Annotated in this window: 105 protein-coding genes (2 of these 105 only partly in view); 53 read left to right on the top strand and 52 right to left on the bottom strand. The window is 63.9% G+C overall.

Features of this window, described 5'->3' with window-relative positions; translation table 11 throughout:
* The 3 genes in view from LB566_RS14395 to LB566_RS14385 are tightly spaced (at most 31 nt apart) and all read left to right on the top strand, a layout consistent with a single transcriptional unit that may run on beyond the window.
* A protein-coding gene (locus LB566_RS14395) for an amino acid ABC transporter ATP-binding protein (protein WP_411910478.1) crosses the window boundary here: on the top strand, positions 1-73 show its end. Its footprint begins 647 nt before the window's first position; the window shows 73 of its 720 coding nt (coding positions 648-720); the start codon falls outside the window, past its left edge; the stop codon is at positions 71-73.
* Between the two features lie 23 nt (positions 74-96).
* Positions 97-1,119: a C-terminal binding protein gene (locus tag LB566_RS14390; protein WP_224624880.1), complete on the top strand. Its 1,023-nt coding sequence runs from the start codon at positions 97-99 to the stop codon at positions 1,117-1,119.
* Between the two features lie 31 nt (positions 1,120-1,150).
* The gene (locus tag LB566_RS14385; RefSeq protein ID WP_224624879.1) at positions 1,151-1,801 is read left to right on the top strand and encodes an RraA family protein; all 651 of its coding nucleotides are present in this window, start codon (positions 1,151-1,153) and stop codon (positions 1,799-1,801) included.
* Between the two features lie 406 nt (positions 1,802-2,207).
* Here the strand turns inward: LB566_RS14385 and LB566_RS14380 are convergent, their stop codons facing one another.
* The 5 genes from LB566_RS14380 to LB566_RS14360 form a co-directional block, all read right to left on the bottom strand.
* Positions 2,208-3,038: a dipeptide ABC transporter ATP-binding protein gene (locus LB566_RS14380; protein WP_140550179.1), complete on the bottom strand. Its 831-nt coding sequence runs from the start codon at positions 3,036-3,038 to the stop codon at positions 2,208-2,210.
* Positions 3,035-3,892 carry an ABC transporter ATP-binding protein gene (locus LB566_RS14375; RefSeq protein WP_224624878.1) on the bottom strand — a complete coding sequence of 286 codons (858 nt, stop codon included), beginning with the start codon at positions 3,890-3,892 and terminating at the stop codon, positions 3,035-3,037. Before LB566_RS14375 ends, LB566_RS14380 begins: the two co-directional genes overlap by 4 nt.
* A 2-nt stretch (positions 3,893-3,894) precedes the next feature.
* Positions 3,895-4,749, bottom strand: coding sequence for an ABC transporter permease subunit (locus LB566_RS14370; RefSeq protein ID WP_224625050.1), 855 nt, complete (start codon positions 4,747-4,749; stop codon positions 3,895-3,897).
* Positions 4,750-4,819: 70 nt separating this feature from the next.
* The gene (locus LB566_RS14365) at positions 4,820-5,827 is read right to left on the bottom strand and encodes an ABC transporter permease subunit (protein ID WP_140550182.1); all 1,008 of its coding nucleotides are present in this window, start codon (positions 5,825-5,827) and stop codon (positions 4,820-4,822) included.
* A 48-nt stretch (positions 5,828-5,875) separates the two neighbouring features.
* The gene (locus LB566_RS14360; protein WP_140550183.1) at positions 5,876-7,468 is read right to left on the bottom strand and encodes an ABC transporter substrate-binding protein; all 1,593 of its coding nucleotides are present in this window, start codon (positions 7,466-7,468) and stop codon (positions 5,876-5,878) included.
* 449 nt (positions 7,469-7,917) lie between these two features.
* Between LB566_RS14360 and LB566_RS14355 the strand changes: the two genes are divergently transcribed.
* The 5 genes from LB566_RS14355 (at position 7,918) to LB566_RS14335 (ending at position 14,925) form a co-directional block, all read left to right on the top strand.
* The gene (locus tag LB566_RS14355; RefSeq protein WP_224624877.1) at positions 7,918-9,972 is read left to right on the top strand and encodes a long-chain fatty acid--CoA ligase; all 2,055 of its coding nucleotides are present in this window, start codon (positions 7,918-7,920) and stop codon (positions 9,970-9,972) included.
* Positions 9,973-9,980: 8 nt separating this feature from the next.
* Complete coding sequence (locus LB566_RS14350; RefSeq protein WP_411910477.1) at positions 9,981-10,694, top strand: class I SAM-dependent methyltransferase; 714 nt, start codon at positions 9,981-9,983, stop codon at positions 10,692-10,694.
* A gap of 172 nt (positions 10,695-10,866) precedes the next feature.
* Positions 10,867-13,128: an ATP-binding protein gene (locus tag LB566_RS14345; protein WP_224624876.1), complete on the top strand. Its 2,262-nt coding sequence runs from the start codon at positions 10,867-10,869 to the stop codon at positions 13,126-13,128.
* 1 nt (position 13,129) lies between these two features.
* Positions 13,130-14,239 (top strand): hypothetical protein, encoded by a 1,110-nt coding sequence (locus LB566_RS14340; RefSeq protein ID WP_224624875.1) that lies wholly within the window; start codon positions 13,130-13,132, stop codon positions 14,237-14,239.
* Entirely contained in the window at positions 14,236-14,925 is a 690-nt protein-coding gene (locus LB566_RS14335; RefSeq protein ID WP_224624874.1) for a hypothetical protein, read from the top strand. The genes LB566_RS14340 and LB566_RS14335 overlap by 4 nt, the downstream gene beginning before the upstream one ends.
* Here LB566_RS14335 and LB566_RS14330 read toward each other — a convergent pair.
* The 3 genes from LB566_RS14330 to pgi all read right to left on the bottom strand — a co-directional run bounded on the left by LB566_RS14330 (position 14,893) and on the right by pgi (position 19,216).
* The gene (locus LB566_RS14330; RefSeq protein ID WP_224624873.1) at positions 14,893-16,602 is read right to left on the bottom strand and encodes an N-6 DNA methylase; all 1,710 of its coding nucleotides are present in this window, start codon (positions 16,600-16,602) and stop codon (positions 14,893-14,895) included. The genes LB566_RS14335 and LB566_RS14330 overlap by 33 nt on opposite strands.
* A gap of 242 nt (positions 16,603-16,844) precedes the next feature.
* Positions 16,845-17,567: an HAD family hydrolase gene (locus LB566_RS14325; RefSeq protein ID WP_224624872.1), complete on the bottom strand. Its 723-nt coding sequence runs from the start codon at positions 17,565-17,567 to the stop codon at positions 16,845-16,847.
* Positions 17,568-17,572: 5 nt separating this feature from the next.
* Complete coding sequence (gene pgi / locus LB566_RS14320) at positions 17,573-19,216, bottom strand: glucose-6-phosphate isomerase (RefSeq protein WP_224624871.1); 1,644 nt, start codon at positions 19,214-19,216, stop codon at positions 17,573-17,575.
* 283 nt (positions 19,217-19,499) lie between these two features.
* On the opposite strand from pgi, the gene LB566_RS14315 reads away from it, so the two are divergent.
* Both LB566_RS14315 and LB566_RS14310 read left to right on the top strand, forming a co-directional pair.
* Complete coding sequence (locus LB566_RS14315; RefSeq protein WP_140497014.1) at positions 19,500-20,993, top strand: PLP-dependent aminotransferase family protein; 1,494 nt, start codon at positions 19,500-19,502, stop codon at positions 20,991-20,993.
* A gap of 193 nt (positions 20,994-21,186) precedes the next feature.
* Entirely contained in the window at positions 21,187-22,773 is a 1,587-nt protein-coding gene (locus LB566_RS14310) for a trimethylamine methyltransferase family protein (protein WP_224624870.1), read from the top strand.
* 22 nt (positions 22,774-22,795) lie between these two features.
* Here the strand turns inward: LB566_RS14310 and LB566_RS14305 are convergent, their stop codons facing one another.
* The 3 genes from LB566_RS14305 to LB566_RS14295 all read right to left on the bottom strand — a co-directional run bounded on the left by LB566_RS14305 (position 22,796) and on the right by LB566_RS14295 (position 25,467).
* On the bottom strand, positions 22,796-23,194 hold the full coding sequence (locus LB566_RS14305; protein WP_140550188.1) for a hypothetical protein: 399 nt from the start codon (positions 23,192-23,194) through the stop codon (positions 22,796-22,798).
* 66 nt (positions 23,195-23,260) lie between these two features.
* The gene (chrA, locus tag LB566_RS14300) at positions 23,261-24,652 is read right to left on the bottom strand and encodes a chromate efflux transporter (RefSeq protein WP_224624869.1); all 1,392 of its coding nucleotides are present in this window, start codon (positions 24,650-24,652) and stop codon (positions 23,261-23,263) included.
* Entirely contained in the window at positions 24,649-25,467 is an 819-nt protein-coding gene (locus tag LB566_RS14295) for a chromate resistance protein ChrB domain-containing protein (RefSeq protein WP_224624868.1), read from the bottom strand. The genes chrA (LB566_RS14300) and LB566_RS14295 overlap by 4 nt, the downstream gene beginning before the upstream one ends.
* Before the next feature lie 133 nt (positions 25,468-25,600).
* Here LB566_RS14295 and LB566_RS14290 point away from each other — a divergent pair, with 133 nt between their 5' ends.
* Positions 25,601-25,759, top strand: coding sequence for a hypothetical protein (locus LB566_RS14290; RefSeq protein ID WP_224624867.1), 159 nt, complete (start codon positions 25,601-25,603; stop codon positions 25,757-25,759).
* Here LB566_RS14290 and LB566_RS14285 read toward each other — a convergent pair.
* The 3 genes from LB566_RS14285 to LB566_RS14275 all read right to left on the bottom strand — a co-directional run bounded on the left by LB566_RS14285 (position 25,746) and on the right by LB566_RS14275 (position 29,372).
* Positions 25,746-26,141 (bottom strand): hypothetical protein, encoded by a 396-nt coding sequence (locus tag LB566_RS14285; RefSeq protein WP_224624866.1) that lies wholly within the window; start codon positions 26,139-26,141, stop codon positions 25,746-25,748. The genes LB566_RS14290 and LB566_RS14285 overlap by 14 nt on opposite strands.
* A 20-nt stretch (positions 26,142-26,161) precedes the next feature.
* Positions 26,162-27,394 carry a chromate efflux transporter gene (gene chrA / locus LB566_RS14280; RefSeq protein ID WP_224624865.1) on the bottom strand — a complete coding sequence of 411 codons (1,233 nt, stop codon included), beginning with the start codon at positions 27,392-27,394 and terminating at the stop codon, positions 26,162-26,164.
* 172 nt (positions 27,395-27,566) lie between these two features.
* Entirely contained in the window at positions 27,567-29,372 is a 1,806-nt protein-coding gene (locus LB566_RS14275; RefSeq protein ID WP_224624864.1) for an IlvD/Edd family dehydratase, read from the bottom strand.
* 151 nt (positions 29,373-29,523) lie between these two features.
* Here LB566_RS14275 and LB566_RS14270 point away from each other — a divergent pair, with 151 nt between their 5' ends.
* Complete coding sequence (locus LB566_RS14270; RefSeq protein ID WP_224624863.1) at positions 29,524-29,976, top strand: SRPBCC family protein; 453 nt, start codon at positions 29,524-29,526, stop codon at positions 29,974-29,976.
* Between the two features lie 33 nt (positions 29,977-30,009).
* On the opposite strand, the gene LB566_RS14265 is transcribed toward LB566_RS14270, so the two are convergent.
* The 3 genes from LB566_RS14265 to LB566_RS14255 form a co-directional block, all read right to left on the bottom strand.
* Positions 30,010-31,179: an Mrp/NBP35 family ATP-binding protein gene (locus LB566_RS14265; RefSeq protein ID WP_224624862.1), complete on the bottom strand. Its 1,170-nt coding sequence runs from the start codon at positions 31,177-31,179 to the stop codon at positions 30,010-30,012.
* 74 nt (positions 31,180-31,253) lie between these two features.
* Positions 31,254-32,258, bottom strand: a complete 1,005-nt coding sequence (locus LB566_RS14260) for an inorganic phosphate transporter (protein ID WP_140550194.1) — start codon at positions 32,256-32,258, stop codon at positions 31,254-31,256.
* 3 nt (positions 32,259-32,261) lie between these two features.
* Positions 32,262-32,903 (bottom strand): DUF47 domain-containing protein, encoded by a 642-nt coding sequence (locus LB566_RS14255; RefSeq protein ID WP_224624861.1) that lies wholly within the window; start codon positions 32,901-32,903, stop codon positions 32,262-32,264.
* Positions 32,904-33,112: 209 nt separating this feature from the next.
* On the opposite strand from LB566_RS14255, the gene LB566_RS14250 reads away from it, so the two are divergent.
* From LB566_RS14250 to LB566_RS14195, 12 genes are all read left to right on the top strand, one after another.
* A complete protein-coding gene (locus LB566_RS14250) occupies positions 33,113-33,490 on the top strand; it encodes a VOC family protein (RefSeq protein WP_224624860.1) in 378 nt (125 codons plus the stop codon).
* Between the two features lie 91 nt (positions 33,491-33,581).
* Positions 33,582-34,481, top strand: coding sequence for a LysR family transcriptional regulator (locus LB566_RS14245; protein ID WP_224624859.1), 900 nt, complete (start codon positions 33,582-33,584; stop codon positions 34,479-34,481).
* Positions 34,482-34,613: 132 nt separating this feature from the next.
* Positions 34,614-35,093 (top strand): formate dehydrogenase subunit gamma, encoded by a 480-nt coding sequence (locus LB566_RS14240; protein ID WP_224624858.1) that lies wholly within the window; start codon positions 34,614-34,616, stop codon positions 35,091-35,093.
* Complete coding sequence (locus LB566_RS14235; protein ID WP_224624857.1) at positions 35,090-36,646, top strand: formate dehydrogenase beta subunit; 1,557 nt, start codon at positions 35,090-35,092, stop codon at positions 36,644-36,646. Before LB566_RS14240 ends, LB566_RS14235 begins: the two co-directional genes overlap by 4 nt.
* Positions 36,647-36,656: 10 nt before the next feature.
* Positions 36,657-39,566 (top strand): formate dehydrogenase subunit alpha, encoded by a 2,910-nt coding sequence (fdhF, locus tag LB566_RS14230; RefSeq protein WP_224624856.1) that lies wholly within the window; start codon positions 36,657-36,659, stop codon positions 39,564-39,566.
* A 159-nt stretch (positions 39,567-39,725) separates the two neighbouring features.
* On the top strand, positions 39,726-40,526 hold the full coding sequence (gene fdhD, locus LB566_RS14225; protein ID WP_263498177.1) for a formate dehydrogenase accessory sulfurtransferase FdhD: 801 nt from the start codon (positions 39,726-39,728) through the stop codon (positions 40,524-40,526).
* Positions 40,516-40,827 (top strand): formate dehydrogenase subunit delta, encoded by a 312-nt coding sequence (locus LB566_RS14220; protein ID WP_224624854.1) that lies wholly within the window; start codon positions 40,516-40,518, stop codon positions 40,825-40,827. Before fdhD ends, LB566_RS14220 begins: the two co-directional genes overlap by 11 nt.
* Positions 40,828-40,939: 112 nt before the next feature.
* Complete coding sequence (locus LB566_RS14215) at positions 40,940-42,493, top strand: alpha/beta fold hydrolase (protein WP_224624853.1); 1,554 nt, start codon at positions 40,940-40,942, stop codon at positions 42,491-42,493.
* Between the two features lie 108 nt (positions 42,494-42,601).
* Positions 42,602-43,081: a carboxymuconolactone decarboxylase family protein gene (locus tag LB566_RS14210; protein ID WP_224624852.1), complete on the top strand. Its 480-nt coding sequence runs from the start codon at positions 42,602-42,604 to the stop codon at positions 43,079-43,081.
* Positions 43,082-43,161: 80 nt separating this feature from the next.
* Positions 43,162-43,524: a nuclear transport factor 2 family protein gene (locus tag LB566_RS14205; protein ID WP_140550490.1), complete on the top strand. Its 363-nt coding sequence runs from the start codon at positions 43,162-43,164 to the stop codon at positions 43,522-43,524.
* Positions 43,525-43,563: 39 nt separating this feature from the next.
* A complete protein-coding gene (locus tag LB566_RS14200) occupies positions 43,564-43,878 on the top strand; it encodes a hypothetical protein (RefSeq protein WP_140550205.1) in 315 nt (104 codons plus the stop codon).
* 286 nt (positions 43,879-44,164) lie between these two features.
* A complete protein-coding gene (locus LB566_RS14195) occupies positions 44,165-45,574 on the top strand; it encodes an FAD-binding oxidoreductase (RefSeq protein WP_224624851.1) in 1,410 nt (469 codons plus the stop codon).
* 151 nt (positions 45,575-45,725) lie between these two features.
* Here the strand turns inward: LB566_RS14195 and LB566_RS14190 are convergent, their stop codons facing one another.
* The 6 genes from LB566_RS14190 to LB566_RS14165 all read right to left on the bottom strand — a co-directional run bounded on the left by LB566_RS14190 (position 45,726) and on the right by LB566_RS14165 (position 52,653).
* Positions 45,726-47,153, bottom strand: coding sequence for a gamma-aminobutyraldehyde dehydrogenase (locus LB566_RS14190; protein WP_224624850.1), 1,428 nt, complete (start codon positions 47,151-47,153; stop codon positions 45,726-45,728).
* A gap of 88 nt (positions 47,154-47,241) precedes the next feature.
* Positions 47,242-48,057, bottom strand: a complete 816-nt coding sequence (locus tag LB566_RS14185) for an ABC transporter permease (RefSeq protein WP_224624849.1) — start codon at positions 48,055-48,057, stop codon at positions 47,242-47,244.
* The gene (locus tag LB566_RS14180; RefSeq protein ID WP_224624848.1) at positions 48,047-49,012 is read right to left on the bottom strand and encodes an ABC transporter permease; all 966 of its coding nucleotides are present in this window, start codon (positions 49,010-49,012) and stop codon (positions 48,047-48,049) included. Before LB566_RS14180 ends, LB566_RS14185 begins: the two co-directional genes overlap by 11 nt.
* A gap of 241 nt (positions 49,013-49,253) precedes the next feature.
* Positions 49,254-50,252 carry an ABC transporter ATP-binding protein gene (locus LB566_RS14175; RefSeq protein ID WP_224624847.1) on the bottom strand — a complete coding sequence of 333 codons (999 nt, stop codon included), beginning with the start codon at positions 50,250-50,252 and terminating at the stop codon, positions 49,254-49,256.
* Positions 50,253-50,446: 194 nt separating this feature from the next.
* Entirely contained in the window at positions 50,447-51,601 is a 1,155-nt protein-coding gene (locus LB566_RS14170; RefSeq protein ID WP_224624846.1) for an ABC transporter substrate-binding protein, read from the bottom strand.
* 125 nt (positions 51,602-51,726) lie between these two features.
* The gene (locus LB566_RS14165; RefSeq protein ID WP_027023699.1) at positions 51,727-52,653 is read right to left on the bottom strand and encodes a LysR substrate-binding domain-containing protein; all 927 of its coding nucleotides are present in this window, start codon (positions 52,651-52,653) and stop codon (positions 51,727-51,729) included.
* Between the two features lie 90 nt (positions 52,654-52,743).
* On the opposite strand from LB566_RS14165, the gene LB566_RS14160 reads away from it, so the two are divergent.
* Positions 52,744-53,193: an RrF2 family transcriptional regulator gene (locus tag LB566_RS14160; protein WP_140550213.1), complete on the top strand. Its 450-nt coding sequence runs from the start codon at positions 52,744-52,746 to the stop codon at positions 53,191-53,193.
* On the top strand, positions 53,183-54,082 hold the full coding sequence (locus tag LB566_RS14155; protein WP_224624845.1) for an NAD(P)/FAD-dependent oxidoreductase: 900 nt from the start codon (positions 53,183-53,185) through the stop codon (positions 54,080-54,082). Before LB566_RS14160 ends, LB566_RS14155 begins: the two co-directional genes overlap by 11 nt.
* A 1-nt stretch (position 54,083) precedes the next feature.
* Here LB566_RS14155 and LB566_RS14150 read toward each other — a convergent pair whose 3' ends face one another.
* Entirely contained in the window at positions 54,084-54,854 is a 771-nt protein-coding gene (locus tag LB566_RS14150; RefSeq protein ID WP_140550215.1) for a DeoR/GlpR family DNA-binding transcription regulator, read from the bottom strand.
* Positions 54,855-55,297: 443 nt separating this feature from the next.
* Here LB566_RS14150 and LB566_RS14145 point away from each other — a divergent pair, with 443 nt between their 5' ends.
* Together LB566_RS14145 and LB566_RS14140 are read left to right on the top strand one after the other, a co-directional pair.
* Entirely contained in the window at positions 55,298-56,176 is an 879-nt protein-coding gene (locus LB566_RS14145; RefSeq protein ID WP_140550216.1) for a phosphotransferase family protein, read from the top strand.
* Between the two features lie 4 nt (positions 56,177-56,180).
* Positions 56,181-58,634: an FAD-dependent oxidoreductase gene (locus LB566_RS14140; protein ID WP_224624844.1), complete on the top strand. Its 2,454-nt coding sequence runs from the start codon at positions 56,181-56,183 to the stop codon at positions 58,632-58,634.
* Here the strand turns inward: LB566_RS14140 and LB566_RS14135 are convergent, their stop codons facing one another.
* A complete protein-coding gene (locus tag LB566_RS14135; RefSeq protein WP_318012848.1) occupies positions 58,635-59,267 on the bottom strand; it encodes a class I SAM-dependent DNA methyltransferase in 633 nt (210 codons plus the stop codon).
* A 105-nt stretch (positions 59,268-59,372) separates the two neighbouring features.
* On the opposite strand from LB566_RS14135, the gene LB566_RS14130 reads away from it, so the two are divergent.
* Positions 59,373-60,275 carry a phosphotransferase family protein gene (locus LB566_RS14130; RefSeq protein ID WP_224624842.1) on the top strand — a complete coding sequence of 301 codons (903 nt, stop codon included), beginning with the start codon at positions 59,373-59,375 and terminating at the stop codon, positions 60,273-60,275.
* Here the strand turns inward: LB566_RS14130 and LB566_RS14125 are convergent.
* The 3 genes from LB566_RS14125 to ilvD form a co-directional block, all read right to left on the bottom strand.
* Positions 60,272-61,195, bottom strand: coding sequence for a DMT family transporter (locus LB566_RS14125; RefSeq protein ID WP_224624841.1), 924 nt, complete (start codon positions 61,193-61,195; stop codon positions 60,272-60,274). The two genes, LB566_RS14130 and LB566_RS14125, sit on opposite strands and share 4 nt — an antisense overlap.
* A 103-nt stretch (positions 61,196-61,298) precedes the next feature.
* A complete protein-coding gene (locus LB566_RS14120; RefSeq protein WP_224624840.1) occupies positions 61,299-62,579 on the bottom strand; it encodes an amidohydrolase family protein in 1,281 nt (426 codons plus the stop codon).
* Between the two features lie 176 nt (positions 62,580-62,755).
* Positions 62,756-64,600 (bottom strand): dihydroxy-acid dehydratase, encoded by a 1,845-nt coding sequence (gene ilvD, locus LB566_RS14115; RefSeq protein WP_224624839.1) that lies wholly within the window; start codon positions 64,598-64,600, stop codon positions 62,756-62,758.
* Between the two features lie 267 nt (positions 64,601-64,867).
* Between ilvD and LB566_RS14110 the strand changes: the two genes are divergently transcribed.
* Entirely contained in the window at positions 64,868-65,335 is a 468-nt protein-coding gene (locus LB566_RS14110; protein WP_224624838.1) for a VOC family protein, read from the top strand.
* A 171-nt stretch (positions 65,336-65,506) separates the two neighbouring features.
* Here LB566_RS14110 and LB566_RS14105 read toward each other — a convergent pair whose 3' ends face one another.
* The 5 genes from LB566_RS14105 to LB566_RS14085 all read right to left on the bottom strand — a co-directional run bounded on the left by LB566_RS14105 (position 65,507) and on the right by LB566_RS14085 (position 69,261).
* Positions 65,507-67,099 (bottom strand): peptide chain release factor 3, encoded by a 1,593-nt coding sequence (locus LB566_RS14105; protein WP_224624837.1) that lies wholly within the window; start codon positions 67,097-67,099, stop codon positions 65,507-65,509.
* 30 nt (positions 67,100-67,129) lie between these two features.
* Positions 67,130-67,408 carry a DUF1127 domain-containing protein gene (locus LB566_RS14100; protein ID WP_224624836.1) on the bottom strand — a complete coding sequence of 93 codons (279 nt, stop codon included), beginning with the start codon at positions 67,406-67,408 and terminating at the stop codon, positions 67,130-67,132.
* A gap of 136 nt (positions 67,409-67,544) precedes the next feature.
* Positions 67,545-68,276: a methanethiol S-methyltransferase gene (gene mddA / locus LB566_RS14095; RefSeq protein WP_224624835.1), complete on the bottom strand. Its 732-nt coding sequence runs from the start codon at positions 68,274-68,276 to the stop codon at positions 67,545-67,547.
* A 177-nt stretch (positions 68,277-68,453) separates the two neighbouring features.
* Positions 68,454-68,963 carry a hypothetical protein gene (locus LB566_RS14090; RefSeq protein ID WP_224624834.1) on the bottom strand — a complete coding sequence of 170 codons (510 nt, stop codon included), beginning with the start codon at positions 68,961-68,963 and terminating at the stop codon, positions 68,454-68,456.
* Positions 68,964-68,979: 16 nt separating this feature from the next.
* Positions 68,980-69,261, bottom strand: a complete 282-nt coding sequence (locus LB566_RS14085; protein WP_224624833.1) for a DUF4242 domain-containing protein — start codon at positions 69,259-69,261, stop codon at positions 68,980-68,982.
* Positions 69,262-69,465: 204 nt separating this feature from the next.
* Between LB566_RS14085 and LB566_RS14080 the strand changes: the two genes are divergently transcribed.
* Positions 69,466-71,274: a winged helix-turn-helix domain-containing protein gene (locus LB566_RS14080; protein ID WP_224624832.1), complete on the top strand. Its 1,809-nt coding sequence runs from the start codon at positions 69,466-69,468 to the stop codon at positions 71,272-71,274.
* Between the two features lie 110 nt (positions 71,275-71,384).
* Positions 71,385-72,458, top strand: a complete 1,074-nt coding sequence (locus tag LB566_RS14075) for an NAD(P)/FAD-dependent oxidoreductase (RefSeq protein ID WP_224624831.1) — start codon at positions 71,385-71,387, stop codon at positions 72,456-72,458.
* Here LB566_RS14075 and LB566_RS14070 read toward each other — a convergent pair.
* The 3 genes from LB566_RS14070 to LB566_RS14060 form a co-directional block, all read right to left on the bottom strand.
* Positions 72,452-73,825: an amidase gene (locus tag LB566_RS14070; RefSeq protein ID WP_224624830.1), complete on the bottom strand. Its 1,374-nt coding sequence runs from the start codon at positions 73,823-73,825 to the stop codon at positions 72,452-72,454. The genes LB566_RS14075 and LB566_RS14070 overlap by 7 nt on opposite strands.
* A 172-nt stretch (positions 73,826-73,997) precedes the next feature.
* Positions 73,998-74,789 (bottom strand): class II glutamine amidotransferase, encoded by a 792-nt coding sequence (locus LB566_RS14065; protein WP_224624829.1) that lies wholly within the window; start codon positions 74,787-74,789, stop codon positions 73,998-74,000.
* Between the two features lie 14 nt (positions 74,790-74,803).
* Entirely contained in the window at positions 74,804-75,052 is a 249-nt protein-coding gene (locus LB566_RS14060) for a DUF6356 family protein (RefSeq protein WP_140512988.1), read from the bottom strand.
* A gap of 116 nt (positions 75,053-75,168) precedes the next feature.
* Here LB566_RS14060 and LB566_RS14055 point away from each other — a divergent pair, with 116 nt between their 5' ends.
* The 5 genes from LB566_RS14055 to LB566_RS14035 all read left to right on the top strand — a co-directional run bounded on the left by LB566_RS14055 (position 75,169) and on the right by LB566_RS14035 (position 78,845).
* Positions 75,169-75,639, top strand: a complete 471-nt coding sequence (locus LB566_RS14055) for an Lrp/AsnC family transcriptional regulator (protein ID WP_140497095.1) — start codon at positions 75,169-75,171, stop codon at positions 75,637-75,639.
* 97 nt (positions 75,640-75,736) lie between these two features.
* The gene (gene dut / locus LB566_RS14050; protein WP_224624828.1) at positions 75,737-76,222 is read left to right on the top strand and encodes a dUTP diphosphatase; all 486 of its coding nucleotides are present in this window, start codon (positions 75,737-75,739) and stop codon (positions 76,220-76,222) included.
* Positions 76,222-76,881 (top strand): HAD family hydrolase, encoded by a 660-nt coding sequence (locus LB566_RS14045; RefSeq protein WP_224624827.1) that lies wholly within the window; start codon positions 76,222-76,224, stop codon positions 76,879-76,881. Before dut ends, LB566_RS14045 begins: the two co-directional genes overlap by 1 nt.
* Positions 76,882-77,032: 151 nt before the next feature.
* Complete coding sequence (locus tag LB566_RS14040; protein WP_224624826.1) at positions 77,033-77,833, top strand: isocitrate lyase/phosphoenolpyruvate mutase family protein; 801 nt, start codon at positions 77,033-77,035, stop codon at positions 77,831-77,833.
* Between the two features lie 13 nt (positions 77,834-77,846).
* Positions 77,847-78,845, top strand: a complete 999-nt coding sequence (locus LB566_RS14035; protein ID WP_224624825.1) for a proline racemase family protein — start codon at positions 77,847-77,849, stop codon at positions 78,843-78,845.
* Positions 78,846-78,854: 9 nt separating this feature from the next.
* On the opposite strand, the gene LB566_RS14030 is transcribed toward LB566_RS14035, so the two are convergent.
* Entirely contained in the window at positions 78,855-79,568 is a 714-nt protein-coding gene (locus tag LB566_RS14030) for a sulfate transporter family protein (protein ID WP_224624824.1), read from the bottom strand.
* A 308-nt stretch (positions 79,569-79,876) separates the two neighbouring features.
* Entirely contained in the window at positions 79,877-80,761 is an 885-nt protein-coding gene (locus LB566_RS14025; protein WP_224624823.1) for an EamA family transporter, read from the bottom strand.
* 214 nt (positions 80,762-80,975) lie between these two features.
* Between LB566_RS14025 and LB566_RS14020 the strand changes: the two genes are divergently transcribed.
* Together LB566_RS14020 and LB566_RS14015 are read left to right on the top strand one after the other, a co-directional pair.
* Positions 80,976-81,968: an adenosine kinase gene (locus LB566_RS14020; RefSeq protein ID WP_224624822.1), complete on the top strand. Its 993-nt coding sequence runs from the start codon at positions 80,976-80,978 to the stop codon at positions 81,966-81,968.
* 467 nt (positions 81,969-82,435) lie between these two features.
* On the top strand, positions 82,436-83,137 hold the full coding sequence (locus tag LB566_RS14015) for an antitoxin Xre/MbcA/ParS toxin-binding domain-containing protein (RefSeq protein WP_224624821.1): 702 nt from the start codon (positions 82,436-82,438) through the stop codon (positions 83,135-83,137).
* A 49-nt stretch (positions 83,138-83,186) separates the two neighbouring features.
* Here the strand turns inward: LB566_RS14015 and LB566_RS14010 are convergent, their stop codons facing one another.
* Positions 83,187-85,466 carry an NADP-dependent malic enzyme gene (locus LB566_RS14010; RefSeq protein WP_224624820.1) on the bottom strand — a complete coding sequence of 760 codons (2,280 nt, stop codon included), beginning with the start codon at positions 85,464-85,466 and terminating at the stop codon, positions 83,187-83,189.
* Positions 85,467-85,683: 217 nt separating this feature from the next.
* Here LB566_RS14010 and mutS point away from each other — a divergent pair, with 217 nt between their 5' ends.
* Positions 85,684-88,446, top strand: a complete 2,763-nt coding sequence (gene mutS, locus LB566_RS14005) for a DNA mismatch repair protein MutS (protein WP_224624819.1) — start codon at positions 85,684-85,686, stop codon at positions 88,444-88,446.
* A 71-nt stretch (positions 88,447-88,517) separates the two neighbouring features.
* Here mutS and LB566_RS14000 read toward each other — a convergent pair whose 3' ends face one another.
* The 3 genes from LB566_RS14000 to LB566_RS13990 all read right to left on the bottom strand — a co-directional run bounded on the left by LB566_RS14000 (position 88,518) and on the right by LB566_RS13990 (position 92,383).
* The gene (locus LB566_RS14000) at positions 88,518-89,363 is read right to left on the bottom strand and encodes an aldo/keto reductase (RefSeq protein ID WP_224624818.1); all 846 of its coding nucleotides are present in this window, start codon (positions 89,361-89,363) and stop codon (positions 88,518-88,520) included.
* A 79-nt stretch (positions 89,364-89,442) separates the two neighbouring features.
* The gene (locus LB566_RS13995) at positions 89,443-89,835 is read right to left on the bottom strand and encodes a DUF305 domain-containing protein (RefSeq protein ID WP_140643648.1); all 393 of its coding nucleotides are present in this window, start codon (positions 89,833-89,835) and stop codon (positions 89,443-89,445) included.
* A gap of 43 nt (positions 89,836-89,878) precedes the next feature.
* Positions 89,879-92,383: a heavy metal translocating P-type ATPase gene (locus LB566_RS13990; protein WP_224624817.1), complete on the bottom strand. Its 2,505-nt coding sequence runs from the start codon at positions 92,381-92,383 to the stop codon at positions 89,879-89,881.
* Between the two features lie 186 nt (positions 92,384-92,569).
* Here LB566_RS13990 and LB566_RS13985 point away from each other — a divergent pair, with 186 nt between their 5' ends.
* Both LB566_RS13985 and murJ read left to right on the top strand, forming a co-directional pair.
* Positions 92,570-95,371 (top strand): [protein-PII] uridylyltransferase, encoded by a 2,802-nt coding sequence (locus LB566_RS13985; RefSeq protein ID WP_224624816.1) that lies wholly within the window; start codon positions 92,570-92,572, stop codon positions 95,369-95,371.
* A 46-nt stretch (positions 95,372-95,417) separates the two neighbouring features.
* A complete protein-coding gene (gene murJ, locus LB566_RS13980) occupies positions 95,418-97,016 on the top strand; it encodes a murein biosynthesis integral membrane protein MurJ (protein WP_224624815.1) in 1,599 nt (532 codons plus the stop codon).
* Here the strand turns inward: murJ and LB566_RS13975 are convergent.
* Positions 96,991-97,395: a type II toxin-antitoxin system VapC family toxin gene (locus LB566_RS13975; protein ID WP_224624814.1), complete on the bottom strand. Its 405-nt coding sequence runs from the start codon at positions 97,393-97,395 to the stop codon at positions 96,991-96,993. The two genes, murJ and LB566_RS13975, sit on opposite strands and share 26 nt — an antisense overlap.
* A complete protein-coding gene (locus LB566_RS13970; protein ID WP_140550250.1) occupies positions 97,395-97,640 on the bottom strand; it encodes a type II toxin-antitoxin system VapB family antitoxin in 246 nt (81 codons plus the stop codon). Before LB566_RS13970 ends, LB566_RS13975 begins: the two co-directional genes overlap by 1 nt.
* 232 nt (positions 97,641-97,872) lie before the next feature.
* Here LB566_RS13970 and trpS point away from each other — a divergent pair, with 232 nt between their 5' ends.
* The 3 genes from trpS to LB566_RS13955 all read left to right on the top strand — a co-directional run bounded on the left by trpS (position 97,873) and on the right by LB566_RS13955 (position 100,249).
* Complete coding sequence (gene trpS, locus LB566_RS13965; RefSeq protein WP_224624813.1) at positions 97,873-98,940, top strand: tryptophan--tRNA ligase; 1,068 nt, start codon at positions 97,873-97,875, stop codon at positions 98,938-98,940.
* Between the two features lie 101 nt (positions 98,941-99,041).
* Positions 99,042-99,533 carry a universal stress protein gene (locus LB566_RS13960; protein ID WP_140497131.1) on the top strand — a complete coding sequence of 164 codons (492 nt, stop codon included), beginning with the start codon at positions 99,042-99,044 and terminating at the stop codon, positions 99,531-99,533.
* 146 nt (positions 99,534-99,679) lie between these two features.
* Positions 99,680-100,249 carry a NifU family protein gene (locus LB566_RS13955; protein ID WP_140497133.1) on the top strand — a complete coding sequence of 190 codons (570 nt, stop codon included), beginning with the start codon at positions 99,680-99,682 and terminating at the stop codon, positions 100,247-100,249.
* 199 nt (positions 100,250-100,448) lie between these two features.
* Here LB566_RS13955 and LB566_RS13950 read toward each other — a convergent pair whose 3' ends face one another.
* Positions 100,449-101,066, bottom strand: coding sequence for a L,D-transpeptidase (locus tag LB566_RS13950; protein ID WP_140550252.1), 618 nt, complete (start codon positions 101,064-101,066; stop codon positions 100,449-100,451).
* A 225-nt stretch (positions 101,067-101,291) separates the two neighbouring features.
* On the opposite strand from LB566_RS13950, the gene cueR reads away from it, so the two are divergent.
* The 4 genes from cueR (at position 101,292) to LB566_RS13930 (ending at position 103,166) form a co-directional block, all read left to right on the top strand.
* Complete coding sequence (gene cueR, locus LB566_RS13945) at positions 101,292-101,711, top strand: Cu(I)-responsive transcriptional regulator (protein WP_224624812.1); 420 nt, start codon at positions 101,292-101,294, stop codon at positions 101,709-101,711.
* Between the two features lie 54 nt (positions 101,712-101,765).
* Positions 101,766-102,185, top strand: a complete 420-nt coding sequence (locus tag LB566_RS13940) for an OsmC family protein (protein ID WP_224624811.1) — start codon at positions 101,766-101,768, stop codon at positions 102,183-102,185.
* A gap of 83 nt (positions 102,186-102,268) precedes the next feature.
* Positions 102,269-102,799 (top strand): hypothetical protein, encoded by a 531-nt coding sequence (locus LB566_RS13935; RefSeq protein ID WP_224624810.1) that lies wholly within the window; start codon positions 102,269-102,271, stop codon positions 102,797-102,799.
* Positions 102,786-103,166 (top strand): hypothetical protein, encoded by a 381-nt coding sequence (locus tag LB566_RS13930; protein ID WP_224624809.1) that lies wholly within the window; start codon positions 102,786-102,788, stop codon positions 103,164-103,166. The genes LB566_RS13935 and LB566_RS13930 overlap by 14 nt, the downstream gene beginning before the upstream one ends.
* 6 nt (positions 103,167-103,172) lie before the next feature.
* Here the strand turns inward: LB566_RS13930 and LB566_RS13925 are convergent, their stop codons facing one another.
* Positions 103,173-103,331: a hypothetical protein gene (locus LB566_RS13925; protein ID WP_224624808.1), complete on the bottom strand. Its 159-nt coding sequence runs from the start codon at positions 103,329-103,331 to the stop codon at positions 103,173-103,175.
* A 12-nt stretch (positions 103,332-103,343) separates the two neighbouring features.
* Between LB566_RS13925 and LB566_RS13920 the strand changes: the two genes are divergently transcribed.
* Entirely contained in the window at positions 103,344-104,153 is an 810-nt protein-coding gene (locus LB566_RS13920) for a DUF3800 domain-containing protein (RefSeq protein WP_224624807.1), read from the top strand.
* Positions 104,154-104,389: 236 nt separating this feature from the next.
* Here LB566_RS13920 and LB566_RS13915 read toward each other — a convergent pair whose 3' ends face one another.
* On the bottom strand, positions 104,390-105,331 hold the full coding sequence (locus LB566_RS13915; protein ID WP_224624806.1) for an IS1595 family transposase: 942 nt from the start codon (positions 105,329-105,331) through the stop codon (positions 104,390-104,392).
* Between the two features lie 110 nt (positions 105,332-105,441).
* Between LB566_RS13915 and LB566_RS13910 the strand changes: the two genes are divergently transcribed.
* The 3 genes from LB566_RS13910 (at position 105,442) to LB566_RS13900 (ending at position 107,945) form a co-directional block, all read left to right on the top strand.
* On the top strand, positions 105,442-105,942 hold the full coding sequence (locus LB566_RS13910) for an MmcB family DNA repair protein (protein WP_140550491.1): 501 nt from the start codon (positions 105,442-105,444) through the stop codon (positions 105,940-105,942).
* A 179-nt stretch (positions 105,943-106,121) separates the two neighbouring features.
* Entirely contained in the window at positions 106,122-106,868 is a 747-nt protein-coding gene (locus LB566_RS13905; RefSeq protein WP_224624805.1) for an SDR family NAD(P)-dependent oxidoreductase, read from the top strand.
* A gap of 42 nt (positions 106,869-106,910) precedes the next feature.
* Positions 106,911-107,945 carry an RNA polymerase subunit sigma-70 gene (locus LB566_RS13900; RefSeq protein WP_224624804.1) on the top strand — a complete coding sequence of 345 codons (1,035 nt, stop codon included), beginning with the start codon at positions 106,911-106,913 and terminating at the stop codon, positions 107,943-107,945.
* Between the two features lie 27 nt (positions 107,946-107,972).
* On the opposite strand, the gene nhaA is transcribed toward LB566_RS13900, so the two are convergent.
* The 5 genes from nhaA to LB566_RS13875 all read right to left on the bottom strand — a co-directional run.
* Positions 107,973-109,160 carry a Na+/H+ antiporter NhaA gene (nhaA, locus tag LB566_RS13895; RefSeq protein WP_224624803.1) on the bottom strand — a complete coding sequence of 396 codons (1,188 nt, stop codon included), beginning with the start codon at positions 109,158-109,160 and terminating at the stop codon, positions 107,973-107,975.
* Between the two features lie 302 nt (positions 109,161-109,462).
* Positions 109,463-110,026: an ActR/PrrA/RegA family redox response regulator transcription factor gene (locus LB566_RS13890; protein WP_140497143.1), complete on the bottom strand. Its 564-nt coding sequence runs from the start codon at positions 110,024-110,026 to the stop codon at positions 109,463-109,465.
* 63 nt (positions 110,027-110,089) lie between these two features.
* Entirely contained in the window at positions 110,090-111,421 is a 1,332-nt protein-coding gene (locus LB566_RS13885) for an ActS/PrrB/RegB family redox-sensitive histidine kinase (RefSeq protein ID WP_140550259.1), read from the bottom strand.
* A 190-nt stretch (positions 111,422-111,611) separates the two neighbouring features.
* Positions 111,612-114,107: an ATP-dependent helicase HrpB gene (hrpB, locus tag LB566_RS13880; protein WP_224624802.1), complete on the bottom strand. Its 2,496-nt coding sequence runs from the start codon at positions 114,105-114,107 to the stop codon at positions 111,612-111,614.
* 47 nt (positions 114,108-114,154) lie between these two features.
* Positions 114,155-114,961, bottom strand: partial view of a DMT family transporter gene (locus LB566_RS13875; protein ID WP_224624801.1) — the 3' portion only. It continues 84 nt past the right edge of the window; 807 of the gene's 891 nt are visible here — the last part of the coding sequence; its start codon lies beyond the right edge, outside the window; it ends in the stop codon at positions 114,155-114,157.

The raw sequence follows: 114,961 nt of genomic DNA, 5'->3' as shown, positions 1-114,961 counted from the left end.
CGGCCCACCCCAAACACTCTTCAAGAGCCCGTCGGACCCGCGGTTGAAAGACTTCCTCGACAAGGTTCTCTGATTTCCAGACATAGGACGATCGTCATGCCCCAGTTCAAAGTATTGGTCCCTGACGCGCATCTGCGCGACCTTGATGTCGAGCGGAGCGTTTCCGGCGACAAGCTCGATTACATCGTGTTCGATGAGACCGATCCGGCTGCCATTCCGGACAAGGTCTGGCGGGAATGCGATGCCGTGCTCGTATGGCATCGCATGAAGTTGACCGCCGACGTCATCGCGAAGCTCGACCGCTGCCGCCTGATCGTGCGGGTGGGCGTCGGTTTCGACAATGTCGACGGTGCTGCCTGTCGCGCGCGGGGCATTCCGCTCTCCAATGTGCCAAACTACGGCACGACCGAAGTCGCCGACCATGCGCTGGCAATGCTGCTTTATCTCGTGCGCGGATTGGGAACCTACGAGGCTCGCCTGAAGACCGATCTCGTCGCTGGCTTTCTGGCAGAGGATGTCCCGGTCGTGCGCCGCATCCGTGGCTCGACCTTCGGCGCCATCGGCATGGGCCGGATTGGCACCGCCATCGCGCGCCGGGCCGCGGCGTTCGACATGACGGTAATCTACCATGATCCGTACGTCCCGGAAGGTCATGACCTTGGTCTGGGGCTGGAGCGTGTCCGCACCCAGGAAGAACTCCTGGCGCGTTCCGATGTGGTCAGCCTGCATGTGCCGCTTTCGGATGCCACGCGCGCGATGATGGGCACGAAGCAGTTCGCCGCAATGAAGCCGAACAGCATCTTCCTCAACATCGCGCGCGGCGGCCTCGTTGATATCGAGGCGCTGCACGCGGCAATGAAGAGCGGACATGTCGCCGCCGCAGGCCTCGACGTCCTGCCCAAGGAGCCTCCCGTGCCGGCGCCGGCGCTGATCGAGAACTGGCGCAACAACGCGCCTTGGCTTGCCGGGCGGCTGGTCGTCTCGCCCCACGCCGCTTTCTACTCGGAAGCTGGCTACACCGATATGCGCACCTTCTCGGCTGAGATCCTGCTCGATTACCTGTTCAACGGCCGACTGCGCAACAACGTCAACCCCGGCTGGGATTCGAAGGCTGCCTGAGCGGTCGTTCACAAGCAAATGGAGTAAGTCGATGCCATTCGAACACGGGGACGCATCATTCGCCGTACTGAGTGCAGAAGAACTGGACGCGTGGCGGGAAATCCCGCCCGCCGTCGCTTCGGACTGCATGAACCGCACCCAAGTCATGAAGGCTGCGATCAAGCCGATCACGGGCAACGCCAGGCTGTGCGGGCAGGCGCGTACGGTCACCACCATGATCGGCGACTGTGGTCCGATCTGCGCATTGATCGCGGCGGCCAGGCCAGGCGAGGTTATCGTGGTCGATGCCGGCGGTGTTGAAGACACGGCTGTGTGGGGCGGCATGATGACGGAAGAGGCGGTCCATCGCGGTGTAGGCGGCGCCGTGATCGACGGCGCCGTTCGTGACCTCGCGGACCTTCGCCAGACAGGCTTTGCGATGTTCTGCCGGGCCGTCGTGCCACGTGGACCGCACCACGGCTTTGGCGGGACCATCGACGCGCCGGCTGCGGTGGCAGGCGTTCCGGTCCGGCCTGGAGACATCATACTCGGCAATGAAGACGGCGTTGTTGTCGTCCCGCTGGAGCGGGCCTCGGAAGTGCTGGCAGCGGCGCGGGCGCACCTCGTGAAAGAGGCAGACTGGCTTCATATCATCCGCTCCGGCGGCACGATCCTCGACGATTTCGTATTGGCCGCAAAGTAGCGCGGTCCTCTTTCCGGATCAGGTGTTTGTCGAAGGGCTTCCGTGGATCTGGGGCGCTCGCGGCCCGTTGCCCATGAGCGGCCTTGTGGATGCTTTGCGTGAGGCATCCGAGCCGAGGCTTCGATCATCTGGTCATGCTGCCCACCGAAAGGATGCGACTTGGCTATCCAATCCGCGGCAGCGGTGTGACGTCGGCCGCGGCGTCGGGCAAGATGGCCGGTTTCGGGACGTCGACCGGCCTCCTAAATGACAACAATTGGGCGCAAAGCGGTCGTCCAGGTCTTGGCAGACGTAAGCCGTCTTTGGGTAAAACTCGGTCGTTCAGAGTAGTGGGGTTTTGACCCTAGAGTTTTGATTTAGCGGCGGATTCAGATTTCAGGTCGATTCGACCTGAAATCCTCCGACTCTAGGCCGCCTTCTTCTTCGCCAACCTCGCTTTGATGCTGGCCACATCGGCGCGCGGCGTCGCTGCGAACAGCGTCCTAGTGTAGCTGTGCTTGGGGTCTGAAAAGACCTCGTCGCGCGAGCCGTATTCGACCGCCTCGCCGAAATACATCACCATCACGTCGTCGGCGATGTAGCGCACCACGGAGAGATCGTGGCTGATGAAGACATAGGTCAGCTGGAATTCGTCCTGCAGGTCGGCGAGCAGGTTGAGCACCTGCGCCTGCACCGAAAGATCGAGCGCCGAGACCGGCTCGTCCAGCACCAGAAGGCTCGGGTTCAGCATCAATGCACGGGCGATGGCGATGCGCTGGCGCTGGCCGCCCGAGAACATGTGCGGATAGCGGTTGTAGTGCTCGTGACCGAGGCCGACCTTCTTCAGCATCTTCATGGCGAGGTCGCGCCGCTCGGCGGCCGTCTTGTCGGTGTTGATCAGCAGCGGCTCGCCCAGCACGTCGCCGATCTTCTGGCGCGGGTTGAGCGACCCGTAAGGGTTCTGGAAGACGATCTGCACCTTGCGGCGCATCTCTTTCGACAGCGCGTTCCTGGCGATGTCGACCTTGTTGCCGTCGATGAACAGTTCGCCCGATGTCGCCGGATCGATGAGCGTGATGATGCGGGCGAGCGTGGACTTGCCGCAGCCGCTTTCGCCGACGATGGCGAGCGTCTTGCCCTTGTCCACTGTGAACGAGACACCCTTGACCGCGTGCACGGTGCGCGGCCCGCTGAACAGGCCGCCGCCGATATGGTAGTCGCGAACGATGTTCTTGCCTTCCAGAACCGTGGTGCTCATGCGGAGGCTCCCGCGGCCGAAGGCGCCGGCTCGAACAGCATGTCGGAAACGGTCGGCAGCCGGTCGCCGACGGCGTTCTCCGGCAGCGCCGACAGCAGCGCGCGCGTGTAGTTGCTCTTCGGGTTCTCGAACAGCGACAGCACGTCGGCCTCTTCCATCTTGCGGCCCTTGTACTGGACGATGACGCGATCGGCGGTCTCTGCCACCACGCCCATATTGTGGGTGATCATGATCAGGCCCATGCCGTATTTGGCCTGCAGCGAAACCAGGAGATCAAGGATCTGCTTCTGGATGGTGACGTCGAGCGCGGTGGTCGGCTCGTCCGCGATCAAGAGCTTCGGATTGCAGGCAATGGCGATGGCGATCATGACGCGCTGGCACTGGCCGCCCGACATCTGGTGCGGAAACGAGCTCAGCCGTTCTTCGGGATCGGCAATGCCGACAAGCTTCATCAATTCGATGGCGCGCGCGCGGCGCTGGGCGCGGTCCATGCCCATGTGGAAGCGCAGCACTTCCTCGATCTGGAAGCCGACGGTGAAGCACGGGTTGAGGCTGGCGATCGGCTCCTGGAAGATCATGGAGATATCCTTGCCGACGATCTTGCGCCGCTCGGACGGGCTGAGCTTCAGAAGATCGACGCCGTCGAAGGCCATGCGGTCGGCCTTGACGGTCGCGGTGTTGGGCAGCAGCCCCATCACCGCAAGCATCGCCACCGACTTGCCGGAACCGGATTCGCCGACGATGGCCAGCACCTCGCGCGGCTCGATCGACAGGTCTATGCCTTGCACGGCCATGAACGGACCGGCGGCGGTGTCGAAGGAAACGGTGAGGTTCTTGATCTCGAGCAGGGACATGCTCACGACCTCTTCAGCTTTGGGTCGAGCGCGTCGCGCAGGCCGTCGCCGATCAGGTTGATGGCAAAGACGGTGATCAGGATGGCAAGGCCCGGGAAGGTCACCACCCACCAGGCGCGCAGGATGAACTCGCGCGCTTCGGCCAGCATCGTGCCCCATTCCGGCGTCGGCGGCTGCGCGCCCATGCCGAGGAAGCCCAGCGCCGCCGCCTCGAGAATGGCGTTGGAGAAGGACAAGGTCGCCTGCACGATCAGCGGCGCGATGCAGTTGGGCAGGATGGTGACCAGCATCAGCCTGAGATGGCTGGCGCCGGCAACCTTGGCCGAGATGACATATTCGCGGTTCTTTTCCGCCATCACGGCGGCGCGGGTGAGGCGGGCGAAGTGCGGCTGCAGCACGAAGGCGATGGCGATCATGGCGTTGACCAGCCCCGGGCCAAGCACGGCGACCAGCACCAGCGCCAGCAGCAGCGACGGGAAGGCCAGGATGATGTCCATGATGCGCATGATGAGCGTATCCACCCAGCCGCGGCAGTAACCGGCAAGCAGGCCGAGGACGACGCCGGAGATCAGCGCCGTGGTGACGACGACGAAGCCGATGGCGAGCGAGAAGCGCGAGCCGTAGATCAGGCGCGAGAGGATGTCGCGGCCCACGGCGTCGGTGCCGAGCAGGAACTGGGCGTTGCCGCCCGCCTGCCAGGCCGGCGGCGTCAGGAAGAAGTCGCGGAACTGGTCGTCGGGCGAATGCGGGGCGAGCAGCGGCGCGAAGACGGCGATCAGGATCAGCAGCGCGAAGACGAAGAGACCGATAACCGCGCCCTTGTTGATCGAGAAATAATGCCAGAACTCGGCGAACATCTGCAGCCGGGCGTCCTGCGGCCTGACGACGGTCGCGGCTTCGATTGTGGCTGGGCCTTCGTTGGTCATGTCAATTCGCCCGGATACGCGGGTTGATGACGGCATAGAGCACGTCGACGATGAGGTTCACCGACATGACGATGAGCGCGATCAAAAGCAACCCGCCTTGCACGGTGAAATAGTCGCGCTTGGAAATAGCGTCGATCATCCATTTGCCGATGCCCGGCCACGAAAAAATGCTCTCGGTCAGGATGGCGCCGGTCAGGAGCGTACCGACCTGCAGGCCGATGGTGGTGACGACCGGGATCAGCGCATTGCGGAAAGCGTGCAGCCCGATGACGCGGCGCGGCGCCAGGCCCTTGGCGCGCGCAGTGCGCACATAGTCCTCGCCGAGCACCTCGAGCATGGCCGACCGCGTCTGCCTGGCGATGACGGCAAGCGGAATGGTGCCGAGCACGATGGTGGGCAGGACGAGGTGCGAGAGGGCCGAGCGGAATGCGCCCTTCTGTCCCGATATCAGGGAATCGATGGTCATGAAGCCGGTTACCGGCTTGAAGAAATAGAGAAGGTCGATGCGGCCGGAAACCGGCGTCCAGTGCAGCATGCCGGAAAACACGATGATCAGCAGCAGCCCCCACCAGAAGATCGGCATGGAATAGCCCGCCAGCGCCGTACCCATGGTCAGCTGATCGAACCAGGAGCCACGGCGGATCGCGGCGAAGATGCCGAAAGCGACACCGAAGACGATGGCGAAGATCATGGCGAAGATGGCGAGTTCGACGGTTGCCGGGAACCGCACCAGGAAGTCCTTGAGCACCGGCGTCTTGGTGGAGAACGAGGTGCCGAAATCACCGCTGAGGATGTTGGCCAGATAGGTCAGGTACTGTCGCCAGATCGGCAGATCGAAACCGAACTGGTGCATCAGCGCCGCGTGACGTTCGGGCGACAGGCCGCGTTCGCCCGCGAGCACCAGCACCGGATCACCGGGCAGGATGCGCACGAAGCCGAAAGCGAGGATGGTTATCCCAATGAAGGTCGGGACGATGAGGGCGAGCTTGCCGAGGATATAACGCAGCATGGCGGGCGAGGTGGGGCGGCGCTGTGGCGCCGCCCCGTTTCGCGAACCTTATTCGGCGATATCGACGCCGTCGAAGCGATGGATGCCGAGTGGATCCATCGCAAAGCCGGAGACGGTCTTCTGCATGGGCATGAACACCTTGGAGTGGGCAAGCGTCGCCCACGGTGCCTGCTCCTTGAAGATGACCTGCGCCTGTTCGTAGAGCTTGGTGCGCTCGGCCTGGTCGGAAACCGTCTTGGCCTTGTTGATGAGCGCGTCGAAGTCCTTGTTGCACCATTCCGCGCGGTTGTTCGAACCGACGGAAGCGCAGCTCAGGAGCACGCCGAGGAAGTTGTCCGGATCGCCATTGTCGCCGGTCCAGCCGACGATGACGGCACCGTCGTGATCGACCGCCGAAGCGCGCTTGAGGTATTCGCCCCAATCGTAGCTGACGATGTTGACGGTGACGCCGACCTTGGCGAAGTCGGCCTGGATCAGTTCCGCGGTGCGGCGTGCGTTCGGCATGTAGGGGCGCGACACAGGCATGGCCCAGACATTCATCTTGAGGTCCTTGACGCCGGCCTCTTCGAGCATCTTCTTGGCCGCATCCGGATCGTACGGATCGTCCTTCACGTCCTTGTTGTAGGACCACATGGTCGGCGGGATCGGGTTGACGGCCACCTGGCCGGCGCCCTGGAAGACCGCGTCGATGATGGCCTTCTTGTTGATGGCCATGTTGAGCGCCTTGCGCACGCGCACGTCGTCGAACGGCTTCTGCTGGGTATTGTACATCAGCGCACCGACATTGAGGCCTTCCTGCTCGTCGACCTTCAGGTTCGGATCGGCCTGCAGGCCGGCGATGTCGGCCGGCGCCGGGTAGGACATGATGTTGCATTCGCCAGCCTTCAGCTTCTGCGCACGGACCGCCGGATCGGTGGTGATGGCGAAGACAAGGTCGTCGATCTTCTGCTTGCCGCCCCAATAGTCGGGGTTGGCCTTGTAGCGGATGGCGGCGTCGGTCTGATAGTCGACGAAGATGAACGGGCCGGTGCCGATCGGCTTCTGGTTGAACAGTTCAGGCGTCTTGTCCGCCTGCAGCTTGTCGGCATATTCCTTGGAAACGATCGAGGCGAAGTCCATGCCAAGCGTCGGGATCAACGTGATCGCCGGCTCCTTGAGGGTGAACTTCACCGTCAGGTCGTCGACCTTCTCGACCTTGGTGATGTTGTCGCCGAACTGGTCATTGTAATACTGGTAGGCAATGCCCGGTATGTACTGGAACCAGGGGCCGTTCTTGTCGACCTGACGCTCGAACGAGAACACCACGTCGTCGGCGTTGAAGTCGCGCGTCGGGGTGAAATAGTCAGTGGCGGCGAACTTCACGCCCTTGCGAAGCTTGAACGTGTATTCCTTGCCATCGTCGGAAATGGACCAGCTTTCGGCCAGGCCCGGCGAGACCGTCGTCTTGCCATGATCGAATTCGACGAGGCGGTTGAAGACCGTACGCGAAGACGCATCGAACGTCTGTCCCGCGGTGTAGGGCGCCGGGTCAAAGCCTTCCGGCGAAGCTTCGGCGCAGTAGACCAAGGTTTTTGCGTTGGCCACGCCGCCCAGGACGCTTGCAGCCAGCAACGCGGCTGCAAAAGTCAGTTTCTTCCTCATTGAGCACTCCCTGATGTTTTTCCAAGCCCCTCTATCAGGCTCGCGAAGCGCGCATATAAGCACCGTTTCTCCGGCTTTGGAACACCCAGTTTGCCTACCCCATGGTAAGCGGGAAAAAAATCCTCTCCCTCTCGGAAAAATGGAAAAATTCAGTATTTTTTTCTATTCACAACATTATTAACGACCGCATTTTTTTATTGATCGCCAATCTGGCGAGATCGACGTCGCGCCCGCTTTCATATGAGCGGGAATGCCGGACGATGCAGGGCCGCTGCGCCCCGTGGTGACAAAGATTTTCGGCGGCCAATCTTTCGACGGCTTGCCGCTGGGGCAAGGCTTGCACGCCCGCCGATAGAGGCCATACATAGACAAGGCACCGGCGGCAGCGGGGGACGCCCCTGTTACTCGGAGGCGATCGCGGCAGGGGCGAACAAAACAGGGAGGGACGGTTGGCAAAAGCATCGAACAGGACGGCTCCGCCGAAGACGGCCAAGGCGACCCTGAAGCCGGCCGCGGGCGGCGACAAGCAGTCAACGCCCTCCGCCAAGAACGCAAAGGGCGCAGGGAAACCTTCCGCGGGCAAAGCGGACGCTGTTGTCAAACCGGCCGGGAAGCCGGCGGCCAAAGCCGTCCCCGCAAAGACGTCGGCGAGGGCCGGAACTGCTAGGACCGGGGCGACAAAGACCAGTTCGGCCAAGGCCGGGACGACGAAGGCCGGCGCGAGCAAGGCCGGGGCTGCACAGGCTCCATCCGTGGCCAAGCCGGCACCGGCGGCCTCGAGACCAGCGGCCGCCAAGCGATTGCCGAAAGCGCTCACCGCCCTTGCCGCAGGCTTGCCGGAAAAGCCCTGGCTGGAAAGCTACCCGAAGAACATGCCGGCCGAGATCGGCGCCCTGCCCTACAGCTCCATCGGCGATTTCCTCGTTGCCGCCTGCAAGCAATTCGCCGGCCAGCCGGCCTTCACCTGCATGGGCAAGTCGATCACCTATGCGGAACTCGAACGGCTTTCGGCGTGGTTCGGCGCCTATCTGCAATCGACCGGCTTGCCCAAAGGCGCACGCGTCGCCCTGATGATGCCGAACGTGCTGCAATATCCGGTAGCGATGATGGCGGTGGCGCGCGCCGGCTACACGGTGGTCAACGTCAACCCTCTCTACACGCCGCGCGAGCTGGAGCACCAGCTCAAGGATTCTGGGGCGCAAGCGATCGTCATCCTGGAAAACTTCGCCAGCACCTTGCAAGCGGTGATCGCCAGGACGTCGGTCAAGCACGTCGTCGTCGCCGCCATGGGCGACATGCTCGGCGGGCTCAAGGGAAGCATCGTCAATCTGGTGGTGCGCCGCGTCAAGAAGATGGTGCCGGCCTGGTCATTGCCCGGCCACGTCAAGTTCAATGCGGCGCTGAAGGCGGGCAGCGGCATGGATTTCAAGCCGGCCAAGGTGGCGGCCGACGATATCGCGTTCCTGCAATATACCGGCGGCACCACGGGAATCTCGAAGGGTGCTACCCTCCTGCACAGCAACGTGCTGGCCAATGTCGCGCAGAATTCGCTGTGGCTGCAGGACGCCTACACGGTCAAGCCAAAACCCGCGCATCTCAACCTCATCTGCGCACTGCCGCTCTACCATATCTTCGCGCTGACCGTGAATGCGCTGATGGGCATGCAAATGGGCGGTCAAAACATACTGATCCCCAATCCCCGCGACATCCCCGGCTTCGTCAAGGAAATGGGCAAGTATCCCTTCCATATCTTTCCAGGCCTCAACACGCTGTTCAACGCGCTGCTCAACAATGAGGATTTCCGCAAGCTCGACTTCAAGCCGCTGCTCCTGACGCTGGGCGGCGGCATGGCGGTGCAGAAGGGCGTCGCCGAGCGCTGGAAGGCGCTGACAGGCTGCCCGGTCAGCGAAGGCTACGGCCTGTCTGAGACATCGCCCGTGGCAACGGCCAACAAGTTCAGCTCCGGCGACTTCACCGGCACGATCGGCCTGCCGCTGCCGTCGACCGAGATCGCCATCCGCGACGAGGACGACAACAATTTGCCGCTCGGCGAGGTCGGCGAAATCTGCATCAAAGGACCGCAGGTGATGGCGGGCTACTGGAACCGGCCCGATGAGACCGCCAAGGTGATGACCAAGGACGGCTTCTTCAAGTCGGGCGACATGGGCTTCATGGACGAGCGCGGCTACACCAAGATCGTCGACCGCAAGAAGGACATGATCCTCGTTTCCGGCTTCAACGTCTATCCTACCGAGCTCGAGGAGGTCGTGGCGCTGCATCCCGGCGTGCTCGAAGTGGCGGCGATCGGCGTGCCGGACGAGCATTCGGGCGAAGTGCCGAAACTGTTCATCGTCAGGAAGGACCAGGCGCTGACCGCAGAGGCCATCACCGCCTATTGCCGTGAGAACCTGACCGGCTACAAGCGGCCCAGATACATAGAATTCAGGACGGAACTGCCGAAGACGCCGGTCGGAAAGATCCTGCGGCGCGCATTGCGCGAATAGGAGCCGGCTTGGACCACGACCTTGCCGGCGACCATGCGCCGGACCGGTGCCAACGCCTCGATCCGGCCGAGTTCATCAAGGCCAACATGCGCCTCGTGCCTGTTCCCGCGCTTCCCGAGATCCGGCTCTACGCACCCCATCCAGGCACAGGGTTGAGGCGGCTTGTCGAGCCGCACGAGGAAGCTGACGAGGATGCGCCGGAGCCGCAGCCGCCCTACTGGGCCTATGCCTGGGCCGGCGGCGCTGTGCTGGCACGTTACGTCTTCGACAAGCCTGAGGCCGTGGCTGGTCGCCGCGTGCTCGACCTCGGCGCCGGCTCGGGCCTTGTCGGCATCGCCGCCGCGAAAGCCGGGGCAGCCGAAGTGATCGCCGCCGAGGTCGACCGCAACGGCATCGCCGCCATCGGCCTCAATGCCGCGGCCAACGGCGTCGCGGTCGCCATTATCGAAAAGGATATCACCAAAGGCCCGCCACCGCCCGTCGACCTCGTGCTGGCGGGCGACGTGTTTTACTCCAGCGAGGTTGCCCTGCGGGTCATCCCGTTCCTCGATCGCTGCCTGGCATCGGGCATGGAAGTGCTGGTCGGCGACCCCGGCCGCAACGATTTGCCGCTCTCGCGGCTGCGATTGATTGCTGAGTATGAGGTGCCGGATTTTGGAGATGGGATAGGGGGTGCGAGGAGGGCGAGCGGGGTGTTTTTGTTTGAGGCGGGAGAGCGGTAGGGCGACGGGCAAGGGCATCAGGTGGAACGGCGGGGCTCGACCGATGCTCGCCTTGGTACGCGTATGAACGCGTCCGTTAACAGCAACCGGCAGACAACACTTCCCAGCGCAAGTGTTTACATTGCCGACGGTTTCATGATTCATGCCGGCTACGTGACAGGACCCCAGATTAATGGATTCACCGGCGAAAGAATCTGATCCGCGCAAGCTCATTGTGACGGAACTCATGAAAGAAGATCCGGATTGGCTGGCCATCGAGCGCCTCACCAGGCAGATTGTCGCCACGGACGAGTCGAGGGTTCGCTTCACCGTCGACGCCGGTCACATCCAGCGCCTCGGAATGGAGCTCGTCGGCAAGCAGGAGACTGCGGTTTCCGAACTGATCAAGAACGCTTACGACGCAGACGCGACCTCGGTCTCGCTGGACTTCCTAAACTCGACCAAGGAAGGCGGTACGCTTATCATCAAGGATGACGGCGTGGGAATGACCGAGGAGACTATCAGGTCTTCATGGATGAGAATTTCGACCGACGCAAAGTCTGTCGAGCCAACCTCGCCCCTTTATGGTCGGAGGCGGGCCGGACGTAAGGGTATAGGCCGCTTCTCGGCACAGCGGCTCGGCGCGACGCTGACCCTAGAAAGCAATCCGCAAGGTCTAGACGAGGGGTTGCGCGTCGAGTTCCATTGGGACGAGGATTTTGGTGAGGGTACGGATCTCAGCGACGTATTCTCGTCCATCACCCGCTTCCCCAAAAAGCCTGAGGTCTTCGGAACCACGCTGACGATCGGGTCCCTTCGGGATGCCTATACGGCGGCCTCGTTGGACAAGATCTGGCGTTCCGTCGTCCTGCTCCAGTCTCCGCACCGCGTCGCACCCGTGCAGGGCTTGGTTTCCGACCCCGGCTTCCAGGTACACTTGAACGGCACGACGCGTGCCGAGAAGTCGAAGCATCTATCAGTAGAATCTACGTTCATCTCGCAGGCGCTAGCGTTCATAGAAGCGGGGATTGAGGAGGACGGAAGCGCATGGGCGCGAGTCACCTCGAAAAAGCTCAACTTGGACGAGCGTCACGAGTACCAGGAGAAATTCCTGACGACGGGCAAAGTGCGTTTCTCGTCATATTATTTTATCTATTCGGCGAACACGCTGTCCGGAATGAACATGAAGGATGCAGCCGAGATGGGTCGCCGACACGGCGGCATCCGCATCTATAGGAACGGGTTCAGGGTTCTTCCATACGGTGAAGAATCGAACGACTGGCTGAGCCTCGATATTGACGTGTCCCGCAGGGATTTCCTGTTCCCGGCCAACAACCGAAACTTCTTCGGGCAGATCGATATCAACTCGGTCAACAACCCGCTGTTTGAGGAAACGAGCAGTCGCGAGGGTCTTCTTGAAAACGCGGTATTTCTCGAACTGACGAACTTTGCACGTGAGGCAGTGGAATGGGCCGCGCAGCGGATAGCGGAGGTTCGGCATAGGAAGACCCGCGCCGATCAGCGTGACTTCCGGTCCTTGGTCAGGCCGTCCGAACTCGTGAGAGACATCAAGGATGACCTGAAGGGATCAAGCCAAGACGAGACCCATGTCGTCCCCAAGGTGGTCAAGGCGCTCGAACAGGCGGAAGCGCAGATGATCGCCTTCGAGACGACTGTGGACGCGGAGCGGGCAGCCTCACTCGAATACGAGAACATGCTGCGCCTGCTGGCTTCCCTTGGCCTCTCGATAAGCGTATTCGGTCATGAGGTCACGGGAGCCAGGGAAGCGGCGGCGGCCTACCTCATGGTCCTCGGCAAACGCATCCAGTCCCTTCCGGACGAATTCAGGGCGTCCCTCTCGCGGCTGAATGCGGATCTCGAGCAGTCGATCAACCGTCTGTTCGACATCGGAGCCTACATCTCTGGCCTAACCTCGAGCACTGAGAGCCGCGAACTGCACACGCAGTCGATCCTGGGGTCTGTTGAGCGTTTCACCGATCAGTTCGCCGAGTACATGTCGAAGCAACAGGTCGAGTTCACCGTGGACGTATACCCTCCGTATCTGCGTACGATGCCCATGCACACAAGCGAACTCGACGCGGTGCTGCTGAACTTCCTGACCAACTCGGTGAAATCGATGAAGCGCGCGAGGGTGGCCAACCGCAAGGTCAAGATCGACGCCAGGGCCGAGGGTCGGCACGTGGTAATAGGCTTCGAGGACAATGGGGCTGGCATTCCCCAAGAAATCAGAACTCGGATATTCAATGCGTTCTTCACGACCACCGTTGGAAGCGACGATGACAGCATCATGGGACCGGGAACAGGTCTCGGGCTGAAGATCGTTTCGGACATCTCGGAAAGCTATGGCGGCTGGACAGAAGTTGCGACTCCGAGTGACGGGTACTCGGCCCGACTTGAATTCCGGGTGAACTCCGACACGGGCAAGGATTCGTAGAATGTTCAACGGATATTTCGTCGACGATCAGGACAAGGTCTACGCTGAGTTGCTGAGCCGTGACGGTATACTGAAGGTCGAGCATGTCGAAGTGTCCGAGCTAATCGTACTTGCGAAGGAGTTGCTCGAAAAGAAGCCGGACATCGTGGCCCTGGACTACCGCCTCGATGAGAAGCTGACGAAGATCAAACCTGACCAGACATACAAGGGCAGCGCGCTCGCCCAGCACCTCCGCGATGTTGCCATAGACCACCCGGAGCGAGATTTCCCACTTATCCTGGTATCGTCCGAAGAAAAGCTGCAGAAGCTTTACCGACCGGACCGGACCGCCCACGATCTTTTCGACCGTGTCTATACCAAGGCCGAGATCCTGACCGAGTCCGAACGGGTCCAAGCCGAGAGCATCGACCTCTGCGCGGCGTATGCTCGCCTCCGCAACCTTGAGGGTAAGTACGAGGTCGTCGACCTTACGGGAATCGATGTCGACGACGCCGACCAGATCAATTTCCAAGAATTCAGAGAGTTGGTCGAGACATCGAAGGCTCCTCATCTGGTCGTGAAGTCGTTCTATCGGCAGTTGATCAAGCGGGTTGGCCCTCTCCTCTCGATGGATGACGTTGCCGCGAGGCTTGGTGTTTCCACTGACTCGGTACAACTTGCATTGGATGCCCTTGACGACTCCGGTGCTCGCTACAAGGGTCTTCTTTCCGAAGGCTGGCCTCGCTGGTGGCTCTATCGCTTCGATCGGTGGGCGGAGAAAATTTTCGGCGGCCGCCCGATCCGTATTCCTGCCGACGCCCGCGCGAAAAAACTGTCTGAAGTACTCGGTAATGAGTTCTCGGCGGCAAAATCCCCGTGGAACGGCCGGGATGACGAACTCATCTCATTTTCCTGTGCATGCTGCAGGCTCCCGGCGGAAATACGACATTCGGTATCGCTGTTCGACTCAACGGTGCCGAGATATTCGACAGTCCCCCGCATCTGCTGGGACTGCGTGCAGACTGACAGATACCTCAAGGTTTCGCCCCCGCTTGTCATAGCGGATAGTGAAAAAGAGCTCGTCAAAGACGTGCTTCGGATGGACCGGAAAACTGACGAGGTCGTAGCTTGACGGAAGTCACGTCTGTTCAAGCGGGAAGCAGCCTCGCGACGATCGGCTATAAGCTGCTCGAGTTCGGAATCATCCAGAACGAAGGATTTAGCTCGATCAGCCGCGTCTCCCAGAAACTGAAAGGCGGAAAAGACTCTCTTCGATGGCTGGTCGAAGTGGACCGGTCGGAGCCGATCATTTTTGAAGAGGCGCTGGACTCGAAAGGGAACATCATCGTCCCCACGATCACCTGCGAAGGCATACAGGTCGATCAAAGAAAGGATGTCGATCATCCATTCTCCGCGCTCGACATCGCCATCGAAATCGGAGACGACAAAAAACAACCAGTCGCCCGATGGCATGTCGATCTTGCGAACGAAGACGAGAAAAACGGGCAAATACAGTCTGGCCCGCTATTCCACCTTCAGTACGGTGGGCATCAGCACGGTTTCAGGGAACTCGACGAGAAGCTGAAGGAGCCTCGGTGGTGCCACCCGCCAATGGATGTTGCTCTGCTCTGCGAGGTGGTCGCAGCGAATTTCTTTCCCGAGAAATGGGCGCAGTTGATCCAGGACCAAACCTGGTGCAAGTCGATCAAGGTGTTCGAGCGTCTATGCTACACTCAGTACATCGAGAAATTGACGCACAGCCTTGGAAGAAACGACAGTACCGCTCTAGGGTGTATGTGGGCGCTCCACTGGCGGTAGCGCCCTCGTCTTTGGATGCCTAATCCGCCGGACACCTGATAGGATTGACCGCATCCGCGCGCCCACTTCCTCCGCCGGATGACAATCATCGAGCCGGGAGTAGATGAAATCATCTGCGGCTTCGATGACCTTGTCATGTTCCCCGGCGCGCAGCAGCGCGTCAATCGTCGAGTACGCGGACTGAACTTCAACGTCGGCCACCCGAGGCATCAGCAACTTGATAGTTTCGGCTTCGCGAGGTTCGTGCTTGAGCACTCCTGAACCGTACCTGCGTCCGACCATTTCCGCCGATACCTGGGCGAAACTCGTCAGGATGCTGATCAAGACAATCTTCCACGAGAAATCACGTTCCTTGTGGAAGTAAACGCGATGAAGCGTGTTCGTGCAGTTGCAGCCCAGTTCGTTCAGGACGATGCGCGGACCAAGATGGTTCATTACCGGGAAGAACGCGTCGGGGGGGTTGGCATCGCTGGGATGATCCCATCGCGATCGCTTCTTGAATGTCGAAGTCGCCTCAATCCGAGTCTCGGGGAAAGTCTTTAGATAGGTGTCGATACGCTCGTTCGTGTCGCGCCGGATACCGTTCACGAGGTAGCCTTTTGCACCTCGAGCGACCGCACCGGCAAAGTCCTTTTGATTGAACCCGAGACCATTGAGGAAGCGGAACTTCGACACGATCGGTTCGCAGTCCTCTGCCAGGAGTCCCGAAAGTTGCAACGTGTCGTTCGAACGCAGGAAAAAATCGTTCGCACCAGTCACGATGCCGATCCTCAGTCGTGCGAACTCGCCGAAGGAGCGACAGGCGTCAGAGGAGATCAGCCGCGATACAAGTTCCGCGTCATCGGCCGCTAGGCCGATTTCGGCCGAGCGGACCGACCCGGTCTTGCCGCTCCACCTACTACCATCCCAGTCGGTGATCATCGACGCGAGTTCTTCAAGCGCATTCGCCTGACCGAACTGCAGGCTGCCGGAAACGGTCGCGTCCGGCGAGTGTCCGTCGGCTAGAAGGATGATCGTTTCCTCGTCGGTGCCCTCGGCAAGGAAAAGGCGGTCATGTACGACGAACGCCGCTGCCCGGGTGAAATGACGGGTCAGATAGTCGCGGAGCGCTGACGCGTACTCCGCGTGAACGAAAGCTCCCGGAAGCACCCAAGCCATACGGCCGCCAGACTTGAGGCGGGCGATAGAGTGAGCAACGAAGTATGCCCAAAGCCCTGCCCGGCCGCCCAGCTTTCCCGCCGCGCCGATCCGGCGGTTGAGCTCTTCGCGCCGCGAGGCTTCGATTTTCTGATACGGGATGTAAGGGGGATTCCCCATGACCACATCGAAGGACTCCGGCCAACCTTCCGGCCTTTCGACCGTCAAGAAGTCACCTTGGACAAACCTGACGAGGTCGGCCGGTCCGCCCAACACCTCACAAAGGTAGTCGAAGGCTACCGTGTCGATATCGCATCCATAAATTGAGTTCTTCGGATCCTTGGATCCGGAATTCTTTAGCGCTTTTACCGCCGACTGAAGGAAGCCGCATCCTCCGAAACTCGGCTCGAGGACTAGATCAGCGCGCGATCTGATCGCCCAGAAGGCGAGCATATCGCTCAGACGTTCGGGGGTATAATAAGCCCCGAGCTGACGACGCTCCTGCAGATCGCGCTCGCGTTTGCCCGCAACGATTGCCAACTACACTCTCCAGCTCTCATAACACATGATATAGGCCAATTCACGTGATGACATTTGCAAAGTCGCACAGGCCGTCGGCCACTTCGCTTCTGCAAACCTCGGGAAGACAGCCTACTGGCTAGAAACCAATGAGAAATTAAATTGCGCCTCTGATCGCAACGGCTTCACGGCTTAAGGCCTCTTGATGAGTTGTGGGCCTCAACTCCGCAATCCATGGCAAACCACCCTTCCGCCACCCCCTCCTACACCGTTTCCTTCACCCGTGCCGCCAAAAAATCCGGCAAATCAGCCACCGAATCCAGGATGACGTCGGCAATTGCGGCCAGAGATTCACGTGTGCCGGTCCCTGAGAGAACGCCGACCGCCAGGCCGCAGCCGCCGGCACGCGCCATTTCGAGATCGTGGCGGTTGTCGCCGACCATCGCGATCTGCGCCGGCTTCAGGCCGGTGAGATCGCAGAAGGCCTGGATCGTATCCGGCGCCGGTTTGGGATTGGCCACCGCGTCATAGCCATAGGCGGCGTCGAACAACTGCGCGACGCCGAGCGTCACCAGGGTCTTTTCCGCGCCGCTGGTTGAATCGTTGGTGGCGACGCCGAGCCGATAGGACCTTGCGTGCAAGGTGCCGAGCGTTTCGACGATTCCCGGCAGCGCCACCGCCATTGCCGAACCCTGCACCGAGGTGATCTGGTTGAAGCGGGCGACGGCCAGCATCTGGTCTTCGTCGGACAGGCGCGGAAACCACAGTTCGACGACGTCCAGATTGGTGCCGGAGGCAAAGATGGAGTCGGGTTTGAAGCGCCTGTTGGCAAAATCGAAGCCTGCGGCCGCAAGCAGCCTGTCGGCCTTCCAGCGATCGCCTTCGGAGGCGTCCATGGCCATGAAGTCGGCAACCCCTAGCCAGGTTGCATTGAAGTCGACAAGCGTTCCGTCCTTGTCGAACAATATTCCCTTGATGTCTGCCAATTCAGTCACTCCGAACCACGCAATTGGTGGATGTGTTCCACCAGGCCGGCGGTCGAGGCATCCCGCTTTGCGGCACTTTCCTTGCCTTCCACGACTGGCAGAAGGCCGGTGGCCAGTTCCTTGCCGAGCTCGACGCCCCACTGGTCGAAGGAGTTGATGTCGAACAGCGTTCCCTCGACGAAGACGCGGTGTTCGTAGAGAGCGATCAGGCGGCCGAGCGTGCGCGGGTCAAGCTTGCGATAAAGAATGGTGACCGAGGGCCGGTTGCCGGAGAAGACGCGGTGCGGAGCAATGCGATCGACATCGGCCGGCTTCATGCCCTTGGCCAGCATCTGCGCGCGCGCTTCCTCCAGCGTGCGGCCCCTCATGAAGGCTTCCGACTGCGCCAGGCAGTTGGCGAGCAGCAGGTCTTGATGGTGCTTCAGCTCCGGCTCGTGGCCGTTCGCCGCGGCGAGGAATTCGACCGGAATGAAATCGGTTCCCTGGTGCAGGAGCTGGAAGAACGCATGCTGGCCGTTGGTGCCGGGCTCGCCCCAGACCAGCGGCCCGGTCGGCGTCGCCACGGCGCCGCCGTCCAGGGTGACGCTCTTGCCGTTCGATTCCATGTCGAGCTGCTGGAGATAGGCCGGCAGCCTGGACAGGCGCTGGTCGTAGGGGATGACCGCGCGGGCCGGGTATTTGCAAACGACCCGATGCCACCAGCCGACAAGGCCAAGCAGCACCGGCAGGTTTTTGGCGAGCGGCGCGGCGCGGAAGTGTTCGTCCATTTCGTGCGCGCCATCGAGAAAGGCGCGGAAATTGCGTGGACCAATGGCGATCATCACAGGCAGGCCGATCGCGCCCCACACCGAATAACGGCCGCCGACCCAATCCCAGAAGCCGAAGACGCGGTCCGGCTCGATGCCGAACTTCGCCACCAGGTCGAGTGCCGTCGAGACGGCGGCGAAATGCTTGCCTACCGCTTCCTTGCCGAGCGCCTTCTGGACCCAGTCGCGCGCCGTCTGCGCATTGGTCATCGTTTCGACCGTGGTGAAGGTCTTGGAGGCGACGATAAAAAGCGTGGTCTCTGCGGAAAGGCCCATCAGCGTGTCGTGGATATGGGCGCCGTCGATGTTGGAGACATAGTGCGCGCGCGGCCCGTCATGATAGGGCGCCAGCGCCAACGTCGCCATGGCCGGGCCGAGATCGGAGCCGCCGATGCCGATATTGACGATATCGGTGATCTTCTTGCCGGTGGCGCCTGTCGCCTTGCCGGAACGCACCGCGTCGGCGAAGGCGCCCATCGCGTCCAATACGGCGATGACCTCCGCCTTCACATCCTGTCCGTCGAGCACGATGCCCTTGCCGGTCAGGTTGCGCAGCGCGGTGTGCAGAACAGCACGGTCCTCGGTGACGTTGATCTTCTTGCCGGCGAACATGGCGGCGCGGCGGCCTTCGAGATCGGCGGCGTCAGCCAGCTTCTCCAGCAGGTCCATCGTGCGCGCATCGACGGCGCATTTCGACCAGTCGAGCAACAGGTCGCCGTCGCTGGCGGAGAACGTCTTGAACCGCTGCGGATCGGCGGCGAAGGCCTGGCGCATATCGCCGGCTGCCGCGGCGCGATGGTCGCGCAAGGCGGCAAGCTGTTTTTGGAAGGCTGACTGATCCACCGGCGGGCTCCTGGGACTTTTGGATTATCTTAGCAGACCGGATGTTTCCGGCGCGTGTCGTCGCGCCAAACTATTGAGCCGAATTCCGTCCGGTCAATACGCGGCGATGACGCACTGCGTCACGCGGCGATGACGTACTGGGTTACATGGGATGCGAAGGACGAAAGATCACTGGCATAAATCCCAAAGATCAGAAAAATTGATTGGCGCAACCCCTTGTGCCACCGTTACATTCGACTGGTCCAGCCAAACGAAAAAGGCTGGCCATCGAGGAACATTTCCCATGCCACAGCGCAACGACACGGCCATATGGTCCGGCCTGTTCCGGATTTCGGCCGAATCCGGCCAGACCTTGCAGGCACAGATCCGCCAGGCAATCGTGGCCGCCATTCTCGACCGCCAGATCGCCGCTTCGATGCCGCTCCCGTCATGCCGGATATTGGCCGAAAAACTCGGCGTGGCGCGCGGAACCGTGGTGCTGGCCTTCCAGCAACTGGTCGACCAGGGTTTCCTGGTGGCGCGCGAGCGGCGCGGCCATTTCGTTAATCCCGACGTTTTGGCCACACCCGCCAAGCCGCATCAGAAGGCGCCCGACCAGGCCAACGAGATCGACTGGAAGGCACGCCGGCAGATCGCGGCCAGCGACATGCCGCCGCCGGCCAAGCATGAGAACTGGATCAAGTCGTCCTACCCCTTCGTCTATGGCCAGTTCGATCCGGCGCTGTTCCCGACCGCCGAGTGGCGCGAGTGCAACCGCATGGCGCTTGCCGTGCTGGAAATCCGCAACTGGGCCTCCGACATGGTCGATCGCGACGATCCGCTGCTGATCGAGCAGATCCAGGCGCGGCTGCTGCCCAGGCGCGGCATCTTCGCCAACCCCGACGAGATCATCGTCACGCTGGGCGCCCAGAACGCGCTCTACATGCTGGCGACGCTTCTGATGACCAAGGGCTCGAAGGTGGCGATGGAAGATCCGGGCTACCCCGACGCACGCTCGATCTTCCGGCTCGCCGGCGCCGACATCCAGCCGGTGCCGGTCGACCAGTCCGGCATCGTAACCTCTTCCATTCCGAACGATTCCGGCTTTGTCTTCGTCACGCCCAGCCATCATTGCCCGACCATGGTGCCGCTGTCGGCGGAACGCCGGCAGGACCTTCTCGCGCGCGCCAACCGCTATAACCAGATCATCATCGAGGACGGCTATGACAGCCAGCTTCTCGACGAGGCGCCGCAGCAGGCCTTGAAGAGCCTCGACCGCTCGGGCCGCGTGATCTATGTCGGCTCGATGTCGAAGACGCTGGCTCCAGGCCTGCGGCTTGGCTACATCGTCGCCTCGGCTGGACTAATCGCCGAACTCAGGGCGCTGCGCCGCTTCATGCTGCGCCATCCGCCGGCCAACAACCAGCGCGCGGTCGCGCTGTTCCTGTCGCTCGGCCACCACGAGGCGCTGGTGCGGCGGCTGTCGAGCGCCTTCGACGAGCGGCGCAAGCGGCTGGTCCATGCGATTTCCGCCTTCCTGCCCGAGTGGCGGTCGACCGACTCGGCCGGCGGCACGTCGCTGTGGCTGGAGGGGCCGCGCGGCACCGATTCGCGCGGACTGGCCGAGGCCGCCGCCTCGCGCAGCGTCATCATCGAACCGGGCGACCGCTTCTTCGACCGCACCGAAAAGCCTTCGCGTTTCATGCGCTTGGGCATCTCCTCGATCGCGCTGCAGCACATCGAGCCCGGCATCCGTGAACTTGCAACCGCCGCAGGCCGCAGGCCGGCGGCGGCCTGATCACCTCGGCCTGACCACCTCCCAGGAGCCGCGCAGCAGCGGCTCCTGCTTCTTTAGCGCTGGCATATGCAACCGGACCGGCTGGCTCATAGGCTGTGCCAATGCCGGCGGCATAGTCGAGGCCTAAAGGGGACGAAGCAGCCGATGGTGGACCAACCGCCGCCCTGCTTCCGAGAAAAGGTGGAGTGCTTCCATGTCAGTGGCTGTCGAAAAGCAGGACGCGGCCGACCAGCGTTCGCGCCGCTCCGGCGGACGCGAAGCGCGTCGCGCCATGCGTGCGGCGCCGCTCGCCGACGACATCAGGCCGGTTCGCGCCGGCCTCGAGGGGGGCAGCTACGGACCGCTCAGCGGCAATGATTGCGAGCGCATTCACGAAGCGGTGCTGACCCTGCTGGAGACGGTCGGCTTCGCCAACGCAATCCCTTCCTGTATCGAGGCGCTGACCAAGGCCGGCGCCAACTATGGCGATGACGGCCGTATCCGTTTCCCGCGGGCACTGGTGCTCGACACGATCAAGCGAGCGGCGCGGCATTTCACGCTGCACGGCCAGGACCCGAAGCACGACATGGTGATCCAGGGCAAGCGCGTGCATTACGGCACGGCGGGTGCTGCCGTGCACCTTGTCGACGTCGAGAAGCGCGAGTACCGCGAATCCTTGCTGCAGGACATCTATGACGCCGCGCGCATCGTCGATGGGCTCGATAACATCCATTTCTTCCAGCGGCCCATGGTGCCGCGCGACATTCCCGATCCGCTCGAAATGGACTTCAACACGCTTTACGCCTGCGTGATGGGCACGTCCAAGCATGTCGGCACGTCCTTCACGGTGCGCGAGAACGTGCAACCGGCGCTCGAAATGCTCTACGCGATCGCCGGCGGCGAGGAGAATTTCCGGGCCCGGCCGTTCGTGTCGAACTCCAACTGTTTCGTCGTGCCGCCGATGAAATTCGCCGAGGACGCCTGCGGCGTGCTCGAGGCTTGCGTCGAAGGCGGCATCCCGATCCTGCTGCTTTCGGCCGGACAGGCCGGCGCCACCGCTCCGGCGGCGATCGCGGGTGCGGTGGTGCAAGCCGTGGCCGAAGTGCTGGCCGGCCTTGTCTATGTCAACACCATCAAGCCGGGGCATCCGGCGATCTTCGGTACCTGGCCGTTCGTGTCGGACCTGCGCACCGGCGCCATGTCCGGCGGCTCGGCCGAACAGGCGGTGCTGACCGCGGCCTGCGCGCAGATGGCGCAGTTCTACGACCTGCCGGGCGGTTCGGCCGCCGGCATGACGGATTCGAAACTGCCTGACATCCAGTCCGGCTATGAAAAAGGCATTACCAATGTGATGGCCGGCCTATCCGGCCTCAACCTGGTCTACGAATCGGCCGGCATGCACGCTTCCCTGCTCGGCTTCTGCCTGGAAAGCCTGATCATCGACAACGACATGCTGGGCCATTGCCTGCGCTGCGTACGCGGCATCGAGGTGACGGACGACGCGCTGTCGATCGACACCATCGCCGATGTTTGCCTGAAAGGTCCGGGCCACTATCTCGGGAACGAGCAGACGCTGAAGCTGATGCAGACCGAGTATTTCTACCCCGCCGTCGGCGACCGGTTTTCGCCGAAGGAATGGAACGAGAAGGGCCGGCCCGACATATTACAGCGGGCGATCGCGGAGAAGAAACGCATCCTCGCCGAACGCTTCCCGCGCCATGTGCCGAAGCCGCTTGATGACAGGCTGCGCGCCCGCTTCGGCGACATGATCAAGCTGCCGCGCAACGGCATGGGCGGCTGAGAACGCCCCCCCGGTGAACAGGTTAGTCCGCGCTCAGCCCATAATGTTCGACGACCTCGGTATTGACCAGCTTGGCGTGTAGCGCCATCAGCACGATCTGGGCGTCGAAACTGTCTCCGGCATCGACCGCGGCCTCTATCCGACGCTCCACGTCCTGCCGCGGCTGCGCGCCATGAGAGCGCTCGAATGCCTCAGGCCCAGCAATACAATAGCTGAACAAACACGCCACTTGCGCATAGGCCTGCGGCGGCGGCTCGTCGGGCCAGTGATCCTTCATCAGATTGACGAGGGTGAGCTTTACGCCCTCCGGCACCAGGGCGGGATGCAAGTCCGCGCCGCGCAAGGCGCTGTCGAGCTGCCTCAAATCGCCCGAGCGGCCGAACAGTCCGAGGAAGCCGAGGGAAGAGCGCCGTGCGGCCATGATATTCCGATCCCGTTTTCAACCAATTAGGTGGTTCGCCAGCGGAATACAAAGAGAGGCAGATATTTAGCCGGTTGCCGCCAAAAGCAGAACACCCGCCAGGGCCGATCCGGCAAGCGTCGGCAGCATGCCGATTTTCAGTTTGAGGATGGCGATCATGGCAGCGCAGGACAGCAGCGCGGCACGCCAGTCGATCGAGGACAGCACCGGCACCTCCGTTCCGAGCCCCGTCGCACGCACGTCGCGGAAGATGACGTGCAATGCGAACCACAGGGCCAGATTCATGATGACGCCGACGACCGCCGCGGTGATTGCGCCCAATGCCGCCGACAATGCCTTGTGGCCGCGCAGCGCTTCGATGTAGGGCGCACCGAGGAAGATCCAGAAGAAGCACGGCGTGAAGGTAACCCACAGCGTAAGCAACGCTCCGAGCGATCCGGCAAACAACGGATATGACGATCCGGAATGGCGGAACGCGGCAAGGAAGCCGACGAACTGCAGGACCAGGATGAGCGGTCCGGGCGTGGTTTCGGCAAGGCCCAGGCCATCGACCATTTCTCCTGGCGCAAGCCAGCCGAGAGAGCCTACGGCCGCTTGCGCGACATAGGCCAGAACGGCATAGGCGCCGCCGAAGGTGACGACCGCCATAAGGCTGAAGAAGCCGCCGATCTGCGTCCAGACGCTGTTTGCCGATGTGAACGCCCAGATCAGCAGAACCGGCCCAAGCCAGATCGGCAGCCAGATCGCGATGGTCCGCGGTGCGTGCCATCGCGTCGGCCTGGTATGGGCAAGTTCGCCGCGCTCGAACATCAGATCGACCGCGCCCCTGACGTCGGGAGCGTCGTCCTTGCTGTGCGCGGTGCCAGAAAACAGGGCCGGCGCAATGCTGTTTCCGGCCCATCCCACCAGTCCTGCAAAAAGGATGAGGAGCGGGAACGGGACGTTGAGCACATAGATGCCGATAAAGGCGCAAAGCGCGATCGCCACCATCACCCGGTTCTTCAAGGCCCGCCGGCCGATGCGGATCACGGCCTCGATCACGATCGCCAGCACCGCCGCCTTCACGCCGAAAAACAGCGACTCGACCAACGGCGCATCACCATAGAGCGCATAGAGAATGCTCAAGGCGAGCATAACGAGCGCGCCGGGCACGACGAAGAGGACGCCGGCGACAAGACCACCGATCGTCTTGTGCAGCAGCCAGCCGATATAGATGGCGAGTTGCTGGGCCTCGGGACCGGGCAGCAGCATGCAGTAGTTCAGCGCATGCAGGAAACGCTGCTCGCCGATCCAGCGCTTTTCCTCGACCAATTCCCTGTGCATGAGCGCGATCTGCCCGGCCGGTCCGCCGAAACTGAGCAACCCGATCTTCGCCCAGAGCTTTGTGGCCTCGCGGAAGCTCGGGACCGCGGGCGCCTCGATGAGGTCGGCACTTTCTTCGGAAAGGAGGGAGTTCATGACGCCTTCGCTCCCGCCGGCCAATTGTGCGTCTCGCCGGTGGCGTCGCGGCACCAGCGGAAGAACGCGTCGTAAAGCAGCATGCCGGCATCCAATTGTTGCAGGTCATCGCGAAACATGCGCGACAAACCAAGCGAGGCGGCGAGAAATCCCGCCGCCTGCGGAACCAGGTCGAGGCTCGCCGTGTCGGCTGCGCGCACGATCACGGCGAGGCGGTCGAGCGCTTCGGATTCGAGCCCGAACTCCTCGAGCATCGTGTCGAAGGTGCAGCGCTCGCCGCGATGGCTCCAGAACGCATTGTCGATGTCGAAAGGAACGGCCTGAAAACGATCGGCGACATCGGGCACTTCCGCCGCGTCGACGAACAGGAAGACCGCTTGAGGATCGACGAAACGGCGGATCAGCCAGGGGCAGGCGATGCGATCGACTTTGGGCCGGGCCCGCGTCACCCAGACGGTGCGGCCCCTGTCGTCACGAGGCGGCATCCTGTCGGCACGGACCAGAAGGCCGTGGGCGTCCCGCCAGGCTTCGAAGCCGCCTTCGAGCGATTCGGCGGCGATCCCTTCATGGCGCAACCATGCGGCGACGCCTTGCGAGAGCTTTTTTCCCTGCTGGCAGACGACCGCCACGCGGCTACCGGCGAAGTCGGCTGCCCAAGTCTGGACGGTTTTGAAATCGCGCCGGTACGACGCCGGCAGCAAACGTGGATCGGCGTTATAGTCGTCATCGGTACGGATATCGAGGATTGCAGGCGCGCCCGGCAAACCGACCATACGGATCAGTTGCGGCACGGTGACAGCGGTTGTTGACGGCATGGCGTCCACCTCCTGAAAGAGAAGCCTGGACGCGAACGTTGGGCTGACGCCTCACGGGGTCGTCGCGATGAACCCCTTGCAGCGATGGTGGATTTGTTGGGCAGGCTTGTCAAGGACGCAATGTCCTCGGTCCATGGCGGGCCGCGAAACGAAAAAACGACCGGCGGCCGATCAGGGCCGCCGGTCGATCGCGCCGATGGAATACAACGAACTGCGCTATATCGGCTGGTATCTCGAGGAGATCAGCCGGGCCAGCGGCCCGGCTCCCGCCCTTCGCGTTATTCTGCGCTGAGCCCGTATCGGTCGACGACCTCGGCGTCGATCAGCTTGGCATGCAGCGTCATGAGCACGACCCGCGCGTCGAAACTGTCGCCGGATTCAAGTGCTGCCTCGATGCGCTCAGCCTCCAGCATCCGCTCCTGGCCATTGGCTTGCTCGAAGGTTTCGCGACCCGCGATGCAATAGCTGCACAATTGTGCGACGGATGGATAGGCCTGTGAGGGCGGCTCGTCGGGCCAGTGATCCTTCATCAGGTTGACGATGGTAAGCTTTACACCCTCCGGCACAAGGGCGGGATGGAGATCGGCGCCGCGCAATGCGGCATCGATCTGCCTGAGGTCGCTCGAACGGCCGAACATGCCGAGGAAGCCGAGGGAGGAGCGCCGTTGCGCCATGATGGTTCGTCCTGTTCTCGTCAGCCCACCATGTGTGCACCCGCACCGGCGGCCGCAAGCAAAAGCACAACGACCCAGGGTGGCGTCTTCATAACGACGAGCAACAAGAATCCAGCGAATGCAAATGCGAAATCGAAAGGCGCGTGCACCGCGCCCAGCCAGACCGGATTGTAGAAAGCGGCCGCCAATATGCCAACGACGGCGGCGTTGGCACCACGCATGGCGGCTTGAGCCCGTGGCAGCCTGCGCAGACCGTCCCAGAAAGGCAGCGTGCCGTAGACCAGGAGAAGCCCCGGCAGAAACACGGCGGCGAGCGCTATGGCGGCACCGACGAGTCCATTCGGCGGCGGCCCGCTGATGGCACCGAGATAGGCCGCAAAGGTAAACAATGGCCCGGGCACGGCCTGGGCGGCGCCATAGCCCGCCAGGAACGTTTCTGCTGGCACCCAGCCTGTGGTTACGACCTGGTTTTGCAGCAGCGGCAGCACGACGTGGCCCCCGCCGAAGACCAATGCGCCCGAGCGATAGAACGCGTCGAACAGCTTCAATGCCTGGCTGCCGGTCGAAGCTGCCATGATCGATGGCAGCACAAACAGTGCCGCGAAAAGAAACAGGGCGGCAAACGCCGAAGGCCTGCCGACCGGATAAGCCAGTTGTCCGCCAACCGGCAGCGATCCGGCCCGGCAGACCAGCAAACCGGCGGCTGCTCCACCAGCGATGGCGGCGATTTGGCCAAAGGCACTGCCTGCAAGGGTGACGAGCGCCAGAGCGCCGAGCGCGATGCAGATTCGCTGAATATCGGGCGTCAGGTTTCTGCCCATTCCCCAAAGCGCCTGCGCCACCACGGCCACGGCAACGAGCTTCAGGCCGTGGATGACCCCTTGGGCGGTCGGGCCACCCAGCGACGCGGCGCCGGCCGCGAAGGTAAGCAAAAGCAGCACTGACGGCACGGTAAATCCGGTCCATGCGGCAAGGCCGCCCAGCAGCCCCCTGCCGCGCAGAACGCCGAGGGAAAAACCGACCTGGCTGGAGGCCGGACCGGGCAGGAATTGGCACAGCGCGACAAGATCGGCATAGCCGGCCTCGTCGAGCCATTGGCGTCGCTGGACGAGCTCTACGCGAAAATAGCCAATGTGGGCGATCGGGCCGCCGAAAGAAGTGAGCCCGAGCTTCAGGAAGACGGAAAATATCTCCGCCAGCGGGTGAACTGGCCAGGTATCGGCCCCGCACTCATCATCATCGTCGGTTCGCATTCCAGCCATCGCAGTGCGAAGCTAGAGCATAGATCGCGAAACCGTAACCGGTTTCAGAATCTGCATGCAGGCCGGATGCTCGGGCAAGCTGGCGATAAATCCGCTTAACTGAATGCGCGACGGCCAGGTCCGGGAGACCTAGCCACCGATCGAAGATGAGATTTCGGAGCTGTCAGTGATTGTCTCGGGGCATGCCCTTCGTATGAGCGACGTCCTGGTATTTCACCGCCGGTTTCAGCACCATGCCGCCCGAGAACTGGTCGACCATACCGCGCTGGATTTCCTGCCACGGCGTCTGGTGCTCGGGATAGTGGTAGCCGCCATTGTTCTGCAGCTCGGCGCGGCGGCGGGAGATCTCGTCATCGGTGACGAGAATGTTGGCCGTGCCCTTTTTCAGGTCGATGCGAACGCGGTCGCCCGTCTTGAGCAATGCAAGCCCGCCGCCGATGGCGGCTTCCGGCGAGGCGTTGAGGATGGAGGGCGAACCCGACGTGCCGGACTGGCGGCCGTCGCCGATGCAGGCCAGCGCGTGGATGCCCTTCTTGATGAGATAGGCCGGCGGCTGCATGTTGACGACCTCGGCGCCGCCGGGATAGCCGACGGGACCGGCGCCGCGCATGAACAGGATGGTATGCTCGTCGATCCCTTGCGCCGGATCGTCGATGCGGGCGTGGTAATCCTCAGGTCCGTCGAAGACCATGGCGTTGCCCTCGAAGGCCTCGGGGTCCTTCGGGTTGGAGAGATAGCGCTCGCGGAATTCGGGCGAGATGCCGCTGGTCTTCATGATCGCCGAATCGAACAGATTGCCCTTGAGGTTGATGAAGCCGGCATTGGCCTTCAGCGGCTCGGCGACGGTGCGGATGACTTCGCGGTTCTCGTTGACGGCATCGCGGCAATTGTCGCCCATTGTCTTTCCGTTGGCGGTCAGAGCATCCGGATGCGGCAGCAGCCCGGCTTTCATGAGCTCCGCCACCACGGCCGGCACGCCGCCCGCGTGATGGTAGTCCTCGCCCAGATATTCGCCCGTCGGCTGGAGATTGACGATGAGCGGCACGTCGAGGCCGATCTTCTGCCAGTCGTCATTGTCGAGCGGCACGCCGAGATGGCGGGCGATGGCGTTCAGATGGATCGGCGCGTTGGTGGAGCCGCCGATCGCCGAATTGACGACGATGGCGTTCTCGAAGGCCTTGCGCGTCATGATGTCGGACGGCTTCAAATCCTCGTGCACCATGTCGACGATGCGTTTTCCCGTCTCGTAGGCGATCTGGCCGCGCTCGCGATAAGGAGCCGGAATCGCCGCCGAGCCCGGCAGCTGCATGCCGAGCGCCTCGGCCAGCGAGTTCATGGTGGTGGCGGTGCCCATGGTGTTGCAATAACCGGTGGACGGCGCCGAGGAGGCGACGATGTCCATGAACTCGTCATAGTTGATCTCGCCGGCCGACAGGCGCTGGCGCGATTCCCAGACGATGGTGCCCGAACCCGTGCGCTTGCCCTTGTGCCAGCCATTGAGCATGGGGCCGACCGACAGCGCGATCGCCGGAATGTTGACGGTCGCCGCTGCCATCAACAGCGCCGGCGTCGTCTTGTCGCAGCCGATAGTGAGCACGACGCCGTCAAGCGGATAACCATAGAGCACTTCTACCAGGCTCAGATAGGCAAGGTTGCGGTCGAGAGCTGCGGTCGGGCGCTTGCCGGTCTCCTGGATCGGGTGGCACGGGAACTCGAAAGGAATGCCGCCCATCGAGACGATGCCTTCGCGCACGCGTTTGGCGAGCTCGATATGGTGGCGATTGCAAGGCGACAGGTCGGAACCGGTCTGGGCGATGCCGATCAGCGGCTTGCCCGACATCAGTTCGGCGCGCGTCAGCCCGTAATTCAGGTAACGCTCCAGATAGAGTGCCGTCATGCCCGGATTGTCGGGGTTGTCGAACCACTCCTGCGAGCGAAACTTTTTCTTTCCTGCGAGGGCGCCAGCCATCATGATCTCCGTATTTGTATGACAAATCGATATGACAACGCGCGGGTGCAGGCAAGGGGCACGCGTGATCTGAATCCGGACTTTGGTGCGATAGACATCAATCGGGCCGCACGCTACCAACAATCCGACATTGGTCGTCCGGGAGGTTCTGATGGCTTTGGTGATCGAGGGCGAGGAGCGCATTGCCGCACCCCTCCAGAAAGTTTGGGAAGCGCTGAACGATCCGGCGGTGCTGAGAGAAAGCATCCCCGGCTGCCAGAGCCTGGAAATGAAGTCGCCGACCGAGATGGCGGCGACGGTGGTGCTGAAGATCGGCCCGATCAAGGCAACCTTCAACGGCGAAGTGACGTTGAGAAATCTCAATCCCCCGCATGCCTACACGATCCAGGGCGAAGGCAAGGGCGGCATCGCCGGCTTCGCCAAGGGCGGCGCCGACGTGACGCTGACCGAGGACGGGGCAGACGCGACGGTGCTCAAATACGCAGCCAAGGCCGAAGTCGGCGGCAAGATCGCCCAGCTCGGCAGCCGGCTGATCGAATCGACCTCGAAGAAATTGGCGGGACAGTTCTTTTCGAGTTTCGGCGAGAAGGTGAGTGCTGCTTAGGCTGGTCTATCCAGCGTTAGCACCGGACGAAAATTACTCGAAGACGATGCTCGGCACGGCGTCCGCGGCCGCGCCGCGCTCTTCGTTGACCCTGGCCCAGACCTTCGAAGCGATATCGCGATAGATCTTCGCTTCGGCACTGTCAGGCTTTGATGCCACCACCGGCGCGCCTTCATCCGAGCTTTCGCGGATGCCCATCTCCAGCGGCACCTCGCCAAGGAAGGTGACGCCGAGGCGCTCGGCCTCGCGGCGTGCGCCCCCATGGCCGAAGATGTCGTAGCGCTTGCCGGTGTCGGGGGCGAGGAAATAGCTCATGTTCTCGACGATGCCGAGCAGCGGCACGTCGACCTTCCTGAACATGTTGAGGCCCTTGCGAGCATCGATCAGGGCCAGATCCTGCGGCGTCGAGACGATGACCGCGCCGGCCAACGGCACCTGCTGGGCCATGGTGAGCTGGGCGTCACCGGTGCCAGGGGGCATATCGACGACGAGCACGTCGAGTGGGCCCCATTCCACTTCGCGCAGCATCTGCGTCAGCGCCGACATCACCATCGGCCCGCGCCAGATCATCGGCGTTTCCTCGTCGACGAGGAAGCCCATCGACATCACCTTGAGACCGTAATTCTGCATCGGTTTCAGGATCTTGCCGTCGACGGTCTGCGGCCGGCCGTGAATGTTGAGCAGCCTTGGCATGGATGGGCCATAGATGTCGGCATCGAGCACGCCCACTTTCAGCCCGTTGGCGGCGAGGCCGAGCGCCAGATTGACGGCCGTGGTCGATTTGCCGACGCCGCCCTTGCCGGACGCAACCGCGATGATCGCCTCTATGCCGGGCACCCCGCGCTTGCCCTGGCTGTGCGAGGCAGGCGCATGGGGCGCCGGGCGCGGCGCGGCAACGGGCGGGGCGGGACGCGGCGCCGGGCGCGCCGCGACAGGCGCCTCCATGCCGCCGCCCTTCTTCTCCGCCGTCAAGGCGACGACGGCGCCGGCGACACCGGGAATAGCCTTCACGACACGCTCGGCCGCGGCGCGCAATGGCTCCATCTCCTGCGCCCTGGCGGCCGGAACGGTGATCGAGAAGAACACTTTCGAATCGGCGATGAAAATTTCGGAAACCATGCCGAGGTCGACAATGTTGCCGGTGAAATCGGGGCCATTGACCGTTTTCAGGCGCTCGATGACGGTTTCCTTGGTGACGGACATGGCTGTTGTTTCCCTGGCGTTCGGCTGTTCACATAGTGCAGATCGCCGGCGGCTCCAAGCGCCAGGCCGCGACATCAGCCTGCCAGGCGAACCGCCAGATAGGTCAGGGCCGAAATCGCCGCCGTCGCCGGCAAGGTGACGACCCATGCGATGACGATGTTGCCGGCTATGCCCCAGCGCACCGCCGAGACACGGCGCGCGGCGCCAACGCCGATGATGGCGCCAGTGATGGTGTGCGTGGTCGAAACCGGAACACCGAGCCATGTCGCGGCGAAGAGGGTGATGGCGCCGCCGGTCTCGGCGCAGAATCCCTGCATCGGGTTGAGCCTGGTGATCTTGGAGCCCATCGTGTGGACGATGCGCCAACCGCCGAGCAGCGTGCCCAGCGCCAATGCCGACTGGCAAGTCAGGACCACCCAGAGCGGCACGTAGAAATCCGTTCCGAGCATGCCTTGGGAATAGAGCAGCACGGCGATGATGCCCATGGTCTTTTGCGCATCGTTGCCGCCATGACCGAGCGAATAGAGGGAGGCGGAAAAGAACTGCATGACACGGAAAGTGCTGTCGACGGCGAATGGCGTCTGGCGCACGAACAGCCAGGAAACCACCAGGATCAGGAGAAGCGCCAGGACAAAGCCGGTCGCCGGCGACAGCACGATGGCGGCGACCGTCTTGCCGAGCCCCGCCCAGACGATGGCACCCGTGCCGGCCTTTGCGACGCCTGCCCCGACCAATCCGCCGATCAGCGCATGCGAACTGCTCGACGGGATGCCGGCGATCCAGGTGACGATGTTCCAGACGATGGCGCCAACGAGGGCGGCGAAGATCACCGCCGGCGTGACGATGCTTGCATCGATGATACCCTTGCCCACGGTTTCGGCGACATGGAGGCCAAAGAACATGAAGGCGATGAAATTGAAAAAGGCCGCCCAGAACACCGCGTAATGCGGCCTCAGCACCCGGGTCGAGACAATGGTGGCGATCGAGTTGGCGGCGTCGTGCAGGCCGTTGAGAAAATCGAAGAACAGCGCGACGGCGACGAGGCCGACCAGCAGGGGAAAGGCGATCGCGACTTCCATCGCCTAGACGTTCTCGATGACGATGCCACTGATCTCGTTGGCGACGTCCTCGAAGCGGTCGACCACCTTTTCCAATTGGCCATAGATCTCCGAGCCGATCAGATAGGCCATCGCATCGCTGCGGCCGTGCCGCCTGAAGAGATCCTTCAGGCCCTGCTCATGCAGATCGTCGGCCCGGCCTTCGGCACGCATGACTTCCTCGGCGAGTTCATTCAGGCGCACGCTGTTGGCGCCGACCTTGGCCAGCAGCGGGATCGCCTCCGCGACGAGCCTGGCGGCATCGACAATAACGGCGCCCATTTCCTGCATCAGCGGATCGAATTCCCTCTTCTCGAACAGCCGCACCGTCTTGACGGTCTTGTGCATCATGTCGATGGCATCATCCATCGACTGGATCAGATCCTTGATATCGCCGCGGTCGAAAGGCGTGATGAATGAGCGCCGCACGGCAAGCAGGACTTCGGCGGTGATATGGTCGGCCTCGTCCTCGAGATCGACGATCTTCTGGCACCAACGCTCGATGTCCTTGCCCAGGAGGAGCTGCTGCAGGGCCTCCGCGCCGCCGACCACCGTGCGGGAATGCCTCTCGAACAGGTCGAAGAAGCGATCTTCGCGCGGCAACAGCTTGCGGAACCAGCCCAGCATGTTCGTCCCTCCCGGCGCACCAGTTCCATCCACATAGCGCCGCATGCGCCCATGGGGAACAGTAAGCCGGCTGAAAGATGTGGATGCAGCCAATTGCAGGCACCGCTCGCAATTGGCTGGCCGCCGGCAAAGCTGGGCTCGTCAAGCGACCGGATCGACCTATTTCCAAGGAGACGCCGGGGACGACAAGCAGCGAAGGAGAAGCGATCATGCTTGCAAACAGCAACGCAACGGCCAACCTCGCGGTGAAAGACCTGGCGAAGGCAAAGGCTTTCTATGAGGGGACGCTCGGCCTGAAACAGGTGCATGACGAGGGTGGCGAACTGATCGTGTACAAAAGCGGCGACACCACGATCAACGTCTATCGCTCTCAGTTCGCCGGAACCAACAAGGCGACGGCGGTGACGTGGACGGTTGGCGATGAGATCGACACCGTCGTCGGCGGGCTGAAATCGAAGGGCGTTGCCTTCGAGCACTACGAGATGCCCGGCCTGACCTTGGAAGGAGACATCCATGTCGGCCACGGCATGAAGGTCGCCTGGTTCAAGGATCCGGATGGCAACATCCTCAATCTCGTCGACCGATAGGTTCCTGCGATCAAGCATCGGCTTGGGCGATCCACATCGCAGTTGGCAGCAGCCCTCTGGCGCGGTGCGGCGGGGGCGGTTAGCTTCAGATATGATCGACAAGCTGGAATTTTTCATCGCGCTTGCCAAGGAAGAACATTTCGGCCGGGCTGCCGAAGTGTGCGGCGTCACCCAGCCAACCTTGTCGGCCGGCATCAAGCAACTTGAAGGTCAGCTGGGCGTGATGCTGGTCCTGCGCGGCTCGCGTTTCCAGGGCCTGACCCCGGAAGGCAAGCAGGTGCTGGTGTGGGCACGCCGCATCGTCGGCGATACCAGGACCATGCGCGAGGAGATGCGGGCGGCGCGGCACGGCTTGTCGGGACGTATCCGCATCGCCGCCATTCCCACCGCGCTCGCCATGGTGGCGCGGCTGACGACGCCATTCCGCGAAAAACACCCCGGCGTCACCTTCTCGGTACTGTCGCGGACCTCGATCGAAGTGCTGTCGCTTCTCGGCAATTTCGACATCGACGCCGGCATTACCTATCTCGACAACGAGCCGCTCGGACGAGTGACCAGCGTACCGCTCTACGATGAGCGCTATCAGCTGATCACCGCCATCGGAAACCCCTATTCCGACCGCGACAAAGTGACATGGGCCGAGATCAGCCACCTGCCGCTCTGCCTGCTTACCCCCGACATGCAGAACCGCCGCATCATCGACCAGCACCTGGCCGAAGCCGGCGTCGAGGTGCGGCCGACGCTGGAATCCAATTCGATGATCGTGCTGTTCTCGCACATCCGCACCGGCAAATGGTCCTCGATCATGCCGCTCAACCTCACGGAAACGTTCGGCTTTTCCGAGCCTATCCGAGCCATCCCGATCGTCGAGCCGGATGCCAGCCACACCGTCGGGCTGGTGGCCGCGCTGCGCGAACCGCACACACCGCTGGTTTCGGCGTTGCTGGACGAGGCGATGGCGCTTGCAGACGATTTCCGCGCCCGCCGCTAGGTTAGGGAATGCGAGTGCTGGAGCTCGATAGAAAATTTCTATCGAGCAACGGATCAGCTTTATTGATTTCAGGGGTTTCTCCTGATTTTGTAAAGACTTAGCGACAAAGCCACCGACCAGGGAGGGCGCTGCGTGACGATGCAGCCTGCAAGTACCGAGATCGCATCGCGCACGGCCGCGATCATCCAGGAGCTGAAGGATCTCGAAGGTCCGCTACTGCCGATCCTCCATGGTATCCAGGAAGAGTTCGGCCATGTGCCGCAGGCAGCACTCCCGGTCATCGCCGACGGACTGAACCTTTCCAGAGCGGAGGTGCACGGCGTCGTCACCTTCTATCACGATTTCCGCGCCCGCCCGGCAGGCCGGCATGTGCTCAAGCTCTGCCAGGCCGAAGCCTGCCAGTCGATGGGTTCCGACGCGGTGGCCGCCAGGATCAAGCAATTGCTCGGCATTGATTTCCACGAGACGACGAAAGACGGTTCGGTGACCCTGGAGCCGGTCTACTGCCTGGGGCTGTGTGCCTGCTCGCCCTCGGCGATGCTCGATGGCGAGGTGATCGGGCGGCTCGACAACGAGAAGATCGAAGAGATCGTCGCGGAGGTGCGCTCATGATCCCGCGCATCTACATTCCCGGCGATTCCGGCGCGCTGGCGCTCGGTGCCGAAAGGGTCGCCAAGGCTGTTCGTGCTGAACTCGCCGAGCGCGGCGTGGAGGCCAAGATCGTCCGCAATGGATCGCGCGGCGCCTATTTCCTGGAGCCTATGGTCGAGGTCGCCACAGCAAACGGCCGCGTCGCCTACGGGCCGGTGAAGCCGTCCGACGTCAGGAGCTTGTTCGACAGCGGCTTTCTTACCGGCGGCCATCACAAGCGCTGGTTGGGCGCGCCGGACAAGATCCCGTTCCTGGCCAAGCAGACCCGTCTGACCTTCGCGCGCTGCGGCATCAACGACCCGCTGTCGCTCGACGCCTACAAGTCGCTTGGCGGGCTGAAGGGCCTGCAGAACGCGGTGGCCATGGCGCCGGCCGAGATCGTCAGCCAGGTTACGGAGTCCGGCCTGCGCGGCCGCGGCGGCGCCGGCTTCCCGACCGGCATCAAATGGAAGACCGTGCTCGATACGACATCCGAGCGCAAATACATCGTCTGCAACGCCGACGAGGGCGACAGCGCCACCTTCGCCGACCGCATGATCATGGAGGGCGATCCCTTCGTGCTGATCGAAGGCATGGCGATCGCCGGCATCGCCACCGGCGCGACCAAGGGGTTCGTCTACATCCGCTCGGAATATCCGCATGCGGTGGCGGTCATGAACAAGGCCGTCGAGGTCGCCCGCAAGGCCGGCGTGCTCGGCCTCAACGTGCTCGGTTCGCCCAACACCTTCGACATGGAGATCCGCGTCGGCGCGGGCGCTTATGTCTGCGGCGAGGAGACCTCGCTTCTGAACAGCCTGGAAGGCAAACGCGGCGTGGTGCGCGCCAAGCCGCCGCTGCCGGCCGTTCAGGGCCTTTTCGGCAAGCCGACGGTGATCAACAACGTCATCTCGCTGGCTTCGGTGCCTGTCATCATGGACAAGGGCGCCGCCTTCTACAAGAATTTCGGCATGGGCCGCTCGCGCGGCACGATCCCGATCCAGATCGCCGGCAACGTCAAGCGCGGCGGCCTGTTCGAGGCGGCTTTCGGCATGACGCTGGGCGAAATCGTCGACGATATCGGCGGCGGCACGGCCACCGGCCGGCCGGTGAAGGCGGTGCAGGTCGGCGGCCCGCTCGGCGCCTATTTTCCGCGCGCTTTGTTCGACACGCCGTTCGATTATGAGGAATTCGCCAAGCGCGATGGACTGATCGGCCATGCCGGCATCACCGTGTTCGACGACACCGCCGACATGCTGAAGCAGGCGCGCTTCGCCATGGAGTTCTGCGCCATCGAAAGCTGCGGCAAGTGCACGCCCTGCCGCATCGGTTCGACACGCGGGGTGGAGACCATCGACAGGCTCGCCGCCGGCATCGAGGCGGAGAAGAACCTCGCCCTGGTCACCGATCTCTGCAACACGATGAAGTTCGGATCGCTCTGCGCGCTGGGCGGCTTCACGCCGTACCCGGTGATGAGCTCGATCACGCATTTCCCCGAGGATTTCAAGCCGGCGCCGGCGCGCGTGGCTGCTGAATAGGAGCTGGCAGATGAACATCAAGGCCGACTTCCCGACGCTCATCGAAGAGATCGATTACGGAACTCCGCAATCGAAGGCTGAGAAGCGGATCACGCTGACCGTCGACGGCCGCAGCATCACCGTGCCGGAAGGCACGTCGATCATGCGCGCCGCGATGGAAGGCGGGGTCGAGATCCCGAAGCTGTGCGCCACCGACATGCTGGACTCCTTCGGCTCCTGCCGCGTCTGTCTGGTCGAGATCGATGGCCGCGGCGGCACGCCGGCTTCCTGCACGACGCCGGTCGGCGAAGGCATGGTGGTGCACACGCAGTCCGAACGGCTCGACGCCATTCGCCGCGGCGTCATGGAGCTCTATGTCTCAGACCACCCGACCGGCTGGAACGAGAAGGCCGGTACCGGCGCCAGCGAGTTCGACGCGGTGGCGAAGTCGGTCGGCCTGACCGAAAACCGCTACGGTGTCGAAGGCCGCAACCACGTCAAGGAGGATGGCGTCGCGCCCGGCCACGGCTCGCTGGCCGTCGACTACATCGCGCGTGACGAATCCAACCCCTATTTCACCTATGATCCGGCGCAATGCATCGTCTGTTCGCGTTGCGTGCGGGCTTGCGAAGAGGTGCAGGGCACCTTCGCGCTGACGATCGAGGGCCGCGGCTTCGAATCGCGGATGGTCGCCGGCATGCACGAGGATTTCATCGCTTCCGAATGCGTGTCCTGCGGCGCCTGCGTGCAGGCCTGCCCGACCGATGCGCTGCGCGAGAAGACAGTGCTCGCCAAGGGCCTGCCGGAACGCTCGGCCGTGACCACCTGCGCCTATTGCGGCGTCGGCTGCTCGTTCAAGGCCGAAGTGAAGGACGACGAGGTCATCCGCATGATGCCCTACAAGGAGGGCAAGGCCAATCACGGCCATTCCTGCGTGAAGGGCCGCTTCGCTTATGGCTACGCCACGCACAAGGACCGCATCCTGTCGCCGATGATCCGCGAAAAGGTCAGCGATCCGTGGCGCGAGGTGAGCTGGGAAGAGGCGATCACCCACACGGCCAAGGAGTTCCGCCGCATCCAGTACCAGTACGGACGCACCGCGATCGGCGGCATCACCTCGTCGCGCTGCACCAACGAGGAGACCTATCTCGTCCAGAAGCTGGTGCGCCAGGGTTTTCGCAACAACAATGTCGATACCTGCGCGCGCGTCTGCCATTCGCCGACCGGCTACGGGCTTGGCCAGACCTATGGCACCTCGGCCGGGACGCAGGATTTCGATTCCGTCGAATTCACCGACGTCGCCGTCATCATCGGCGCCAATCCGGCTTCCGCACACCCGGTGTTCGCCTCGCGGCTGAAGAAGCGGCTGCGCCAGGGCGCCAAACTGATCGTGCTCGACCCGCGCCGCACCGAGATGGTCAAGTCGGCGCATATCGAAGCCGACTACCACTTGCCGCTGAAACCCGGCACCAATGTCGCCGTGCTGACGGCGCTGGCGCATGTCATCGTCACCGAAGGCCTGTTCGACGAGGCCTTCATCCGCGAGCGCTGCGACTGGACGGAATTCCAGGATTGGGCCTCCTTCGTCGCCCTGCCGGAGAACAGTCCGGAGATCGTCGGCAAGCTGTCCGGCGTCGATCCCGAACTGATCCGCGGTGCTGCGCGCCTCTATGCCAAGGGCGGCAACGGCGCGATCTATTATGGTCTCGGCGTCACCGAGCACAGCCAGGGCTCGACCACGGTGATGGCGATCGCCAACCTCGCCATGGCGACCGGCAATATCGGCCGGCCGGGCGTCGGCGTGAACCCGCTGCGCGGCCAGAACAACGTGCAGGGCTCGTGCGACATGGGTTCCTTCCCGCACGAACTGCCGGGCTATCGCCATATTTCGGGCGACGCGGTGCGCGACATCTATGAAAGCCTGTGGGGCGTGAAGCTGGACGACGAACCGGGGCTGCGCATCCCCAACATGCTGGATGCCGCCGTCGATGGGTCCTTCAAGGGCATCTACATCCAGGGCGAGGACATTCTTCAGTCCGATCCCGACACCAAGCATGTCGCGGCCGGGCTGGCCGCGATGGAATGCGTGGTCGTGCACGACCTCTTCCTCAACGAGACGGCGAACTACGCGCATGTGTTCCTGCCCGGCTCGACCTTCCTCGAGAAGGACGGCACCTTCACCAATGCCGAGCGCCGCATCAACATGGTGCGCAAGGTGCTGGAACCGAAGGCGCGCTACGCCGACTGGGAAGCGACGCAGGAGCTTGCCCGCGCCATCGGGCTCGACTGGAACTATACGCATCCGTCGCAGATCATGGACGAGATCGCCAAGACGACGCCGAGCTTCGCCGGTGTTTCCTTCGAGCTGCTCGACCGCGTCGGATCGGTGCAATGGCCCTGCAACGAGAAGGCCCCCCTCGGAACTCCGATCATGCATGTCGACGGCTTCGTGCGCGGCAAGGGCAAGTTCATCCGCACCGAATACGTGGCGACGGACGAGCGAACCGGACCGCGCTTCCCGCTGCTTTTGACCACCGGCCGGATCCTGTCGCAGTACAATGTCGGCGCGCAGACGCGGCGCACGGACAATGTCATGTGGCACTCCGAGGACCGGCTGGAGGTCCATCCGCACGACGCCGAGAACCGCGGCCTGCGCGACGGCGACTGGGTGCGGCTGACCAGCCGCTCCGGCGAGACGACGCTGCGCGCGCAGATCACCGACAGGGTGTCACCGGGCGTGGTCTATACGACCTTCCACCATCCCGACACGCAGGCCAATGTCATCACCACGGACTTCTCGGACTGGGCAACCAACTGTCCGGAATATAAGGTGACGGCGGTGCAGGTCGGTGCCTCCAACGGACCATCGGAATGGCAACGCGACTATGACGAGCACGCGCGCAACAGCCGCCGCATCGCGCCGCTGGAAGCGGCGGAGTAGAATTTGGACGAGACGTTCGACAATAAGAGCTTCAATCTTGACGGTTGATCGCCCCCCACTCCGTCGAGCTTCGCTCGACACCTCTTCCCCGATCGACGGGGGAGAGGAAAGGCGCGAGGGGTGCGTCTCGTGACCCGCAAACGCCCCGCCATCACCGAAATGTCCCGTCTCGCTCGCCGCGCCAGCGGCACGGCAGCGGCCCGCCGCATGGTGCCGGAAGAAACGCCGGTGGCGTTCTCCTTCGCGGGCACGACGCACGCGGTGATGATGGCGAGCCCGGCCGATTTGAAGGATTTCGCGCTCGGTTTCTCGCTGACCGAAGGCATCATCGCTTCACCCGACGAGATCGAGGCGATCGAGGTCGAGGATCTCGGCGCCGGCATCGACATCCAGATTCGACTGAAGGACCAGGCCAACACGCGCTTCGAGGCGCGGCGGCGCAGGCTCGCCGGACCGGTTGGCTGCGGGCTCTGCGGCATCGAATCCATCGAGGAAGCGATGCGCTCGGTCGATACGGTTGGTGCGTCTAAACTTACGCTTGATGCCGGCGACATCGTCCGTTCCGTCAAGCTTCTCGCCAAGATGCAGCCGCTGCACAGCGAGACGGGCGCGGTGCATGCCGCCGGCTTCTATATTCCCGGCAAGGGCACCGTCATTGCGCGCGAGGATGTCGGTCGTCACAACGCACTGGACAAGCTGGCCGGCGCATTGGCCAAGGCCGGCATCGACGGCGCGATCGGCGCGGTGGTGGTGACGTCGCGCGTCTCCGTCGAGATGGTGCAGAAGACGGCGGCGATCGGCTCGCCCTTCATCATCGCCGTCTCGGCGCCGACCGCGCTTGCCGTCCGCACCGCCGAAGAAGCCGGCATGACGCTGGTGGCCTTGGTTCGCGGCGACGATTTCGATATTTTCACCCATCCCGACCGGGTGGTCCGCGGAGTTGCCAAACATGTCGCATGACGAAGACCACATCATGAGCACCAGCGAGAAGCTGGTGCGGATGGCCAACCAGATCGCGGCCTTTTTCCACTCCAGGCCGCGCGAAGAAGGCGTGGCCGGCGTGGCCGAGCATATCAACAAATTCTGGGAACCGAGGATGCGGCGTCAGTTCTTCGAGATGCTGGACAGCGGCAGCGATGGCTTCGATGAACTCGTCGTGGCTGCCTCGACCAGGATCAAGCGGCCGATCACGCCCGCCGAAGCTGATCTGAAGCTCGGGCTCAAGCTCCCACCGGGCGACGTAGCCGCCTCGCAAAAATAGCCATTGGTTCGCGTCCGCTTATATTTCCTTCCGCTAAAGTTTAAGCTGCCCCAAGCGACGCAGCTCTGCTATGGTCGGCGATCCGAAATCGTCAGGCCGGGCGGAACAACTCGTGAGGCCGATCGAGACCCGATACGCCCGTAGCGGCGACGTGCGGATCGCCTATCAGGTGGTCGGCCAAGGCGCGTTCGATCTCGTTTTCGTGCCGGGCTTCATCTCCAATCTCGACCTACATTGGGAGGATGAAGGCTATAGCAGGCTGCTGAAACGGCTTTCCGCCTTTTCAAGGCTGATCCTGTTCGACAAGCGCGGCACCGGCCTGTCCGACCGGGTCGATGCCAACCATCTCCCCAGCCTCGAAACGCGCATGGACGACGTGCGTGCGGTGATGGATGCCGCCGGCAGCGGCCGCGCGGCCCTGCTCGGCGCCTCGGAAGGCGCTCCGATGGCCATGCTGTTCGCTGCTACCTATCCGGAGCGGACGCGCGCCCTGGTGCTCTATGGCGGCTATGCCCATTTCCACCGATGGGTGATGCCGCCGGAACGGCTGGACGCATTCATCGCGACGACGGAAACCGCCTGGGGCACTGGCGCCACCTTGCCGCATTTTGCGCCCGGGCGCGTGGAGGACAGTCACTTTGCCGCCTGGTGGTCGCGGTTCGAACGGTTGTCGGCAAGCCCGACGGCGGCGGCGGCACTGGCGCGCATGAACGCCGGCATAGACGTGCGCGGCATTCTGTCGGCGATCAGCGCGCCGACGCTGCTGATCCACCGCCGCAACGACGCGCGCGTCGATCCCGATGCCAGCCGCTTCCTCGCCCGGAAGATCCCGAACGCCCGGCTTGTCGAAATCCCCGGGCGCGACCACCCGGTATGGACCGGTGACGTCGACCGGGTCGCCGACCTGATCGAGGAATTCCTGACCGGCGAGCCGGCCGTGGCCGACAGCGAACGCGTGCTTGCCGCATTGCTGGTGACGCGTATCTACGACACGGCGCGCCTTGGCGACCGCATGTGGAGTGAGCGCAGCCAGCGCTTCCAGGAGACCTGGCGACTGCTGGTGGGGCGCCATGGCGGACGGCCCGCGGGCACGCATGGCGAGCTGATGATCTCGCGCTTCGACGGTCCGGCGCGCGCGATACGCTGCGCGGCCGCATTGCGCGAAGCGGCGCAGGAGATCGGCGTGGCCAGCGCGCAGGGCGTGCATGTCGGCGAGATCGAGATGCGCGGACCGCCGGTCGGCCTGACCGCACGCGTCGCCATACAACTTGCCGCCCATGCCAGCCGCGGCGACATCCTGGCGTCGCGGCTGGTTTCCGACCTGGCGACCGGCTCAGGCCTCCATTTCATCGATGGCGGACGCATCGCGCTGGACGAATTGGACGAGCCGCTGGCACTTGTCCTTGCGACGTCCGAGCAGCATCTGGAACCCGCCTGCCGATCCAAGCCCAGACCTGCCGAGCCGGCGACGCTGACGGCGCGCGAGAGCGAGGTGGTGAGCCTGATCGCCGATGGCAAAAGCAATGCCGCGATCGCCGCCGAACTCAACCTCAGCGAGCATACCGTCAAGCGTCACGTGGCCAACATATTGCTCAAGCTCGACCTGCCGTCGCGGGCGGCGGCGGCCGCGTTTTCGGCACGGAATCCTGGCCCGCACGGGCCATAAAGGCCATGGCGCTTTCGGGCGAAGCGACCGAAGGCGTCGGGGATTATCAATTCTTCCGCATGCAGGCCAGGCGATATCGCCGCAACGGCACTGCGAAGGGAGGATGAAATGCTGAAATCAAGTCGCAAGACCAGATTGCTCGTCATCGCGGCAGGCGCCGGCGCCTTGCTGGCCCTGGCTCCGGCGCGGGCCGAGGACGCCTCCGCGACGGCAGCATACAAGGACATAGAGGCCACGCTCGGCTCCGTGCCGGACATGTTCAGGACTTTGCCGGACGTAGCGGTCGCCGGTGCCTGGGCCGAGATCAAATCGATGCAGCTCAACCCCAAGACCGCACTGGACGGAAAGACCAAGGAACTCATGGGACTTGCCGTCGCCTCGCAGATTCCTTGCCAGTACTGCGTCTACTTCCATACCGAGGCCGCCAAGCTCAACGGCGCGAGCGACGAGGAGATCAAGGAAGCGGTGGCGATGGCGGCGATCGTTCGCCACTGGTCGACGATGCTCAACGGTAGCCAGGTCGATCTCTCGGCCTTCAAGAAGCAGACCGATAACGTGTTCGCGGCCGTGAAGGCCAAGTCGCAGTGACGCCCTGCCCGGCGATGACCGCCGGGCAGCACTTTGCTCATCAACCGCCCGATCGCGAAGACGGGCCCATGGAGGATGAAATGCTGACCAAGACACAGGCCGTTGACGGCGCGGCAATCAAGAAAGCCATCGAAGGGCGCGACGGACAGACGCTGTCGAGCTTCTACGCCGACGATGCGGTGTTGCGGGTCGTCGACCGCAACAATCCGCCGAGCAGGCCGCGCGAGATCCGCGGCCGAGCGGCGATCAGCACGTTCTGGGACGATATCTGCAGCCGGGCAATGACCCATAAGGTCGATACCACCATCGCCGATGGCGACAATCTCGCCTTCACCCAGGCTTGCGCCTACCCGGACGGGACCAAGGTGTTCTGTGCGGCGATGCTGGAACTCAAGGACGGGCGGATTGCACGACAGACCGTCGTGCAGGCCTGGGACGAATAGTCAATCGCGGCATCAGCCGCATCTTCGGAGGAGGAAAAAATGTTCAGCGCCAGATGGCAGATCGACGCCAGGTTCGGACACAAGCAGACCGTGCTCGAACTCATGCGGAAATGGGAACGCGAGATCGGTTCGCAGGTCGGTATCGCCGACCTGAAGTTCCAGATCATGACGGGTTCGATCGGCGCGCGGGAGGCGACGGTCGAATCTCACCACCAGGTCGAAAGCCTGGCCCAGTTGGAAGACTTCTTCGCCAGGATCGGCAAGATCGACGCGCACGCCAAATGGGGCAAGGAGATCGAGCCTTACATCGTGTCGGGCACCAGCCTCTGGCAGATTTTCCGCATCGTCGAATAGTGCATGTCGCCCAAAGGTGCCCATGGAAAGACGATCTGAAGCGCGCCGCATCGGTCCCTTTCGACGCGACGCGCTTTCCCTACCACACGGCTTTCGCCTGCCCGCTATGGCTCTCCTGGGCCATTTCCCCACTGGCCCTTTCGGGCGAAGCAGCGAGGAGCCGGATCGGTGCAATGTGCTCCCCTGCACCATCTGCGCACCCGACGGATGGACGGCACAAACAAAGCAACAAGATAAATCGTCGCGTCGAAACCATATGGCGCAGGCGCGATCAGGGAGGAAACCGATGACCGACGAAACCTATACAAAACTGCGTGAAGGCTTGCGCGGAGAGCTGATCCTACGCGGCGAAGCCGGCTATGAGGAGGCCCGCAAGGTCTACAACGGCATGATCGACAAGAGCCCGGCACTGATTGCACGCTGCGTCGATGTCGCCGACGTGATCACCGCCGTAAGGTTCGCGCGCATAAACGACCTCCTCATCGCCGTACGCAGCGGCGGCCACAACGGCGCGGGATTGGGGATTTGCGACAACGGTCTCGTCATCGACCTGTCGATGATGAAAGGCGTCCATGTCGACCCGAAAACCCGCACCGTGAGGGTCGCGCCCGGCTGCACTTCGGGCGACGTGGACCACGCCACCCATCCTTTCGCGCTCGCCGTTCCGTTCGGCATCGTTTCGACCACGGGCGTCGCCGGTCTCACCCTTGGTGGAGGAACGGGCTATCTCACGCGCAAATACGGTCTCACCATCGATAATCTGATCGAGGCCGATCTTGTGCTGGCCGATGGCAGTCTGGCGAGGGCCAGCAAAGATGAGAATCCCGACCTGTTCTGGGCGCTCCGGGGCGGCGGCGGCAATTTCGGCGTGGTAACCAGCTTCCTGTTCCAGGCTCATCCCGTGAACATGATCTTCGGCGGTCCGGTATTCTGGGAGGCCAGGCACGCACCGGCGGTCATGCGTACCTATCGCGACTACCTGCCGGAGGCGCCGGAGGATCTCGGCGCTTTCGTCGGCCTGAAGGCCGTCCCCTCGACCGATCCGTTCCCGCGCGAGCATTGGGGCAAGCGCGCCTGTGCCATCATCTCGTGCTACAACGGCACGGAGGAGGACGGCCGCAAGGCCATGGCGCCGCTGCTGGACACCTTGCCGCCGCCAATGTTCAACTGGATGGGTGTAATGCCGTTCCCGGCGATGCAGTCGCTATTCGACCCGCTCCTTCCGAAAGGCCTGCAATGGTACTGGAAGGGCGATTTCGTCAAGTCGCTTCCCGACGAAGCGATCGCGACCCATATCGCACAAGCCGCCGAGGCGCCCAGCGAATTGTCGCTCATGCATCTATATCCGATCGACGGCGCCGTCCGCCGCGTCGGCAAGGACGAGACCGCCTGGAACGCGCGTGACGCAAGTTGGTCGATGGTCATCGCCGCCATCGATCCCGATCCGGGCAAAGCCGCCGACCTGACAGCGTGGGCCCGGAACTACTGGGCGAGCGTCCATCCCCATAATGGCGAGGGCGGCTACGTGAACTTCATGATGGACGATGAAGGGGACGCGCGCTTGCAGGCGAGCTATGGCGGGAATTACGAACGGCTGAGCCAGGTTAAGCGAACCTACGACCCGTCCAATGTCTTCCGGGTCAACCAGAACATCAAGCCCGCGACATCGGCGATGCAGGGCCGGACGGCCGCGTAGTGCGGGGGTTTCGCCGCTGATGCCGTTCGGCGGCCGTGCCTGTCAGATGCAGCGCAATCGCGAAGTGGAATGGCGCGGACGACCCTCTCGAGCGGGGTCGCCGGCGCCGGCCACAGCCATATAATATCCGCCTTTGCCGGAAGGAGACAGATTACCCGTGCGCCACCATCACATGGCGCACGGCGGTATAATCCTCCAGCGCGTAGAGCGACATGTCCTTGCCGTAACCCGACTGCTTCAGCCCGCCATGCGGCATCTCGTTGGTCAGCATGAAGTGGGTGTTGATCCAGGTGCAGCCATATTGCAGGCGAGCGGCGGTCGCCATGGCGCGCGAGACGTCCCTGGTCCACACCGACGACGCCAGGCCATAATCGCTGTCGTTGGCCCAGTTCACCGCCTCGTCGACTTCCGAGAAGCGGGTGACCGAGACGACCGGGCCGAAGACTTCGCGGCGCACGATCTCGTCCTCCTGCAAGGCGCCCGCGACGACGGTCGGCTGATAGTAGAAGCCGGTGCCCTCGCCCGGCTTGCCGCCAGTGGTGATCTCGATGTGCTTCAATTCCGAGGCGCGCTCGACGAAGCTTGAGACACGATCGCGCTGGCGGCGCGAGATCAGCGGGCCGATCTCGTTCTCGGCATCGTCCGGCAGATTGTACTTGATGGTCGACACAGCCAAAGAGAGATCGGCGACGAGCTTGTCGTATACCTTCTTGCCGGCATAGATGCGGCAGGCGGCGGTGCAGTCCTGGCCGGCATTGTAGTAGCCGAAGGCGCGCAGGCCGTTGACCACGGCGCCGAGGTCGGCATCGTCGAAGACGATGACCGGGGCCTTGCCGCCGAGTTCCAGATGCGTGCGCTTGACCGACTTGGCGGCCGCCTGCAGCACCTTCTTGCCGGTGGCGACGTCACCGGTGATCGAGATCATGTTGACCTTGGGATGGTTGATCAGCGTGTTGCCCACGCTGTCGCCGCGTCCGAGCACGACATTGACGACGCCCTCGGGCAGGATTTCGGCCAGGATCTTCGCCAGTTTCAGCGCCGTCAGCGGTGTCTGTTCCGACGGTTTGAAGACGACCGTGTTGCCGCCGCCGATCGCCGGCGCCAGCTTCCAGGCCATCATCATCAAGGGGTAGTTCCACGGCGCGATGGAAGCGACGATGCCGATCGGATCGCGCCTGACCATCGAGGTGTGGCCGGGCAGGTACTCGCCGGCGACCTGGCCGGGCATGGAGCGGACGGCCCCGGCGAAGAAGCGGTAGCAGTCGACGATCGCCGGGATTTCGTCATTGAGCACGGCATTGATCGGCTTGCCGCAGTTCAGCGCCTCGAGCGCCGCGAATTCCCTGGCTTCCGCCTCTATCCGGTCGGCGATCTTAAGGAGGTAGCCCGAGCGCTGCGCGGGCGTGGTTCGAGACCACGCCGCGAACGCCTTCCCGGCAGCCGTCACGGCCGTCTCGATCTGCGCCGGGCTCGCCTCGGGAAGATTGAGAATGATCGCCCCGGTCTTCGGATTGAGGATCGGCTCTTCGGTCTCGGTGCCTTTCTCGAACTTCGAGCCGATCAGCATCTGGGTGTCCATTGGTTTCTCCTTGAAGAGGAGCGAGTAGCGAATAGGGTTAGGCTAACGATTTCCCTATTCGCTACTCGCTATTCCCTGTTCGCTGTTTTCATTTCCCGCTGCCGGCGATCTGGTCGCCGTCGCGGGTCAGGTAGTAGGCGGCGAGGATCGGCAGCAGCGTCACCAGCACCACCACCATGGCCACGACATTGGTGACCGGGCGCTGGCGCGGGCGGATCAGTTCCTCAAGCATCCAGATCGGCAGCGTCTGCTGCTGGCCGGCGGTGAAGGTGGTGACGATGACCTCGTCGAACGACAGGGCGAAGGCCAGCATGCCGCCGGCAAGCAGCGCGGTGGCGATGTTCGGCAACACGACATGCCGGAAGGTCTGGAAACCGTCGGCGCCGAGATCCATCGAGGCCTCGATCATCGAGCCCGAGGTGCGGCGGAAGCGGGCGACGGCATTGTTGTAGACCACGACCACGCAGAAGGTGGCGTGGCCGAGCACGATCGTCCAGAACGAGAACGGAATGTCGGCCAGCGCGAAGGCGGAACGCAGCGCGATGCCCGTGATGATGCCGGGCAGCGCGATCGGCAGGATGACCAGCAGCGAGATGGTTTCACGGCCGAAGAACTTCGTCCGTGACACCGCGGCGGCGCAAAGCGTGCCGAGCACCAGCGCGATCGCGGTCGAGATGGCGGCGACCCTGACCGAAAGCGACAATGCCTGCCAGACATCCGGCCGGTTCCAGGTGACGGCGAACCATTGCGTGGTGAGCCCCGGCGGCGGCCAGACGAAGCTCTTCTCTTCCGTCGTGAAGGCATAGACGAAGATCAGCAGGATCGGCAGATGCAGGAACAGCAACCCGCAGGCGGCGGCGATTTTGAGGCCAAGCGGAGCCGATTGGGCACGGTCAGAGCGCATCGAAGGCCCCCATGCGCTTGGCGCCCCAGAGGTAGAAGCCCATGATGACGATCGGCACCACTGTGAAGGCGGCGGCGAGCGGGATGTTGCCGGCCGTGCCTTGCTGCGAATAGACGGCCTGGCCGATGAACAGGCGCGACGTGCCGATGATCTGCGGGATGATGTAGTCGCCCAATGTCAGCGAAAAGGTGAAGATCGAACCGGCAACGATGCCGGGCAACGCCAGCGGGAACAACACATTGCGAAAAGTCTGGCCGGGCGAGGCGCCAAGATCGGAAGAGGCCTCGACCAGATTGCCGGGCACGCGCTCGAGGGCTGCCTGCACCGGCAGGATCATGAAGGGCAGCCAGACATAGAGGAAAACGATGAAGGTGCCGGTGAACGACACCGACAGCGAGTTGCCGCCGACGATGGGCAGCGACAGCCAGGCATCGAGCAACCACAGCAGGTTCAGCTTGGCGAGCAGCCAAGTGAGGATACCTTCCTTGGCCAGGATCAATTTCCAGGCATAGATCTTGACCAGGTAGCTCGACCACAGCGGCAGCATGACGCCGAGATAGAACAGCGCCTTCCAGCGGCCGCGCGCATAGCGCGCCGCGTAATAGGCAATGGGGAAAGCGACGACAGACGCGGCCAGCGTCACCAGGGCCGCCATCGTCACCGTGCGCAGGATGATGTCGAGATTGGCGGCCTGCAACAGGTCGCCATAGGTCTTCAACGTAAACTGGCGGTTGATGAGGCCGGAGAACTCGTCGATCGAAAAGAAGCTCTGCGCCAGAAGCGCAAACAACGAGCCGATATAGACGATGCCGAGCCACAGGACCGGCGGCAAAAGCATGAGCAGAAGGAGCAGTTGCGGCCTGCGCCAGAACAGGTCCGACAGCGCACCACGCAGGCCGCCGCCGCCGGGCAGGATGGCTGGGGCCGGATTGGGGTTGAGCGCGGCAATGGTCATGACGCGCCTGACGTTCTCACCGGATCAAGGCCAGCAAGGCCGCGCTCTACGGCGCCCCCCTCTGGCCTGCCGGACATCTTCCCCACAAGGGGGGAGATCGGCAGCTTGGCCCGCGGCGCCCGTTCTGCGACGTTGGTGATTGGCGAAAGCCGAGGTGAAATCCAATCTCCCCCCTCGTGGGGGAGATGGCCGGCAGGCCAGAGGGGGGCGCCGTAGAGCACCTCGGTTAGCCTATTAGCCATCACACCGGCTCGTCCATCAAATGCAGGCTCTCCCGGTTGAAGGTGAGCACCACCACCTCGCCTTCCCTAGGCAAGGCCGTGCCAGCCGGCACGACGGCGTGCAATTTCAGACCGTCGGCGTCGAGCGCCAGCCTGGTGGTGGCGCCGAGATAGTTGGTCGCGACGAGGCGCGCGGCCACGCCGTCGCCTTTCGCGGCGCGGCCAACGCGGATGGATTCGGGTCGCAGGCTGCCCCAGCGGCGCTGGCCGCAATAGCGCTGGACGAAATCGGGCGGCAGCACGTTGGAGGAGCCGACGAAATCGGCGACGAAGCGGGTGCTCGGCCGCTGGTAGATATCTTCCGGCGTGCCGATCTGCATGATCCTGCCGTCGTTGAAGACGGCGACGCGATCGGCCATCGACAGCGCCTCGCCCTGATCATGGGTGACGAAGACGAAAGTTATGCCGAGCGCCTTTTGCAGCGACTTCAGCTCTTCCTGCATGTTCTCGCGCAATTTCAGGTCGAGCGCGCCGAGCGGCTCGTCGAGCAGCAGCACCTTGGGTTGATTGACAAGTGCGCGGGCCAGCGCGACGCGCTGGCGCTGACCGCCGGAAAGCTGGCCAGGGCGGCGGGCGCCGTAGCCGGGCAGCCTGACCAGCGACAGCGCCTCTTCCGCAGCCTTGTGCCGGCCGGCCTTGCCGACGCCCTTGACCATCAATCCGTAGGCGACGTTGTCGAGCACGTCGAGATGCGGGAACAGCGCATAGTCCTGGAAGACAGTGTTGACGTTGCGGCGATAGGGCGGAACGCCCACGGCGCGCTCGCCGAAGATCGAGACCGAACCCGCCGTCGGCTGCTCGAAGCCGGCAATGAGACGCAGGCAGGTCGTTTTGCCGGAACCGGACGGCCCGAGCATGGCGAAAAACTCGCCCGGCGCGATTTCGAGGTCGACCGCGTCGACGGCGCGCACGCTGCCGAAATGACGCGAGACTTTCTGAAAGGAAACGGCTGAGGTCATCGGGTGTCCTGATCTGCCGGGCTCATCAATTTTCAAGCGGCGGCGCCGCCCCTCATCCGTCTGCCCACACCTTCTCCCCGTATAGCGACGGGAGAAGGGAAGCGCTCCAACGCTGCCGGCCCCCCTCTCCCCGTTGTTCACGGGGAGAGGGCTGGGGTCAGGGGCAGCGCCGACTTCGGCTGAGTAAAGCTAGGTCACCGCCCGCCGATGACGCCGATATAGTCCGACACCCAGCGGTAATAGGGCACGCACTGGTCGTTCTGGGTGGCGCATTTGGTCACCGGCGTCTTCCAGAACTTGATCTTGTCGAAATTGTCGTAGCCGTTGGTCTTGCAGCCTTCGTCGGTCAGCAATTCGTTGCCCTTGCAGGCGGCGGGGACGACCGGCAGCGAGCCGAACCAGGCCGAGACGTCGCCCTGCACCTTGGGCGAGAGCGAGTGTTCGAGCCACATATAGGCGCAGTTCGGATGTGCCGCGTCGGCCTCCATCATCGTGGTGTCGGCCCAGCCGGTGACGCCTTCCTCCGGCACGGTCGAGGCGACGGGCTTCTTGGCCGCGACCAGCGTGTTGACCTGGTATGGCCACGAGCCGGAAGCAACCACGCCTTCGTTCTGGAAATCGTCGACCTGGATGGCGGCATCGTGCCAGTAGCGGCCGACCAGCGTGCGCTGGACACGCAGCAACTCAAGCGCGGCCTTGTACTGGTCCTCGTTCAATTCGTAAGGATCCTTGATGCCGAGCTCCGGCTTGTGGAACATCAGGTAGTTGGCGGCATCGGCAATGTGGATCGGGCCGTCATAGGCCTGGACGCGGCCCTTGTTGGACTTGCCGTCCGGCAGCTTCATCTCCTCGAAGACGACGTTCCAGCTCTTGGGCGCTTCCTTGAAGACATCGGTATTGTACATCAGGACGTTCGGCCCCCACTGGTAGGGGACGCCATAATGCACCTTGTCGACGGTGAACCAGGGCGCGTCCTTGATGCGGTCGTCGACCGTCTTCCAACTCGGGATGAGATCGGTGTTGATCGGCTGCACGCGCTTGCCGGCGACGAGGCGCAGCGACGCATCACCCGAAGCGGTGACGAGGTCGAAGCCGCCCTCGTTCATCAGCGAGACCATCTCGTCCGACGTGTTGGCGGTCTTGACGTTGACCTTGCAGCCGCTTTCCTTCTCGAAGGCGGTGACCCAGTCATAGCCCTTGTCGGTCTCGCCACGCTCGATATAGCCCGGCCAGGCGACGATATTGACCTCGCCTTCACCCTTGCCGAGTTCCGTGACCTGGGCGATGGCTTGGCCGGAGAAGGTCAGCGCGACGGTCAATGCAGTGCATGACTTCAGGAATGAATTCATCGTCGATCTCCCATTGATAGGTCCGCGCTTCGGCGGCGGCTTTGTTCCCTGTAGCGAAGGTGCTGTGAAAATCCCGGTTTCGCAAATTCATTTATCAGAAGGGGGATATCGGTTTTTCCGATAGATCAGCGGCCGTTCTTGTCGGGGCGCTGGCGAACCATGCGCTGCGACTGCGCGAGGCCGATGAAATCGCGCGCAGCCTGCGGCAGGCCGGAGCCGCGGCGCCAGACCATCCCGACCTGGACGACGGGCAAGGCGCCGGAGACGTCGCGCGACTCGATACGGTCGCCTTCCAGCGACCACGGCCGGTAGACGAGGTCGGGCAGCAGGGCCACGCCCGCGCCGGTGGCGACCAGGCTGCGCACCGCTTCGACCGAGCGGGTGCGGAAGGCGACATGCGGCTTGGCGCCGATTGCCGTCAGCAGCTTGCCGGTATTCTCCTCGATCTCGTCGACGGTCAGCATGATCAGAGGCTCCGATGCGATGTCGCCGATGCCGATGATGTCGGCGCCGGCGAGCGGATGCCCGAGCGGCAGCCACAGGCGGTAGGCCGAGACTTCGAGGATTTCGGATTGCAGCGCGGTTCGGTCGCGCAGATTGGACGTGACCATCACGGCGATGTCCAGCTTGCCGCCGATCAGCAGATGCTCGAGATAGTCGCCATTGTCCTCGATGGCGGAGACCTCCACGCCGGGATAGGCACGGCGGTAGCGGGCAAGCAGGTCCGACAGCACATAGCCGGCGACCAGCGAGGTGACGCCGAGCTGCAGCCTGCCGCCCGCTGTCGCCTGCTCACCGAGGAAGGCGCGGCGCGCATCGGACACATCGGCCAGGATCTTGGTGGCATGACGCAGGAACTGGTGACCCTTATGGGTGATGTTGAGGCCGCGCGGATGGCGGTCGAACAATTCGACGCCGAGATCGCCTTCGAGCTCCTTGATCGCTTCGGTGACCGAGGATTGCGAAATGGAGAGGTTCTGCGCAGCACCCGACACCGTGCCCTGCTCGGCAACGGCGATGAAGAACTGTAACTGGCGGATGGTGAAAGCCATGGCCGGGACTAAACACGGCGGAGACGACACTGGGAAGTGGAAACGGATCGGCAACTTGACGACTTCCAGAATCGTAACTAAACGAGTTACATGAAACGCAACAGCCGGCTGTCCTCCACCTTGCACATTCTGGTCCACATGGCCGAGAAGCCCGAGCGGGCGCTGACTTCGGAGCAGCTTGCCACCTTCATCCACACCAATCCGGTCGTGGTGCGCCGCACCATCGCCGGGTTGCGGGATGCCGGCATCGTCACCTCTTCACGCGGGCATGGCGGCGGTTGGCTGCTCGGGCGCCGGCCCGACAAGATCTCGCTGGCCGAAATCAGCGCCGCGCTTGGCGAGACGCTGCTGCCGTTCGGCACCGAGCCGGAAAGCCCCGGCTGCCTTGTCGAGCAGGCCGTGATCGCCGTCCTGGACGATTTTCGCATCGCGGCGGAGAAGCTGCTGGCGGAGAAGCTCAGCCGCATCACGCTGGCCGACCTGAGCGCCGACTTCCGCCGCCGTTACGACCTCATCGGAGTATCCAGCCATGCAGTATGATCTTGCCGTCGTCGGCGGCAGCTTTGCCGGCCTGTCCGCCGCCATCCAGGCGGCCCGGGCCCGGCGCAACGTCCTGGTGATCGACGCCGGCCAGCCCCGAAATCGGTTCGCCGCGCATTCGCACGGTTTCCTCGGCCAGGACGGGCGCACGCCCGGCGCCATCCTGGAAGAGGCAAGACGGCAATTGCTGGCCTATCCGACAGCCCGGCTTGTCAAGGGACGTGCGGACAAGGCAGTCGCCAATAGCAGCAGCGACTTCGAAATCAGCACAGAGGGCGGCGAGACCTTTGGCGCCGCGCGGGTGGTTCTGGCCACCGGCGTGCGCGACATCCTGCCGGAGGTTCCCGGGCTTGCCGAGCAGTGGGGCAAGACCGTGCTGCACTGCCCCTATTGCCACGGCTACGAAGTTTCCGGCAGACCGCTTGGCGTGCTCGCGACCGGGCCCATGTCCCTGCATCAGGCGCAGTTGATCGCCGACTGGGGCGACGTCACGCTGTTCGGCAACGGCCTGGTCGAGCCCGATGCCGAACAGATGTCTGCCCTGGAAGGCAAGAATGTGAAGTTCGAACCCGCTACGGTCGCCGGACTGCGGGAGGATGGCGCGGGCGGCTTGACGGTGATCCTCGACGGCGGCCGAAAGGCCGGGGTCCGCGCGATATTCACCGCGCCGCGCAATAGCATGGCGAGCCCGCTGGCCGAACAGCTCGGTTGCGGCTTCACGGACGGTCCCCTCGGCCCGGTGATATCAGTCGATGACAGGCAGCAGACGACGGTCCCCGGCGTCTACGCCGCCGGGGACGCGTCACGCGCGATGCACAACATCGCCTTCGCCGTGTCGGGCGGCGCCTTCGCCGGCATATGCGCCCACCAGTCGCTGGTATTCGGTTAGGTCAGGCTGCGTCGCCCGCGATGCTGAGCCGCGCGCCGGCCTGCGCCAGGCCAGCAGCGATGTCGCGCGGCGGCGGCCGGTCGGTGGCGAGTTCGGAAAAGCCATCGAAGCCGCAGACCTGGACCAGGCCCTGGCGCCCGAACTTGGAATGATCGGTGACGACGAGCGAACGCTGGCCGCGCGACAGCACCATGCGGGCGAACTCGGCCTCGTCGAGATCGTAATCCATGACACCCGTCACCGCATCGACAGCGCCCGTCGAGATCACCGCGTGGCTGACCGAGAAGCGGCTGACGAAGTCGATGGCCGAGGCGCCAAAGGCGGCGCCGGAATCGCTGCGCAGCTCGCCGCCGGCCATGTAGACCTTGTTGCCGTTGACGGTGGCCAGCGTGCGGGCGATGTCGGATGAGTTGGTGACGACCGTCAGCCGCCGATGGCCGAGCAGTTCACGCGCCAGGAACGAGGTGGTCGTTCCCGTGTCGAGCATGATCGATTCGCCGTCGCGGATGGTGGCGGCGACCATGCGGGCGATGAGGCGCTTGGCCTCGGCGTTCTCGCGCATGCGCCGTTCGAACGGCGCTTCGCCGATCGTCGACGGCAGGCCCACGGCGCCATGCATCTTCAGGAGCGAGCCGTCGCTGGTAAGGGGCTTGACGTCGCGGCGCACGGTTTCCAGCGAAACGCCCAGCCGGTCGGCCAGGCTGGCGATGGTGACGGTGCCTTCCTCCTGCAGAAACCGCAGGATTTCGCCGTGTCGCTTGGAATGGCTCATCGGGTCACTTCCGGTCGCGCCATGATGCAGTGACCGCTTCTATAGCAAATCTGCCGCATATTACACGGAATCTCAAAAGAATACGGGCAGGAAAACAGAAAAAGCCACAGAATCTCGTTGACAAGATGGCTTACCCGGCGTGACACTGATGCCGTGTCAGGCTCGCACTGCCACGGAAGAGCGATAGCGGAGCCTGATCCGAATTTGTGTGCCCCAAGGTCTGGAAACTGCCTGACGCGAGGGCGACTGGAAGAATTTTCTCATCCGCGGGGGCGGATGCCGGCCTCGAAGAGCCCGGCACGTGGGGCTCGTCGGTGCGGCGCGGGATACCGATCCCGAATGCCGCGCCGGCGAGGTCTTTGCCAGAACGAGCGACCGGACAAACGGCGGGGCGCCCCGGCGCCGCCGCTCCGTCGGCGCCTTGCCGGACGAAGGGCGAATTCATGACGGCCGAGGACCGCATCCGCGCCCTGCCTTGCTGGACAGGCAGCGTCGAGATCGAGCCGCTGCCCGGCGGACTGAGCAATGCCAACTATCTGGTCAAGGACGCGGCCGGGAGGCATGTCGTGCGCTTTGGCAGGGACTATCCCTTCCACCACGTCTTTCGCGAGCGTGAGGTGATGACCGCACGCGCCGCGCATGCCGCCGGTTTCGCGCCTGCGGTCCGCCATGCCGAACCTGGCATTCTGGTGACGGAGTATCTCGGCGCCAAGACCTGTCTGGCTGAGGACGTGCGCGCCAATCTCGGCCGTGTCGCCGTCCTTATGCGCGGCTTCCACCGCGAGATGCCCAACCACGTCTCCGGTGCCGGCTTCATGTTCTGGGTGTTCCACGTCATCCGCGACTATGCGCGCACGCTGGAGGACGCCGGCAGCCGCAAGGCGAGCGACCTGCCGCGCCTGCTGGTGCTGGCCGACGAACTCGAACGCGCCCAGAAACTGCTGCCTATCGTGTTCGGCCACAATGATCTTTTGCCGGCGAATATTCTCGACGACGGTAGCAGGCTATGGCTGATCGACTTCGAATATGCCGGCTTCAACACCGCGATGTTCGACCTTGCCGGCGTCGCCTCGAACGCCGGCATGAGCGACGAGGAATCCTTCGCCTTCCTGACTGCCTATTTCATGAAGGAGCCGGATGAGGCGATCCGCCGCTCGCATGCGGCCATGCAATGCGCCTCCCTGCTGCGCGAGGCGATGTGGAGCATGGTTTCGGAACTCTACCTCGACGTGCCCGGCATCGACTACGTCGCCTACACGGAAGAAAACCTGACCCGGCTCGACGCCGCGCTGGAAAACTACCGGACGAAATACGGGACCTGAACCCATGACTTTGCCAACCCAGGCAGCGATCGTCGTCATCGGCGGCGGCATTATCGGCTGCTCGACAGCCTACCATCTGGCCCGCGACCACAAGGCAGATGTGGTGCTGCTCGAACAGGGCAAGCTGACCTCGGGCTCGACCTGGCACGCCGCCGGGCTGGTCGGGCAACTGCGCTCGTCGGCCTCGATCACGCGCGTGCTCAAATATTCGGTCGACCTCTACAAGGGTCTGGAGGCCGAGACCGGCCTTGCCACCGGCTGGAAGATGAGCGGATGCCTGCGCCTTGCCACCAATGCCGACCGCTGGACCGAGTACGAGAGGCTGGCGACAACGGCAAAGAGTTTCGGCATGGACATGCAGTTGCTGTCACCGGCGGAGGTCAAGACCATGTGGCCGCTGATGGAAACCGGCGATCTCGTCGGCGCCTCCTGGCTGCCGACCGACGGTCAGGCGAGCCCATCCGACATCACCCAGTCGCTGGCCAAGGGCGCGCGCATGCATGGTGCAAGGCTTTACGAGGATGTGCGCGTCACCGGCTTCGAGATCAAGGACGGCCGCGTCATTGCGGTGAAAACCAGCAAGGGTGACATCGCCTGCGACAAGGTGGTGAACTGCGCCGGACAATGGGCGCGGCAGGTTGGCGCCATGGCCGGCATCAACGTGCCGCTGCAGCCGGTGAAGCACCAGTTTATCGTCACCGAGAAGATCGACGGGCTGGCGACCGAAGTCCCGACCATCCGCGACCCGGACCGGCGCACCTATTTCAAGGAAGAGGTCGGCGGGCTGGTAATGGGCGGCTATGAGCCGAACCCGCAGGCCTGGACGACTGATCTCCCCGGGGGCGACGTGCCCAACGACTGGGAGTTCAGGCTGTTCGACGACGATTATGATCATTTCGAACAGCATATGAGCCAGGCGATCGCGCGCGTGCCGGCCCTGGAAACCGTCGGCGTCAAGCAGATGATCAACGGGGCAGAGAGTTTCACACCGGACGGCAATTTCATCCTCGGCGCGGCGCCCGAATGCGCCAACATGTTCGTCGGCGCCGGCTTCAACGCCTTCGGCATCGCTTCGGGCGGCGGCGCCGGCTGGGTGCTGGCGCAATGGGTGGTCGATGGCGAGGCGCCGTTCGATCTGTGGGTCGTCGACATCAGGCGTTTTTCCAGCCTGCATCGCGACCGGCACTGGGTCCGCGAGCGCACGCTGGAAGCCTATGGCAAGCACTACACGATCGGCTTTCCGCATGAGGAGTATCTTTCCGGCCGGCCGCGCATCGTTTCGCCGCTGTACAACAGGCTGAAGCAGCACCGCGCCGTGTTCGGCTCGAAGCTCGGCTGGGAGCGGCCGAACTGGTTCGCCCCCGAAGGCGTCGAGCCGCGTGACGTCTATTCCATGGGCCGGCAGAACTGGTTTTCTGCCGTCGGCGACGAACATCGCCATGTGCGCGAGCATGTCGGCATCTTCGACCAGTCGTCCTTCGCCAAATACGAACTGAGCGGGCCCGACGCGCTGAAGGCGCTGGACTGGATCTGCGCCAACGACGTCAACAAGCTGGCCGGCCGGCTGACCTATACGCAGCTTCTCAACACGCGCGGCGGCATAGAGGCCGATCTCACCGTATCGCGGTTCGGCGAGGACAGGTTCTACATCGTCACCGGCACGGGTTTCCGCACCCATGACCTGTCCTGGATCGGCGACCACATCGAAAAGGAGCTCGACGTCACGCTCACCGACGTCACCGAGGATTTCGGCACGCTGTCGCTGATGGGACCGCGCGCCCGCGAGGTGCTGGCCGGCGTGACCGATGCCGATGTTTCCAACAGCGGTTTCCCATTCGGCCATGCCCGCGAGATTGTCGTTGCCGGCCACACCGTGCGGGCGTTGCGCGTCACCTATGTCGGGGAACTCGGCTGGGAGCTGCATGTGCCGATCTCGGCAACCGGCGAGATCTTCGACGCGTTGATGGCGGCAGGCAAGCAACATGACATCCGCCCGGTCGGCTACCGGGCGCTGGAATCGCTGCGGCTGGAAAAGGGCTATCGCGCCTGGGGATCCGACATCACCCCCAACGACACGCCGCTGGAGGCCGGCCTCGGCTGGGCGGTGAAGCTTCGCAAGAATACGGATTTCGTCGGGCGGCGCGCCTTGGAGAAGATCACTGGCGGTGCACTGAAGAAGCGTTTCGCCGGCTTCACGGTCGACGATCCTGAAATCGTGCTCGTCGGACGCGAGACGATCCTGCGCAATGGCGAGCCGGTCGGCTATCTCAGCAGCGGCGGCTATGGCTACACTGTGGAGAAGAACATCGGCTACGGCTATGTGCGCAATGCCGACGGCGTGAGCGACGATTTTCTCGCCTCGGGCCGCTATGAGCTGGTCGTGGCGATGCAGCGCACGCCGGCAAAGATCCATCTCGAGCCGATGTATGATCCGGCGGGGATCAGGATCAAAGCGTAATCAGGTCACACGCAAGGCTAGGCAGCGGCTGGGCACCGTGTCGGCCTCGCCCGGCATCGAGACGTAAGGGCGCGTTTCCTCGATGCGGGTGACCAGCCCCTGCGCCTCCAGGTCCGCGACTCGCGCGGCAAAGCCCAGATCCCAGAGCGTGTTCTTGACCGTCAGCACGATCACGCCGCCCGGCCGGCAGATGCGGATCAGTTCGTCCAGCCCTTCGGCACCGACATGGCCCGAGGTAAAGACGCCGGCCGAGATCACCCCGGCATAGGCGTTGTCGGCAAAGGGCAGCGGCCCGCCAAGCGCCAGGCAATGCAGGGTCGAATAGACGCCCTTGCGCTTTGCCTGATCCAGCATGCCTTGCGAGATGTCGAGCGCCTCGACCTCGGGATAGCCGGCAATGTCAAGCCATTCGCCGATGAGCCCCGTGCCGGCCCCCGCATCGAGCAGCGGGGCCGAACCGCGCGGCAGATGGCGGGCCAGCAAGGCCAGGCAGATAGTGGGATGGCGATAGCCGGCCGCCGACATGTCGCTGTCGTAGGTCTGCGACCAACGGTCATAGAGCGCCGCCACTTCTTCCGGGCGCTTGGCCGCGTAGGCAGCGCCAAGCGCGCCCTTATGCTTGCTGTCGGTCACTTTTGTCCTGTCCGCCATGCCCTAAATTGGTCTCGCACGGATGATAGCCAAAGCACGAATTTTGTGGAACCGTCGCTGCGACAAATAACAGCGGGGGACGCGGGCATGACAATGGACGAGGCGCGGACAAAACTTGCCGCCATTCCCATGCTGGCCAGCTATAGCGGGCCGCTGGAGCGGCTTGGCGGCCTCACCAACCTGGTTTTCAAGGCGGGGGACTTCTGCCTGCGCATTCCAGGCAAAGGGACCGAGGAATACATCAACCGCGCGAATGAGGCGGTGGCTGCGCGCGAGGCGGCCAACGCAGGCGTCAGCCCCGAGGTGCTGCATGTCGATCCGGGTACCGGGGTGATGGTGACGCGCTTCATCGCCGGAGCGGTGACGATGTCGCCGGAAAAATTCAGGATTCGGCCGGGCAGCCCGGCGCGTGCGGGCGAGGCCTTCCGCAGGCTGCATTCGTCCGGTGCGGTGTTTCCGTTCCGTTTCGAACTGTTCGCGATGATCGACGACTATCTCAAGGTGCTGTCGACCAAGGAGGTCGCCCTGCCCGCCGGCTATCACGACGTGGTGCTGGAAGCCGGCGGCGTGCGCGCGGCCCTGTCGGCCCACACGCTGCCCGTCGTGGCCTGCCATTGCGACCCGCTGTGCGAGAATTTTCTCGATACGGGCGACAGGATGTGGATCGTCGACTGGGAATATTCAGGAATGAACGATCCGCTCTGGGATCTTGGCGACCTCTCCGTCGAAGGCAAGTTCGATGCCGCGCAGGACGAGGAGATGATGCGGGCCTATTTCGGCGGCGAGGCGAAACCGGCAGAGCGCGGCCGCATCGTCATCTACAAGGCGATGTGCGACCTGTTGTGGACGCTGTGGGGACTGATCCAGCTCGCCAACGACAATCCCGTCGACGATTTTCGGGCCTATGCCGACGGTCGCTTCGCGCGCTGCAAGGCGCTGATGGAGACGCCGGAATTTTCGCGGCACCTGGCGGCGATCCGCAAGGGCTAATTCACACCCTTCGGCACGTTTTCAGGCGGCACCGTCGTGTCGACCACTTTCTGGCGGTGGAAGATGAACAGGCCAGCCAGCACCACGATACCCGAGCCGATGAGGATGCGCGGGCCGGGAACGTCGCCGAAGAACGCCAGCCCGAAGACCACCGCCCACAGAAGCAGCGTGTAGTGCAGCGGCGCCAGCGTCGAGGCCGGTGCCAGCTTGAGCGCCCGCGTGATCATAAGATGGGCGCCGCAGGAGACGATGCCGAGCAGCAGCATGGCGCCGAAATCGAGCGCCGACGGCGTCTGCCAGGCGCCGATGGTCAGGGCGCCGCCGACCAGCAGCGTGCCGATGGTCTGCCATGTCACCAGATTGGTGTCGCTGGTGCCGCGCAGGCGCCGATTGAGGATAATGGCGAAGGCGAAGGCAATGCTGCCCGCAAGCGCGAAGCCCGACGACAGCGAGAAAGCCGCCGAGGAGGGCTTGAGCATGATCAGCACGCCGCAGAAGCCGAGCAGGATCGCCATCCAGCGGCGCCAGCCGACCTTCTCGCCAAGCAGGAGATGCGAGAGTGCCGCCACATAGATCGGCCCGGCCATGTAGAAGCTCATCACATCCGCAAGCGGCAGATAGACAACGGCGGCATAGAAGAGCGCGGTATCGAGCGTGGTCATGATGACGCGCAGGATTTGCAATTCGGGCCGTTCCATGCGGAACAGCTTGGCGGCGCCCTGGTGGGCGATCATCGGACCGAGCACGAAAAACGCCCCGATCGACCTGATCAGCACCACCTGGCCGACGGAAAAGCTGGCGACCAGCCATTTGCCCATGGCGTCGTTCAGCGCAAACAGGAAGTCGCCGGCCAGCATCAAAAGAATGCCGGCCAGAAGCACGTTCCTGATGGTGGAATTCTGCGCCACGGGTTGCGTCATGCCGATCCCGATTCCTGTTCAAGCCGCGTCGTAGACGGAAGCGGGCGCCTTGACGAGGAGAAATCCGGGAATCGGCAAGGCCAGCGCCGGGAATCGGCTGGGTCTAGGACGACACGTGCCGCCGGCTCACCAGTGCCGGCCTGCCGGGGATGGCAAGCCGGGTGTCCTGCCTGGTTCGTTCCGCCACCACCTTGCCCCTGGCGATGACGCAAATGCGTTCGGGGCGCAGGCGAATGGCCTCGACCGGATTGCCGGCGTCGAGGACGACCAGGCTTGCGCGCTTGCCGACGGCGAGACCTAGATGATCGAGCCCCATGATGGCGGCATTGACGTTGGTGACCATGTCGAAGCAGCGCGCCATGTCGGCCGGGCTCGACATCTGGGCGACGTGAAGCCCCATGAAGGCGACGTCGAGCATGTCGGCGGTGCCGAGCGAATACCAGGGATCGAGCACGCAATCCTGGCCCCAGCCGACCCGGATGCCCAGCGCCAGCATCTCCTTCACCCGGGTCATGCCGCGGCGCTTGGGAAACGTGTCGTGGCGCCCCTGCAGCATGATGTTGATCAAAGGATTGGGGATGGCGGAGACGCCCGCCTCGGCGATCAGCGGCAGAAGCTTCGAAACGTAGTAATTGTCCATCGAATGCATCGAGGTGAGATGCGAGCCGGCCACCTTGCCCTGAAGGCCGAGGCGCTGCGTCTCATAGGCAAGTTGCTCGATGTGGCGCGACAGCGGGTCGTCGGTCTCGTCGCAATGCAGGTCGACCATCAGGCCGCGGTTTGCCGCGATCTCGCAAAGCTCGGTCACCGAGCGCGTGCCGTCGGCCATGGTGCGCTCGAAATGCGGAATACCGCCGACGACATCGACGCCCAGATCCAGCGCGCGGATGGTGTTTTCCCGTGCCCCGGGGGAGCGGTAGAGCCCATCCTGCGGAAAGGCGACCAACTGCAGGTCGATATAGGGCGCCACCGTCTTCTTGACGTCGAGCAGGGCCTCGACCGCCAGCAGCCTGTCGTCGCAAACGTCGACATGGGTGCGGATGGCGAGCAATCCCATCGACACCGCCCAGTCGCAATAGGCGAGCGCGCGATCGCGCACCGCCTCATGCGTCAGAAGCGGCTTCAGTTCGCCCCACAGAGCGATGCCTTCGAGCAGCGTGCCCGAGGCGTTGATACGCGGAATGCCGTAGGAGAGCGTCGCATCCATATGGAAGTGTGGGTCGACGAAGGGCGCAGAGACCAGATTGCCGCGCGCGTCGATCGTCGTGCCGGCGTTGCCATCGAGCTTCGGCTCGATCGCCTCGATCGTCTCGTCGACGATGCCGATGTCGGCAACCCTTCCGTCAGGCAATGTGCCGCCGCGAACGATAAGGTCGAAGTCCATCTGTCGTCATCCCCTTGAAGGCACCGGCTCCCCCTTCTCTGTTGTGGGAGAAGGTGGCCGAGCGAAGCTCAGTCGGATGAGGGGTAGTTCCAGCTCGGCAAGATGGCACCAGCACCCCTCAACCGTCTTGGCGCTACGCGCCAATCCACCTTCTCCCACAAGGGGAGAAGGAAAGGCTACTCCGGAACGTGCCTCACCGCACCCTTGTCGGCGCTGGTGGCGAAGGCGGCGTAGGCGCGCAGTGCGGTCGTCACCTTGCGCTTGCGTTTTTCTTCGGGCTTCCAGGCCAGGGCGCCCTTGGCCGCCATCGCCGCCCGACGGCTGGCGAGCTCCTCATCGCTCACGGCGAGGCGGATCGAGCGATTGGGGATGTCTATCTCGATCGTGTCGCCTTCCCGCACCAGGCCGATCGTGCCGCCTTCGGCGGCTTCGGGCGAGACATGGCCGATCGACAGGCCCGACGTTCCGCCGGAGAAGCGTCCGTCCGTGACCAGCGCGCAAGCCTTGCCCAGGCCCTTCGATTTCAGATAGCTGGTCGGATAGAGCATTTCCTGCATGCCGGGGCCGCCGCGCGGGCCTTCGTAGCGGATGACGACGACGTCGCCGGCCTTGATCTCGTTCGAGAGGATCGCCTTGACCGAGGCATCCTGGCTTTCAAACACCCGCGCCGGCCCGGTGAATTTCAGGATCGACTCGTCGACGCCGGCCGTCTTCACGATGCAGCCGTCGAGCGCCAGATTGCCCTTGAGCACGGCAAGGCCGCCGTCCTTGGAGAACGGCGTCTTCGCCGAGCGGATAACACCCGTCTCGCGGTCCAGATCGAGCTCGTCCCAGCGGCGGTCCTGGCTGAACGCGACCTGCGTCGGCACGCCGCCAGGAGCAGCGAGGAAGAAGTCGCGCACGTTCTGGCTTGAGGTGCGGGAAATGTCCCAATGATCGAGCGCTTCGCCCAGGCTTGATGTATGCACGGTCGGCAGGTCGCGGCTGATCAGCCCGGCTTGGTCGAGTTGGCCGAGGATCGCCATGATGCCGCCGGCGCGGTGGACGTCCTCCATGTGCACGTCGGACTTGGCCGGCGCCACCTTGCACAGGACAGGAACGCGCCGCGAGAGCCGGTCGATGTCCTCCATGGTGAAGTCGACCTCGCCTTCGTGGGCGGCGGCCAGGATGTGCAGCACGGTGTTGGTCGAGCCGCCCATGGCGATGTCGAGCGTCATGGCGTTCTCGAAGGCGCCCTTGGAAGCGATGCTGCGCGGCAGCGCCGTCTCGTCGTCCTGTTCGTAATAGCGCTGGGCCAGATCGACGATCAGATGTCCGGCCTCGACGAACAGCCGCTTGCGGTCGGCGTGCGTCGCAAGCGTCGAACCGTTGCCGGGCAGCGACAGGCCGAGCGCCTCGGTCAGGCAATTCATCGAATTGGCGGTGAACATGCCCGAGCAGGAACCGCAGGTCGGGCAGGCCGAGCGCTCGATGACCTTGACGTCCTCGTCGGAGATCTTGTCGTCGGCGGCCGCGACCATGGCGTCGACCAGGTCGAGCGCCTGCGCCTTGCCGGCGAGCACCACCTTGCCGGCTTCCATGGGCCCGCCGGAGACGAACACGGTCGGGATGTTCAGGCGCAGCGAGGCCATCAGCATGCCGGGCGTGATCTTGTCGCAATTGGAGATGCAGACCATGGCGTCGGCGCAATGGGCGTTGACCATGTATTCGACCGAATCGGCGATCAGCTCGCGCGACGGCAACGAATAGAGCATGCCGTCATGGCCCATGGCGATGCCGTCATCGACGGCGATGGTGTTGAATTCCTTGGCGACGCCGCCGGCCTTCTCGATCTCGCGCGCGACCAGCTGGCCGAGATCCTTCAAGTGAACATGGCCCGGCACGAACTGGGTGAAGGAGTTGACCACGGCGATGATCGGCTTGCCGAAATCGCTGTCCTTCATGCCGGTAGCGCGCCAGAGGCCGCGGGCGCCGGCCATGTTGCGGCCATGGGTGGTGGTGCGGGAGCGATAGGCAGGCATGAATTTTCCTTAGCTGGCCGGCGGCGCTCGATGCGGAGCGTGGCGGCCCTGAATATGGATCGCAGGCGTTATAGACGCGCAAGCCAGGTCTGGCCACAATTTTGCGATGCGCCAGATTCCGTGAAAAAAGCGCGATCCGGCAAAAAACGCAGGCCACTGTCGGATAGCGTGACGTTCGGCCGTCCTTGGGCTAACGGCGGTGAAGGGCACCGTCCCCGAAGTCTGCCGTTTCACCGTAGCCGCACAGAAGCAACCGAGGAGCACGACATGCAAAAGATCACCACCTGCCTGTGGTTCGATGGCCAGGCCGAAGAGGCGATGAACCACTACGTCTCCATCTTCAAGAATTCGAAGGTGCTGAGCGTCATGCGTTGGCCCAAGGGCCACGCCGATGAAGGCAAAGTGCTGCTGACCACGTTCGAGCTCGACGGCGTGCCGTTCCAGGCGCTCAATGGAGGCCCGAACTTCAAGTTCAACGAGGCGATGTCGCAGTCGATCGACTGCAAGACGCAGGAAGAAGTCGACTATTTCTGGGAGAGGCTCACCGAGGGCGGCGAGCCCGGCCCGTGCAGCTGGCTGAAGGACAAATTCGGCGTTTCCTGGCAGGTGGTGCCGGAACAGCTGCCGCGCCTGCTCCAGGATCCGGACCGGGAAAAGGCCGGCCGGGTGATGAGTGCGATGATGAAGATGGGCAAGATCGACATCGCCAAGATCGAAGAGGCGGCGAAGGGGTGAAAGTGCGCGATCTTGCCTTCTCCCCTTGTGGGAGAAGGTGGATCGGCGCGTCAGCGCCGAGACGGATGAGGGGTGTTCCAGGGAACGCCAACGCCTCACTCCGCTGGAACACCCTCATCCGTCGCCTTCGGCGACACCTTCTCCCACAGGGGGAGAAGGGAGGAATGCTCCTCAAGCCGCCTTTTCGCGGACCTGATAGTCCTTGATCGTGGCGAAGCGGATCGCCTTCCAGCGCTCCGCCTCGTAGTTCAGCGAGAAAGCGTGCTGGGCGAGGAACACCGGGTCGTTGTCGAGGTCGCGGGCGATGTCGCCGCGATGCGCTTCGATGAAGCGTTGCACCTCGGTCTTGTCGTCGGCCGAAATCCAGCGGCAGACCGAAAAGCGCGACATCTCGAATTCAACCGGCAGCGTGTATTCGAAGTTCAGCCGCTCCTTCAGGACGTCGAGCTGCAGCGCGCCGACGACACCGACGATGGCCGGCGACCCGTCTTCTGGCGAAAACAGCTGCACGACGCCCTCCTCGGCCATCTGGTGCAGCGCTTCCTTGAGCTTCTTGGCCTTCATCGCGTCGCCCAGGCGCACACGACGCAGGATTTCCGGGGCGAAATTCGGCACGCCGCGGAAGAGTATCTCCTCACCCTCGGTCAGCGTGTCGCCGATGCGCAGCGTGCCGTGGTTGGGGATGCCGACGACGTCGCCGGCAAAGGCCTCGTCGGCGGTGACGCGGGTGCGGGCGAAGAAGAATTGCGGCGCAGACAGGCTCATCGGCTTGCCGGTGCGCACCAGCTTGGCCTTCATGCCGCGCTCGAGCTTGCCCGAGCAGACGCGCACGAAGGCGATGCGGTCGCGGTGGTTGGGATCCATGTTGGCCTGGATCTTGAAAACGAAGGAGGTCATCTTCTCCTCGGTCGCCTCCACCATCCGGGTGTCGGCATCCTGCGCGCGCGGCGGCGGCCCGAAAGCGCCGAGCGCCTCGATCAGGTCGCGCACGCCGTAATTGCGCAGCGCCGAGCCGAAATAGACCGGCGTGAGATGGCCCTCGCGAAAGGCGTCGATGTCGAGCGGGCGGCAGGCTTCGCGCGCGAGTTCCAGCTCTTCGATGAATGCCTCGCGTTCATTTTCCGGCAACAGGCCGGCGACGCGGTTGGAATCGGGACCGTTGACGGGCGTGCGCTCCTTCTCGTCGTCGCCCTTGCGCACGGCGTTCAGCGCCAGGTGATAGGTGCCGGAAAACGTCCTGCCGCGGCCGATCGGCCAGGTGATGGGCGCGGTATCGAGCGCCAGCTTCTGCTCGATCTCGTCGAGGATCTCGAACGGGTCGCGGCTTTCACGGTCCATCTTGTTGACGAAGGTGATGATCGGGATGTCGCGCAGCCGGCAGACCTCGAACAGCTTCAGCGTGCGCGGCTCGATGCCCTTGGCGGCGTCGATGACCATGACCGCCGAGTCGACCGCCGACAGCGTGCGGTAGGTGTCGTCGGCGAAATCCTCGTGGCCGGGCGTGTCGAGCAGGTTGAAGACGTTGTCCTCATACTCGAACGTCATCACCGAGGTCACGACCGAAATGCCGCGTTCGCGCTCGATCTTCATCCAGTCCGATCGGGTCTGGATGCGGTCCTTCTTGGCCTTGACCTCGCCGGCAAGCTGGATGGCGCCGCCGAACAGCAGCAGCTTTTCGGTGAGCGTCGTCTTGCCGGCGTCCGGGTGGGCGATGATCGCGAAAGTACGGCGGCGCGATACCGCCTGTTCGATGTCTTCAGCCAATTTATGGAATCCTGTCTGTGGCGCGGGCTTCTAGCAGCGCTTTCCCGGCCTGTCGACGGTTTTGGACCGACGGCGACTGATGTCCCGGTCGCCGAACCAGGTGATCGACTGGATTTCGGAGCGGTTGATGCCGATGTCGCGCAGCAGGTAATCCGGCAATTCGCAAAGCCGTGCACGGTCGCGCCGAATACGGATGATGCGGGTGATGGCGCGCAGGACGGAAAGACACAATTCGGTGGCGACTGTGACGAGCCGCGAGCTGACGGAACGATTGACGATGAGATCCGGTTCTGTATGTCCTGTTGTCATGGCTGTGTTTCCTCTTGTTCAAATGACGGGAGAGCGCACGCCGCGTTGGCGCGGCGACGGGTCGCTGTTAGGCACGAGATGGTTGCAAGGACCGCGGGCGGTCGTCGCCCGCCGTTTGCTGGCGAATGGCCGCTGCTCAGGCCGACTTGCGCCAGGGGATGAGCATCGAGACACGCTCGCGGTAACGCCGATACTCGTCGCCAAACATTTCGATCAGGTCGCGCTCTTCGAGAAAGATGCCGACCAAGATGTAGGTCGTGGTCACGGCGGCAAAGAAGAGGTGGCCGAAAGTCATGATCGGCGCCATCCAGAACGCGATGATAAAACCCAGATAGATCGGATGGCGGACAAATTTGTAGAACACCGGCGTCCTGAAACGCACCGAGGGCATGTCGCGACCGACGAAGTTATTGGCGACCTGATGCAGGCCGAACAGCTCGAAATGGTTGATCAGGAAGGTGCTGGTGAAGACCAGCACCCAACCGACGAATGACATGCCGAGGATCATCGTGGCTACGGTCGGATCGGTGACCTGCCACAGCACGGCCGGTATCGGGCGCCACTGCCAGAACAACAGGTCGAGCGCGAGGCTTGCGAGCAGCACGTAGGTGCTGCGCTCGATCGGCTTCGGAATCCGGCGCGTCCACCATTTCTTGAACTGCCTGCGGGCCATCACGCTGTGCTGGACCGCGAAGAGGCTCATCAGCAGGACGTTGACGATGAGAGCCTCGGCAAGCGGAGCAACCGCTCCGGTGTCGATGGCCTTGGGAACGACCAGGCCGCTTACGAAGCCGATGGCGTAGACGATCGTGCCAAAGAATAAGAGATATGCGGCCAAGCCGTAGATGAATGCGAAAATGCGACCCATGGTCGATCTCCTTCCAAAGTTGATGGCTGTTGGCCGCGTCGGTCGGACGACGAGGCCCTCGACGGGAGCAACGAACCCTCCGGCGACCATCCAGATGGCCGCGAGACACCGGGAGGGCCACGCAATGCCCCTCCCAGGCGCCGCGTGATGCCCCTCAAGACATGTCGTGTTCGCAGCTCACATAAGGTTCCAGTCGGCGAACATGCCGACAGGGTTATGCCGCCAGTGCCAGACGTGTAGCTCGTAGTAGGGGTCCACAGGATGGACGCCCACCGTGGTCTTGCGCTGGAGGGTGCGGCCGAGGAACTCGGGAACGCCCTTCCCCTTCCAGTCCTTCTCGAAGACGATGTATTCCATGCCGACAAGCTGCATGGATCCATCCTGTTCCGGCTCGTAGGTCAGCACGTCCGGCTCGCCCAGCACCAGCTTGCCGTCTCCGGCCCGCGCGGGGTTGATGAAATGAACGCCCATCGTGCCGTGCTCGTCATGGGTGGTGCATTCGAACAACTGCTGGTAACCCTCGGCCTTGGCGACCTCGATGTTGACGTACCTGGACGCCATTTCCCGCGACCGGTTAAGCGCCGGATCTGGCGTATCGTGGGCATCCGCGGAGCCACAGGCGAGCGCGGACGCCCAGATGCCTGCGGACAAAGCCGTGCCGAGGATCAGATTTGCGAGGAGTTTCACGACAGAGCCCTCCCCGTCAGGCGCCGGCATGTGCCGTCGTCGGATCGAACAGGCGCTTGACCTGCGTGATCTTCGTGGCCGGGAAGCCGCTCATCTTGGCGTGGCGCTGGATGATCTCTTCATCCTTGGCGAGGTAGACGCAGAACGTCTTGTCCTCGGCGACGAAGGATTCAACCCACTGAATTTCCGGGCCGAGTTCTGCGAGAACGGTGTTCGAGGCCCTGGATGCCTCGCGAAGCTGCTCGCGCTCGAAAGTACCGACCTTGGGAATTTCGCGTTCGATGATATACTTTTGCATGTCCGTAGTCTCCTTGTCTGGGGTTCAAATGCCGCCGAACGGGCGATCGTGCCGCTACCGGTGACATTCCTGGGATCACTGCGCTAAAGTGCAGCTTGGCTCGCCAGGCACACGGAGAATTACGGGAGGGGCGGCCAACAGTCCTTACGGCGCCCTTACATTGTTCTGATCCCTTGCCTATTGTTGCAGGAGGAAATGCTGTCGATGGGGGTCTATAGTTTCGGCGATTTCGAGCTGAACGAGGAATCGCGCACTCTTCGTCTCACAGGCAGAGAGATCGAGGTGCAGCCGCTGGTGTTCGATTTCCTGGCTGTTCTGCTGCGGTATCGGGACCGTGCCTTGAGCAAGGAAGAATTGCTCGAAACACTGTGGCCGGGAGTCACGGTAACCGAAGCCTCGTTGCAGCGCGTTGCCAGCCTCGCTCGCACCATCCTGCGCCAAGGCGGCATGGAAACGGCGATGCGCAACCTGCCACGGTTCGGCTACCGGATTTGCCTCGACCGACCGGCCTCTTCCAATCCAAACTCGAGCCCGGTCGACCCAGGTGCCGTGATCGCCGGATCGCAGATCTTGCGTGCACGCGCGGCAGCCACGGCCAGGAAATGGCAAGAGGCCGTGGCCTGTTTCGTCGAAGCGGATGCCCAACGGCAGGTTCTCACCGCCGATCTTGAGGAATGGGCGCTGGCTCTGGAGTGCATGGGGCGGCCATCCGAAGCCATTCCGCAGTTGACGCGTGCGGTGGCGGCCCATAGCGCCGCCGGAGACCGACTGCGGGCGGCTTCCCCGGCGATCACGCTTGCGCGGATACACCTTGAAAGAGGCGAACTCCCAGTGGCGAAGGGCTGGCACAAGCGCGCTGCACAGTTGATCGATGCGGCCACCGACAGCCGGGAGCATGGCCTGTGGTGCTGGATGGGCGCTCGCATCATGGGCGCGGAAGCCCAGCCTGAACAGGCGCTGGCGTTGGCCGAACAGGCATTCGAAGTCGGCAAGCATCTCGAAGATCCGGTCGTGGAATCGCTCGGGCTGATCTATCGCGGCTTCTTCAAGCTCTGCCTTGGGGAAACCAAGGCCGGAGAGGAGGACCAGGACTTCGCGGCTGCTCTTGGTCTGTCGAGCGACATTGATCCCATCGTCGGCGGCATTCTCTATTGCAATATACTGTGGGCCTGCCGGAGTTCCGGTGACTGGGCGAGAGCCAATCAATGGACGCTCGGCTACGAAAGCTGGTGCAAGGGACACGGGCTCGACGACCTGTCGGGCTCGTGCCGGCTGCACCGCGCAGAAGTGCTCGGAGTGCACGGAACGCTGAAGGAGGCCGAGGCGCTGGTGCGCGCGGCTATCGACCAGCTTGCGCTCGACGCGCCTTGGGCAACGGGCGATGCATTGCGTGTTCTCGGCGATATTCATCTGGCTGCCGGTGATCTCTCCGAGGCGGAGGTGGCCTATCGCGCATCTCACGCCGCAGGCTGGGATCCGCAGCCAGGCCTTGCCCTGTTGCAGCTGGAACTGGGACAGTCCGAGGCCGCTTTCGCCGCTCTCGAGCGTTCCCTTGTCGGAAGCAGCTGGCCGACCCTGCAGCGCAAGGGGCTGGTTCTCGCCACGCTTGCCAAGGTGGCGGCAAGGACAGGCCGGCCGGAGCGCGCGAAGGAAGTCATCGCCGAACTGGAGAGTCAGCCACAGCGCTGGCCCATGGCATCGATCCGGGCGCTGACGGCGGAAGCCAAGGCCGAACTCTTTTCACGCGAAGATCGTTTGGCCGATGCAGCCCGCGAACTGCAGATCGCTTGCTCGCGCTGGAGCGAGATCGGTTCGCCGATCGGTGCCGCCGATGCCCGCCTGTCGCTCGCGGCGCTGCTTATCCAGCTTGGCGATCGCACCGGCGCCGAGCTGGAACTCGGCACCGCGCTGGCCGCTGCAAGGAAAGTCGGCTCCTCACGGCTCATGCGGCGTCATGACGAGCTGAAGCGACTGCTCGCCGACGTGCAGAAAGAACCGCTGGACAGCGCGTAGCTCTCGCAAAGCGGATCGCCATATCCGCAACCGGCGCCAGTCCTGAACTCACCCTTGAGATCGAACCGATGCGATGGCATGACGGAACAACTCCCATCAAGGGCCAGAGCATGAGCAGCGCGAAGGAAGTCGTCGTCATTGGCGCCGGTATCATCGGCGCTTCCATCGCCCGGCACCTGACCACGGCCGGGGCACGGGTCACCGTCGTTTCCGAGAGCGGCGCCGGCGGGGTCGCCACGCCGAATTCCTTCGCCTGGATCAATGCCAGCTGGGGCAATCCGGAAGTCTATTTCCGGCTGCGCGCCCGCGCCATGGCAGAGTGGAAACGGCTAGCAAACGAGCTGCCCGGCCTGCCGCTCGCCTGGTGCGGCGGGCTGTGCTGGGACTTGCCGGCGGACAAATTGGAGACCTATGCGGCGGAGCATTCGTCCTGGGGTTATGGCATCAGGCGCGTCGACCGCGCCGGCGCGGCTGGCATCGAGCCCAATCTCGCCGAGCTTCCCGACTTTGCCGTGCATGTCGCCGAGGAGGGTGTCGCCGAGCCGGTCGCCGCAACGAAAGCGCTGCTGGCCGACGCCGAACAGCGCGGTGCGCGCATCGTCTCCAGCACGGTTATGGGGCTTGTTCAGACCGGGGGCAGGACGACGGGCGTGGACACCGCCCATGGTTTGCTCGCCGCCGACGAGGTGGTGATCGCGGCCGGCGTCGGCTCGCCGGAGATTGCCGCGACGGCCGGCATAAGGCTACCGATCGAAATACCGCCCGGCCTGATCGTTCATTCGCGGCCTTACAAAAAATTGCTCAACGGGCTGGTGCTGGCCGAGCGGTTACACATACGCCAGACGGCGCAAGGCCGCATCATCGCCGGGTCCGACTTCGGCGGTGCCGATCCGGGGATGGATGCGGCGGCGACGGCGCGCGAGCAGTTTGCGGCGCTGCAAGCGATGCTGCGCGGCGGTGACGGCCTGGAGCTCGATTTCCATACGGTCGGTTACCGGCCGACGCCGATCGACGGCTTCCCGATCATCGGCCGCGCCGAGGGCATGGACGGCCTCTATATCGCGGTGACGCATTCCGGCATCACGCTGGCGCCGGCGGTCGGCTTGTTCGCCGCGCGCGAAATCCTCGACGGGGAGCGCGATCCGCTGCTGGCGCCCTACGGGTTGGGTCGGTTCGCTCAATAGTTTGGTGGACGGCTGAAGCCGCCGGTCAACGGCGCCATAGCCCTGGCAATAGCGAGCAGCCGTGATTCCGACCAGCGTTTGCCGACCAGTTGCAGACCGATCGGCAGGCGGTCTCGGTCCTGTCCGTACGGTATCGAAAGTGCCGGATGGCCACTGTAATTGAACACCGCGCCATAGGCCGGGAGCATCCAGTAGTTTTGGTCCTTGCCATCGACCTTGACCGGTGCGCCGGGCTCGCAATGAGGAAACGCGCTAGTCATGGCCACCGGGCAGAGCAGCGCGTCGCAACTGTCGAAGAAGGCGTCCCAGGCGAGAATGGATTTGTCGCGACGGGCGAGCGCTTCGAACCAGCGCGAGACGGGGGTCGGCTGTTCCGGCGGCCCGGGTTGCGCCGCCTCCATCATCATGCCAATCAGAGCTCCGCCGTGCCTTAGATCATCACGCAGATCGAGCTTGGGCAGTTTCGCTTCCTCGACAATGGCACCAGCCGATTGCAACTGCCCTGCAAGGTTGTCGACCGCTGCACTGATGTCGCCAGCCACCGGGAAGCCGGGAAACGACGACGCGAAGGCTATGCGTAGTGTCTTGAGGTCGAGCTTCGGCATGTCTTCGACCGGCACCGGGGCGACATCGGTGTCGCGCCCGTCCGCTCCGGCGATGATTTGATAGATCAAGGACAAATCGTCCACGCTGCGCGCCAGCGGCCCGAGACAGGACATCAGCCGGACGCTGCGCGCGGCGTCGCCCGGGTCCGGAAAAGCGCCGGCCAGCGAGACGCGATGCTCCGTTGGTTTCAGGCCATAAACACCGCAAAACGCGGCGGGGAGACGGATCGAATCCTGCATGTCGGTGCCGACATCGAACGGTGTCATCCCGGCGCAAATCGCGGCCGCAGCACCGCCGCTGGAACCGCCTGCGGTGCGCTCAAGATTCCAGGGGTTGCTGGTCCGGCCGAACAGCGGATTTTTCGATTGCCAGTCGGACAGCAAGCTGGCGACATTGGTCTTGGCCATCAGCACGCCGCCGGCCGCCTTCAGCCTGGCGACGACCGGGCTGTCTTCTTTCGCCGTATAATCGGCGAAAGGCGGGAAGCCGACCGTGGTCGTCATGCCTGATGTCTGGTGCATGTCCTTCAGGGCGAACGGGATGCCGTGCAGCGGTCCGAGCGCAGCGCCGCGCGCCAGTGCTGCGTCGGCCTTCTTGGCTTGGCTGCGAGCCCCTTCCCTATCGAGGGAGATGACGGCGTTGACGGCTTTGTTGTGCGCATCGATCTGCGCCAGGTGGGCGTCGAGTGCTTCCACCGCCGAGATTTTTCGCGCGGCGATGGCGGCGGCCAGCTTGACGGTCGAGGAAAAAACGAGATCCATGGTGAATGCTCCGGCTTGCACGCGCTCGTCCGATCAAGATGGCGGACAGCGGTGCGACTTCAAGCGGAGTTGAGCAGTCCGAAATCCATTGTGCTTGACCGGAATTGCTCATGTCTGTGAGGTCGGCACCCTACGGCGCTCCCTCTGTCCCGCGACATTGCGCAATCTGCAACTACACAGCCAGCGCCAGCCTCGCGGCCGGCGCAAACGGCCGAATATTCATGCCGTCCCTGGTCATGGTGACGAAGCTCGATGGCGGGATCGCCTGCCAGTCGCCGCCTTCACGGTCGAAGGGTTCGGAGACGATCCAGCGGCCGCCGCCCTTGGCGGCGGTATAGAGGGTGGGCGCATGGTCATCCGTGGCATAGCGGACCGCGTGGAGCGCCTGCCCGTCGGAAAGGGCGGCCGTCAGCTTCAGCGCCGGCTCGATGCCGACACGCCGCGAAGCCTCCAGCACGCGGCTGGTGGCACGGGCGACGGCGCCTTGCGGATCGGCGGCCAACCCTTCGTCGATCACCAGGAGAAAAAACAGCTCGGAATCGGTAGTGCCCTCGCGTTGGTCGAAGACGGCGTCGGACAGCGAATTTTCCAGCGCGCGGCGGATCTTCTCGAAGCCGCCGATCTGGCCGTTGTGCATGAACGACCAAGGGCCCGAGATGAAGGGATGGCAGTTCATGCGGCTGGTGGCGCCGCCGGTCGAGGCGCGCACATGGGCCAGGAACAATCCGGATTTGATCTGCCGGCACAAGCTCTTCAGATTGGGATCGGACCAGGCCGGCAGGATGTCGCGGTAGAGGCCGGGCTCGGGCCGGTCGCCATACCAGGCAAGCCCGAAACCATCGCCATTGGTCGGCGACTTGGCTTCCTCGGCGCAATGGCTCTGGGCGATCAGCGAGTGGCAGGGCGCCGTGAGGATGTCTTCGAGGAAAACCGCTTCACCGAGATAGGCCGCCCACCGGCACATCGCTTCTTCCGTTCCTAAGCGCGATCCGGAAGAGCCTTGGGCTCCTTGACCGCGTGCGAACCTCTGTTGTGCGTCCGCTCGTAAAGCTCGCGGACGATTCGGCTGGCGGTAGTCTCGAACAGAAATGGCAAGAAAGCGTGAACGAGGGCGGCCCCGGCGGCCGTCAGCAGGCGCGAGGAAAACCAGGCGGCAAAGGCCATGTGACCGAAATAGGTCTCGCCGACCTTGGCCGGATGGGAGGTGAAAATCCTTGCGACCGACATGCTGCTTCCCCTTCAGCGCTTGAAGTTCCCGATATCGGGTATCCTGGCACGGTTCGTCGGTTCATCGGTCTCAAAATGTCCTTGTATTTTGCTTGTTCGCGGGACAAACATCCCACATGGCCATCGAAATCGACGAAATCGATCGGAAATTGCTCGCCGAATTGCAACGCGACGGCACGCTGTCTGTCGACCAGCTGTCGGAGCGGGTTGCCTTGTCGCGCAACGCCTGCTGGCGGCGCGTCAAGCGGCTGGAGGAGGATGGCGTCATCACGGGCCGGGTGGCGCTGGTCGATGCGGAGAAGCTCGGGCTCGGCCTCTCCGTCTTCATCCTAGTCCGCACCTCCAACCATGATCCCGAGTGGTTGCAGAAATTCCGGGCGGCGGTGACCGGGTTTTCCGAGATCACCGGCGTCTACCGCATGTCCGGCGACCTCGACTATGTCCTGCGCGCCCGCGTCGCCGACGTGAAGGCCTATGACCGGCTGTACCAGCGGCTGATCGCCAAGGTGGCGCTGTCGGACGTTTCGGCCTCCTTCGTGATGGAGGAGATCAAGGAGACCACGGTGGTGCCGATGGAAGTGCGCTAAGGATTGGCTCCGGCCATAGTGATGCCCGAAAGAAAGCCGTTGATAGGATCGCGGGCGAATTGACCGAATCGGCAATCGCGCCGATAGGATCGATTTTATGCGTGCAGCCATCCAAAATTCCTCCGTCATCGGTCCGACCGTCGGCTTCGTCAGGTTGCCGCACGCCGACGGCCTTCCCCTCCCTGCCTATGAAAGCACCGGCGCGGCCGGCATGGACCTGCGCGCGGCGGTGCCAGACGATCGGCCGCTGCTGATCCTGCCGGGAAAACGCGCTCTGGTGCCGACCGGACTGATCCTGGAAATCCCCGAAGGCATGGAAGGCCAGGTGCGGCCGCGCTCCGGCCTTGCCTTCAAACACGGGCTGACCGTCCTCAACACGCCGGGCACGATCGACAGCGACTATCGCGGCGAGGTGAAGGTGCTGCTGGTCAATCTCGGCGACGAGGATTTTGCGGTGACGCGCGGCATGCGCATTGCCCAGATCGTGTTCGCCGCGGTGACCCAGGCGGGCGTCGAAGAGCGCGCCCTGGCCGGCGGCACGGCACGCGGTTCGGGCGGGTTCGGCTCGACCGGCACGGCCTGATGAACATACCGAAACTCGTCATCTTCGACTGCGACGGGATTCTGGTCGATACCGAGAACCTGGCCAACCGGCGCCTGGCCGAATGGCTGAGCGAAGCCGGTTATCCCACCAGCTTCGAATATTGCCGCAAGAACTTCTCCGGCCGCAGCATGGTCTCGGTGCAGAAGCAGATCGAAGAAGAGACCAGCGTCAGGCTCGGCGCCGACTTCGTCGAGCGCTGGAACGCGGGGCTGCCGGACCTGTTCGCCCATGGGGTCGAGGCGATACCCTATGTCCGGGAGTTCGTCGAGGCTGTCCGCGCGGCCGGCATCGCCTATTGCGTGGCCACCTCGGCCAGGGTGTCGAAGATGCACATCACGCTTGGCCAGACCGGCCTGCTGCCGCTGTTCGAACATGCGATGTTTTCCTCGACCATGGTCGTGCGCGGCAAGCCGTTTCCGGACCTGTTCCTGCATGCGGCCAAGACGATGGGCTTTGCGCCTGCTGACTGCATTGTCATCGAGGACAGCGTCGCCGGCACGCAGGCCGGCATCGCCGCGAGCATGCGGGTATTTTCCTATCATGGCGATCCCTACAGCGACCGTGACGGCTTGATGCGAGCCGGCGGCATCCTGTTCGACGACATGCGCACACTGGCCGGACTGGTGCCGATCCACTGATCGGCGCCGGTTTTGACGGGGTTGCAGGGACGCGCCGGAGGAATTGTCAGCAGAGAACGCGAAACGCTTCTGAGCCAACCGCATTCGTTTGCCCGGGCAAGGCGGCCGAGCTAAAATCCGCCATCGCACTCAACACGATGGGGGAGCTTCCATGGACAAGGGCAAGATCTTTCGCGACCTGCATGCCTCGACCTTCGTCATGCCCAATCCTTGGGATGTCGGCACGACGAAGCTGCTTGGATCGTTCGGTTTCAAGGCCTTGGCCACGACCAGCGCCGGCTTCGCCTTCTCGCGCGGCCTGCCGGACGGCGCGGTGACCTTCGACCAGATGATCCATCACTGTCGCGAGGTGACAGCGGCAACCGAGCTGCCGGTTTCGGCCGATCTCGAACGCGGCAAGGGCGACAGCGCCGAGCAGGCCGCCGAAACCATCTTCGCGGCTGAAGCCGCCGGCCTTGCCGGCTGCTCGATCGAGGACCACACCGGCGACCCGAACAAGCCGATCTATGATTTTTCGCACGCGGTGGAGCGCGTCGCGGCGGCGGCGGAAGCGGCCCGCGCGCTGAAACACGATTTCGTCTTCACCGCGCGGGCGGAGAACTTCCTCTGGGGCAAGTCCGACCTCGACGACACGATCAAGCGGCTGCAGGCATTCGAGAAGGCGGGAGCCGACGTGCTCTACGCGCCGGGCATCGGTGACGTCGAGATGGTGCGCACGCTCTGCTCGGCGGTGAGCAAGCCGGTCAACGTCATGGCAAGGCCCGACTTCACCATCGCCGATCTAACCAAGGCCGGGGCAAAGCGCGTTTCGCTTGGGCCGTGGTTGACCAATTTCGCTTATGGCATGCTGGAAACGGCGGCGCGCGAGATCCAGCAGGACGGCACGTTCGGCTTCACCCGCGCCGCCATGCCCTTCGGCAAGTTGCAGGCGCTGTTTGGCAAATCGGGATAAGCGGGCGGAACACATGACGCTGACCGTCGTCGACATGCACACCGGCGGCGAGCCGCTGAGGATCGTCACCGGGGGCTATCCCGATATCCCGAAGGGCACGATCCTGGAAAAGCGCGCCTATGTGCGCGACCATCTCGATCATCTCCGGAAAATCCTGATGTTCGAGCCACGCGGCCATTACGACATGTATGGCGCGCTGCTGGTCGAGCCCGATTTGCCGGGCGCCGACCTTGCCGTGCTGTTCATGCACAATGAGGGCTATTCGACCATGTGCGGCCACGCCATCGTCGCGCTCGGCCGCTATGCCGTCGACGAAGGGCTGGTGGCCAAGCAGGAACCGGTGACGATGGTCAACATCGAGGCGCCCTGCGGCATGGTCGTCGCTTCGGTCGAGGTGTGCGACGGCAAGGCCGGTGCTGTGTCGTTCGAAAGCGTGCCGGCTTTCCTGTTCGCACGCGACCGCAAGATCGAGTTGCCCGGCTACGGCGCGACAGGCTTCGACATCGCCTATGGCGGCGCCTTCTATGCACTGGCCGACTGTCACCAGTTCGGGCTCGAATTCGGCCGCGACCGGGTGCGCGATTTCGTCGACGCGGCGACGGCGCTGACCGAAAGGCTGAAGAGCGGGTTCCCCTTGTCGCATCCCGACCATACCGACCTCGCCTTCCTCTACGGCACCATTTTGACGGATGGGCGGGACGCGTTTTCGGATGAGCCGACGAAAAACGTCTGTGTCTTCGCCGAGGCGCAGGTCGACCGGTCGCCGACCGGTTCCGGCGTGACCGCGCGGCTGGCGGCGATGCATGCCAAAGGCGAGATCGCACCAGGCCTGACGCGCACCTTCGAGAGCATCGCCGGCTCGCGCTTTTCCGGCGCGGTGGCGCGGATGGCGAAAGCCGGACCGCATGAAGCGATCATCGCCCGCGTCGGCGGCCGCGCCTACTATTGCGGCCGGGCGGAATTCATCGTCGAGCCCGACGACGAATTGGGGCGCGGCTTTCTGCTGCGGTAGGGATTGGCATCAACGGAACGGCTTGCTCCGCAGATCGGGCCGGGCCGAGATCGCCTTGTGCAGATGCACCATCATGGCTGCGGCGAAGAGCGGCGTCACCAGGTTGAGCACCGGCACGGCAAGGAAGGCCGCGATGACCAGGCCGGCGAGAAAGACCGTCCCGGCATGGTTTCGGCGCAAGGCCCTAGCCTCTTCTTCCGGGCGGAAACGCATGGCGGCGAATTCGAAGAATTCGCGCCCGAGCAGGTAGCCGTTGACGATGAAGAAGGCGGCGATGTTGACGCCCGGCACCAGCAGAAGCAGCAGGGCGACGATGTTGCCCAGAACGACGATGCCGAAGAACTTTATCGCCAGCACCAGCGAGCGCAGCGCCGGCATGGCGCGGCCGGGCGGATCGCCGGGATAATCGGTACGCTCGACCACGTCGGCGATGTCGTCGAGGAAAAGGCCGGCGACGACGGCCGTCACCGGCGCTATGAGCAGCGCCATGCCGAAGGCAAGCGCGATGGCCGCGATGATGCCCCCCAGCCAACCGGCCCAGGACGGCAGGCCGGGAAACAGCGTGTGCAGCCACGGCAGCGCCAGCCACTCGACGAGGCTGGTCAGCCCGAACCACAAGGCGACCAGCGCAAGCACAGTCAGGCCTAGCGTCTTGAGGAAGACGGCGCGGAATTCGGGCGAGAACAACTGGCCGGCGGCGGCGCGGGCGGCGCTGGAGATCACGGTGCTTCCAACCTCACTTCGAACGCCGGGAGGATAGGCAGCAGGTCCACCCGTCACAAGCCTCTGTTGCCATGGCAATCGCTTGAGGCTCGAATTCTCCGCATCCACCCTCTTCGGAGCGTCGGCGCCGCCCCCTCATCGCCCTGCCGGGCACTTCTCTCCGTATAGTGACGGGAGAAGGGCTGGCCGCACGCCGGCGCCTACATTGCAACGTTGCGGCTTGGCGAAACCGGCGATGACAGAAGATGCCGGCAGGCAGGTGAGAGGCGGTGCCAACTTCGGCAATTGAAGGCGATTGCCCTGTCTGCCTATTGTGCGAGCGCCGGCTTGCGGGTGGGAACGGTCATGGCCGCGACGCCGGCGACGACGAAGGCCATGCCGAGCCAAGCCGTCGAACCCAGGCTTTCGCCGAGGAAGACTGCGCCGATGCCGACGCCGATCGGCACGCGCAGATAGGCCTGCGACGTGGTGCCGACCGAGCCCAGCGTGTGGATGAGGCGGAAATAGATGACGAAGGCCAGCGCGGTCGAAAACACGGACAGGCCGAGCAGGGCCAGGATCGACGCCGCCGACGGCGCGAGCGTCCAGGGCTGGTCGACCAGAAGGCTGAGCGGCATCAGGATGACGGCGCCGCAGAGCATCGAGCCGGCCGCGGGCAGCATCGGGTCGAGGCCCTTGAAGCCACGGCCGAAGATCGCCGCCCCCGCATAGCAGACCGTTGCAAGGACGATGGCAAGCTGCGCCCAAAGTTCATGGCCGAGACCGCCCAGCGCCTGTGTGCCCACGATGAGGCAGATGCCGGCAATGCCGGCGCCGACGCCGATCAGTTTGCGCAGCGTCACCGGTTCATGGCGGGTGATCAGCGCGGTCAACAGGAAGGTGAAGATAGGCGACGTCGCGTTGAGAATAGTGGCGAGGCCGGCATCCACCGAGCGCTCGGCGGCGGCGATCAGAGTGAACGGGATGACGCTGTTGAGGCACGCCTGGAAGGCAAAACGCCGCCAGCTCGCCGCATCGCCCGGCATGGCAAGCCCGCGCCAGCGGATGATGGCGAACAGGATGCCGCCGGCGATCAAGGTACGGGCGGCGATGAACGTCACCGGCGGGATCGTCTCTACGCCGATCTTGATGAAGGTGTAGGAGGCGCCCCAAAGCACCGCCAGGACGGCGAGCAGCGCCAGATCGGTGTTCATGTCGTTCTTGCAGGCATGGGCTTGCCGCCTTCGGGCAGGGATCGAAAGGCCCTTCTTAGGCAAAGCCGCGATGAAATGCTTCGGCCACGGTCGAATTGTCGTAGCGCCTGACCGTAGCGGCAACGACAGAAAATCCGTTGCCAATTTTCAGGGTCATGCTGTAGACCCGCGCGGGCATGGCAAGAGGCCGGCGCGGATTTTGGCGGAGACATTGATGCCGGACTATGACGTGCTTTGCATCGGCAACGCGATTGTCGACATCATCGCCCAGTGCGAAGAAGAATTCCTGGAGACCAACGGCATCATCAAGGGCGCGATGAACCTCATCGACACGAGGCGCGCCGAGCTGCTCTACAGCCGCATGGGCCCGGCGATCGAGGCGTCCGGCGGCAGCGCCGGCAACACCGCCGCCGGCGTCGCCAGTTTTGGCGGCCGCGCCGCCTTCTTCGGCAAGGTTTCCAACGATGCTTTGGGCGAAATCTATGCCCACGACATCCACGCGCAGGGCGTCGCCTTCGACACCAAGCCGCTTCAGGGCGAGCCGCCGACGGCGCGCTCGATGATCTTCGTCACCCCCGACGGCGAGCGTTCGATGAACACCTATCTCGGCGCCTGCGTCGAGCTCGGGCCGGAGGACGTCGAGGCCGACAAGGCGTCGGGCGCCAAGGTCACCTATTTCGAGGGCTATCTGTGGGATCCGCCGCGCGCCAAGGAGGCGATCCGGCAGACGGCCAAGCTGGCGCACGCGGCGGGCCGCGAAGTGTCGATGACCTTGTCGGATTCGTTCTGCGTCGACCGCTACCGCGACGAGTTCCTCGAGCTGATGCGTTCGGGCACCGTCGACATCGTCTTCGCCAACAGCCATGAGATCAAGTCGCTCTACCAGACCTCGTCCTTCGACGAGGCGCTGGCCCAGATCCGCAAGGACTGCAGAATAGCCGCCGTGACGCGCTCGGAAAAAGGCTCGGTCATCGTGCGCGGCGACGAGACCGTGGTCATCCAGGCGACCGCCATCAAGGAGCTGGTCGACACGACGGGCGCCGGCGACCTCTACGCCGCCGGTTTCCTGCACGGCTATACGCAAGGCCGCGACCTCAAGACCTGCGGCGACCTCGGCTCACTGGCAGCCGGACTGGTGATCCAGCAGATCGGGCCGAGGCCAAGGCAGAATCTGCGCAAAGAGGCCGAACTGGCGGGATTGCTGTAAGGGCAGTGAAGCTGCCGATCTCCCCCCATGTGGGGGAGATGGCCGGCAGGCCAGAGGGGGGCGCTGTCCCGCCAGCCTCTCCAGGGTTCTACACTGCCACCAAGCCCCAAAATGAACGGTATGAACGCACAGTCCATGTCGGGGCGCCGATCCGAAGAGCATAGGCATGCGGAAGGGAACCACCGCAACGTAGCAATCCTTCGCGCCCCCCTCTGCCCTGCCGGGCATCTCCCCCACGAGGGGGGAGATCGGCAGCTTCACCGTCGCGCGGCTGTCACACATCGCTCCTACACGCAAATCGGGGCGCACTGCGACTGACATTTCAGGACGCCCGCAGCCAGTTGGGGTGTCGAAAATGCGAGACAGCAAGCTGTCGGGTCGCTGCATCTGTTGCCGTTGCGATTTCCTCTTCCACCGTTGAACAAACGGCCGCAGTCGGGGAGGAGTGCGGCCGAGAAGACAGATGCATGAACAGATTTCAGACACCCGGCATCACGCAAGACGACTTCGCCGACATGGTCGCGGAAAAGGTCGAGCGGGCGCTCGCCCACTATGACGAGGCCATCAACAAACCCACCATGGTCTCGGTTGGCAAGATCGCCGGCAGCATAGCGTCCGCCGTCACCTTGCTGTCGCCGAAGCACCAGCGCGCCATCGATGCCATCCATGCCGACCTTCCGGGGCTGGCGTCGAAATTCGTGCGTGCGCTGGCCGCGGAAGCCGCGCGCCGCAGCGAAGCCGGCACCGCGGGCGCCACAAACCCGTCGGCGGATCTCGACGGCCCCGCCTCCCCGCTTCCGCGCACCCAGCCCGACGACCTCGAATCGATGCTGATCGAAGACTGGGCCGGGCGGGTCGCCGGGTCGACCTATCTGGAGGAACACCTGCGCATCGCCCGCTCGACCCTGCACCGCTGGCAAAGGCGGGGCGAGGTGGTCGCCTTGCGCAAGGGCGGCCGCAAGCACGTCTTCCCGCTGGCGCAGTTCGTCGATGGGAGACCGGTGGCGGGTATTCGAGACGTGCTGTCGTTGATCGGCAATCCGAGGCTGGCGTGGCTGTGGCTGACCCGCCCCTCCGCGCTGCTCGACGAGCGCATTCCCATCGACCTGCTGCGGCAAGATCAGGTTGAGGAGGTCATCGAGGCGGCGCGGGGGTTTTCCGCGGGTTAAGAGCGATCAGATCCGCCGCTGCTTTCGCCTCCGACGCGCGACCCCTTCCTCAGGTCCCCGCCGTGTAGGCCGCGATCGCCGCCATGTTGACGATATCGCTGTCCTTGGCGTTCAGCGAGACGATCTGCACCGGCTTGTTCAGCCCGACCAGCAGCGGGCCGATAACCGTCGAGCCGCCGAGTTCCTGGAGCATCTTGGTGGAGATCGAGGCAGAGTGGAAGGCCGGCATGATCAGCACATTGGCCGGGCCGGTCAGCCTCATGAACGGGTATTGCGCCATGGCACGGGCGTTGAGCGCGACGTCGGCGGCCATCTCGCCGTCATACTCGAAATCGACGCGGCGCTTGTCGAGGATGCGCACGGCTTCCTGGATGCGCTCGGAGCGCTCGCCGTGGGGATGGCCGAAGGTGGAATAGGCGAGCATGGCGAGCCTCGGCTCATAGCCCATGCGGCGGGCAAAGCCTGCCGCCTCCTCGGCGATGTCGGCGATCTGCTCGGCGTTCGGCATGTCGTGCACGGCTGTGTCGGCGACGATCACGGTGCGGCCGCGCGCCAAAACGATCGACACGCCGATGACGCGGTGGCCGGGCTTGGCGTCGATGACGCGCCTGACATCGTCGAGCGCGGTGGAATAGTTGCGGGTGACGCCCGTGACGATGCCGTCGGCATCGCCCAGCGCCACCATGCAGGCGGCGAAATGGTTGCGGTCGTTGTTGATCAGGCGCTGGCAGTCGCGGAACAGGAAGCCTTTGCGCTGCATGCGCTCGTAGAGATAATCGGTATAGACCGAATTGCGGCGCGACAGGCGCGCATTGATGATCTCCAGGCCCTGCTTGTCGAGGTCGATGCCGGCGTGCCTGGCGTTCTCCTTGATGACGTCGTCACGGCCGAGCAGGATGGCGGTGCCGAGCCGCTGGTTCACATAGGAGACGGCGGCGCGCATCACCTGCTCCTCCTCGCCCTCGGCGAAGACGATGCGCTTGGGCTGGCGGCGCACGCGGTCGTAGATGCGCTGCAAGGTCGAGGCGATCGGATCACGGCGGGCCGACAGCTCCTGCGCGTAGCGGTCGAGATCGAGGATCGGCTTGCGGGCGACGCCAGAATCCATCGCCGCCCTGGCGACGGCCAGCGGAATGGCCGAGATCAGGCGCGGATCGAACGGCACCGGGATGATGTAGTTGGGGCCGAATTTCGGCCGGTTGCCCTGGTAGGCCGCGGCGACGTCGTCGGGCACGTCCTTGCGTGCCAGGTCGGCAAGCGCACGCGCGGCGGCGATCTTCATGTCGTCATTGATGGTGGTGGCTCGCACATCCAGCGCGCCGCGGAAGATATAGGGGAAGCCGAGCACGTTGTTGACCTGATTGGGATAATCCGAACGCCCGGTCGCCATGATGGCGTCGGTGCGGATCTCCGCCACTTCCTCGGGCGTGATCTCGGGATCGGGGTTGGCCATGGCGAAGATGATCGGGTTCTTGGCCATAGAACGCACCATGGCGGTGGTCAGCGCGCCCTTGGCGGAAAGGCCGAGGAAGACGTCGGCGCCATCCAGCGCCTCGGCCAGCGACCGCGCGTCAGTCTTGACCGCGTGCGCCGACTTCCACTGGTTCATGCCTTCCGTGCGGCCCTGGAAGACCACGCCCTTGGTGTCGCACAGGATGATGTTCTCGGGCGCAAAGCCCATCGCCTTCATCAGCTCGATACAGGCGATGCCGGCCGCACCGGCGCCGTTGCAGACCATCCTGGTGGTCTTCATGTCGCGGCCGGTGATCTCCAGCGCGTTGATCAGGCCGGCGGCCGAGATGATGGCGGTGCCGTGCTGGTCGTCGTGGAAGACCGGGATGTCCATCAGTTCGCGCAGCCGCTGCTCGATGATGAAGCATTCCGGCGCCTTGATGTCCTCCAGGTTGATGCCGCCGAAGGAGGGCCCAAGGAAGCGCACGCAGTTGATGAACTCGTCGGCGTCCTCGGTGTCGACCTCGAGATCGATGGAATCGACGTCGGCGAAGCGCTTGAACAGCACCGCCTTGCCCTCCATGACCGGCTTGGAGGCCAGCGCGCCGAGATTGCCCAAACCCAGGATGGCGGTGCCGTTTGAGATGACGGCGACCATGTTGCCGCGCGAGGTGTAGTCGAAGGCGCGGCTGGGATCCTCCGCGATGGCCAGCACCGGCACGGCGACGCCGGGCGAATAGGCGAGGCTCAAATCGCGCTGCGTGGCCATCGGCTTGGTGGCGACGATCTCGAGCTTGCCGGGCCGCCCCATGGCGTGGAATTCGAGCGCTTCCTGCGCGCTGACGGACGGACCGTTGTTTTCGGTTTTCCTTGCCATGATGCTTTTGATTTCCTCGCCATGCGGCACCTCCTTGAGGCGGGTGCCTTGTGTGATTCCGAATTAAGACCACGCGCCGCCGCGTGTAAACCGCCAAGCGCTGCCGAACTGGCGTCGGAAGGACGCATGGCGTTCAATGGTGGTTGATCTCCGTTCTTCCCCTGCTTTTCCAATGGCCGGCATTAAACCCCGCCGCCACATCTGCTAGCGTGAGCGCATGAACATGCACATTCAAAACGAACCGGACGCTCCCGAGGCGATCACGCCGGCAGCCGCTGGTGGCGTGACCCCGATGATGGAGCAGTTCATCGAGATCAAGGCGGCGAACCCGGATTCGCTGCTGTTCTACCGGATGGGCGATTTCTACGAGCTGTTCTTCGAGGATGCGGAGAAGGCGAGCCGGGCGCTCGGCATCGTGCTGACCAAGCGCGGCAAGCATCAGGGCCACGACATCCCGATGTGCGGCGTGCCGGTGCATGCGGCGGATGACTATCTGCAGAAACTGATTGCGCAGGGTTTCCGCGTCGCCGTCTGCGAGCAGATCGAGGATCCGGCCGAAGCCAAGAAGCGCGGCTCCAAATCGGTGGTGCGCCGCGATGTGGTGCGGCTGGTGACGCCCGGCACCATCACCGAGGACAAATTGCTGGCGCCGTCGGAATCGAGCTTCCTGATGGCGCTGGGACGGGTGAAGGGCGGCAGCGATCCAAGAGGCGGGGAGCGCGGCGGCGCGACCGGAAACCAAGGAAGCTTTGCCCTGGCCTGGATCGACATCTCGACCGGGGCTTTCCGGGTCACCGACACCACCGCCGACCGGCTGCTCGCCGACATCTTCCGTGTCGATCCGCGCGAGCTGATCGTCGCCGAGCCGGTGTTCCACGATCCCGAATTGCGACCGGTATTCGACGTGCTCGGCCGCGTCGCCAACCCGCAGCCGCCGAGCCTGTTCGATTCGGCCTCGGCCGCCGGGCGCATCGCCCGCTTCTTCGAGGTGGCGACGCCGGACAGCTTTGGTGCGTTTTCGCGTGCTGAGCTGTCGGCGATCTCGGGCGCCATCGCCTATGTCGAAAAGACGCAGAAGGCCGAGCGGCCGCCGCTGTCGCGTCCCGAGCGCGAGGAGGCCGGCTCGACTTTGTTCATCGACCCGGCGACGCGCGGCAACCTGGAACTGCTGCGCACGCTGTCGGGCAGCCGTGAAGGCTCATTGTTCAAGGCAATCGACCGCACGGTGACCGGCGGCGGCGCAAGGCTGCTCGCCGACCGGCTGATGGCGCCGCTGACCGACCCGGCGGCAATCGCCGCGCGGCTGGATTCGGTGTCGTTCTTCCGTTCCGAGACGCGGCTTTGCCAGGCGGTGCGGGCGAGCCTGAAGAGCGTCGCCGACATGCCGCGCGCGCTGTCGCGGCTGGCGCTCAACCGCGGCGGCCCGCGCGACCTCGGCGCGCTGCGCGCCGGCTTCGAGGCGGCCGGCGCGATCGCGGAGATCTTTGCCGCGACCTCCCTCCCCCACGAATTGGCGGCGGCGCTCGCAGCGATCCGGGCGCTGCCGCAAGCGCTTGCCGGGCATCTGACGCAAGCGCTTGGCGAGGAACTGCCGCTCTTGAAGCGCGACGGCGGCTTCGTTCGTGGCGGCTACCACCCGGAGCTCGACGAGATGCGGGCGCTGCGCGACGAGTCGCGAAAAGTGATCGCCGGGCTGGAGCGTTCGCTGATCGAGGAGACCGGCATCCGGTCGCTGAAGATCCGGCACAACAATGTGCTCGGCTACTACATCGAGGTGACCGCCAACCACCACGCCGTGATGACCGGCAGCGACGGCGCCAAGGCGCGCTTCATCCATCGCCAGACCATGGCCAACGCCATGCGCTTCACCACCACGGAGCTGGCGGAGCTGGAAACGAAGATCGCCAATGCCGCCGACCGGGCGCTGAGCATCGAGCTTGCCGCCTTCGACGCGCTGACGGCGGAAGCGGTCGGCGAAGCGGAGAAGATCCGCGCCGGCGCCGATGCGCTCGCCGTGCTGGACGTGTCGGCGGCGCTCGCGCTTCTATCCGAGAGCGAGGCCTGGTGCCGGCCGCTGGTCGATGCCAGCCTTGCATTCGAGATTTCGGGTGGGCGCCATCCCGTGGTCGAACAGGCGCTGCGGCGCTCGGGCGAAGGGCCGTTCGTGGCCAATGACTGCGACCTGTCGCCGGAGGGCAGCGCCAGAAACGGCGCGATCTGGCTGCTGACCGGTCCCAATATGGGCGGTAAATCGACATTCCTGCGGCAGAACGCGCTGATCGCCATCCTGGCCCAAACCGGCTCTTTCGTCCCGGCGACATCGGCCCATATCGGCGTCGTCGACCGCCTCTTTTCCCGCGTCGGCGCTTCGGACGATCTTGCGCGCGGCCGATCGACCTTCATGGTCGAGATGGTCGAGACGGCGGCGATCCTCAATCAGGCCGGCGAACGCGCGCTGGTGATCCTCGACGAGATCGGCCGCGGCACCGCCACGTTCGACGGCCTGTCGATCGCCTGGGCCGCGGTGGAATATCTGCACGAGAAGAACCGCTGCCGGGCGATCTTCGCCACGCATTTCCACGAGATGACCTCGCTTGCCGGCAAGCTGGCGCGGCTCCACAACGTCACCATGCGGGTCAAGGAGTGGGAGAACGACGTCGTCTTCCTGCACGAGGTCGGCAAGGGCGCGGCCGACCGCTCCTACGGCGTGCAGGTGGCGCGGCTCGCCGGACTCCCCGAGGCGGTGGTTGACCGTGCCAAGGAAGTGCTGCACCAGCTCGAGGAAGGCGAGGTTTCGGGCAAGACCAACCGCCTGGTCGACGACCTGCCGCTGTTTTCCGTGGCGGTGAAACGGGAAGCGCCGAAGGCGGTCAAGAGCGATGCGCTCAATGAGGCACTCAGCGCGATCAGTCCCGACGAGATGACGCCCAGGGAAGCGCTGGAGGCGCTTTACCGGTTGAAAGGATTGCTGGGGACGTAGCTTTGCAGTCTGGGCGGCGTCTGAACGCCAATCTCCCCCTCGTGGGGGAGATTGGCAGCTTCATCGCCGATTCAAATCATCTCCAGCCCGCGTTTGCGGCCCGGCGGCGGGAAGGCGCGGTCGAGGTCGGCGAGGTCCTCGCCTGTCAGCTTGATCTCGAGCGCCGCGACATTCTGGCGGACATGCTCCTGATTGCTGGCCTTGGGAATGGCGATGACGCCTTCCTGGTGCATCACCCAGGCCAGTGCGATTTGTGCCGCGGTCGCACCGTGGCGGGCAGCGACCGCATCTAAACTGGCATTGCGCGCCAAGGCGCCCTGCTCGACCGGCGAATAGGCCATCAAAGGGATGCCGCGTTGCCGGCTCCAGGGCGCCAGATCGAACTCAAGGCCGCGCCGGACCAGATTGTAGAGCACCTGGTTGGTCTGGACGTTACCGCCGTCGGGCAGGCCGACCAGCTCTTCCATCTCCCCGGTGTCGAAATTGCTGACGCCCCAATGACGAATCTTGCCGGCCTTCTTCAGCGCCTCGAAGGCTTCGACGGTTTCGGCCAGGGGCACGCTGCCCGGCCAATGCAGGAGGTAGAGGTCGATGCGGTCGGTGGCGAGGCGCTTCAAGCTGTTCTCGCAGGCGCGCTGCACACCGGCGCGCGAGGCGTTGGAGGGCAGCACCTTCGAGACCAGGAAGACCTCGGCGCGCTGCCCGGCGATGGCTTCGGCCACCACCTCCTCGGCACCGCCGCTGGCGTACATTTCGGCGGTGTCGATCAGCCTGACACCGAGATCGAGGCCAAGCTTGAGGGCATTCACCTCCTCGGTGCGGCGGCGCGAATCCTCGCCCATCTTCCAGGTGCCCTGGCCGAGAACGGGAACGGCTTCGCCGGAGGGCAGCGTGGTGGTTCTGACGCTCGATGGCATGGCAGGCTCCAGTTGAGACCAGATCGCATCACAGGCCGGGCGAGAAATCCAGAAAGGTTCTCGCCCGAGCCGCGAAAGCTTACTTCACCGGATGGGCGGCGAGCCAGTCCTGCATCTGCTTGATCTCGGCTTCCTGCGCCGCGATGACGGCCTCGGCCAGCTTGCGGATCTCTGGGTCCTTGCCATTGGCGAGTTCGACCTTGGCCATGTCGATGGCGCCCTGGTGGTGCGGGATCATGCCGCGGACGAAATCGACGTCGGCATTGCCGGTGTATTTGGAGGCCATCATGTCGGCGTGCATCTTGTCCATCGCCGCCTTGTAGCCTGCGGTCGATGGGCCTTCCGCCCCCGTCGCCATGCCGGCCATGTCGTGCTTCATCTCTTCGCTCTGTGCGGGAACGCTTTCGAGGAAGACGGCGACCAGCATTCCAGCCGCCATCAGCAGCAGCACGATTTTCTTGGCCAAGGTCATTGATGGTCTCCTGTTGATTGGGTTTCGTATTTGGGTGATTGGCTCAAAGTTTCAATGTCCTCAGCCGCAACGCGTTGGCGATCACTGAAACCGAGGACAGGCTCATCGCCGCCGCCGCCAGCATCGGCGACAAAAGCGTGCCGGTCAGCGGATAGAGCACGCCGGCCGCGACCGGCACGCCAAGCACATTGTAGAGGAAGGCGAAGAACAGGTTCTGCCTGATATTGCGGATGGTCGCCTGGGCCAGTGTGCGGGCACGCACGATGCCGTTGAGGTCGCCCTTGACCAAAGTGATGCCGGCGCTTTCGACCGCGACGTCGGCGCCGGTGCCCATGGCGATGCCGACATCGGCGCTGGCCAGGGCCGGTGCGTCGTTGACGCCGTCGCCGGCCATGGCGACGCCGGCGCCCTTGCCGCGCAGTTCCTCCACCAGCGCGCCCTTCTGTTCCGGGAACAGGCCGGCGCGGACCTCGTCGATGCCGAGACTCCTCGCGATCGCATTTGCCGTGCGCTCATTGTCGCCGGTCGCCATGATGATCCTCAAGCCGCTGCCGTGCAGGGCCTTGATCGCCTCGGCGGTGGTCGCCTTCACCGGATCGGCGACGGCGACGATGCCGGCCAGTTTCCTGTCCACGACGACGAACATCGCCGTCTTGCCATCGCCTTGCAGCGCCTCGGCCGTGGCCGAAACGATGGACACGTCGACGCCGAGATCACGCATCATCGCGGCGTTGCCGAGCGCTACATTCCTGCCCGAAACGGCACCGGAAACACCTTTGCCGGTGACCGCCTCGAAGCCGCTGGCTTCGGCGATGCTTACACCACGGGTCGCGGCGCCTTCGACAATAGCCTCGGCCAGGGGATGCTCAGAGCCCTTCTCCAGGCTCGCGGCGAGGCCCAGCAATTCCTCCTCCGAAAATCCATCGGCGGTCACGATGTCCGTCAGTTTCGGCCGGCCTTCGGTCAGTGTCCCCGTCTTGTCGACGATCAGCGTATCGACTGAAGCGAAGCGTTCGAGCGCGGCGGCCTCCTTGATCAGCACGCCTGCGTGGGCGCCGCGTCCGGTGGCGGTCATGATCGACATCGGCGTGGCGAGGCCGAGTGCGCAGGGACAAGCGATGATCAACACCGAGACCGCCGAGACGATGGCGAAGATCAGGCTGGGCTCTGGGCCGAAGGCCGCCCAGGCGACGAACGCGGCGATGGCGACCAGAACGACAGCCGGGACAAAGTAGAAGGAAACGCGGTCGGCCAGCCCTTGTATCGGGGCGCGTGAACGCTGCGCCTTGGCGACCAGTTCGACGATGCGCGAGAGCGTGGTCTCGGCGCCGATGCGCTCGGCGCGCATGATCAGCGAGCCGTTCTTGTTGAGCGTGCCGCCGGTGAGGGCATCACCTTCGGCCTTCTCGACCGGCAACGGTTCGCCCGTGATCATCGATTCGTCGATGGAGGAGCGGCCCTCGAGCACGGTGCCGTCGACCGGCACGGCATCGCCTGGCCGGATGCGCAGGCGCTCGCCGGCCTTGACGCTGTCCAGCGGCACATCGCTCTCGGTGCCGTCTTCGGCAATGCGTCGCGCGCTCTTGGGCGCAAGGTCGAGCAAGGCGCGGATGGCCGAGCCGGTCTTTTCGCGGGCGCGCAGTTCCAGCACCTGGCCGAGGAAGACCAGCGCGACGATGACGGCGGCGGCTTCGAAATAGACCGGCACTGCCCCGCCATGACCGCGGAACTGATGCGGAAAAATGTCCGGGAACAGCGTCGCGACGACGCTGTAGAGATAGGCCGCACCAACGCCGAGCGAAATCAACGTCCACATGTTCGGGCTGCGGTTGCGGATCGAATCCCAGCCGCGGTGAAAGAACGGAAACGCGGCCCAAAGCACCACCGGGCTTGCGAGCGCCAGTTCGATCCAGACTTTTGTCCGGTCATCTATCAGGTTCTCGAAGGACAGACCGATCATCGGCGCCATGGCGACGATGAGAAGGGGCACCGAGAGCACCCCACTGACCCAGAACCGCTTGGTGAAATCGACCAGTTCGGGATTTGGCCCCTCATCGCCTGATGGAACGCCCATCGGCTCAAGCGCCATGCCACAGATCGGGCAGGAGCCGGGCTTGTCACGGATGATCTCGGGATGCATCGGACAAGTGTATTGCGTGCCCTTCGGCATCGCCCGGGGCGCCGGCCTGTCGCCAAGATAGGTTTGGGGTGCCGCTTCGAATTTAGACTTGCAGCCGGCAGAGCAGAAATAGAAGCCTTGGCCGTCATGGCGGACAAAATGCTTTGCCGTAGCGCGGTCCACGCTCATGCCGCATACGGGGTCGATGGCGGTCAGGTATGTTTCCGGCTCGGCCTGAAACTTTGTCCGACAGCCTTCGCTGCAGAAATGATAGAGGCGGCCAGCATGCTGCGATGTCGGCTTGCCGGCGGCTGGATCGACGGTCATGCCGCAGACAGGATCGCGCGTGACGGCGCCGGCATCCACGGCCGCACCTTTTGCCGCACAGCAACCACCATGCGCGTGATGATCGTGATCTGAATGCGTCATTTCGAATGCCTCTATCAAACTGCTTCGAGCCGGAGGTAGTCCTTCCAGTAACTGGAAGGTCAAGGACTGGTTTGAATTTTATTGTCGCGGGTGTCCCGCGCCATGGAAACGCGTCAACCGCCCCCATACCCAGCGCCGCGGAAACGCGCTATAGACGCCGCCCAAAAGGCAAGGCCAACCGGTACCATGGCGAAAATCTCCTTGAAGCTCGACGAACTGATCGACGGCGACGCCTTGCGCCGCGAGATGACCGCGCTGACAGCGGCCACGGCCGGGGACGGCTCGGGATCGACCGCCCGCGCCGGGGTTCTCCAGCTTCTCAAGGGCCGGCTCGCCGCGGGCCGAAAGGTCGCCGAGGCCATGCTGAAGCAGGATGGCGGCGGCAATGCTTGCGCCGAGCGGCTGTCGCATCTGATGGATGAGCTGATCCGGGCGCTCTACGATTTCGCCGCGACCCATGTCTATCGGGTAAAGAACCGCTCGGTCGCCGAACGCATGGCCGTCGTCGCGGTCGGCGGCTACGGGCGCGGCACGCTGGCGCCGGGATCCGACATCGACCTTCTGTTCCTGCTGCCCTACAAGCAGACGCCGTGGGGCGAACAGACAGTCGAATACATGCTCTACATGCTGTGGGACCTGGGGCTGAAGGTCGGCCACGCGACCCGCAACATCGAGGAATGCCTGCGGCTGTCGCGCACCGACATCACCATCCGCACCTCGATCCTGGAAGCGCGCTTCCTGTGGGGTGAGCAGAAGCTTTACGACGAACTGATGCTGCGCTTCGACCATGAGGTGGTGCGCACCACCGGACCGGAATATGTGCAGGCCAAGCTCGCCGAACGCGATGAGCGCCACGCCAAGGCCGGCGAAAGCCGCTATCTGGTCGAGCCCAACGTCAAGGACGGCAAGGGCGGCCTGCGCGACCTGCAGACGCTGTTCTGGATCGGCAAGTACTTCTACCGCGTGCGCACCGGCGAGGAGTTGGTCGAGAAGGGCGTCTTCACGCAGGCCGAATACCGCGAATTCCAGAAGGCCGAGGATTTCCTGTGGGCCGTGCGCTGCCACATGCATTTCCTCACCGGCAAGGCCGAGGAGCGGCTGCATTTCGATATCCAGCGCGAGATCGCGGAGCGGCTGGGCTACACCACCCATCCCGGCCTGTCGGCGGTCGAGCGCTTCATGAAGCACTATTTCCTCGTCGCCAAGGATGTCGGCGACCTGACCCGTATCTTCTGCGCCGCGCTCGAAGAGGAGCAGGCCAAGCATGTGCCGGGCTTCAACCGCATCTTCCTCACCTTCCAGCGCCGCAAGCGCAAGCTTGCCGGCACGTCGGATTTCATCGTCGACAACCACCGCATCAACATCGCCGACGACCAGGTGTTCGAGCGCGATCCGGTCAATCTCTTGCGGCTGTTCTGGTTCGCCGACAAGCACGGGCTGGAATTCCACCCCGACGCGCTGAAGCTGCTCACCCGCTCGCTCGGCCTGGTCAACAAGTCGCTGCGGCGCGACGAGGAGGCCAACCGGCTGTTCCTCGACATCCTGACCTCGGACCGCAATGCCGAGCTCAATTTGCGCCGCATGAACGAGGCGGGGTTGCTCGGCCGGCTGATCCCCGATTTCGGCAAGATCGTCGCCATGATGCAGTTCTCGATGTACCATCACTACACGGTCGACGAGCATCTGATCCGCTGCATCGGCGTGCTGGCCGAGATCGAGCGCGGCGACGGCGAGAAGGTGCATCCGCTGTCGCATTCGCTGATGCCGGGACTGAGAAAGAGCCGCGAGGCGCTCTACGTCGCCGTGCTGCTGCACGACATCGCCAAGGGCAGGCCGGAGGACCATTCGGAAGCCGGCGCCCGGATCGCCCGGCGCATCTGCCCGCATATGGGACTTTCGACCGCGGACACGGAAACGGTGGCCTGGCTGGTCGAGAACCATCTGGTGATGTCGATGACGGCGCAGACGCGCGATCTCAACGATCGCAAGACGATCGAGGACTTCGCCTCGATCGTGCAGTCCGTCGAGCGGCTGAAGCTGCTTCTCATCCTCACCGTCTGCGACATCAGGGGCGTCGGACCGGGAGTCTGGAACGGCTGGAAGGGCCAGTTGCTGCGCACTCTGTACTACGAGACCGAACTGCTGCTCACCGGCGGCTTCTCGGAAGTGTCGCGCGCCCAGCGCACTTCCGCGGCGCGCGAGCGCCTGGCCGAAGCGCTCGCCGGCTGGCCCGACAAGATCCGCAAACGCTATGTCGGCCTGCACTATGAGAACTACCTGCTGACCGTCGACCTGCCGGACCAGCTTCGCCACGCCGAATTCATCCGCGAGGCGGATGCGTCCGGCAACAAGCTTGCCACCATGGTCAAGACGCACCAGTTCGAGGCGGTGACCGAGATCACCGTGCTGGCGCAGGACCATCCGCGCCTGCTGTCGGTGATCGCCGGCGCCTGTGCGGCGGCCGGCGGCAACATCGTCGACGCGCAGATCTTCACCACCTCGGACGGCCGCGCGCTGGACACGATCCTGATCTCGAGGGAGTTCGACCGCGACGAGGACGAGCGCCGGCGTGCCGAGCGCGTCGGGCGGCTGATCGAGGACGTGCTGTCGGGCAAGAGCTGGCTGCCGGAGATGATCGAGAAGCGCACCAAGCCCAAGCGCGGCGCCAAGGTCTTCCGGATCGCGCCGCGCGCCGAAATCCGCAACACGCTGTCGAACCGATTTTCGGTGATCGAGGTCGAAGGGCTGGACCGGCCGGGTCTGTTGTCGGAGATCACCGGAACACTCTCCGACCTGTCGCTCGACATCGCGTCGGCCCACATCACCACCTTCGGCGAAAAGGTGATCGACACGTTCTACGTCACCGATCTTACCGGCCAGAAGATCGACAGCCCGTCACGCACCACCACCATCCGCAACAGGCTGACGGCGACGCTCGAGGGCACGGCCTCCGAACGCGGCAGCAGGACCAAGGCGGCCGCCGAGTGAGCGCCACCATCACTTTGTCCCAATCGCGCAGGCAGTCTCCAAACGCATGAGCCTCGTCAAGAAATTCGCAACGGTCGCTTCCGGCACGCTGATGAGCCGCGCGCTCGGTTTCGGCCGCGAGATGCTGATGGCGGCGGCGCTGGGCACCGGACCGGTGGCCGACGCCTTCAACGCCGCCTTCCAGTTTCCCAACACCTTTCGCCGGCTGTTCGCCGAAGGCGCCTTCAACGCCGCCTTCGTGCCGCTGTTCGCCAAGGAAATCGAGACGCACGGCACCGACGGCGCCAAGCGCTTCTCGGAGGAAGTGTTCGGGGTGCTGTTCACGGCGCTGCTGGCGCTGACCATCGCCATGGAACTGGCGATGCCGCTGATCGTGCGCTACCTGGTGGCGCCGGGTTTCGCCGACACGCCGGGCAAGTTCGAGACGACCGTCACGCTGGCGACGATCATGTTCCCCTATCTCATCTGCATGTCGCTGGCCGCCATGATGGCGGGCATGCTGAATTCGCTGCGCCGCTATTTCGCCGCGGCGATCGCGCCAGCCTTCCTCAACATCATCCTGATCAGCGTGCTTGGCTATGCCTGGTATCATGGGCTGGATGCGCATGCCGTCGGCTTCAGCCTGTCCTGGGGCGTTCTGGCGGCGGGCCTCGTGCAGCTCGCCATCGTCTGGGTGGCGGTGCGCAACGCCGGCATCTCGATCGGCTTCCGCCGGCCGAAGATGACGCCGAACGTGAAGCGGCTCCTTATCCTGGCGCTGCCGGCCGCGATCACCGGCGGCATCACCCAGATCAACCAGCTGATCGGCACGGCGATCGCGTCGGCGCAGGACAGCGCGGTGTCCTCGCTCGCCTATGCCGACCGCGTCTACCAGCTGCCGCTCGGCGTGGTCGGCGTCGCCGTTGCGATCGTGCTGTTGCCGGAACTGTCGCGTGCGCTGAAGTCGGGCAATCTGATCGAGGCGGCCAATCTGCAGAACCGCTCGGTCGAATTCACCTTGTTCATGACCTTGCCGGCTGCGGTGGCGCTCTGGGTCATGTCTGAGCCGATCGTGCGGCTGGTCTATGAGCGCGGCGCGTTCGCCGCCAACCATTCGACGCCTGTCGTGGCGGCGATCCTGGCGATCTTCGGGCTCGGCCTGCCGGCCTTCGTGCTGATCAAGGCGTTCACCCCGGGCTATTTCGCCCGCGAGGACACGCGCACGCCGATGATCTTCGCCGCCATCTCGGTGGCGGTGAACGTCGCCACCGCGCTGACGCTGTTTCCGAGAATGGGTGCGCCCGGCATCGCCGTGGCCTCGGCAGTAGCCGGCTGGGTCAACGCGCTGATGCTGCTCGGAGTGCTGATCCGGCGCGGCCATTGGGGCCGCGACGTGCCGCTCTTGAAGCGCATTCCGCGCCTGGTGCTCGCGGCGGCGGTGATGGGCGTCGCCCTCTATTTCGCCGAACACTGGCTGGCCGCCAGGCTCGGCCCAGGCTCGCCGCTGGTCGTCAAGGCGACGACGCTGCTGGGGCTGGTGGCCGGCGGGGCGCTGCTCTACTTCGTCACGGCCTTTGCCAGCGGCGGTGCCGATTTCGGCATGATCCGCCGCAATGTGAAGCGCAAGGGATCGCCAGTGCCTAAGGAACAGTCTCCAGATCCGTAAGCCGGAATTCGTCGGCCGTCGAGAGCATCGGAACGGCGTAGTAGCGCGCGCAGGCATAGTGAAAACAGTCCGCCAAGTTCAGTCTGATGGCGTTGTTCCGAAACCGCGACGCAGCCCCAACGGACAGAGATGTTGCCTCAGAGGCGGGCGGGAGGTCGCGCAAGGCGATGGCCCGTTCGTCAAGAAACCGACTAACTATCTGTACACTCAATTCGACCGGTATACCCAGCTTTTCCGATCGCGAAAGCGCCATTGCGGCTTCCCAGACCGCGATTGCCGACGTGAAAGGAGCCGACGCTTCCACGACTGCCTGCGCGCAGCGCTGAGCTTCGGCCTCATCGCTCAGCATCGCGACGATAGCGGCTGCGTCGACAAACATCAGTCTTCGCCGGACATTTCGTCGTAGACTGAGCGAGGCAGCGGATTGCGGGCTTGATCGCTCAGTTCGATTCCGAACTCGGCACGAAGCCGTGCTGCCGTCTCCAATGGCGTCTCCCGGTTGCGGCGGCGCTCCAGGGCTTCACGCATGGCGATGACGATCGCCTCGGTAATGCCAACGCCTTCGACTCTGGCGAAGGCGCGCGTCAGGCTGTCTGCCTCCTTGTTATTGATGTTGATCGTCATCACACCCAACTCGATATAGAACAACTTATGTAGCAACCTACATCAACATGTCAACATCACAAGAGGCCTTACGCCCTGGGGAGGGCTCTTGATCCTCTCCGCGCTCTCGTCCATAAGCGCGCCGTCGCAAGACTTTCGCCGCGCGTGGTTTCCAGCCGCGTGTTTGGCTCCGAAAAGTCTGCAACTTTTCGGAATCACGCTTATACGGCCCTCCACAAGCCACGAGGAAACCATGCCCGCCTTCAAGCCACTCGTCTTCTCCGGCGTCCAGCCGACCGGCAATCTGCATCTCGGCAACTATCTCGGCGCCATCAAGAAATTCGTCGCCCTGCAGGACACGTCCGACTGCATCTACTGCGTCGTCGACCTGCATTCGCTGACGGCCCAGCTGGTCTATGACGATCTCAGGGACCAGACGCGCTCCATCACCGCGGCATTCCTGGCCTCCGGCATCGATCCCAAGAAGCACATCGTCTTCAACCAGTCGCGGGTGATGCAGCACGCCGAGCTCGCCTGGATTTTCAATTGCGTCGCGCGCATCGGCTGGATGAACAAGATGACGCAGTTCAAGGACAAGGCCGGCAAGGACCGCGAGAACGCCTCGCTCGGACTGCTTGCCTATCCCTCGCTGATGGCAGCCGACATCCTGCTCTACCGCGCCACCCATGTGCCGGTCGGCGAGGACCAGAAGCAGCATCTGGAACTGACGCGCGACATCGCCCAGAAATTCAACAACGACTTCTCGGACCGCATCGCCGGTCTTGGCGTCGGCGTCGAAATGAGGATAGGCGAGGAGACCGTGAACGGCTATTTCCCGATCACCGAGCCGGTCATCGGCGGGCCGGCGGCGCGCATCATGAGCCTGCGCGACGGCTCCAAGAAAATGTCGAAGTCGGACCCGTCGGATCTGTCCCGCATCAATCTGACCGACGATGCCGACGCCATCTCCAAGAAGATCCGCAAGGCCAAGACCGATCCGGAAGCCTTGCCGAGCGAAGTGGACGGCCTCTCCACCCGGCCGGAAGCGGAAAACCTGGTCGGCATCTATGCGGGCCTCGCCGACATATCGAAAGAGGCGGTGCTGAAGGAGTTCGGCGGCCAGCAGTTTTCGGTGTTCAAACCGGCATTGGCCGACCTGGCGGTCGAAAAACTGGCGCCGGTCGCCGCCGAAATGCGCCGCATTTCCGATGACCGCGCCTATGTCGACGCGGTGCTGCGGGACGGCGGCGAGCGCGCCGGCGTGCTGGCCGAAGCGACGATGAAGACTGTGCGCGACATCATCGGGCTGCTGCAGGACTGATCCGCATCGTTAGACACCATCATACCGGCCAAAGACCGGCGGCTTGCCGCCGGTCAGCCGCGGTGGCAGATTGCGGCCGAAATGACATCGAGTAAATAGACATGGTCTCCAAACGCCTCAGCCGCGAAGCCGGACATCGCCGCAAGTTCCTGGCGATCATCGACGACACGCCCGAATGCGAGCGCGCGGTCGCCTACGCCTCGAAGCGGGCGCTGAGCACCAGCGGCGTGCTGGTTCTGCTCTATGTCATCGAACCGGACGACTTCCAGCACTGGCTGGGCGTCGAGAAGATCATGCGCGAGGAGGCGACCGCCACCGCACGCACCGCGCTCGACAGCTATGCCAACAAGGTGCGCCAGAAGCTCGGCATCGAACCGGAGATGGTGGTGCGCGAGGGCAAGCCCACCGAAGAGATCCACAAGCTGATCGAGGAAGACCAGGATATCGCCATCCTGGTGCTGGCTGCCGGCGCCGGCAAGGAAGGGCCGGGGCCGCTGGTCGGCGCGGTGGCCGGCAAGGGCGCGGCCTTCCCTATCCCGGTGACCGTGGTGCCGCAAAACCTTTCGGACGAGGAAATCGACAGCCTCGCTTGAAGCCCGCCAGGGATTTCGATCCCCAGCCAGCAAAAACATTCCGCCAGCCAGCCGTTCGGGCGACGCGTTTCGCTTGAATGTCCAGCCGATAGAGCTTATTTAGAATTATTCCAAACTATCTGCCCGAGACGGGCACGGAGACGGCCATGTTCATCCAGACCGAATCGACGCCAAACCCGGCGACGCTGAAATTCCTGCCCGGCAAGGAAGTGCTTTTGGAAGGCACCGCCGATTTCCGCGATGCCGACAGTGCGGCGACGGCCTCGCCGCTGGCCGGCCGGCTGTTCGAAATACCGGGCGTCACCGGCGTCTTCTTCGGCTACGACTTCATCACCGTGACCAAAGACGGGCCCGACTGGCAGCATCTGAAGCCGGCGATCCTGGGCGCCATCATGGAGCATTTCATGTCCGGCGCGCCTGTCATGGCCAATGCCGGCCCGGCCGCGGAGACCAGCCAGACCGGCGAGTTCTACGACAAGGCCGACGAGGAACTCGTCATCACCATCAAGGAGCTGCTCGACACGCGGGTGCGCCCGGCAGTGGCCCAGGATGGCGGCGACATCACCTTCCGCGGCTTCGAGAACGGCACCGTGTTCCTGCACATGAAGGGCGCCTGCGCCGGCTGTCCGTCATCGACGGCGACGCTGAAGCACGGCATCCAGAACCTGCTCCGCCACTTCGTTCCCGAGGTCCAGCAGGTCGAACAGGTCGCCTGATTCTAAGGCGCAGCCCTCCGCTATGGCTCCGGGCATTCGTCGTTCTAAAAACCAAATCGTCGGCTTTTGGTTGCCTATGGCAACCTCTCCTCACCAACAAAAAACCGGGCCGAATTGCCCGGTTTTCTGCTGGGGACGTCCGTTGTTGCCTAGACGGTCCGCGTACGAACGGTTTTGACCATGAACCTCGCGGTCACGGTCAGAGAACGATGACCTTGGCGCCGACCTCGGCGCGATCGTAAAGGTCGATGATGTCCTGATTCATCAGCCGGATACAGCCCGACGACATCGCCTTGCCGATCGAGTTCCATTCCGGGCTGCCATGCAGGCGATAGCCCATGTCGCCGCCCTTGTTGAACAGGTAAAGAGCGCGCGCGCCGAGCGGGTTCTTCAGGCCCGGCTCCATGCCGCCGGCGAACTTGGCGAGTTCCGGCTGGCGCTTGATCATCTGCGACGGCGGCGTCCAGGTCGGCCATTCGCGCTTGATGGCGACCCGGGCGGTGCCATGCCACTCGAAGCCCTCGCGGCCGACGCCGATGCCGTAGCGAATTGCCCGGCCGTCACCCTCGACGAAGTAGAGGAACTTGTTCTGCGTATCGACGATGATGGTGCCCGGCTTTTCCTTGGTGTCGTAGTTCACCTCCTGGCGGTGATACTTCGCGGGCACCTTTTCGATCGGGATACGGGGCAGCTGGTAGCCGGAATCGGTCACCGCGCCGTAGTCGTTGGAGAATATCTGCCCGCCAATGGTGCTGCAACCGGCGAGTGCCGTGGACAGCGCCAGTGCGGCAATGACTGCAAGCGACTTCATGCGCATGAGGTGATCCGTGCCCCGCCAAACGTCCGCGGCACGAGTCGGCCGCTTTCTTGCCATCATTCATGCTGGCATTTGCTTTGCTTGCCAAGTACGCGATGCTTATATGCAAGACCTCACCTGCCGGTAAGCCAGCAACTGCGGCATTTCGGCAACAGCCTTCACTGGATTGTGAAGGAAATTCAATGGCCCTGACTTTCGGGCCTGCAGGAAATCGAGGAACAGCCCATGAATGTCGGCGACGCCGCCCAGCGCTCCGGCCTGCCAGCCAAGACCATCCGCTATTACGAGGAAATCGGCCTGATCGCGCCTGCGCGTGCCGGCAACGGCTATCGCGACTATTCAGGCGACGACATCCATCGGCTGACCTTCCTGCGCCGCGCGCGCAACCTCGGCTTTTCCATCGACGATTGCCGCCAGTTGATGGCGCTCTACCAGGACTGCAGCCGCGCCAGCCACGACGTGCGCGAGATCGCCACCGCCCATGTCAGGGCGATCGAGGAGAAGGTGCGCGAGCTGCAATCGATGCGATCGACCCTGCAGAAGCTCGTCCAGGCCTGCCATGGCGACGAGCGGCCGGACTGCCCGATCATCGACGACATTGCGGGAACCGCGCCGCTCGGCGACAAAGCCATCACGGCCGCGTAGGATCCGTGCCGGCCAAGCCAGATTGCCTGTCGGTTACTTGGGGGAAGAATGCCGATGGTCTCGATGACTGTCGAACTGCACAATGTCGAAGGTACCGAAGCCGCCATGGGCTGGGCCGGCGGCCACACGATCGTCGTCGACCGGCCCGAGGGCAAGGCCGGCGGCATGGGCCTGGGCTTCAATGGCGGCCAGTTGCTGGCGCTGGCGATTGGCGGCTGCTTCTGCAACGACCTTCGCTATGTCGCCGACGAGATCGGCGTAAAGCTCGGCAGGATCGCCGTTTCGGTGAGGCTCGACCTCGACGGCAAGCCCCTGCTGGCGACCGCGGCAAGGATGACGGTTTCCTGCGAGACCTTGGACGGGTCCGACCCCCAAAGGATCATTGATCGTGCCAGCGTGGTTTCGACAGTCAGCAACTCGTTGCGCCAGGGCGTGCCGGTTACGATCGAAACGACCGGGCCTGGTCGCTCATAGGCGATTATATATTTGACAGACCCCCGTTACAGATAGACGATCTGTGTGGTACATGGGGATTCGGTGACTCGGGGGCGTGGTCAGTGGGGTCTGACAAGCAAGAAGCGCGTGGCTGGTGGATGGTGCCATGGGCACTGGCGGTTGCGATAGCAGCCGCAATTGGCTGGGCTATTCAGGCGCTATCGCCAGCAACAGTAACTATAGGATCGGGCCTTCTCGGCGTCATCGCGGCCTTGATCCTTTGTCTATTTCTCGGGACGGCGCTGCATCTCTACTATGGCCGCCCATCCGCCGGTCTCATAAAGCCGCGCGTACTGCTCTTCAAAAAGGAATCGTTGGGGCTGTTTGTGATCTCTCCAGCCGATTGGCTGATGTACGGTGCTGCTTACACACTGTTCGTTGCGGAGAACGATGGTTTCGAGCGGCTACTAGGCGTCGGCGAGGTACTGATCAGGCAGGACGACAAAAATGTTCAGCTATTGATTAGAGATCGAGCCGCAAGCGCTGAAGAGGCGTGGAAGAGCCTAGACGGAGGCTCCAAAGACCACTTCGGGAAAATCATTATCAAGCCGGGTGCCCCTAGAATGGGGTGGATCACACATGAAGCAAGCTAAAGTCGCCAAAGTGATCAACGAATACAAAGTCGTCCTGAACATTGGCCAGGAGGACGGCGTCAAAATGCATGAGGACTTTATCCTTTATCGACAAGGTGAGGAAATCACTGATCCCGATAGCGGTGAAAAACTTGGCGTGTTTGAAGAGGTAATCGGACGCGGCATCATCACTTACGTTCAAGAACGCATAGCGACTTTGGAATCGTCGGAAATGCGAGAAGGCGGCCGGAAGGTAATACGCAAATCTTCAAGTCTGTCGAGTTTGCAGGGATTGTTTGCTCCCACGACAGAAGAGGTTGTGGAAATGCCAGACCAGACCAAGCCATTCCAGCGTGCAATGGTCGGAGACCTTGCGAAGCGCATTTAGACCAGCCTAGTCATCTTTGCGCTTCTTATCGTCCTTCGGCGGCGCCGACTTCGCCACCTTCTTAATCGCCGCGTTCAAAGGCTCTTCGGAATCGACCGTTTCAATCTCGCGCGCTAGCTCGCGAAATTTCTCTATCTGTGTATTCTTTGCTTGTTTTTCTGGCATATGAGTACCTGCATGGATTTGTTGTCGGGCGGAATTGATCTCTTTTACATCGATGAGTCGGCCAAGCACCCCCTGTACGCAGCTACAGCGGTGACGGTTCCTTTCTTGCGCCGAAGCGGCTTTCTAGGCGGTTGGCGATTTGTTTGGCCAGAATACCAGAAAAAGGTCGAGGATTGGAGGCGGGCGCTTTCGAAAAACCACGGCATTCGTTTCAGGGAAGAGCTGCATGCATACCAGCTTGTCAAAGGCCAAGGGTTGCTAAGGCGCAACTGGCGCAACCTGCTCCCGGATGACGCGGTTACGCTCTACAAAGACGCCCTCGCGACTGCAAATTTCCTCCCCGACGCCTCGATAATAACGGCCTTCGCGACCGACCAGTCTCAGTTCGCTGGCGAGTCTGGCATTGGCGTCTGCATGCTTACGCTCTTCCAACGAATGCGGTCACAATGCCAAGCCAGGAATACGAATGGGCTCGTCTTTTTCGATGAGGGCCACAAGAGCTATCTGACTGCCTTCCGAAAGGCACAAAAATATCTGCCGACTGGTTCGGCTATCGGCGGGTGGGGCGGCAAGGCGACGAAAAACATGCCGCTTAGCATGTTCCCAAAAGATGCCAACATAAAGCATTCCGACATGTCGTATTTCATGCAGTTAGCCGACTTAATCGTGTATGCGGCCAGCATGAAGATACAGCAAGAGCGAGGAGAGCTTGCCGCCAAACGCGTGGCAAGGGGCCACCACGAGATTTACGATTCTCTCCCCAGAACCGTCATAAATCTGCGAGCCACGAAGAAGCGGAATGACGGCATAGCCTCGATATAAAAGGCCGTCCTTAGATCCCCTCCAAGGACGGCCCTTATTAGTCCCACGCACTCCGTGTCACACGCAGATCGACGGCGCTGCGGGCAGACATAAAGTAGCACTGTCATGGGCCGAATTGAATCCCTGTGGAAAAAGAAATTTAGGAGATTCAACGCTTGTACCGCTTCCGAAACGGTTCCCCCTTCCAGAGCGGAAGATTTAGCTGCACCGGTTTCCGGTAATGCTCTTTCTTCGCATCAAGCAGGTTGACGATAGGTGAGACGCTTGCCCTTCGCACCCTTCAGGGCGATGAGCGAACGAACGTTGTCATCGATGCCCATGGCAACGCGGTTCGAATAGCGGAAGTCGAATTCCGCCAGATAGCGGTGCAGATGGTGTTCCGCGCAATGCTGGTAGACGCCCTTCATGCCGCGCTTGAAGATCGAGAAATAGCCTTCAATCGTGTTGGTGTGGACGTTGCCGCGAACGTATTCGTCCTTGGAATGCGTGACGAATTCATGCGAGGCGAAATCCTGGTGAGCGCGGCGATAGATACCGCTCTCGTCGGTCATGAGCGCGCTCTCCCGCGCGATGTTGGCGCGGACGATTGGCATGACGTTGCCCATGCGAGCGGTATCAACATGGAAGGAACGGGCCTTGCCGCCGCGCTCGACCAGCGTGACGACAGTGTTCTTGTGAGCGCTGCCGCCCTTCTTCACAGGCGTACCGGCGAGACGGCCAATGTAGGTTTCATCAACCTCAACGAACTTGCCAGCGCCGCCCATGGGCGTGAAGTCATCCGAGCGCATGGCTTCGCGAATGCGATGGCAGAGGAACCACGCGGTCTTGTAAGTGATTTCCAGAGCGCGGTGCAGTTGATGAGCCGAAACGCCCTTCTTGCTGGCGCACATGGCGTGCAAAGCCTGAAGCCAGATGTGCAGCGGGAGCTTGGACTCCTCGAAGATCGTGCCCATGCGAACGGTGAACTTCTTGCGGCAATCCGAGCACTTGTAGAGGCCGTGGATTTCTAGGCCGTGCGGGTTCTTCTTGGAGGGCTTCGTGCGGCCACCCTTCAAGGCGTAGTGCTTTTCCATCGAGCCGCAATGGTAGCAAACCGGACCCTGCGGCCACAGCATGCCCTCGACATGCTCAAATGCAGCGGCTTCGTCGTGGAAGTAGGGGCGGGACAGAATGGACATAGCGATAACTCCTTGGAATCGTTATCGCATATCGAATTGGGTCTGTCAAATATATAATCGCCCGCTCATAACGGGTTCAAACCATGAACAAAATCTGGCATGGTGCCGCCATGCCAATCATCTCACCGATTCCCCTCAACCCTCTGATCGACGGTCGCCAGTCCGAACGCGCCATGCTGGTGCGGCGCGGCGTGCAGCGGCTGCTCCGCGAAATGGGCGCGCATGTGCTGCCTGAACTGTCGCTGGCCACCGGCCGCCGCGCCGACCTTGTCGCGCTGACCCGCCAGGGCGACATCTGGATCATCGAGATCAAATCCTCGATCGAGGATTTTCGCGTCGACCGCAAATGGCCCGACTACCGGCTGCACTCCGACCGCTTCTTCTTCGCCACCCATCCCGGCGTGCCGGCGGAGATCTTTCCCGAAGAATGCGGCTTCATCCTCTCCGACGGCTACGGCGCCGAGATTTTGCGAGAGGCTCCCGAGCACCGCATGGCGGCGGCGACGCGCAAGGCGCTGATGCTGCGCATCGCGCGGGCCGGTGCCGCGCGGCTGCTGGCGGCGGAGCTCGCCGGGGTGGCTGTGCCGGCGCTGGAGGGGGAGAGCGAGTAGGAGTGCGCCGTGGCGGCGACAAAAGCCTGTCCCCGTCACCAGCCCGACATGGGCGGCTTTTGGCACCTGCCGACCCGCTTGAGACAAATTTTTTCTTCGCACCGATGATTTCCGCTCACCTCGGCTGTCCTCATCAATAGGCGCTAGGATAGTCCAGCGGCCGGACAGAGAGGTGATCCATGGGATCGTTGCGAGATCAGAATGTCGTCGTCATCGGAGGCAGCCGTGGTGTCGGCCGCTCAATCCTGAAGGCCGCGCTGGGCGAAGGGGCGAGCGTGCTTGCCGTCGCCCGCGGCGCCGCGGCCCTGAAAGAGCTCTCCTGGGAGGCATCAGGCGTGAAGACCCTGGCGCTCGACGCGACCAAGGAGACCGCGCCCGATGCTGTGTTCGCCGCTCTCGAGCCAGACGTGCTGGTGATCTCGGCGGGCGCGCTTGCCCCATCCGCGCCGGTGCAGGAACAGAGCTGGGAAATTTTCTCGGCGAACTGGGAAACGGACGTCAAGGCCTCGTTCCTGTTCTGCAAGGCCGCGCTCCATGGCCGGTTGAAGCCGGGGAGCCGGGTGATCCTGATTTCCAGTGGTGCCGCCCATAGCGGAGGGCCGCCCAATTCTGGCGGCTATGCCGGCGCAAAGCGCATGCAAATCTTCCTGGCCGGCCACAGCCAGAAGGAATCGGACCGGCTGGGCCTCGGCCTGCGCTTCATGGCCCTTTCGCCGGCCCGCATCATGCCGGGTACCGGCGTCGGCGATCGCGGCATCGATAGCATCGCGGCCTATATGGGCATCAGCCCGGCGGACTTCCTGGCGAGCATGACCGACATGCAGACACCGGCCGATGTCGGACGGGCGGTGGTGGCGCTTGCGACCGCGAAACCGCAAGGCAGCTCCTTCGTGGTGAGCGGCAGCGGACTTGCAGCGGCGGTATGAGGCGCGCAGAATGACGGACGACTTCAGCATCGCAGGCTCCGCATGACAGACGCTCGTGGCATTTCTGAGCCATTGGGCCGGCCAGGCCAGCCAATCCTTGATCGACTGGCCTTCGAGCGCCTGAACGCGGCCCACCGGCGCGAGATCAAGCTCCACTGCTACCGGATGATGGGCTCGCTTTGTGAAGCGGACGACCTCGTCCAGGACACCTTCCTGCGGGCGTGGCGCGCAAGGTCGCAATTCGACGGACGAGGCTCGCTTCGCGGCTGGCTCTACACGATCGCCACCAACAGCTGCCTCAACGCCATCAAGGCACGGTCGTCGGCGTATCGCATTATCCAGCAACCCGAACGACCGCCCTCCAACGGACCGGCGACCGGCGGGCCCGCCGCCGAACTCACTTGGCTGGAGCCTTATCCGGACGCCGAGCTTCCGGACCTCGCTGACGACAAGCCCGGCCCGGAGGCGCGCTACGAGGCGCGCGAAGCCGTGCAGCTAGCCTTCCTCGCGGCGATCCAGCTTCTGCCACCCAAACAACGGGCCGCCCTGCTGCTTTGCGACGTGCTCGGATGGTCGGCCGTCGAGACGGCGCAATTGCTGGGCGGATCGACCGCCTCGATCAACAGCGCCGTGCAGCGGGCCCGTGCGACGCTTGGTGAGCGATATCCTCAGGGACGTCCCTCGCAGCCGTCGCGGCCCGACCCGCAAGAGGCACTGCTGCTGGAACGCTATATGCAGGCTTGGCAGGCCGCCAACCTCGACGGCCTTATCGAACTCCTGAAGGAGGACGCCATCTACCACATGCCGCCATGGCGGGAATGGTATCGGGGGCGCGAGGCGATCTGGGCTTTCTTCGAGACCGTCTGGGGCAATTTTGCCGGCTATCGTGCAGCGGCCACCAAAGCCAATGGCCAGCCGGCTGTCGGGGTCTACGCGTTGAGCCATCAGGACCGCGTGTGGCGATCGCATTCGCTTCATGTCATCGAGCCGGCCGAGGGCACGATCGCCTCCCTGGCGATCTATGTGCCGCCCCTCGGCCCCACCTTGTTTGCCGGTTTCGGTCTGCCGCCAGCCTGAAACGCCCCACGCCTAGTCCAGACAGCCTCATTCGTCCGCCTCGCCGGCCGCCGGCGCCATCAGCAGGACGGCCGCGCCGAGCAGCGCCGCGACCAGGGAGCCGGCGAGAATGCCGACCTTGACGGCGTCCTGCAGCGCCACGTCGCTGGCGAAGGCAAGCAGGCCGATGAACAGGCTCATGGTGAAGCCGATGCCGCACAGCAGCGAGATGCCTATCATGTGGAGCCAGCCGGCATGGGCCGGCAGGTCGGCGAGGCCGAAGCGGATGGCGAGCGCGGAGGAGCCGAACACGCCGACCAGCTTGCCGACGACGAGGCCGGCGGCGACGCCGAGCGTCAGCGGCTCGAACAGCGCACCGACACTCAAGCCGGCGAGCGAAACGCCGGCATTGGCGAAGCCGAAGATGGGAATGACGACGAAGGGCACTATTGCGTGCAGGCCGTGTTCGAGCCGGTGCAGCGGCGAGTGGTCAAGATCGTGTTCGATGCCGGCGGTGCGTTCGAGCGGAATGGTCAGCGCCAGCGCCACGCCGGCAAGCGTGGCATGCACACCCGACTTCAGCACCAGCACCCACAGGATCGCACCGAGCACGAGGTAGGGCGCGAGGCTCATCACCCGCATGCGGTTGAGCGCGACAAGCGCGGCGATGACCGCGAAGGCGGCGCCCAAATAGGCAAGCGACAGGCCGCCCGTGTAGAAGATCGCGATGATGACGACCGCGCCGAGATCGTCGATGATGGCAAGCGCGGTGAGGAAGATCTTCAGCGAGGCCGGCACCCGGCTGCCGAGCAGCGACAGCACGCCGAGGGCGAAGGCGATGTCGGTGGCGGTCGGGATCGCCCAGCCGGACAGCGCGCCCGCATTGTCGCGGTTGATGGCGACATAGACCAGCGCCGGAACCACCATGCCGCCGGCCGCCGCGATGCCGGGCAGCACCCTGCGCGGCCAGGTCGAGAGCTGGCCGTCCAGCATCTCGCGCTTGATCTCCAGGCCGACGAGCAGGAAGAATACCGCCATCAGCCCGTCATTGACCCAATGCGACACGCTAAGCGGGCCGAGATAGGCGTGGAGGACGGCAAAATAGGTGCCGGAGAGCGGTGAGTTGGCGACGATCAAGGCCAATGCCGCCGCTATCATCAGCATGATGCCGCCGGCCGCCTCGCTGTCGAGAAATTCGCGCAAGACGGAAACCGGCCGCTGTTTCAAGTCCCGCATGTCACCCTTCCGTTATGCCGCCAATTTCGAACTTGCCCATTCTCCACTTACAGGCGTTCGCGCCTGCCTGCCGGCATCCTCTCCCCTATAGTGGCGGGGAGAGGGACGCTGTCATCGCCGGTTTCGCCAATCACCGGCGTTACGGAATGGGCGCCAGTGCCGCGGCCGGCCTCTTTCTCCCGTCACCATACGGGGAGAAATGCCCGGCAGGGCAATGAGGGGCGGCGCCGAGTTCGACAATTGGTATGCTCCGCCATGATGAGAAAACCGGTCCGAAGGAATTGCCCCCGCGTCCAACGCTCCTAGCGCGGCGCGCGCTTGGCCAGGATGCGCTGCAGGGTGCGGCGATGCATGTTGAGGCGGCGCGCGGTCTCGGAGACGTTGCGCTCGCACATTTCGTAGACACGCTGGATGTGCTCCCAGCGCACGCGGTCGGCCGACATCGGATTTTCCGGGGGTGCGGCGCGCTCGCCGGCCGTGCGGGTGAGCGCGGCAAAGACGTCGTCGGCGTCGGCCGGCTTCGACAGATAGTCGACGGCGCCGAGCTTCACCGCCGTCACCGCGGTGGCGATGTTGCCATAGCCGGTCAGGATGATCGCGCGGGAATCCTCGCGCTTCTCACGGATGGCGGCCACGACGTCGAGACCGTTGCCGTCGCCAAGCCGCATGTCGACCACCGCGTAGGCGGGCGGATTGGCGCGTGCCTTGCCGACCGCCTCCTCGACGCTCTCGGCCGTTTCGACCACGAACCCCCTGGTTTCCATGGCGCGGGCCAGACGGGTCAGGAACGGTTTGTCGTCATCGACGATCAGAAGCGAGGTGTCCTCGCCCTCAACCATTGCGCCACTGTTTTCATCGCCTGTCATCGTCTTGAAATTCCTGCTGCCTTAATTTTACGCAGATATAGTTTTGCGTGGCGATTGTCCAATTTACGCGGTGTCAAACATCGTCGCGGGCGCAGATTCCGGGTTCAGGAAAACATTTCTCGGCCATGAAATCCGCACCATGGCGCCCTCGCCCAGTCCGCTCGAATTGCGAAAGTCGAGCGTGGCGCCCGATCGTTCAAGCAATGTCTTGGCGATGAACAGGCCCAGCCCCAGCCCGCCGCCGGCCTCCGTGCCCTGGCGTGTCGACATATAGGGTTCGCCGATGCGATCGATGATCTCAGGTGGAAAGCCGGGACCGTCATCGATGATCGAGAAGGTGACGGTGGCCTCGTCCCAGCTCCAGCGCACGGTGACGCTCTCGCGGGCGAAATCGACGGCGTTCTCCACCAAATTGCCAAGGCCGTAGATGACGCCCGGATTGCGGCGCCCGACCGGCTCGGGGCCGCTGCGCTCGCCCGGCCTGAGCTTGATCGAGATGCCGAAGTCGCGGTGCGGCGCGGTGACCTCCTCGACCAGCGAGGTCAGCGGCAGGCGGGACAGATGCGCCTCGCCCTCGGACGACAGGCTGGTCAGGCGCTTGAGTATCTCGCGGCAACGCTCGCTCTGGGAGCGCAGCAGTGTGACGTCCTCCCCGTATTTCGCGTCCTTGCCGAGCGCCTTCTCCATCTCCTTGGCGACAAGCGTGATGGTGGCGAGCGGTGTGCCGAGCTCATGCGCGGCGGCGGCGGCCAGCCCGTCGAGCGCCGAAAGATGCTGCTCGCGCTGCAGCACCAGTTCGGTGGCGGCGAGCGCATTGGCCAGGAGCCGGGCTTCCGCGGCCACGCGGAAGGCGTAAATGGCGGTGAAGGCGATCGAAGACAGCACCGCCATCCACATGCCGGCAACATAGATGAAGGGCATCGCCAGCGGCGCGCCTTCATGCCAAGGCAATGGCAAGTGGAAAAAGACCAGCAAGGTCGCCGCCGTCATCACCAGCCCCCCGAGCACCGCGGTCAGGCGCAAGGGCAGCGACGTCGCCGAAATCACCACGGGCACTGTCATCAGCAGCGAGAACGGATTGGTTAGGCCACCGGTCATGTAGAGCAGGCCGGCAAGCTGGAGGCTGTCGAAGATCAGGATGCAGAAGGCCGCGAACGGCGAGAGCCGGTGCGCGGCCGGGAACCGGAAGGCGAGGAACAGGTTCATCCAGGCCGAACAGGCTATCAGGGCAAAGCACAGGCTGACCGGCAGCGGGAATTTCAGGCCGTAGGCGACAAAAAGCACGGTCACGCTCTGGCCGACAATGGCAAGCCAGCGCAGCCGGATCAGCGTGTTGAGGCGCAGTCTCTGGCTCTGCTGGAAATCGGGAGAACGCAATACGTTGATCATGGCCATGAAATACAGCCGGGGGACGGCGAGCGCTAGTAGCGCTGCACCAGGGGCTGGACGGTTGGAGCTTCCCCGACTTCGTCATCCACGGGCGAAGCGGACGCGGAGACCCGAGGATGACGAGTGATGGGTGTCTATGCCAATCACCAAGACATATGTTCCGCTGACCCAAGCGGTCCGCCAAAGCGTCCCAAGGCTAGGTGCCTCTGGGCTTGGCGCGGCTGGTGGCGGCGGCGAGCAGCGGATTTTCCGGCCATACGTGCTTGGGGTAGCGGCCGCGCATGTCGGCGCGCACATCGGCCCAGGAGCCGCGCCAGAAGCCGGGCAGGTCGCGCGTCGTCTGGATCGGCCGGTGCGCGGGCGACAGCAGTTCGAGCGTCAGCGGCACGGTGCCGCCGGCGATTGCAGGGTGCCGGTCGAGGCCGAACAGTTCCTGGACGCGGACGGCCAAAACGGGCCATTCCCCGTCATAGCGGATCGGCACGCGGCTGCCGGACGGCACGTCGAAATGGGTCGGCGCAAGCACGTCGATCCGGCGCTGCAAATCGTGCGGCACAAGCGCCGTCAGCCCGGCCGAGACAACACCCGGATCGATGGCCGCGAAGGATGCCGCACCGGACAAAAATGGCAGCAGCCAGTCGTCGAGGCGTTCGAGAAGTGCCGTGTCGGACATGTCGGGCCACGGCGCCCCAAGGCCGCGGTGCAGCCAGGACAGACGCTGGCGCAGCATCTGCGCCTCCTTGCTCCAGCTCAGCAGCGAAAGTCCATGTTCGCGCAAGGCGTCAAGCATGGCGCGGTCGGCCTCGCTGCCGGTTGGCGGAGGCAGCATGCGCTCGGCGAGCGTGATGGCGCCGAGACGCACGGTTTCGCGCACACGCACGGCGCGGCGCTCGCGATCGAAGCTGGTTTGCCTGCGTATCTCGATCCTGTCGGCCAGTACGGCGCGGATATCGTCCTCGCTGATCGCCGCCGCCGCCGCGATGCGCGCATTCTGCGCCTTTCCCTGCAGGTCGGCGACGACCAGAAACGCCTCGCCGGCAAGCGGATCGGCGGCGTCGAGCATGGCGCCGGAGCCGTTGGCCAGCACGAAACGGCCGCGCTCGCCCCGCGCCTTGGCGACACGGTCGGGCCAGGCATGGATGAGCAAGGAGCCAGCCCTGCTACCCTCCCCCTTGTGGGGAGGGTCGGCGCGTAGCGCCGGGGTGGGGGAGGGTGAAGAGGCCTGCCTCGCCAGGCGTTCGGCGAGTTGCCGCGCGGCGGTGGCGCGCGGCGATCTTTCCTGGCGAAAGCGCATCAGCCGCCGTTCGAGATCGGCGCCGTCACCGCCCAGCCCGCGTTCGGTCAGCAAAACCGCGAGCATGGCCGCCTCGCCGGCATGGCCGCCGCTGGCTGCCTCGGCGACCATATGCGCCAGCCGCACCGGCAGGGCGAGCTTGCGCATCGCGGCGCCCGCGTCCGTCAGCCGTCCTGCCTCGTCGATGGCATGAAGCGCGCGCAGCAGCGCCCTTGCCTCGTTGAGCGCCGGGGCCGGCGGCGGATCGAGGAAGGCGAGCGTCGTCGGATCGGCGACGCCGAAGGCGGCGCAGTCGAGCAGCAGGCCGGAAAGATCGGCCTCTAAGATTTCCGGCGGGGTGAAGGCGGGAAGCGCCGCCGTCTGCTCGGCGCGCCACAGCCGGATGGCGACACCGGCCTGCGTGCGCCCGGCACGGCCGGCGCGCTGGTCGGCGGACGCCTTGCTGACGCGCACGGTTTCCAGCCGGGTCAGGCCGCTCGCCGGCTCGTAGCGCGGCAGGCGCGACAGGCCGGAATCGATGACCACGCGGACGCCGTCGATGGTGATCGAGGTCTCGGCGATCGAAGTGGCCAGCACCACCTTGCGGCGGCCCGCCGGCGCCGGCCTGATCGCCGCGTCCTGCGCCTTGCCGTCGAGCATGCCGTAGAGCGGCACGATGTCTGTGTCGGCGCCGACCTTGCCGGCCAGCCGCTCGGCGGTGCGCTCGATCTCGCGCTGGCCGGGCAGGAAGGCAAGCACGCTGCCGCTCTCGCCGGCGAGAGCGGAGCGGATCGCCTTGGCCATGGCATCTTCGATTGCAATGCCGGCCGGCCGTTCGTCGTAGCGGATGTCCACCGGGAAAGCGCGGCCTTCGCTTTCGATCACCGGCGCACCCGACAACAGCTTCGCGACACGAGCGCCGTCCAGCGTGGCCGACATGACCAGCAGACGCAGGTCCGGCCGCAGCGCGGCTTGCACGTCGAGCGCCAAAGCGAGGCCGAAATCGCCGTCGAGCGAGCGCTCGTGGAATTCGTCGAAGATCACGGCCGAGATTCCGGGCAGTTCGGGATCGTCAAGGGTCATCCGCGCCAGCACACCTTCGGTGACGACCAGTATTCTTGTCCGGGCCGAAATGCGGTTCTCCATGCGCATGGCGTAGCCGACGGTGGCGCCGGGCTCCTCGCCCAGAAGTTCGGCCATGCGGCGAGCGGCGGCGCGGGCGGCGAGCCGGCGCGGCTCCAGCAACACGATCTTGCCGGCACCCAGCCATGGCGCATCGAGCAGCGCCAGCGGCACCAGCGTCGTCTTGCCGGCGCCGGGCGGCGCCACCAGAACGGCGCTGTTGCCGGAGCCGAGCGCCTCGCCCAGCGCCGGCAGCACGGCGGATACCGGAAGCCCCGGCAAGGGTTTTGTCGTCATCGCGCCCGCATATCAGCGCTCGTGGTCGCCATGCAACCGGCGTCGGATCAAAGCCGGGTGCGCGAAAACGGGTTCCAGCGCACCGTGCCCAGCCGCACTTCCTCGCGCACCATGGTAAGCAGGCCGGACCCACCGACAACCGCGAGGCCGACCAGCGACAGCCAGTCAGGATATTCCCGGAAGAACAGCGCACCGAGGATGACCGCCCAGACCATCTGCGAGTAATGCGTCGGCGCGATCCGGTTGGCGGGCGCGTATTTGACAGCCAATAGCTGCAGCAATTGCCCGCAAGCGGTGAAGGCGCCGGCCATCATCAGCCATGCAAGCTGTTTTGCGTCGGGAAGCGTGAACGAGGTGGCGGCGATGCCGATGCCGTTGAACAACAGGCCGTAGCCGATCAGCACGCCGAGCATGGTCGTGCGCTTTTCCTGCTTTGCCAGCGAGCGCATCAGGATAACGCTCGCCGCAGCGAGGAAGGCAACGCCGAAAGCGGCGAGGTGTCCAAGACTGAGTTCGCGAAAACCCGGTCGCACCACCAGCATGACGCCGGCAAAGCCGGCGACCACCGCCAGCCACCGCCACGGACCGACCTTTTCCTTGAGGACGACCGTGGAGAGGATGGTGACGCAGAGCGGCGCCAGGAAGACGAGCGCGTAGACTTCCGCCAGCGGAATGGTGGTGAAGGCATAGACGCTGAGCACGCCCGAGGCGATGCCGGCCCAGGCGCGCGCCTGCACCGCCCAGGGACGTTTGGTGCGCCAGAAATCACGCCAACGCTCGTCCGCCGGCCGGGTGAAGAAGAGAAAACAGCCGGCAAACAATATCGAGAAGAAACCGATCTCGAACACCGTGAA

The sequence above is a fragment of the Mesorhizobium sp. CA13 genome (assembly GCF_020165235.1).
Taxonomy (GTDB): domain Bacteria; phylum Pseudomonadota; class Alphaproteobacteria; order Rhizobiales; family Rhizobiaceae; genus Mesorhizobium.
Note: the sequence above shows the minus strand (reverse complement) of the source record. Positions and strands in the feature narration are given on the sequence as shown.

Coding starts and splice junctions, on each gene's coding strand:
- LB566_RS14390 (WP_224624880.1), top strand. CDS start 97: ATGCCCCAGTTCAAAGTATTGGTCCCTGACGCGCATCTGCGCGACCTT.
- LB566_RS14385 (WP_224624879.1), top strand. CDS start 1,151: ATGCCATTCGAACACGGGGACGCATCATTCGCCGTACTGAGTGCAGAA.
- LB566_RS14380 (WP_140550179.1), bottom strand. CDS start 3,038: ATGAGCACCACGGTTCTGGAAGGCAAGAACATCGTTCGCGACTACCAT.
- LB566_RS14375 (WP_224624878.1), bottom strand. CDS start 3,892: ATGTCCCTGCTCGAGATCAAGAACCTCACCGTTTCCTTCGACACCGCC.
- LB566_RS14370 (WP_224625050.1), bottom strand. CDS start 4,749: ATGTTCGCCGAGTTCTGGCATTATTTCTCGATCAACAAGGGCGCGGTT.
- LB566_RS14365 (WP_140550182.1), bottom strand. CDS start 5,827: ATGCTGCGTTATATCCTCGGCAAGCTCGCCCTCATCGTCCCGACCTTC.
- LB566_RS14360 (WP_140550183.1), bottom strand. CDS start 7,468: ATGAGGAAGAAACTGACTTTTGCAGCCGCGTTGCTGGCTGCAAGCGTC.
- LB566_RS14345 (WP_224624876.1), top strand. CDS start 10,867: ATGGATTCACCGGCGAAAGAATCTGATCCGCGCAAGCTCATTGTGACG.
- LB566_RS14340 (WP_224624875.1), top strand. CDS start 13,130: ATGTTCAACGGATATTTCGTCGACGATCAGGACAAGGTCTACGCTGAG.
- LB566_RS14315 (WP_140497014.1), top strand. CDS start 19,500: ATGCCACAGCGCAACGACACGGCCATATGGTCCGGCCTGTTCCGGATT.
- LB566_RS14310 (WP_224624870.1), top strand. CDS start 21,187: ATGTCAGTGGCTGTCGAAAAGCAGGACGCGGCCGACCAGCGTTCGCGC.
- LB566_RS14305 (WP_140550188.1), bottom strand. CDS start 23,194: ATGGCCGCACGGCGCTCTTCCCTCGGCTTCCTCGGACTGTTCGGCCGC.
- chrA (WP_224624869.1), bottom strand. CDS start 24,652: ATGAACTCCCTCCTTTCCGAAGAAAGTGCCGACCTCATCGAGGCGCCC.
- LB566_RS14295 (WP_224624868.1), bottom strand. CDS start 25,467: ATGCCGTCAACAACCGCTGTCACCGTGCCGCAACTGATCCGTATGGTC.
- LB566_RS14290 (WP_224624867.1), top strand. CDS start 25,601: ATGGCGGGCCGCGAAACGAAAAAACGACCGGCGGCCGATCAGGGCCGC.
- LB566_RS14285 (WP_224624866.1), bottom strand. CDS start 26,141: ATGGCGCAACGGCGCTCCTCCCTCGGCTTCCTCGGCATGTTCGGCCGT.
- chrA (WP_224624865.1), bottom strand. CDS start 27,394: ATGCGAACCGACGATGATGATGAGTGCGGGGCCGATACCTGGCCAGTT.
- LB566_RS14275 (WP_224624864.1), bottom strand. CDS start 29,372: ATGGCTGGCGCCCTCGCAGGAAAGAAAAAGTTTCGCTCGCAGGAGTGG.
- LB566_RS14270 (WP_224624863.1), top strand. CDS start 29,524: ATGGCTTTGGTGATCGAGGGCGAGGAGCGCATTGCCGCACCCCTCCAG.
- LB566_RS14265 (WP_224624862.1), bottom strand. CDS start 31,179: ATGTCCGTCACCAAGGAAACCGTCATCGAGCGCCTGAAAACGGTCAAT.
- LB566_RS14260 (WP_140550194.1), bottom strand. CDS start 32,258: ATGGAAGTCGCGATCGCCTTTCCCCTGCTGGTCGGCCTCGTCGCCGTC.
- LB566_RS14255 (WP_224624861.1), bottom strand. CDS start 32,903: ATGCTGGGCTGGTTCCGCAAGCTGTTGCCGCGCGAAGATCGCTTCTTC.
- LB566_RS14250 (WP_224624860.1), top strand. CDS start 33,113: ATGCTTGCAAACAGCAACGCAACGGCCAACCTCGCGGTGAAAGACCTG.
- LB566_RS14245 (WP_224624859.1), top strand. CDS start 33,582: ATGATCGACAAGCTGGAATTTTTCATCGCGCTTGCCAAGGAAGAACAT.
- LB566_RS14235 (WP_224624857.1), top strand. CDS start 35,090: ATGATCCCGCGCATCTACATTCCCGGCGATTCCGGCGCGCTGGCGCTC.
- fdhF (WP_224624856.1), top strand. CDS start 36,657: ATGAACATCAAGGCCGACTTCCCGACGCTCATCGAAGAGATCGATTAC.
- fdhD (WP_263498177.1), top strand. CDS start 39,726: ATGTCCCGTCTCGCTCGCCGCGCCAGCGGCACGGCAGCGGCCCGCCGC.
- LB566_RS14220 (WP_224624854.1), top strand. CDS start 40,516: ATGTCGCATGACGAAGACCACATCATGAGCACCAGCGAGAAGCTGGTG.
- LB566_RS14210 (WP_224624852.1), top strand. CDS start 42,602: ATGCTGAAATCAAGTCGCAAGACCAGATTGCTCGTCATCGCGGCAGGC.
- LB566_RS14205 (WP_140550490.1), top strand. CDS start 43,162: ATGCTGACCAAGACACAGGCCGTTGACGGCGCGGCAATCAAGAAAGCC.
- LB566_RS14200 (WP_140550205.1), top strand. CDS start 43,564: ATGTTCAGCGCCAGATGGCAGATCGACGCCAGGTTCGGACACAAGCAG.
- LB566_RS14195 (WP_224624851.1), top strand. CDS start 44,165: ATGACCGACGAAACCTATACAAAACTGCGTGAAGGCTTGCGCGGAGAG.
- LB566_RS14190 (WP_224624850.1), bottom strand. CDS start 47,153: ATGGACACCCAGATGCTGATCGGCTCGAAGTTCGAGAAAGGCACCGAG.
- LB566_RS14185 (WP_224624849.1), bottom strand. CDS start 48,057: ATGCGCTCTGACCGTGCCCAATCGGCTCCGCTTGGCCTCAAAATCGCC.
- LB566_RS14180 (WP_224624848.1), bottom strand. CDS start 49,012: ATGACCATTGCCGCGCTCAACCCCAATCCGGCCCCAGCCATCCTGCCC.
- LB566_RS14175 (WP_224624847.1), bottom strand. CDS start 50,252: ATGACCTCAGCCGTTTCCTTTCAGAAAGTCTCGCGTCATTTCGGCAGC.
- LB566_RS14170 (WP_224624846.1), bottom strand. CDS start 51,601: ATGAATTCATTCCTGAAGTCATGCACTGCATTGACCGTCGCGCTGACC.
- LB566_RS14165 (WP_027023699.1), bottom strand. CDS start 52,653: ATGGCTTTCACCATCCGCCAGTTACAGTTCTTCATCGCCGTTGCCGAG.
- LB566_RS14160 (WP_140550213.1), top strand. CDS start 52,744: ATGAAACGCAACAGCCGGCTGTCCTCCACCTTGCACATTCTGGTCCAC.
- LB566_RS14155 (WP_224624845.1), top strand. CDS start 53,183: ATGCAGTATGATCTTGCCGTCGTCGGCGGCAGCTTTGCCGGCCTGTCC.
- LB566_RS14150 (WP_140550215.1), bottom strand. CDS start 54,854: ATGAGCCATTCCAAGCGACACGGCGAAATCCTGCGGTTTCTGCAGGAG.
- LB566_RS14145 (WP_140550216.1), top strand. CDS start 55,298: ATGACGGCCGAGGACCGCATCCGCGCCCTGCCTTGCTGGACAGGCAGC.
- LB566_RS14140 (WP_224624844.1), top strand. CDS start 56,181: ATGACTTTGCCAACCCAGGCAGCGATCGTCGTCATCGGCGGCGGCATT.
- LB566_RS14130 (WP_224624842.1), top strand. CDS start 59,373: ATGACAATGGACGAGGCGCGGACAAAACTTGCCGCCATTCCCATGCTG.
- LB566_RS14125 (WP_224624841.1), bottom strand. CDS start 61,195: ATGACGCAACCCGTGGCGCAGAATTCCACCATCAGGAACGTGCTTCTG.
- LB566_RS14120 (WP_224624840.1), bottom strand. CDS start 62,579: ATGGACTTCGACCTTATCGTTCGCGGCGGCACATTGCCTGACGGAAGG.
- ilvD (WP_224624839.1), bottom strand. CDS start 64,600: ATGCCTGCCTATCGCTCCCGCACCACCACCCATGGCCGCAACATGGCC.
- LB566_RS14110 (WP_224624838.1), top strand. CDS start 64,868: ATGCAAAAGATCACCACCTGCCTGTGGTTCGATGGCCAGGCCGAAGAG.
- LB566_RS14100 (WP_224624836.1), bottom strand. CDS start 67,408: ATGACAACAGGACATACAGAACCGGATCTCATCGTCAATCGTTCCGTC.
- mddA (WP_224624835.1), bottom strand. CDS start 68,276: ATGGGTCGCATTTTCGCATTCATCTACGGCTTGGCCGCATATCTCTTA.
- LB566_RS14085 (WP_224624833.1), bottom strand. CDS start 69,261: ATGCAAAAGTATATCATCGAACGCGAAATTCCCAAGGTCGGTACTTTC.
- LB566_RS14080 (WP_224624832.1), top strand. CDS start 69,466: ATGGGGGTCTATAGTTTCGGCGATTTCGAGCTGAACGAGGAATCGCGC.
- LB566_RS14075 (WP_224624831.1), top strand. CDS start 71,385: ATGAGCAGCGCGAAGGAAGTCGTCGTCATTGGCGCCGGTATCATCGGC.
- LB566_RS14070 (WP_224624830.1), bottom strand. CDS start 73,825: ATGGATCTCGTTTTTTCCTCGACCGTCAAGCTGGCCGCCGCCATCGCC.
- LB566_RS14065 (WP_224624829.1), bottom strand. CDS start 74,789: ATGTGCCGGTGGGCGGCCTATCTCGGTGAAGCGGTTTTCCTCGAAGAC.
- LB566_RS14060 (WP_140512988.1), bottom strand. CDS start 75,052: ATGTCGGTCGCAAGGATTTTCACCTCCCATCCGGCCAAGGTCGGCGAG.
- LB566_RS14055 (WP_140497095.1), top strand. CDS start 75,169: ATGGCCATCGAAATCGACGAAATCGATCGGAAATTGCTCGCCGAATTG.
- dut (WP_224624828.1), top strand. CDS start 75,737: ATGCGTGCAGCCATCCAAAATTCCTCCGTCATCGGTCCGACCGTCGGC.
- LB566_RS14045 (WP_224624827.1), top strand. CDS start 76,222: ATGAACATACCGAAACTCGTCATCTTCGACTGCGACGGGATTCTGGTC.
- LB566_RS14040 (WP_224624826.1), top strand. CDS start 77,033: ATGGACAAGGGCAAGATCTTTCGCGACCTGCATGCCTCGACCTTCGTC.
- LB566_RS14035 (WP_224624825.1), top strand. CDS start 77,847: ATGACGCTGACCGTCGTCGACATGCACACCGGCGGCGAGCCGCTGAGG.
- LB566_RS14025 (WP_224624823.1), bottom strand. CDS start 80,761: ATGAACACCGATCTGGCGCTGCTCGCCGTCCTGGCGGTGCTTTGGGGC.
- LB566_RS14020 (WP_224624822.1), top strand. CDS start 80,976: ATGCCGGACTATGACGTGCTTTGCATCGGCAACGCGATTGTCGACATC.
- LB566_RS14015 (WP_224624821.1), top strand. CDS start 82,436: ATGAACAGATTTCAGACACCCGGCATCACGCAAGACGACTTCGCCGAC.
- LB566_RS14010 (WP_224624820.1), bottom strand. CDS start 85,466: ATGGCAAGGAAAACCGAAAACAACGGTCCGTCCGTCAGCGCGCAGGAA.
- mutS (WP_224624819.1), top strand. CDS start 85,684: ATGAACATGCACATTCAAAACGAACCGGACGCTCCCGAGGCGATCACG.
- LB566_RS14000 (WP_224624818.1), bottom strand. CDS start 89,363: ATGCCATCGAGCGTCAGAACCACCACGCTGCCCTCCGGCGAAGCCGTT.
- LB566_RS13995 (WP_140643648.1), bottom strand. CDS start 89,835: ATGACCTTGGCCAAGAAAATCGTGCTGCTGCTGATGGCGGCTGGAATG.
- LB566_RS13990 (WP_224624817.1), bottom strand. CDS start 92,383: ATGACGCATTCAGATCACGATCATCACGCGCATGGTGGTTGCTGTGCG.
- LB566_RS13985 (WP_224624816.1), top strand. CDS start 92,570: ATGGCGAAAATCTCCTTGAAGCTCGACGAACTGATCGACGGCGACGCC.
- murJ (WP_224624815.1), top strand. CDS start 95,418: ATGAGCCTCGTCAAGAAATTCGCAACGGTCGCTTCCGGCACGCTGATG.
- LB566_RS13975 (WP_224624814.1), bottom strand. CDS start 97,395: ATGTTTGTCGACGCAGCCGCTATCGTCGCGATGCTGAGCGATGAGGCC.
- LB566_RS13970 (WP_140550250.1), bottom strand. CDS start 97,640: ATGACGATCAACATCAATAACAAGGAGGCAGACAGCCTGACGCGCGCC.
- trpS (WP_224624813.1), top strand. CDS start 97,873: ATGCCCGCCTTCAAGCCACTCGTCTTCTCCGGCGTCCAGCCGACCGGC.
- LB566_RS13960 (WP_140497131.1), top strand. CDS start 99,042: ATGGTCTCCAAACGCCTCAGCCGCGAAGCCGGACATCGCCGCAAGTTC.
- LB566_RS13955 (WP_140497133.1), top strand. CDS start 99,680: ATGTTCATCCAGACCGAATCGACGCCAAACCCGGCGACGCTGAAATTC.
- LB566_RS13950 (WP_140550252.1), bottom strand. CDS start 101,066: ATGCGCATGAAGTCGCTTGCAGTCATTGCCGCACTGGCGCTGTCCACG.
- cueR (WP_224624812.1), top strand. CDS start 101,292: ATGAATGTCGGCGACGCCGCCCAGCGCTCCGGCCTGCCAGCCAAGACC.
- LB566_RS13940 (WP_224624811.1), top strand. CDS start 101,766: ATGGTCTCGATGACTGTCGAACTGCACAATGTCGAAGGTACCGAAGCC.
- LB566_RS13930 (WP_224624809.1), top strand. CDS start 102,786: ATGAAGCAAGCTAAAGTCGCCAAAGTGATCAACGAATACAAAGTCGTC.
- LB566_RS13925 (WP_224624808.1), bottom strand. CDS start 103,331: ATGCCAGAAAAACAAGCAAAGAATACACAGATAGAGAAATTTCGCGAG.
- LB566_RS13920 (WP_224624807.1), top strand. CDS start 103,344: ATGGATTTGTTGTCGGGCGGAATTGATCTCTTTTACATCGATGAGTCG.
- LB566_RS13915 (WP_224624806.1), bottom strand. CDS start 105,331: ATGTCCATTCTGTCCCGCCCCTACTTCCACGACGAAGCCGCTGCATTT.
- LB566_RS13910 (WP_140550491.1), top strand. CDS start 105,442: ATGCCAATCATCTCACCGATTCCCCTCAACCCTCTGATCGACGGTCGC.
- LB566_RS13905 (WP_224624805.1), top strand. CDS start 106,122: ATGGGATCGTTGCGAGATCAGAATGTCGTCGTCATCGGAGGCAGCCGT.
- LB566_RS13900 (WP_224624804.1), top strand. CDS start 106,911: ATGACAGACGCTCGTGGCATTTCTGAGCCATTGGGCCGGCCAGGCCAG.
- nhaA (WP_224624803.1), bottom strand. CDS start 109,160: ATGCGGGACTTGAAACAGCGGCCGGTTTCCGTCTTGCGCGAATTTCTC.
- LB566_RS13890 (WP_140497143.1), bottom strand. CDS start 110,026: ATGACAGGCGATGAAAACAGTGGCGCAATGGTTGAGGGCGAGGACACC.
- LB566_RS13885 (WP_140550259.1), bottom strand. CDS start 111,421: ATGGCCATGATCAACGTATTGCGTTCTCCCGATTTCCAGCAGAGCCAG.
- hrpB (WP_224624802.1), bottom strand. CDS start 114,107: ATGACGACAAAACCCTTGCCGGGGCTTCCGGTATCCGCCGTGCTGCCG.